This is a genomic window from Vibrio limimangrovi (genome assembly GCF_054064025.1).
This window is the reverse complement of record NZ_JBSUGF010000002.1, coordinates 1-115,343: the sequence shown is the minus strand read 5'-3', so window position 1 is coordinate 115,343 and position 115,343 is coordinate 1. Positions and strand designations below refer to the sequence as shown.

Sequence of the window (115,343 nt, the reverse complement as noted above, 5' to 3'; positions counted from 1 at the left end):
GAAACGTATCGGTCGGGGCGACATCCTCAGTTCGGCCCCTTACGACCCGTTCTACGGGTTTAACTGCCGCTGCACCGCGCTCTGCTGCTGCGAAGTTTCGCGCATCTGGAAAACGGTATCATCTGACAGCCATTGGCACGTCGACCGGAGGACCTGTTGCGCTGCAAAAGATTTTGACCAATCTGCCTGCGAATTATCCGCATCCTATTGTTTTAATTCAGCATATGCCTGCCACTTTTACTGCCGCATTTGCCAGCCGCTTGAACACCTTGTGCAAGATTCAGGTGAAAGAAGCGCAAGATGGTGATGTATTACAAGCGGGTGTTGCTTACCTCGCTCCTGGCGGAAAGCAGATGATGGTGGATGGCCGTGCTGGTGCGGCTCGTCTGCGTATCATTGATGGCGGTGAAAGAATGAATTACAAACCGTGTGTCGATGTCACCTTCGGCTCGGCTGCGAAAGTGTACGGAGATAAAGTACTCTCTCTGGTGCTTACCGGTATGGGAGCGGATGGCCGTGAAGGTGCACGCATGTTGAAATCAGCGGGCGCAACCATTTGGGCACAAGACGAAGAAAGTTGTGTGGTATACGGCATGCCACAAGCTGTGGCCAAAGCAGGGGTTTCGTCTGAAGATTTACCACTCGACCGCATTGCAGAGCGCATGCTGGTGGAAGTGGGGTTAGCGTAGGACAGATCATGATTATTTGGAGTGTAGCTAACCAAAAAGGTGGGGTGGGGAAAACCACCACCACAGTGACACTAGCCGGTCTGTTAAGTCAGAAAGGTCACCGGGTGCTTATGGTCGACACGGATCCGCATGGTTCACTGACTACGTATCTTGGCTATGACTCAGATAATGTGCCCTCCAGTTTGTTTGATCTATTTCAACTCAAGGCATTCACGCCAGAAACGGTGAAACCGTTGATCATAAAAACTGAGTTGGAAGGCATGGATATCATACCTGCTCATATGTCTCTGGCGACACTGGATCGCGTTATGGGTAATCGTAGTGGTATGGGGCTTATCCTGAAGCGTTCACTTAAAGCTGTCGCAAAAGATTACGATTACGTATTGATCGACTGCCCGCCGATTCTGGGTGTGATGATGGTTAATGCGTTGGCGGCCAGTGACCGTATTTTGATCCCGGTTCAGACTGAGTTCTTAGCGATGAAAGGTCTTGAGCGCATGATGCGCACTCTGACCATCATGAAGAAGTCGCGCCCGGATGGTTTTAAAGTCACAATAGTGCCAACCATGTACGATAAACGTACCTGCGCTTCGTTACAGACTCTGACCCAACTGAAACAGGACTATCCGAATCAAGTGTGGGCATCTGCCGTGCCGATCGATACCAAGTTTCGAGATGCAAGCTTGAAGAGTTTACCGGTTTCACATTTCGCATCGGGCAGTCGAGGTGTATTTGCTTATAAGCAGCTGCTGATTTATTTGCAGAGGTTAATGCTCGATGAGTAATCATGACGTCCTTTCCAGTGAGCAAGCTCTGGATGATTACTTTTGCGCGTTGCTAGGTGAAGATTTAGAAGCCGACGAACCTGATGATGGGCTGGATTTGCTCGCTCGGGAATTATTATCTGTAGAGCCAGAGCCAGAGTGGCAACCGACTAAAGCAGAATCTTATCCATTTTGGGAAGCCAGCTCTGCGGAGTTGGAAGCCCCAAACTTAGACGATGTAGAACGCTTATTAAGTCAGCTTGAGTCTACTAACGTGGTCGACGCGTTAGAGAACGATGACATTCTTGCACAGAACACCATTGCGATTGCGCAGAAAACTAAGCCAGCGACGACAGATGATATTCCATCAGTTGAAAAGTTGGCTGCCACGTGTGAGGAAATTCAGGAGTGGGTTATCGCGGAGTCGGTAACTGAATTCATTCAGCCAGATACTGATTCGATAGAGTCCGTGGTCGAGCAAGTTATTGAAAGCGAAGCTAAAGCAGAAATAGAGCCTGAAACGCAAACAGGTTCAGTCTTATCGCATTCGTGGGAAAGCACACAGCGAACGGAAAATTTTCAAGTGCTTTATTTCGATGTCAACGGCGTCATGTTCGCAGTACCTCTTGATGAGCTGGGCGGTATTCATCGCATCACCGAACTCAACCACTTGATCGGTAAACCCTCTTGGTATTTAGGTTTACAAACCAATCGTGAGCACAAGTTTGATGTGGTTGATACGGCTAAGTGGGTGATGGCAGATAAGCTTCACGATCAACAATACAAAGAGAATTACCAATATGTCGTGATGCTTGGAGAAAGCACGTGGGGGTTGGCCAGTAACCAGTTAATGGGAACGGAAACACTCAATGTCGACAAAGTTCGCTGGCGAGAACTGGCGGGAAAGCGCCCTTGGCTCGCGGGTATGGTAAAGGAAAAAATGTGCGCTTTAATTCACGTCCAGGCACTTATTGACATGCTAAACGCTGGTTTAGACGTCAAATCAATGAATTAGAATGAAGTCGGCAACGACATTAACGAGGGTTAACAATGTCTCAAGCTTTTAATATAGAAGTGAAGAAAGATGCAACGAATGACGAAGTTCTTCAGTGGGTGACGTTCCAGCTAGAAGAAGAAACGTACGGCATTAACGTGATGCAGGTGCGTGAAGTACTTCGTTATACGGAGATTGCACCCGTTCCAGGTGCGCCAGATTATGTGCTGGGTATCATTAACCTGCGCGGTAACGTCGTCACAGTGATCGATACTCGCTCACGCTTTGGCTTGATAGAAGGTGAGGTGACGGATAATACACGTATCATTGTTATCGAATCTGAGCGTCAGGTTATTGGTATTCTGGTCGACAGCGTAGCGGAAGTGGTTTACCTGCGTTCTTCTGAAATTGATACAACCCCTTCTGTTGGTACCGACGAGAGTGCGAAGTTCATTCAAGGTGTCAGCAACCGTGACGGTAAGCTTCTTATCCTTGTTGATTTGAACAAGCTGCTTACCGAAGATGAATGGGATGACATGGCGTATCTGTAATTGGCGGAATGATCATGGCTGAAGTGAATTTATTATCTGTACCTATTATCGCTGGTGGTTTCGCTGTCATTGTGTTCGTGTTGTTTGTCTTGCAACTCCGCATCCGTGCAGGTTTGCAAAACAAGATTGACCAGCAGCGCGCACAAGCTCGGCAAGTCGATAAAGAAGTACAAAAACTGAATAAGCAGTTGTTGGAAGTTCGATCTGTGGTGGTAGGTATTGGACAAAAGGTCACAGAACAACAAGATGTTATTCAGCATCTTAATGAGCGTATCCGCGAGCTGGAACATGCAGATACGGATGGTCGTTTGTATAGTCGAGCATCTAAAATGGTTCAGCTGGGCGCTGATATCAACGAGCTGATCGAAGAGTGCGAACTACCCAAAGCGGAAGCAGAGCTGATGTTGTCGCTGCAGAAGAAGCTGGCAGGTAAAGAGAAGATTCCGTCACTAAGTGGCCACCCATCTGAAGAGCTGAATTATTCAGCACAAGGAAGACGGCGTTAGATTAAAAAAGAAGCTTCGGCTTCTTTTTTGCGTTCAGAGCACGAAAACTTCACGTTTTGCTACTTATGAAATTAAGGCTCTATAGTCATATAACCATTTATAGTTAAATTTATCGGATTGTGTAAGTAAGTTAACAAAAATTCATGAACTTACTTACATCTCTGGTCTCTTGTCCTGTTTCGTCTTAACTAAGCTGTGCTACTATACCCGCTCGTTCATTATTTAGTTGAAGCCCTATGTTAGAAGTGTCTAACCTTACTGCGATCCGTGATGAAAGGGTCCTGTTTGAAAACCTGAAATTTGAAATCAAACCAGGCGAGCTAGTCCAGATTGAAGGGCGAAATGGAACAGGCAAAACGACGCTTCTACGTATTGTGACCGGGTTAGGTGACAGAGAGGATGGCATCATCAAATGGAAGGGAGAAGAGGTTGAAAAGTCTCGTGATGTCTTTCATCGGGATCTGCTGTTTCTAGGGCATCAAACTGGCGTGAAGCGTGAACTAACCGCATTAGAAAACTTACGTTTTTACCAGTTTATTCATAATAATCACACCTCAGATGACGAGATCTTTATTGCGTTGACGCAAGTTGGATTAGCGGGAAGAGAAGACATACCCGTAGCGCAACTCTCAGCTGGTCAGCAACGCCGTGTCGCGCTGGCAAGGCTTTGGCTAAGCAAACAGATTTTGTGGATTCTGGATGAGCCGCTTACCGCGATCGACAAGCAAGGCGTTAAGGTGTTAGAAGCGTTATTTGCCAATCATGCGGATAACGGCGGTATTGTGATTCTGACCACACACCAAGATATGTTCTCCGATAGCCCGAAACTTAGAAAAATAAAACTGGGTGATTGATATGATTTCGTCCATGACCACTATTATCCGTCGTGAACTCTTGATTGCGTACCGCCGTCAAGCCGACATTCTGAACCCGCTTTGGTTCTTTATCATCGTTATCACTCTGTTTCCGCTTAGTATTGGCCCCGAGCCAAATTTGTTAGCACGTATTTCAGCAGGCATTGTTTGGGTTGCTGCATTGTTGTCTGCGTTATTATCATTAGAGCGTCTATTTCGTGATGATTTTCAAGACGGTGCATTGGAACAAATGATGTTGATGCCAATTCCATTGCAACTTGTCGTGATTTCAAAGGTCATAGCTCATTGGTTGTTGACGGGATTGCCTCTAATCTTGATTAGCCCTCTGTTGGCGGTTTTACTTTCTCTTGATTTCGATACTTGGTTGGCAGTGGTGCTTACCTTGTGTATAGGCACGCCAGCGCTAAGTTTTATCGGTGCCATTGGTGTGGCGTTGACCGTTGGGTTACAAAAAGGGGGGGTGCTTTTGAGTTTACTCGTGCTTCCGCTTTATATCCCAATTCTGATTTTTGCAACGTCTGCAATTGATGCCGCGGCGCTCGGTGTAGCGTATAACGGCCAACTGGCGGTTCTCGGAGCGATGCTGATGGGTGCGATAACATTCACACCATTTGCAATCAGTGCAGCGTTGAGGGTTAGTGTTAACTAACATTAACAAATAGCCCCCTTTAAAAGGGCTTACATAATGATTAAAGCACAGCGATGGTTTCGGCCTGAGAGACTGTGTCCTTACAGCAAGAGTGAGAAATACACATGTGGAAATGGCTACATCCTTACGCTAAGCCTGAAGCAGCGTACCGTCTTAGTGGTAAATTCCTGCCTTGGTTTTCTGTATTGGCCCTCGTTTGTTTAACGGTTGGCACCGTTTGGGGGCTCGCGTTTGCGCCTTCAGATTACCAACAGGGTGACAGTTTCCGAATCATTTACATCCATGTTCCATCCGCTATGTGGTCGATGGGTGCTTACCTGTCAATGGCGATTGCGGCATTTATTGGCTTGGTTTGGCAAGTTCGTCTTTCCGACATGGCCGCTCAGGCAATGGCACCCATTGGCGCGGTATACACCTTTATTGCATTGGTGACTGGTGCTGTATGGGGTAAGCCAATGTGGGGAACCTGGTGGGTGTGGGATGCTCGTCTTACTTCTGAACTTATTCTTCTATTCTTATATCTTGGTGTTATTGCTCTGTACCACGCGTTTGATGATCAAAAGACAGCAGCAAAAGCGGCAGGTATTCTGGCGATTGTTGGTGTTGTGAACTTACCAATCATTCACTTCTCAGTGGAGTGGTGGAACACGCTACATCAAGGCGCAACTATCACGAAATTCGAACAACCATCCATTTCAGCCGACATGCTATGGCCTCTGTTGCTGAACATCTTAGGTTTTGCGTTCTTCTTTGGTGCTGTGACTCTGGTACGTTTCAGGAATGAAATCATCAGTAATGAAGGTCATCGCCCTTGGGTTCGTCAAATTGCAACAGCAAAAACTCAGTGAGGTAGCTAACGATGTATTTTGAATCTCTGAGCGACTTTTTGGCCATGGGTGGCTACGCATCATACGTATGGGGCTCGTTCGGCATCACTTTCTTGTCGATGCTGATTCTTTTAGTTACCAGCCTTCGTCGCAGTGATGCGTTATTGAATGAAGTGAAAGCAAAAATTGACCGTCAAGCTCGTATTGACGCAGCGAAGAATATGGAGAACACCTTATGAACCCGAGACGTAAAAAGAGGCTGGGAATTGTACTGGCTATCTTTGTCGGTATTAGTGCTACCATCGGCTTGATGCTTTATGCGCTTAATCAGAATATGGACCTTTTCTACACTCCAACGGAACTGGTCAACGGTAAACCTGATGGTACTAAGCCGGAAGTCGGCCAACGCCTACGTATCGGTGGCATGGTAGTGAACGGCTCAGTGCGCCGTGACCCAGACTCTTTGAAAGTCAGTTTTGACTTGCACGATATCGGCCCCAAAGTGACGGTTGTTTATGAAGGTATTCTTCCTGACTTGTTCCGTGAAGGACAGGGTATTGTTGCGCAAGGCGTTTTGCGTGATGCGACCACTATTGAAGCGTTTGAAGTACTGGCAAAACACGATGAAGATTATATGCCACCAGAAATCGCTGCAGCGATGGAAAAGACGCATGAACCGATGAAGTACAGCTCTGAGCAGACACAAGGAAGCGGCCAATGATTGCAGAAATCGGTCATTTTGCCCTCATATTATCGCTTGCGATGGCAGTGCTGCTGAGCATACTGCCATTATGGGGTGCATCAAATAACAACACCATGCTGATGAACACCGCCCGGCCTCTATCGTGGTCCATGTTTCTCATGCTGTTGTTCTCGTTCGTTATTTTATGCTGGTGCTTTTATGTCAACGACTTTACGTTGCAATACGTAGCCAGTAACTCAAACAGTCAATTACCTTGGTATTACCGTTTAACTGCGGTGTGGGGGGCTCATGAAGGCTCACTACTTCTTTGGGTGTTGATTCAGGCTGCTTGGACAGTCGCTGTAGCTACATTCAGTCGTGGCATGCCACAGGAATCTGTAGCGCGCGTACTTGCAGTAATGGGGATGATTTCGGTCGGCTTCCTGATGTTCATTATCTTCACGTCTAGCCCATTCCTGCGCACCTTGCCTTTCTTCCCAATTGACGGGCGTGATTTGAACCCGCTGCTTCAAGACCCGGGTCTGATTGTTCACCCTCCAATGCTTTACATGGGCTATGTCGGATTCTCGGTCGCGTTCTCTTTTGCCATTGCTTCTTTGATGACTGGTCGTCTCGATACGGCCTGGGCACGTTGGTCTCGTCCTTGGACAACAGCGGCTTGGGTATTCCTTACTTTAGGTATCGCACTAGGTTCTTGGTGGGCATACTACGAGTTAGGCTGGGGTGGCTGGTGGTTCTGGGATCCAGTAGAAAACGCTTCCTTTATGCCTTGGTTAGCGGGTACCGCATTGATGCACTCTCTGGCAGTTACAGAGAAGCGCGGCACATTTAAAGCGTGGACAGTATTGCTAGCGATCTCTGCATTCTCGTTGAGCTTGTTAGGTACGTTCTTAGTGCGTTCGGGCATCCTGGTCTCAGTACATGCGTTCGCATCCGACCCTGCTCGCGGTATGTTTATTCTTGCTTTCCTTGTCTTCGTTATCGGTGGCTCACTGCTACTGTTCGCGGTAAAAGGTGCTTCGGTTCGCGTACGTGGTAACTTCAGCCTGGTATCGCGTGAGAATGTCCTGCTAGGCAACAACGTGTTACTTATCGCTGCGCTTGTCGTGGTATTAGTTGGTACTTTGCTGCCATTGGTTCATAAGCAAATTGGTCTGGGCTCAGTTTCAATTGGCGCACCATTCTTCGACATGTTGTTTGCATGGTTGATGATGCCGTTTGCCTTCTTATTAGGTATCGGTCCGCTGATTCGCTGGAAACGAGACCAATTGTCATCCATCGTGAAGCCTATGGTGATTTCTGGGGTGACAGCATTGGTCTTAGCGGCGGTTTGTGTTTATCTGTTCGCTGACTTCTTCCAAATCATGGCTTACGTCGGTTGGGTCATGGCGATTTGGATCATCGCGATGCATGGTTTTGAGCTACATGAACGAGCGACGCACCGTCATAGCTTCGTCGAAGGTGTAGGCAAATTACCACGTAGCCATTGGGCGATGATGCTCGGTCACATTGGTCTTGCTGTCACGGTTATCGGTATCTCGATGGTGCAAAACTACAGTATCGAACGTGATGTACGTCTGGCACCAGGCGAGCACTTCCAGATCCAGGGTTACGATTTCTATTTCTCTGGCCTGCGTGATAAAGATGGCCCGAACTACGATGGTTACATTGCTGACTTTGAAGTCACGCATAATGGTAACTACATTAACTCGTTGCATGCTGAAAAACGTTTTTACACAACGGCTAAATCGATGATGACAGAGGCAGCCATTGACCGCGGTGTTACTCGCGATCTTTACATTGCGATGGGCGAGCGTTTAGAGGACAACCGTTCTTGGGCTGTCCGTATTTACTATAAACCGTTTGTTCGCTGGATTTGGGCTGGTGCGTTGATCATGGCTATCGGTGGTGGTCTGGCTATTTCTGACAAGCGTTACCGCTTCCGTAAATCAACTAAGAAGAGCGCTAAGGTAAAGGAGCAAGTCGCACAATATGAATAAGCACAAAAGTAATAAGAAAGTCTTGTTTATCCCGTTAGTGGCTTTTTTAGTTCTGGCGGGGGTGTTTGCCACTCAGTTGATGCGTAACCAGGAGGGTGATGACCCAACAAAATTGGAGTCTGTGCTTGTTGGAAAAGCAGTACCTGCGTTTCACCTCGAAGATTTGGCTGAGCCGGGCAAACAGTACGACCAATCTATTTTTAAAGGCGAGCCTTTGTTGCTCAACGTATGGGCGACCTGGTGTCCCACCTGTTTTGCTGAGCACAAATACTTAAATGAGCTGTCTGGTAAAGGCGTGAAGATCATTGGTATGAACTACAAAGATGATCGGACGAAAGCTGTGAATTGGTTGAATGACTTAGGTAACCCTTACCTTATCAGTTTGTTCGACGGCAGCGGTATGCTCGGTCTGGATTTGGGTGTCTATGGCGCACCGGAGACGTTCATCATTGATGCCAACGGTGTGATTCGTTACCGCCATGTGGGGGATGTCAATCCGCGTAACTGGAACGACACATTAGAACCGCTGTACAACCAATTGGTTGAGGAGGCGAAGCTATGAGAAAGATGTTTTTAGCGGTATTCGCTGCGCTGACATTCTCGTTGGCAGCTCAAGCGGCTATCGAGGTGTATGAATTTGACAACCTCAAACAAGAGCAGCAGTTCAAAGAGTTAAGCCACACGTTACGTTGCCCTAAATGCCAGAACAATACGATTTCCGATTCTAATGCTGAGTTGGCTCAAGACTTACGCCACAAGGTCTATGAGATGACGAAAGAGGGGAAATCGAAACAAGAAATCGTCGACTACATGGTTGCACGTTACGGTAACTTCGTGACCTACAATCCACCATTTACGGTTGGAACGGCAATTTTGTGGCTGGGTCCTCTGGCTGTTGTACTTGGTGGCTTTTCTCTGATCGTGCTTCGTAGCCGAAAATCTAAAGCCAAAGTAGCGGTAAATAGCGATGAACAATGGGACGAGCAAAAAGAAGCGCGTCTAAAAGCATTGCTAGAAGAAGAGAACAACGGAGATAACAAGTCATGACACTATTTTGGATTTCTACGGCTGTTCTCACATTGATTGCTTGCGCTCTGGTGGCGATGCCTTTGCTCAAACAAAGAGCGAACAACGATGATGTACTGCGTGACGAACTCAATAAAGCGTTTTACAAAGACCGTTTGTCAGAGCTTCAGGAAGAAGCGGAAGAAGGCTTAGTCGAGAGCGAGGAAGACTTAATCTCGGACTTGAAACAATCTCTTCTGGATGATATTCCCGCAGGTAAAAGCACCCAGCAAACAAAAGTATCCCCGGTTGCGGTCATCGTTCCTTCGGTGATTTTAACCGTGGCATTGAGCTATGGTTTGTATTACAAATTGGGAGCTTCCCAAGACGTAGTGAAGTGGCAAGAAGTGTCAGCAAACCTGCCAGCCTTATCGAAGAAACTGATGTCGTCTTCAGCGGAACCTCTGAGTGATGATGAAATGGCAGATTTGACGTTGGCATTGCGTACCCGTCTTCATTATCAGCCAGATGACTCAACTGGCTGGTTACTGTTAGGGCGTATCGCATTGGCAAACCGTGACGTCAATACTGCGATTGATGCGATGGAAAAGTCGTACAAACTTGAGCCACAAGATCCCGATATCATGTTGGGATATGCGCAAGCCTTGATGCTTTCTCAAGAGGAAATGGATCAGAACACGGCGCGTTCTCTGTTGGGTAAATTAATTCAGCAAGATCAAGTGGATTTGCGTGTGTTCTCACTACTTGCATTTGATGCTTTTGAGCGTCAGGACTATCCGGCTGCAATTAAATATTGGGGTATTATGCAGCAGATGATCGGCCCTGAAGATAGCCGCTATGAGATGCTTACCCGTAGTATTGACAGTGCTCGCCAGCAGATGGGTGAAGCGGTTTCTCCGGATCAAAGTGTATCCGTGACCATCAATCTTGCACCAGAAGCGCAAGTCGATTCAAACGGTGTGCTAATTGTATCTGTTCACCGTGCGGATGGTTCACCTATGCCTGTCGCAGCAGCTCGTTACCCATTAGGGGCGTTCCCACGAACAGTGGTGCTGGATGATGGCAACTCCATGTTGCAAGGTCAAAAACTATCGTCATTAGATAAACTTATGGTGCGCGTCCGCGTTGATTCTGATGGCAACGTCGCAACACGTGACCATGACTGGCACGGTGAAAGTGGTGTTGTGGAGTTAGGGCAACCCGTTGAAGTGAATATTGATAAACAGTACTAAAAGTCTCTTGGTCATATCCGTGTAGTGGTATGACTCTAAACTATCAAGTAGAATGAACAAGGCCAGCACTCGCTGGCCTTGTTTTTATACTTAAGTGACTTCTAAACTGTATTGGAATGGTGCGTTTTATAGCAAAGGTCACTTACGTATATTAATAGTCGTTATGGAACATAGAATGTATAACAAGGGTAAATCCATCTTCTTGTTGCTGTTTGCAGTTGGACTGGTTGGCTGTTCAAGTGCACCTGAGGAGGCAGTGACAGAAGAAACAAATCAAACGACTTCTGATGTGTCTGATCCGTTAGAAGGTTTTAACCGTGCCATGTGGGATATTAACTACGATTACTTAGACCCGTATTTAGTACGCCCGGTGTCATTAGCCTATGTGGAATATACTCCGATGCCAATTCGCTATGGTATCGCCAACTTTCTGGCCAACTTAGATGAGCCAGCAAGCATGGTGAATAACCTGCTTATGGGGAATGGCAGTAAAGCCGTGGATCACTTTAACCGTTTTTGGATTAACTCCACCTTTGGTCTTTTAGGTCTGGTCGATATTGCGACGAAAGCGGGAATTACAAAATACGATGAAAAAGTCTTCAGTGATGCCGTCGGTCACTACGGTGTCGGCAACGGCCCATACTTTATGGTTCCGGGTTATGGGCCTTACACGTTACGTGAAGTCACCGATACGGTAGATAGCATGTATGTACCGCTGACCTATCTCAACATCTGGGCGAGCTTAGGTAAATGGGCATTCGAAGGGATGGAAAAACGCGCATTGCTCGTTCCTCAGGAAGCGCAGCTAGATAATTCGCCAGACCCTTATGTATTAACGCGTGATATCTATATCCAGCGCCAGAACTTTAAAGCTGAAGTGGATACGGTCAAAGAAGTCGATGCAGAAGAAGAAGCCTATCTAGACGAATATTTAGACGACTTTTAACCTATTCTTCGTGAATTCATATAGATAAAAAAGGCTTAGCACTCGCTAAGCCTTTTCGTTTTTGGAAAATTAAAAACGATAGTTCGCCTGAACACCAATCAACCAAACATTACCTGTTGTTTCGCCGACAAACTGACCACCAACTTGCTCTGCACTGTCATCTGATTCGTAGCCACGTGATTCTGTGATAGATGCGTCTTTAGCAAGGATATAAGTGAAACCAGCATCCAGGCTTAAATCTTTGCTCCAGTCATACGTCGCACCTATGCTGAGCCAGGTACGGTCGGTTTCTGGAATAGTAATCGTACGGTTTTTATCGCTCACTGCAGAAGTGTCATAAGCGATACCTGTTCTTAGCGCCAGTTGCGGTTTTAGCTGGTACGTTGCGCCTAATGCAAAGCGGTAGTTATCTTCCCAGTTTTCCACTTTAACCATGTGTGTACCGGCAGTCTCCAGATGTGCTTCGAGCTTCTCGAACGAGCTCCAGTCAGTCCAGTTAAAGCTTGCATGTAGCGCCAGTTTATCAGTGATTTGGTGGAAGCTAGCCAGTTCTGCTGTCGCTGGTAGTGTGAGATACATGTATCCGTTATCGCGAGTTTGCGGTAGTAAAGGTGTCCCGAAACCAAAACCTATGCCTTCAGCATGACCCTGAAGTTTAAGCTCTACTTCTGATTTGTATGCGAAACCGATGCGGTGGCTGTCGTTAATTTGCCATGCCGTACCAACTTGCCAACCCCAGGCCGTGTCGTCACCTTCCATGTACTTAAGCGTCGTATCTTGAGGAAGACCCAATGCATTCATCGACGGTGCAGTTGCGCCAAAGCTGCCTTCACCAATTATGTAACGAACACCAGCACCAATGCTTACTGCGTTGTTGATTTTGTACGCTGTATTTAGGTTGGCTTCCATTGTTGTTACGCTTGCTTCGTTACCAAAGTGCGATGCAGAGAAGCCCTTGCCAAGCTCTGTTTCCATGCCGTAGTTAGTGCCTAGCGCTAAGCCTATCGCAAACTTGTCATTATATTGGTGTGATAGGTAAAAGTTAGGAATGATCGCGTCATGGGCGAAGTCATCTGAAGATGCTGGGATATTACTTCCATAAAAATTCACATCACCTTCAACATCAAGATTTGGGTTCACATAAATGGCACCAACAGATACTTGTGTGCCTTCTAAGTAAGTCAGCATGGCTGGGTTGCGCCATTGTGCACTAGCATTATCTGCCATCGCGGCTTCACCAGCGTACGCTCGACCTAATCCTGTTGCGGAAAACTCAGCAAGTTGGAAACCTGCTGCTTGAGTCATGCCTGAAGTTCCCAGTAGGCCTATTGCTACTGTCACCGATAGAAGGGTCTTGTTGGTTTTCATTCTGATGTTCGCTGAATTGTTAAAAAACGTGATACAAAATTTTAAAGATAGAGCTTTTACTTTAGAAATGAAAAGCCGGAATTTTAACGTTTTTGGAATTTAATTCTTTTATTTGGTTTGTTATAGACTAAAAAACCATTTAGCGAGGGGCTGAGAAAGATATTCAGCGAACAGTTGTGCGTCCTAAAGCGGTTTTTTAGATACACGTGTTCACTGAAAAAGAATGGACAATAAATCTTAGATAAGAAAAAAGGCTGGAAATCCAGCCTTTTATATAAAGTTTGTTTTAAATAATGACGTCACTGCTGATTAGAAGCTGCGGCTGTATTGTAAGCCTACTAGAATCGCGTCTGCGTGAGTTGTCGCGCTTACACCAGTAGAAAGTACACCAGGAACCAGGGTTGTACTTTCGTTCACTTTAATGTCATCACCCATTAGGTAGGTGAAGCCAAAGTCGACGTTTGACTTGCTGTCGAGATGGTAAGTGAAACCTGTCGAGAACCACTGACGGTCTGAGTCTGGTACAGAAATAGACGTTACATTGTCTTGTGCGCTTGTGTCGTACATGTAACCCGCGCGAAGCGTCCACTCATTGTTCAGGTAGTAAGTACCACCAATCGCGTAGTGCCAACCGTCCTGCCACTGATAGTTCTTCGCATAGCTGCCAGTCAGCATGCCTTGGTTCAGCTTCTCAAAATCAATTTGGTCGAAATCTTTCCAGCCAATGTATTGCACACTGTAGTGCACAGCAAATTGAGTGTCTTTGATTTTGTGGTAGCCAGAGAACTCTGCCATATCTGGTAGAGGTAGCGTGATCTTCTGACCTTCGTCGTCTTTCGCTTCAAATTCTGGACTGTAGTGATACGCAAGACCAAAACGGTTGTTTTCGTCTAGTTCGTAAACCGTACCCACGTTGAAACCCACTGCCCAACCATCTGCTGAATCGACATCAAGAAGTGTAGCACCGCCGACCATAGGAATCGAAGAGTTTGCAACGCGCTTCATTGTGCCTTTACCGTAAATGACATCCAGGCCAGCACCAAAGCTCCATTGTTCGTTTAGGCGGTATGAACCAGCCAGACCAAAGTTAGCGCTTTTCACGTCGGTTAAACCGCCGTATTCCGTAGCTACATAGTTATCCGAGAATTCAGTTTTTGTGCCGAAGTTAGAGTAGGCATTGACGCCCCAGGCAAACTTGTCGTTTACAGGCACAATCAGGTGGATGTTCGGTGCGATAGCGGTATCACCCACATCGTCAACGTCTGCTACTGAGACGCTATTGCCGTTAATGTTATAAGTGGCATCTTTCACTTCAATTAATGAAGTAATGGTTTCAAAACCGACAGACAGTTCCATTTTGTCAAACAGAGCCATTGCTGCTGGGTTACGCGCCATTACTGATGCGTTGTCTGCGATTACTGCATCACCAGCGAACGCGCGGCCAAGGCCTGTGGCTGATTGCGCATTAATTTGGAAACCAGCTGCCATCGTTTGACCTGAGGCAAAAGCTACCGTTACTGCTAAGAGAGTCTTTTTAAACAGACGCTTATTATGAGTCATGTATTTTTCCTTATTAGATTCGTCTCTTTGGACGATAATTTGAGCTTTTGCTCAGTGGCGCAGATAGTAGTCAGTAGAATACATCAAACAAATCCGACCATTGGATAAAATTATGGAAAAATAGCAGAAATGATGTCAAATGCATGGAAATTGCATCTAAATTGCAATAATTAGAGTTAATGCTCTATTTGGAGTGTTTTAGGTAAACGTTTGCGTATTCAAGGGAGAGACGATGCCGCGATGTGACAACAACTCGCGGCACCAGAAGTTGAGCTAACTTTGTTTCAATTTATTACATAGGTTGGATAAGAGGTGTCAGTTCACGAGCGATAGTGTTGATATCCTCGCCCTGCTGACCCACCAAAATCATACTTGCGTTGCCAATAGGCTGAACAATACCGCTCATGCCTTCTTTGTTGAAATCTACGGCTTGTTCGCTTGATATTCCGGTAATGAACAGGGTGACTTTACCTTTCTTGCCCTGAAAAACCATATGCACGGCATTGGACTCGCCGAATCCACAGTGATTTAAGTAATAGACGTGATATGGAAAGTTCTGATTAAACTGAAAACGTAGCGGATACATTTTTGCGTTAATGAATGTACTCGGTACATTTTCGTCCAAGTTGTCAACAAAAGGCTCTTCGTTTATCACGTGTTTGATTGCGGTATCTGCTAGTGTTGCCTGGGCTGGTGAGACAATAATGCTACTCCAGTTGATTTGGCCAACCAACAAGCCTGCAACGAATGCGACTGATGCAGCCAGCGCCATGGCTCTTCGGGCAAAGGTCGGTCTCACGACTTTTTCTTCCCAAGTGTTTGAGCTTTGGCTAAATAAAATTTTGTCGGCAAGATCTTCCGGAACGTCTACATTCATCGCCTTTTTAATTTTTTCATCAAGATCCAGAACGTCTTCAACAAACTTATGATTGGAGTTGTTACCAGCCAAGGCCTGAAGTATCTTTTCATCCTTTTGTTTTGGATTCGACAAAATACGGCGACGAAATTCTAAATCATCCATTTTTTTGTCCTCTTTTAGTATCTTGAGAATCCAGCATCTCTTTAAGTTGATTACGAGCCCGGAACAACCGAGTCATAACGGTGTTTATGTTGAGTTCGAGGATGTCGCCGATTTCTTCTCCACTGAAACCACCCACGACTTGCAGAAATAAAGGTTCACGATATTCGACGTCTAACTTCATGATCTGTGCCTGAAGCCACTGTTGCTGATGATGAGGGTCGTCGCTGACCTTCGCATCGTTGCCATAATCATCGATATCTACTAAATCAAATTGTTTGCGTTCGAATCGGCGTGCGTTTTCTCGCCTTAGTATGGTAATAAGCCAAGACTTGGCGGCTTTTTCATCCTGTAAGCTATCGAGAGATTTCCATGCACGAAGACAAGTTTCCTGCACCAAATCTTCGGCAACGGCTTTATCTTTGCTTAGCCAGTAGGCATAGCGATATAAATCACGATGATAGCCCCGAACGAGCGATTCATATTTTCTTTGTTTGTCCATATCAGAGTTGACCGGACTGTTGGATTTTTTCTTTCCAAACATGTTAAACATGGCTGCAAGAGCCTCCGTTTTCTCGTAACCAGGCACATCGTGGCCATTTGGATATACAAGATGAGTGTAGCAGTATCATCAACTCCGTTCCGGCGCCTTCACTCTGGAACTTGTTATTTCGATTGAGTTAAAAAAATTAAGAAAGAGGGAAATGCATTACCTATTTGGCGGCATGAAAAAATTAGATCGCTCTAAAAGGCGATAATCAATATAAAATTGATCTATTTCAAAAACTCGATCAGTGAAGGGGTTATAGTAACTCCTGTCATCTCGTTGGTCCTCGTGGCTAACATGTTGAGCAAGATGACACTTCCTTTTGAAGGCTGACTTTACTTTCTCCTAATCAGGAAACTGATTAATGTTCAATTGGCGTAAGTTAATTGTTTTTATAGATATTCCGACCACACAGTTCTGTGTGGTTTTTTTTTGCCTCAATTTTGCTTTTCTGACCTAGCCTTTATTCAACTTGCTTCATTATTCATCGTCGGTTAATTGTGTATGCGGCATGATCCATCACAAACGAAGTAAGGCCATGATCAGAGCATAAAATTTACAATCAACAATTCAACACTAGACTAAAAGTTTAATTAAATCGGTATATTAGCGGGCTAAGAGTTATCGCGATTTGCTTACAATCGTCATAAGCATAAATCGTTATAAGTACATGTGAATTAGAGTAATTGATCTACTTACTTCACGTTTATCTACACACACCTTTGAGAAAATTAACAAACTGATTACAATGTGTCAGGTCAGACCTCTTGTTAATTAAGGAGAAATAATGGGCAAGCAGGAAGTAAAAACGCGCCATGGTGAACGCGTTGCTATTGTCGCAGGGCTTCGAACTCCCTTTGCTCGTCAAAGCACGGAATTTAGCCAAGTGCCAGCGGTCGATTTAGGGAAAATGGTAGTAAGTGAAATGCTTGCTCGAACCGATATTGATCCGAAATTAATTGAACAAGTGGTATTTGGACAAGTGGTACAAATGCCAGAAGCTCCTAATATCGCTCGTGAAATAGTATTGGGGACTGGAATGAGTGTTCATACGGATGCTTACAGCGTGACCCGCGCATGTGCGACGAGCTTTCAGGCTGCCGTTAATGTGGCCGAAAGTATTATGGCTGGCACGATTGATATCGGTATAGCCGGCGGTGCTGATTCATCATCAGTCTTGCCGATCGGTGTTTCAAAAAAATTAGCTGCTAACCTGCTGGCTCTGAGCAAGACTAAAACACTCGGTCAGAAGCTCAGTATTCTCAAAAACATCAGCTTCAAAGATTTAATGCCAGTCCCTCCGGCGGTTGCTGAATATTCTACTGGATTATCAATGGGGCAAACGGCTGAGCAGATGGCAAAAACACACGGTATTTCCCGTGCTGACCAAGATGCGCTCGCACATCGCTCTCATACTCTGGCTTCTCTGGCGTGGAAAGAGGGCAAGATTCAGGGAGAAGTGATGACCGCGTTTCCTGAACCTTACAGAAAGTGGATCTCCGAAGACAATAATGTTCGTCATGACTCAACGTTAGAGGGATACGCGAAACTGCGCCCTGCATTTGACCGCCAATACGGCAGTGTAACGGCAGCAAACAGTACACCTCTGACCGATGGCGGTGCTGCTGTGATGCTAATGCGTGAAGGTAAAGCGAAAGAGCTCGGTATGGAAATCCTGGGTTACATTCGCGGTTATGCTTTTTCTGCTATTGGCGTGCAAACTGACATGTTAATGGGCCCATCTTATGCGACCGCGAAGGTACTGGAAAACACGGGACTGGAATTGTCGGATCTTACTTTAATTGATATGCATGAAGCCTTTGCTGCTCAGGCATTGGCCAACGTAAAAATGTTTGCCTCTGATAAGTTTGCTCAAGAAAACCTTGGTCGTTCAAAAGCCATTGGTGAAATCGACATGGATAAATTCAACGTACTTGGCGGATCGATTGCATATGGTCACCCATTTGCTGCAACAGGCGCACGTATGATGACGCAAACACTGCGTGAGTTAAAACGTCGAGGTGGTGGTATTGCATTGAACACCGCGTGTGCGGCGGGTGGTCTAGGTGCCGCCATGATTCTGGAGGTTGAGTAATGAGCGAGCAAAAAGCATTTAGTCTGAAAATAGACGAGCAGAACATTGCTTGGTTGGCTATTGATGTCCCTAATGAAAAAATGAACACGCTGCAGGCAGTTTTTGCTGAAGAGATGAATGATATCTTCACTCAACTGAAAGATTCCACTGGCGTGAAAGGAATGATCATTCATTCCCTGAAACCTGATAACTTCGTTGCGGGTGCCGATGTTCGCATGCTTGATGCGTGTACGACCGCAGGTGAAGCAGAAGCATTGGCGAAACAAGGCCAAGCGCTTTTCCAGCAACTGTCTGACCTGCCTTTTCCGGTTGTGGCTGCCATTCATGGCCCCTGTTTGGGTGGTGGTTTAGAGCTGGCTCTGGCGTGTGATTACCGTGTTTGTACGGAATCAGATATTACACGTTTAGGTTTGCCAGAAGTGCAATTAGGTCTGTTACCTGGTTCTGGTGGCACTCAGCGTTTGCCTCGATTAATTGGCCTGTTACCTTCGCTCGATTTAATCCTGACGGGTAAACAGCTCCGTGCCAAAAAAGCCCAAAAGCTTGGAGTAGTAGATGCCTGTGTACCAGAGACGATTTTGCTCGATGTTGCTAAGCAATTGCTTGCCAAAGGTAAAAATAAAGGCAAGAAGAAGCAGTCAGCTAAAGAAAAACTGATATCTGGCAGTGGGTTGGGGCGTAAGTTTATCTTTGAGCAGGCAGCGAAGAAAACCAAAGAGAAAACCCGGGGAAATTACCCAGCAACGGTAGCGATTCTGGACGTTATCCAGCATGGTCTTGAAAAAGGATTGGTGAAGGGGCAGGAACTCGAAGCGAAGCGCTTTGGTGAACTGGTGATGAGCGCAGAATCGAAAGCGTTGCGTTCTATCTTCTTCGCGACAACGGAGATGAAAAAAGAACACGGTTCGGATGCCAAGCCTGCTAGAGTGAAAAAAGTCGGTGTACTTGGTGGTGGTTTGATGGGCGCCGGTATTAGCCATGTATCGGTGGCGAAAGCAAAAGTGCCCGTTCGCATTAAAGATGTGAGTAATGATGGCGTGTTGAATGCGTTGAACTACAACTACAAGCTGTTTGAAAAACAACGTAAGCGTCGAATTCTCTCTAAAGCGGAACTTCAGGCAAAAATGATGCAACTATCTGGTGGCATCGATTTTACTGGCTACAACCAACTTGATGTGGTCATTGAGGCGGTTTTTGAGGACCTTGATTTAAAACAGCAGATGGTCGCCGATATTGAAACCAACGCGAAGCCAGAAACCATCTTTGCCACCAATACCTCGTCGTTGCCCATTCATAAGATTGCTGAAAGAGCGGCACGACCAGAGAACATAGTGGGGTTACACTACTTCAGTCCGGTAGAAAAAATGCCGCTGGTGGAGGTTATTCCGCATGAAACCACATCCGATGAGACGATCTCTACGGTTGTGGCGTTAGCCAAGAAACAGGGTAAAACGCCAATCGTGGTGAAAGATAAAGCGGGTTTCTACGTCAACCGTATTCTTGCGCCTTACATGAACGAAGCTGCACATATGTTGCTGGCAAACGAACCGATTGAGAAAATAGATAACGCGTTGCTCGATTTTGGTTTCCCGGTTGGGCCAATTACACTACTTGATGAAGTGGGCTTGGATATTGGCGCGAAGATCATGCCGATTCTGATAAACGAGTTGGGTGAGCGGTTTAAAGGTCCGGATGTATTCGAGACGCTGCTTAATGATGGCCGAAAAGGCCGTAAGAGTGGCAAGGGCTTTTACACTTACAAAGGCAAGAAGAAAGAAGTCGATAAGTCAGTCTACAAGCTGTTGAAGCTGGATCCAGAGTCTAAGCTAAACGATAACGACATTGCACTACGTTGTGTGCTGCCAATGTTGAATGAAGCGGTACGCTGTTTAGATGATGGTATTATCCGCTCGCCGCGTGATGGTGATATCGGAGCGATTTTCGGTATTGGTTTCCCGCCGTTCCTGGGTGGCCCTTTCCGTTATATGGATCAGTTTGGTTTGAAAGAACTGGTTGAAAAAATGAACGAGTTTGCGTCGAAATACGGCGATCGCTTTGCTCCGTGTGACGGTTTATTGACCCGAGCTGGTGAAGAGCGCACGTTCTACTAAACTCTGAAATTCGACAGACAAATAAAAGGCTTGCATCTCGCAAGCCTTTCTTAATTTTGCAGAAGAGGTTATTTCTTCTTGTCTTTTTTATCTTTGTGACCCTGACCTGGGTTGTCATCACCGTGAACGCTCGCATTACCCTTCTTGTCTTTATCCCAATTTTTAGAAGTACAGTCATCTGACTTCACAGAGATATTGTCACCGCTCAAGCGAACACAGTCTTTACTCAGTTCAAAGTCATCACCTTTTACTGTGATTTCTGCATGGGCAGTTCCCAGTGGTAGTAAAATAGCAGCAAGTACTAGTAGTTTTTTCATAAATGCCTCATATGCAAGTAGTTGTAATTTGAGTATAAGCTAATTGGAGCATAAGCTAATTAGAGCATAAACTGCAATGTCGTTATTTCAAATTTCCGCCAATTTTATCCGAAACTAAAGTCTTTTTATCCCAATCCGCAATCTTTTGGTCGTAGCTGGAACTCTTCAATGGAGCCAATCTCTTGGCCTAAATGTATTCGGGGGTCATCAATGTGAGCCTGCCCCTGTGAATGCATCACCAATCGGTTGGCCGTCCTAGGCTTTAGCTCGTTCACGACGAAACGGATCATATCCGCACGAGTGAGTTTTTTCAGCTCGGCCAATACGGTTTCCCGTTGGTTAAACTCAATGTCTTTATTGCCAATAGCAACCCAAAGTCGTTGCGCTCGTCCGCGAAGCGTCGTGTCCGGAGTGGATATCTGATTCCAGAGGCCACGTTTACTGGTGTGCCATTGATAATCGCTGAGTTCAAGAAGCACCATATAAAAGGCATTTAAAAACTCATCGATTGAAGTTACCAGCTCTGCAGGCGCGGCGTTTGGCGATTGAACATAAAGGACAATGCCAGGGTGACGGTTTAGCGGCATGTTACCAGTACCCACCATATAGCCTAGTTGCTGCTTGGTACGAATTTCGTGAAAAAAAGTAGCTGACATCAAGTGATTTGCCAGTGAGTAAAGCGCGATGCTGCGTGGTTCGATATCCTCACATTGGTGGTAAATTACCACCGCAGAGTCTTGTTGGTTGCAGTTAACTTCTCGCTGAAAGCTGCCGTTTTGACCCAGCATCACTAATGGGCGCAGTGCTTCTTCATAACGCTGTTCATGGACACGTAATGCATCTTTCAATGTGGTTGCCATATCGTGTGCTTGCTGACGTTGCCAGTCGCCATAGACAAACATTTCTACGTGTAATTCAGCGAGAATTGACTCTACGAAAACCGAGAGCTCATCGACTTCAATTTGTTCAAGTGCTTCAGCAAGTGTGGCAAACGGAGGATTGTTTGGTTGCAATAATCCAGTTAATGAATTGAATAGTTGTGAAATGGGACGATCTTGAGCTGAATTACGCCAATTACGCAATAGTTGTTGTTTTATAGTATCAAAACGAGCCTGACTGAACTCACGAGCAGCGAAGCGGCGCAAGATCATGTCCAACAGCTGTGGAAGTTTTTGGCTAAAACCAGATAATGTTAGCGTCACTCCACCTTGATGGGCATACATGTTGTAGCCCATGCCTGCAATTTCGGCTTGGTAGGTTTCTTGTGCCAATGAGTCGAGAAACATTTCAACACAGAGGCGGGTTTTTACGATATTTTTCGGTGACGCGACCGCGTGAGAACTGTCTATTGCAATGTATAGCACGCCTTTCGGCACTCTAAATTCATCATCTTGTAAATGCCATAGCCGGAAGCCTTCCAGATCTTCAATTAACTCAGGTAATGAACCGCCATCTTCGAGTGGCATCGGGTCTAAATCGTAGCAGATATACGGGTTCTTCTCTGGTAACTCAAATTGCCAACGTGGATCGATTTGATGAAAGAAACGTATCTGTTCACTGGTAAACGGTGTTACCGAGTAAGGAGTGAAATACCATTCTGCGCTACGGTCATAGTGCAGCCCTTTGGCAATTAACGTCACTCGTACATTATCGACGCTGAAATACTTCAAAAGTGAACGCTGCAGATCTTCGTCATAGCCTGCCATTTTATAATCGCCATAAATGGTATCGTGCGGCTGATAATGCTGCATATTGACCACAAGATGGCTGACTAAATCGAGTGGGCGTGAAGGTTCCTGGAAACGAAATGCGGATTCAAGCACTGCCTGTTTTTCAAGATAGCGCCATTCGTCGAAGCCTTCTTGTCTCACGAGGGTCAAATATTGAAAAATCGCCTGAACGATGTCATCGACATGATCTAAACCAATTGGTGTGAGTGTGCAGCTTACGGTGAAATCTCTATAATTACTGCCACTTGCTCCGCCACCAGCAGAAAGAGAAGTGATCCATCCCTTATTCTTAAGCTGAATCATTAAGCTGCCTTGCCCTTCATAGCCCAGTAAGTGCGCAAAATAGGAGAGGGGTTTTGTGCCGTAGTACTCATCCATTCCGGGCATCGGGAAGGTTAGAATTAACTTTCTGAATTCTTTGATAGGCTCAATCTGAACGAATATACCGGTGCTGTTATCCGTACCAATCGGTACATCAATCGATTTTCCTTTCAAGTTATGATTAGGAATCTCCGCAAACATGCGTTCTACCCACGTTTGCTGATCATCGAGAGATTGTGGACCAAACAGCGTCAGAGTCATCAGATCGGCAGAATATTCTGAGTGATGAAACTCGACGATTTCATCACGTATGGATTTTCCCTCTCTGTCACCGAGCGTATCTGAATTACCGACAGAGAACTTGGAGAAAGGGTGATCAGGATTGATAACCTCTTTATTTACCTGATACAAGCGGCGTGAATCATCATTCAGTTTAAGCTTATATTCTGAATCAACAGCTTGGCGTTCTTTATCTAACGCCTCTTCATTAAACAATGGTGCGGTAAAGAACTGACTGAAGCGATCTAAAGCACTTTCAAACGCATTTGGGGTTACATCGAAGAAGAAACAGGTGTGCTCTGTCCCGGTCCATGCGTTATTCGTACCGCCGTGTTGACTAATATAGCTTTGAAATTCGCCTACTTTAGGGTATTTTTCCGTACCCAAAAAAAGCATGTGTTCTAGATAGTGTGCCAGACCCTGACGATCTTCAGGGTCGTCAAAGTGTCCGACGTTCACGGCTAGTGCGGCTGCCGACTGTTGAGCGGTATCGGAATGAATCATCAACACACGCAGATCATTACTCAAAGTAATGTAGCGGTATTGATTTGAATCGTTAGGACTTAAATGCACGATGCGTCTCCAGATTTCGCATTATAGTAATTATGAACCCTCACAGGGGCAGCGCAAATGTTGTGCTTCGACAAATACTGCTCTTTGCGTTTTTGTTCTTCGTAAGACTACTGCATAGACCCATCGCTTTTGCGTACGGGGTAGGGCTGTTTGAAGGAATGCACTGAGTTCATGACGTGGTCTCGCAGTGATGAACTGAGTATATTCTTTTTTAATAGATTGTTAAGAAAGTCGCTATCTTTGGCAAGCGAATTGGTATAATGAGCCGATAATTATATCAGTATATTTGTTTCGTCATTATTAATTTAGCCCCGATTGTCTTATTAAAGATAGCAGTCAACCTTTTGGTAGCGTTAGCTATCCATAGGAAATAACATGAAAATATTCATTATGCGTCATGGCGAAGCTGAACACTTTGCGGATTCTGACGCAGCCAGACAACTGACCCAAAGAGGCAGAGATGAGTCAGAGGCTGTGGCCCGGGCTTGTAAAGAGCAAGGCTGTACTCAATTCGATAAAGTACTGGTGAGTCCGTACATTCGTGCTCAGCAGACGTGGCAAGAAATCAGCGCGTATTTTTCAGCCAAAAGCATTGAAACCATCGAAGATATCACACCTTATGGTCAATCTGAATGCGTATTCGACTATACTAACGCGTTGATTGAAATAGAAAAGCTTGAATCTTTGTTGTTCGTCTCACATTTACCTTTGGTTGGTTATTTAACCGCAGAGTTTGTTAGGGATATGGATCCGCCAATGTTTTCAACATCGGGTTTGGTTTGTTTGGAATATAACCCTCAAACCCAACAGGGTGAAATACTCTGGCATATCACGCCATAAAATACAGGTAGACTAAAGGCAGGATAATCCTGCCTTTATTGTTTGAGTGAGGGATTATTTGCGTGAGAAATAGATTTTTAGTGCGGGTATTACTTCTCAGGAATAGAGAGTAAGACGAGTAGTGCGCCGTCACCACCAAACTCTAATGGTGCTTGATGAAAGGCCATAACGTCCGGGTGTTGAGCCAGCCACAATGGCGTTTTTTGCTTGAGGATATGTTTGCCAATCCCGTGTTGGACACAGGCACAGTGAATCTCGTTTTTTACGCAGTAAGCGATCATCGCGCCGAGTTCACGCTTGGCTTCCAGTTGTGTCATTCCATGCATGTCGAGGAACACATCAGGCACATAAACGCCACGGCGAAGACGTTTTACCTCATAGGTAGAAACATCACTACGTGCATAACGAGTTGGCCCCTCTTCACTCAACAGAGGAACAAACTCATCGGAAAAGTAAAATTCGGCGTCACTCGCTTCGCGATTTGAGCGCTTGATTTCTTTTTGCTGAGAATTTTTTTTTGGTTGCTGGATTATGGTATCCTGTCGCAACTTTTTTACGCCCTGTACTGCTTCCTTAAACAAGGCGAAATCGTCATCGTGTTCGGTGTCTTTTTTGTTCATTAGGGTAAATAATTTCATTAATAAACTTTATTGGCAGTATTGTAGCGCTTTTCGGAGGCAATTTTGGATAAGATTTTTGTAGAAGAAGCGGTATCGGAGCTACATACCCTTCAAGATATGATTCGTTGGACGGTAAGTCGCTTTAATGCAGCGAACCTGTTTTACGGTCATGGCACTGACAACGCGTGGGATGAAGCAGTTCAGCTCATCCTGCCAACCTTATACTTGCCTATTGATGTGCCTCCACATGTATTGAACTCTCGCTTGACGAGCAGTGAGCGTCTGCGCATTGTTGAGCGTGTTGTAAAACGTATCAACGATCGTACGCCAACGGCTTACCTAACCAACAAGGCGTGGTTCTGTGGTCTTGAGTTCTTCGTAGACGAGCGCGTACTTGTGCCACGTTCTCCAATTGGTGAACTGATTCAAGCTGAGTTCCAACCTTGGTTGGTGGAAGAGCCAACGCGTATCATGGACATGTGTACCGGCAGTGGTTGCATTGCTATTGCGTGTGCGCATGCATTCCCGGATGCGGAAGTGGATGCTATCGATATCTCCACAGACGCGCTGCAAGTGGCTGAAATAAATGTTCAGGATCACGGTATGGAACAGCAAGTGTTCCCAATTCGTTCAGACCTGTTCCGTGATCTTCCAAAAGAGAAATACAACCTGATCGTGTCGAACCCACCATACGTGGATCAAGAAGATATGAACAGCCTGCCAGACGAGTTTACTCATGAGCCTGAGTTGGGTCTTGCTGCGGGTACAGATGGCTTGAAACTGGTGCGTCGTATACTTGCTAATGCGCCTGATTATCTGACCGACAACGGTATCCTGATCTGTGAAGTAGGTAATTCAATGGTTCACATGATGGAACAATACCCTCATATCCCATTTACCTGGATTGAGTTTGAGAACGGCGGTCACGGCGTATTTATGCTGACTTACGACCAACTGGTTGAATGTGCAGAAGAATTCAAATTGTACAAAGACTAATATTGTTTCAAAGTAAACTGTTAAAACACCGAGCGTAGTGCTCGGTGTTTTTTTATGCGCTTTCTATGGCGATTAAGTGAAGATTTACTCTTTACATCAAAACGTAATAAAGCGACTATGAATCCACGAAGAATTGACAAGCAGTTGCGTCTGAGTTCAAGCAGACGTGGCGACAAGAACTTGAGGAAGTAATGGCAGGAAACAGTATCGGACAACATTTCCGAGTGACGACATTCGGGGAAAGTCACGGTATCGCACTGGGATGTATCGTAGACGGATGTCCTCCAGGACTAGAAATTACAGAAGCAGATCTGCAAGTGGATCTTGACCGTCGTCGTCCTGGCACATCACGTTACACTACACAGCGTCGCGAGCCGGATGAAGTGAAAATACTTTCTGGCGTGTTTGAAGGTAAAACAACGGGCACATCAATCGGTCTTTTGATTGAAAACACCGATCAACGCTCGAAAGATTACTCAGACATTAAAGATAAGTTCCGCCCGGGGCACGCTGACTACACTTATCATCAAAAATACGGCATTCGTGATTATCGTGGTGGCGGCCGTTCGTCAGCTCGTGAAACTGCGATGCGTGTTGCAGCAGGTGCGATTGCGAAAAAATACCTGAAAGATGAGTTTGGTGTAGAAATCCGAGCTTACTTAGCGCAAATGGGCGATGTTTCTATCGACAAAGTCGATTGGGATGAAATTGAAAATAACGCGTTCTTCTGTCCTGATGTCGATAAAGTTGAAGCGTTTGATCAGCTCATCCGTGACCTGAAAAAAGAAGGTGACTCGATTGGCGCTAAGATTCAGGTTGTTGCGACCAATGTACCTGTTGGTCTTGGTGAGCCAGTATTTGATCGTTTAGATGCCGATATCGCCCACGCTCTAATGAGCATCAACGCAGTGAAAGGTGTTGAGATTGGCGATGGCTTTGATGTTGTCAATCAACGAGGCAGCCAGCACCGAGACCCGCTTTCTCCACAAGGGTTTGGTAGCAACCATGCTGGTGGTATTCTTGGTGGTATCTCAACCGGCCAGGATATTGTGGCAAATATTGCGCTTAAGCCGACGTCAAGTATCACGGTTCCTGGTGACACGATAACCAAAGATGGCGAACCGACTCAGTTGATCACCAAAGGTCGTCACGATCCTTGTGTTGGTATTCGTGCTGTGCCAATCGCTGAAGCAATGCTGGCGATTGTCGTTATGGATCACTTACTGCGTCACCGTGGTCAGAACTATAATGTCACAACAGAAACACCAAAAATTTAAGCCTCGATGCGAATAAAAAAAAGGTTGCTGTTAAAGCAACCTTTTCTTTTATCTGCACTTTATCGCATCAGATTAATGAAGTGAGCTTTCAGTTTCCAAATGGAAAGAGGGTAAGCGCCATTTAAATCGGACTGCGGCCATACGCAACACATAGCCAATTACCAGCGTCACGATAGTGGCCGTGACGTCCGGTACATTAAATTCTAATAATGCTAAGTACAGACCAGAAGCGATTAATGCTACGGATGCGTAGAGCTCTTCATGCAGTACTAACGGAGTCTGACGACAAATCAGGTCACGAAGTAGCCCGCCAAATACGCCAGTCACCAATGCAGAAACCATGCAGATGCCAGAATGCAGTCCCATATCAAGCGCGACTTTGGTGCCTATGATACTAAATACGATCAAACCAAGCGCATCTAAACGAATAAATAAGCCTTTAAGCTTGATCACCCACTTTGCTAATCCAGTTGTCAAAATACCCGCGAGACAAGTAATAGCAAGAAACTCCGGGTTTTTTACCCAGCCGAGCGGATAATGTCCCAACAAGATGTCACGGACAGTGCCACCACCGATTGCCGTTGCGCTTGCAACCAACATCACACCAAACCAATCCATTTTTCTTCGTCCGGCACTTAACGCACCAGTCATGGCTTCAGCCGTGATACCAATGACATACAACACACTTAGCAGCATAAGGGACACTCAAAATAAAATATTAACAGGGTTTGAAAGGCTGGGGTAAGTGGTTCAAACCTAGCAAAATGCTCTAATCATCTAGGAGCATAAAATAAGACGTGAGTGTAGAGTGAAATGTGATCGGTGACGAATGAGAAATTATATGGGCAAAGGCTCTTTCAGATAAATTGAGCTAATAACCAAACCTGTTGTGTGGCTTTACGATCTGGATAAAAACAGCGACAATACGCAGCGTACGCCCGTATAAACGACTGAATCGATGATGACCCACGACTATCAAGACCTTATCACCATATTTAACAACACATTTCTTGAATCTTTTAATACGAAACTAGAGTTGGGTGCTGATGAACCCATCTACCTTCCTGCTGATGACGAGCACCCTAATCATCGGATTATTTTTGCTCGTGGATTCTATGCTTCCGCGCTTCATGAAATCTCGCATTGGTGCGTAGCTGGCCCTGAAAGACGTTTGTTGGAGGATTTTGGCTATTGGTATGAGCCAGATGGCCGTACCGAAGAGGTTCAAGCAGAGTTCGAGAAAGTGGAAGTGCGTCCTCAAGCGTACGAATGGTTGTTGTCGAAAAGTGCTGGCTTCCCTTTTACCGTTAGTTGTGACAATCTACACGGCGATTTTGAACCAGATAGGCTTGGTTTTATGCATAAAGTGCATAACGAAGTGTTAGGTATCTTAGAAGCAGGATTGCCACTGCGAGTAAAAATCCTTTCAGAAGCCCTTTGCACTTTTTACCGGACTAAGCCGCTGGAAGCGTCTGACTTTATCGTTAAATAACCTCAGAGATACACCATGATTATTGAATTTGAAGAAAAACTACTGGAACTGATTGATACGCGTATTGAATCGGCATCCGATGATGAACTGTTTGCTGGTGGTTATCTGCGTGGTCACATCTCTCTATCTGCTGCTTCTTGTGAAGAAGAAGGCATCAATGATATCGATGAGCTGAAAGCGCGTATTGCAAATAGCTTAGATGAAGCACGCACAGAGCTGAGCCCATCGGACCGCATTATCGTTAAAGATCTATGGCAAGAGCTACAGGCTCAGATTTAATCGCTCTACATTTCTACATTTCTACATTTCTACATTTCTACATTTCTACATTTCTACATTTCTACATTTTTCGAAGTAGTACTCGGTCTCTACTTCGAAAAATTTGAATCTCTCCGTAAAATTTTTGTGGTTGTAGGCCAACTCATTAACTTTTATTCTGATTGCATAAAGAGTGAACAAAAGGATATAACCATGAAAATCGTCGCATTTGGTGCTTCTACCAGCTCAACTTCAATCAATAAAGAACTTGCAACGTTCGCGGCTAAACAAGTCGAAGGTGCTCAAGTGAACGTATTGGACTTAAACAACTATCAAGTTCCAATGTTTAGCGAAGACACTGAGAAAGAGATCGGTCAGGCTGAAGGCGCAATTGCTTTCCTGAGAGAATTAGAGCAAGCGGATGCAATCGTCGTTTCCTTCGCTGAGCACAACGGTTCATACGCAGCAGCGTACAAAAACTTGTTTGACTGGGCGACGCGTATTGAGCGCAACGTATTCCAAAATAAGCCGGTTGTTTACCTGGCAACCTCGCCTGGCCCTGGCGGCGCGCAAAGTGTCTTGGCTGCGGCAACAGGTTCTGCACAGTTCTTTGGCGCAGATGTAAAAGCGTCGTTGTCAGTACCAAACTACTACGATAATTTTGATGTAGAAACTGGTTCAAGCCTAAACGCAGAAATTGCTGAGCAAGTTAAACAAGCGGTTGCTCAATTGGCATAAAGCAGGATAGATTTTCTGACAACGTTTTCTTCGTATTTCTCGGGAATGGCACATGTGTTTAGTGAGTGGTATCAGCCCCCACTTCTCTCTAAACACTGTCATTCCTTCGAGATAAGCGTGGTTAGTAGGGATTTTCCCAATAACACTTGGTTATTAAGATATTCCAGACCACGCTTTTTAGTATTTACCTCAACTTCACTAAAGTTCGGTAATCGCTTTACCTTTACGCAGTTTACGTACCCACATTCGGCTTGGGTGTAACTCTGTTAACACATCCACAGGCAACGGCAGTGGATCACCACAGATTTGCGAGGCCAGCAGTTCTGCCATCAGTGGCGCAGAACTCAGTCCGCGAGAACCTAAACCCAAAAAGCAAAACAGGTTAGGGAACTGGTGAATCGCTTCTATTTCCTCTTCTTTCTGATGCTGTAACTCGGCATATTGCGTTTTGATGGTCTCAAAATCACCTACATTACCGACGAATGGCAAATGATCACGGCTTACACAGCGAATGCCCTGGCGAGACAGGTTACCTGTTGTGTCGACTTCGTTGGTCCATGTCTGATTTGGCACACACTTGACGAGCTTGTCAGCATTGTCGCGTTGCGCTTCGGCATCAAACTCGTAATCTAAGTGACTGCGGTCGTAGCTGGCACCGATACACAGGTGTTGATTGTTCGGATTAACAGGCGTCATGTAGCCGTCATAACAAAGAACCGACTTCAGTTTAACGAGCGTTTCCGTTGCAGGAGCATGGCTTACCTGACCTTTCACCTGACCCATTGGCAAATCAGCAGATTGGCTCAATGAATTAAACTCGTGACCATTCGCAATTACAACGGCGTCGTGTTCAAAGGTTTGGCCGTTGGCTGTCAGAGTCCAAGTTTGGGATGCTTCATTCCAAGTTAACACTTGAACTTTATGCCCTAACTTAGCTTCAAAGTTATCTTGCTTTTCAAGCTGTGCGATTAATCCGCGTGTTAGCTGAGATGGGCATAGCCATCCTCCCATTGGATAGTGCAACGAAGGCATATCAACGGGTAAGCCAATCGTCTCTGCTGTTTCCTGGGCGGATAGTTTACGAACCAGATCCGGCGTAAAGTTGCCTTCAAGGATTTTTTCTAACTTTGCGGTGGATTTGTCATCCCACATTAATTGGGTGACGCCACACCAATCGTGGTCAAAGCTGAATTCTTGTGCGGCTTGTTCAACAAACTGACGCGCGAACAGAAATGCGGGTGCAAACACACGAGATACACCTGTGTGCGGGCCATTAAGTAGCGGATAAACAGCACCTTGTCGGTTGCCAGATGCGCCTTCAGCCGGTAGATCATCTTTACAGTATAGCGTGACGTTTTGGCCACGACGACACAGTGTTTTTGCTAAGGCTGCACTGGCGATACCGCCGCCAATGATGGCGATGGAAGCATGCTTACTTGCTGCAACTCGGTTAAACCATGGCAAATGATTTGAGTGTACATGACGCTGCTCCATTGCACCGGCAATCATTTCTCGTTTGGTACCAAATCCTTTTACTTTCGCCATCGAAAATCCGGCTTCGATTAGCCCACGGCGCACAAAACCTGCTGCGGTAAATGTCGCGACGGTACAATTGTGCTTTGCCAGCTTAGCCATGCCGTTAAACAAGTCTTGATTCCACATTTCTGGGTTTTTGCTCGGGGCAAAGCCGTCCAGAAACCAGGCGTCAATCAAGCCCGATTCACCATAAGGCACTTGTGGCATGCAGTCTTTGATATCACCAAACCAGAGGTCGAGCGTGATTGCGCCATCCTCCAGAACAATTCGGTGACATTCAGGAACGGCTGCCGGGTAGTGCTTTTGTAGTTTCTCTGCATACTCTGCTAACTCTGGCCAAGCTTGATGTGCTTTTTTGAGGTCAGCCTGACTGAGCGGATATTTTTCAAAACTGATGAAATGCAGCTCTTTTAAGGTCGCCTCAGGATTTTCACGACGAAACTCATCAAACCATTGCCATACCGCTAAGAAGTTCAGTCCGGTGCCAAATCCGGTTTCACCAATGACAAAGCGTCGTTGGTCAAAATCCTGCCATCTTTCCGGAAGATGATTTTTTTTGAGGAAAACGTAGCGTGTCTCTTCAAGACCGTTTACGTTAGAGAAGTAAACATCATCAAACTGGTCAGAAACTGGCGTACCAGAGTCGTTCCAACCAAGTTGTGCATTTTTTATTGAAGTCATATTGGTGCAAATTTGTGATTTGGCGCGGTAACAATGGGATGATTGTACGAATTTATGGGAAAGCTGACCACTTTTGTTAGCTATCTTAGTTATTATCTAGCAGATTTTTGAATTATTAGGAATGTCATAATGAAACGAGTCGTAATCACCGGTATGGGTATTGTTTCAAGTATCGGTAACAACGTCGAAGAAGTTCTAGCGTCTCTTAAAGCGGGCAAATCTGGCATCACTGCGTCTGAGCAGTTCAAAGAACACGGTCTTCGTTCGCAAGTTTGGGGTGATCTAAAAATCAACCCTGCGGAACACATCGACCGTAAACAGATGCGCTTTATGGGTGATGCGGCTGCGTATGCATACCTATCAATGCAGCAAGCTATTGAAGATGCTGGCCTGACAGAAGAGCAAGTTTCAAACGATCGTACAGGTATCGTTGCTGGTTCTGGTGGTGCTTCTGCGTTAAACCAAACGGTAGCAACCGATATTATGCGTGAGAAAGGTGTGAAGCGCGTTGGTCCTTACATGGTTCCACGTACTATGTCTTCTACTGTTTCGGCTTGTCTTGCTACACCGTTTAAAATTCGTGGTGTGAACTACACAATGAGTTCAGCTTGTGCAACTTCTGCACACTGTATTGGTCATGCTATGGAGCTTATCCAGCTTGGCAAACAAGACATCGTATTTGCAGGCGGTGGTGAAGAGCTAGATTGGTCTCAAACCATGATGTTTGATGCAATGGGTGCACTATCGACTAAGTACAACGATACGCCAGAAAAAGCATCGCGTACTTACGATGCAGACCGTGATGGATTTGTAATCTCTGGTGGCGGCGGTATGGTCGTTGTTGAAGAGCTAGAGCACGCACTAGCACGTGGTGCAAAAATTTACGGTGAAATCGTAGGTTACGGCGCGACTTCTGATGGCTACGACATGGTTGCTCCATCAGGTGAAGGTGCAGTTCGTTGTATGAAGATGGCAATGCAAGGCGTTGACCACATCGATTACATCAACACACACGGTACTTCTACACCAGTAGGTGATGTGAAAGAACTAGGCGCGATTCAAGAGCTATTTGGTAAAAACAGCCCAGCTATCTCAGCTACCAAAGCAATGACTGGTCACGCACTGGGTGCGGCTGGCGTTCATGAAGCAATTTACTCAACGCTAATGCTAAACAACAACTTCATTGCTCCAAGCATCAACATTGAAAACTTGGACGAAGCTGCGAAAGGCCTAGATATCGTAACTGAAACTCGTGACGCTGAAATTGATACCGTAATGTCAAACAGCTTTGGTTTTGGCGGTACTAACGCAACGCTAGTTATCAAGAAATACCAAGGTTAGTCAGCAACAATGCTAATTGACATTGTTGGGGTTATTCGTCGGACGATATGAACCCTAACAAACCAGTTTCCAGAGCTTGATCAGTCTAACTGGTCGAACAGACGCAGACTTTATCCCAAGGAGAGCGGGATAAGATCCTTTTGTTCTGGAACCTTGCCCGGCTTAATGCCGGGCTTTTTATTTTTATACCTAAAGCACTTGGAAAAAGCTTGCTATTACGCTGTGTTACTTTTCTAGAACTCGCAGCCGTGACTACGCTCTTAATCCTGCATCGTGAAGCTACTTGGGTATAGTTCTTGAGATTTCTCGGGAAAAAGGCACAATCACTGCAATTCTAAAAAATGGATCTTAAAACGCTGGCGCTATGAAAATTATTGTTGATGAAAACATGCCGTATGCTGAAGAACTGTTCAGCCAAATCGGTGAAGTGATTCTAAAACCGGGCCGTTCACTAACGGCTGATGACTTGATCGATGTTGATGCACTTATGATTCGCTCGGTAACCAAAGTGAATGCTGAACTGATCAGTAAAGCGAACAAACTGAAGTTTGTTGGTACTGCCACAGCAGGCATGGATCATGTTGATCAGGCACTTATGCAAGAAAAAGGCATTTTCTTTACTGCGGCGCCGGGGTGTAACAAAGTGGGTGTTGCCGAGTATGTGTTCAGCGTAATGATGGTACTGGCACAGCAGCAGGGTTTTTCTGTCTTTGACAAGACGGTCGGCATTATTGGTGCTGGCCAAGTGGGTAGCTATCTTGAAAAATGCCTAAAAGGGATGGGTTTTAAGGTATTGATCAATGACCCGTTCAAACAGGAAGAGGGTGATCCTCGTAGCTTTACGCCGCTTGCCGAGTTAATTGAAGCATCAGACATCATCACCTTGCACACGCCAATCACAAAAGATGGCGAACATCCAACTCATCACATGTTTGATGAGACCGTACTTAATGGTCTGCGTGCTGACCAAATTCTAATTAACGCAGCGCGCGGCCCTATCGTTGATAACAGTGCATTGAAACGTCGTTTACAGAAAAACGATGGATTCACAGCGGCACTGGATGTGTTCGAATTTGAACCAGAGGTTGATATGGAGCTTCTGCCTCTGCTAGCATTCGCAACCCCTCACGTTGCAGGCTATGGTTTGGAGGGGAAAGCTCGTGGTACGACAATGATTTTCAACAGCTACTGTGAGTTCTTAAACAACGAATTACGTGCGCATGCCAGCGATTTATTGCCAACCGCACCAGTACCAAAAATGTTTTTGGACCGTGAGTGGGATGAAGCAACACTGCATAACATCACGCAGTTAATCTATGATGTGCGTAAAGATGACGCTCTTTTCCGTCGCGAAATCAGTAAGCCAGGTGCGTTTGACCTGATGCGTAAAAACTACTGGGATCGCCGTGAATACAGCGCTGTCACGCTAATGGGCAATCAATCATGCAATCTTGCGCCATTAGCCGAATTAGGTTTTCAGATTGAGGTAAGTCAATGAGCCAACAATACAATGTTGCCATTTTAGGTGCGACCGGTGCGGTCGGTGAAACAATTTTAGAAGTGCTTCAAGAACGCAAATTCCCAGTGGGAGAGCTGTACCTTTTGGCGAGTGAGCGTAGTGAAGGCAAGACTTACCGCTTCAATGGTAAAACCGTACGCGTACAAAACGTTGAAGAGTTTGATTGGTCTCAAGCGCACATTGGTTTGTTCTCGGCAGGCGGTGATTTGTCAGCAAAATGGGCTCCAATTGCGGCTGATGAAGGTGTGATTGTGATCGACAACACGTCGCACTTCCGCTACGAGTATGACATTCCGTTGGTTGTTCCAGAAGTAAACCCTGAAGCAATTGCAGAGTTCCGTAACCGTAATATCATCGCTAACCCTAACTGTTCTACCATCCAAATGCTGGTGGCACTAAAACCAATCCATGACGCAGTCGGTATCGAACGTATTAACGTTGCTACTTACCAATCTGTATCAGGCGCGGGTAAAGCTGGTATTGATGAGCTTGCAGGTCAAACTGCTAAACTACTGAATGGCCTGCCAGCTGAAACCAAACAATTTTCTCAACAGATCGCGTTTAACTGTATTCCGCAGATCGATCAGATGATGGAAAACGGCTACACCAAAGAAGAAATGAAAATGGTGTGGGAAACGCAAAAAATCTTCAATGACCCAAGTATTACCGTAAACCCGACTTGTGTACGTGTACCAGTGTTCTACGGTCATGCGGAAGCGGTTCATGTTGAGACTCGTTCGCCAATCGATGCGCAGGAAGTGATTAACCTACTTGAACAAACTGAGGGTGTTGAAGTGTTCCACGGTGAAGATTTCCCTACACAAGTTCGTGATGCGGGTGGTAAGGATCACGTGATGGTGGGGCGTATTCGCAACGACATCAGTCATCACAGTGGTATCAACATGTGGGTTGTGGCTGACAACGTACGCAAAGGCGCGGCAACAAACGCCGTTCAAATTGCAGAAGTATTGATCCGCGATTACTACTAAGTAGCCTTAGTTTTTAACTAACTTAGCTTTTAGTTACCCAACTATTTAGTTTCTTAACTTATTAGTTACTTAACGATAAACCTCGCTTCACATGCGAGGTTTTTTTGTTCTATCGGCGAATAATTGTGTGAGATTAGTACGAATATGGTGACACTCACACATTTTTTCCTCCTAAAGCTATAGTTTTGCTTGATATATCCGATATATTTAACTGCTCACCCTTTCACATTGTATCAAGCACAAAACTGAGCCTTCTATGCGTCAAATTTATAAGCGTTTGTTGACAACCTTAGTGTTGATGAGCGCGACTCAGATATCGTCAGTGGTTCAAGCCGAAGGAATTCGTCTGGTTGGACCGTCAGGTGAAGTGCAATCATCGCCTCGCTACGCGGAAGAGATTGAAAGAGCATTACCTGCTCCGCCTGTAAATTCTCAGCCTTCTCGTTTTATTGGGCCAACGGGTGAAAACCAAACTTTGTGGTCGATCGCTTCTCAAATACGACCTTCACGCAGCGTTTCTATTCAACAGACGCTGCTTGCTATTTATCGAATTAACCCTCGGGCGTTTGAAAATCAGAATATCCATGAGCTGATCCCGGGAAGCCGGCTTCGGGTTCCTTCTTTAGAGCAAGTGCAAAGTGCGACCACAGCGCAAGCCGTCGCGATCATGAAGGCGCATGAGGCAAAACTAACCCAGCAGCCTGCGCCGGTTAAACCTGAGTCTGTTAAAAGAGAAGCGTCAGTACAGTCCATCGCTCAACAGCCAAAGCCGCAGTCATCAACGCTACCATCACCAAAATCACAAGCACAACCAACGGAAGAGCCGGGCTCACTTTCGCCAAAAGCGGTTGTACCTCAGCAAGCGGAACCTTTTAATACCACAGCGCCGACGAGTCCCATTTCTGCAGTAAATACCTCCCCACAAGGTGAGCAGCAGGTCATCGAATTAAAAAACAAGCTGCAGGGCTCTCAAAGCGAGCTGGCATCACTGGAAGAGAAAAACCATCGTTTGCGTCTGATGCTGTCAGAAGTACAAAATGAAGTGCAAAATCTGAAAAGTGAACTGAACGACGAAGGCCGCATTCGTTCTGAAGTGGAAAAATTGCTGACAGAAGAGCGTCAACGCGCAGAGGAGCAACAACGCTTGCAACCGAGCGCGCTAGATAAATTTTTGTCTAATGGCTGGTTAGTCGGGTTAGCGGCTCTTATTCCAGGGGCTCTGCTTGCATTCTTGGTAGTCATGCTGCTTGGTCGCCGTGCTAAAGAGAACGAAGAGCAGGCCGCACTGCCACAGTCGCCAGCTGTTGATCCGCTTGCCGCACCAGCCGGTCTGGCAGTAGTGGATGATCTTGAAGAAGATCTGAGACTGGATGATGATTTATTCGCCGATGACTTACTCACTGATGATGATCGTGACCGTACGTCGTCTAAAGATGACATTCCAGAGTTAGAGAACGATGATTTTACTGGTCTCGAAGATGAAGGGCTTGATTTCAATCTGGAAGGTGAAGAAGGTGAAGACCCATTTGCCAGTATTGATAATGGCGGAGAGCTGGATGTAGGTTTTGATGAGTTTGAATCCTCTCCGACGGGCATAAAAGTCAACGGAGATGAAAAAGCGCTGGGGCTGGAGGAAATGGCGCGAGCGCTCGACAAAGCACCACACGAGTTTGACACTCTTGATGAGCCTGATTTTGACTTGTCTGACGGTGATAGCGGGGATAAATCAACAGATGATGAGATCGCAGAACGATTGGCTCAAGATGCCTCATCAGACTCATTACCCGGTCATCATGTTGACCAGGCAATGCTTGATGAGCTGTTTGCTGAACTTGATAGTGATGACCTCGATCTTGATGTTGACACAACGCCAGCCATAGACAGTGCTTTCTCAGTAGGGGAAGCATCAGATGATGAAATTGATAAGCTGTTGGCACAGTATGAACAGACTCATTCTGAAAAGTCAGACGTTAAGTCGGAGCCATCGTTTGAATTCGACAAGCAAGTGACTCATTCTCAAACTGAACACGATGACCTCCTTGCTCATCTGCAAGGGTTTGATGGCGTATCCGACAAAACTGAACTTGATGAAAACAGTACGGATTTGTTGGATGAAGTTATCGAAATTGATGATGAAGAGTCAGACAAAGCGTTTGATCCATTGAGCGAATTAGAATCATTAGCTGGCTTTGATAGTGAAGATATTGACGAGCTGGATGCCAGCAGTACGGATTTGTTGGATGAACTTTTGGACGCTGAAGTTAGCACCGAACTAGACGATGAAATCGCAACTGATCTTGATCCTTTCGACGAATTAATACGCGCAGATGCAACAACTGGGCAAGTTGATGAAGAAGAGCTTGAGCTAGAATCTGATTTAGATATTGCTGCTTTACTTAATGAAAATCAGGCAAACAATGAGCTTGAAACGCCGGATATGCAAGAGCCTGACAAGCAAACCAGCGAAGAGCTCGTCAGTCATGAACTTTTGGATGATATTGAGGATATTTCTCTAGAATATGATCCTTTAATGCGTGAGTTGGATGAACTGTTTGAGTCAGAACACGATGACGTTCAATCAATAGAGCCAGACAACAACGAGACTTTGTCAGATGTAGATGCCTCGCTTGGTGTGCAGGAGGAATCGGACAAACAAGCGATACCAGCTGAAACAGAAACGGCAGAGCAAAATGATGAAGCTGTTACTATCGATGAATCTGTTATAGAACCATCTGCAGAAAGCGCTGAAATCACCAAACAAGAGCCAGAGACCGAATCTACATTTACGCCAACGCCGAATGCGGTTGAAAACGAATTCGGTATGCCATCGGAAGAAGATTGGTTGCTGGATGATGTTGAACCAGAATCTGAGGCGAATCTGGATAAAGAGCCGATTGCCGCTAGGTCTGGTGAGAGCGTCGAGCATGTGCTGAATGCTGAAGAGCTGGGTCGACCAGAGTTAAGTGAAGCAGATGATGTGCCCTCCATACAAGATGAGTCTGAGTTACCGGAGTCCGAGCCTGAGGCGGGTGCTACAGAGCCAGAAGCAGAAGATTTCGAGTTTGACGAGTTAGAACTGCCTGAATTTGGTGAAGAAGAAGCGCTGGCTTCAATGGAAGATGAGCCTGAGTTATCAGCATCTGAACCTGAAGTGGATGCAGCCGAATTAGAATCAGACGACGAATTTGAATTTGACGAATTTGAGCTACCTGAATTTGGCGAAGAAGAAGCGTTGGCGTCTATGTCTGGGGCCGAGTTACCGGAGTCAGCTCAGCCTGAAATCGCTAAAATTAAGCTTCAATCAGACAACGACCACGATGCATTGTTTGAAGTGTTTGCTCACCAAGGTGGATTCGACAGCGAAGAAGAATCTGTTGATATCAGCCACGAACCAGAACTGAGTGGACTTGCTGAGTCAGATATGGCGAACTTGCTATCTGATAAAGAGGATTCAGAATCCTTTGATGGCAATTTAGACAGTAAAACCATCGATAGCGCAGGTATGGATCTTGAAACCATGCTTGATGTTGGTGATGATTGGGAAGGGTTCAAACCAGCCGCCACCGAAGCGACTTCAGAGGTTGAAGATGTAGCGGAAGAGCAGCGTGATATTTGGCGTTCAGAACAAGCCTTAACGCAGCCAGAGATCGAATCGGAAAACTGGGAAACGCAAACCGACCTCGCTGACTTCGACCCGAAGAAGAACCAGTTTATGACGATTGATGAGCTGATGGCGCAGGTCGATTTGGATGGAGGCGAGTTTGACGAAGAAGAGTTGAACCTGGATGTCGGACTCGATGAATTTCCTGATGTGATTGGTGAAATCAACGACATCGATGTTGATTCCGATGCTGAAGGGGCTGGTAAGCTCGACTTGGCCAAGATATACCTTGAAATGAATGACCGGAAAGGGGCGATCAAGTTATTGGAAGAAGCCATTGTATACGGTGAAGATGATATTCGTCGTGAAGCTAAGAACCTCATCGATACCATCAAAGGTCAATAAATAAAATAGGGTGGCGAGAGCTGCCCTTTTTGTATCTGGAATGAGTTACGTATATACTTCTCGGCCCATTTTAGAGTTCGAAGGTTAAGATGAGAATCGCATTAGGTATCGAATATAACGGTACAAACTACTTTGGCTGGCAACGGCAAAGAGAAGTTAAAAGTGTTCAAGAAGAGCTGGAAAAAGCGTTGTCCATCGTTGCGAATCATCCTGTAGAAGTCCAGTGTGCAGGTCGTACCGATGCTGGTGTACATGGTACAGGTCAAGTTGTTCACTTCGATACCAACGTAGATCGTAAAATGGTGGCTTGGACGATGGGCGCGAATGCAAACATGCCAAGTGATATTGCTGTTCGCTGGGCGAAAGAAGTCCCTGACGATTTCCACGCGCGATTCTCAGCGACTGCACGCCGCTATCGTTACATCATTTTTAATCATACATTGCGTCCGGGAATCTTAAACTCTGGCGTCAGTCACTACCACGGTGATCTGGATGAGCAAAAAATGCATGAAGCAGGGCAATATTTGTTGGGCGAAAACGATTTTTCGTCGTTCCGTGCCGCGCAATGCCAGTCCCTCAGCTCGTTCCGTAATATGATGCACTTGAACGTGACGCGTCATGGTAACTACGTGGTCATTGATATCAAAGCGAATGCGTTTGTTCATCACATGGTTCGTAATATTACTGGTAGCTTGATTAAAGTAGGGCGTGGTGAAGAAAAACCACAGTGGATCAAGTGGTTACTCGAGGCGAAAGATCGCAAAGTTGCGGGAGCAACCGCAAAAGCTGAAGGTTTATATTTGGTGGATGTGGATTATCCGCAAGAATATGATTTACCGCGTGTGCCGATCGGCCCGTTATTTTTGCCAGATAATTTGAACTAATTTTACAAACTTGCTTCAAAATACCGGTAGTTTAGGCTGGATTCGCTCGGAAACTATGCGCTATTAATGATAACAAAAATAGGTACAACCAGTTTTTTATCTACAGTAGCGGCAAGATATGGTTTAATCCGTCGTTGTTATTACGAATTTATATCTTTCGCAATGAAGCGGAAGAGTTGAGAGAAAAGGTCTTCCATGAGTTGGCTTGAAAAGATTTTAGAGAAAAGTAATCTTGTAAGTTCACGTAAAGCTTCTATCCCAGAAGGTGTGTGGACGAAATGTACCTCTTGTGAGCAGGTTCTTTACCATGCTGAACTGGAGCGTAACCTAGAAGTATGTCCGAAATGTAACCATCACATGCGTATGAAAGCGCGTCGTCGTCTGGAAACATTCCTGGATGAAGGTGAACGTGTTGAGTTAGGTTCGGAGCTTGAGCCTCAAGACAAACTGAAGTTTAAAGACTCTAAGCGCTATAAAGAGCGTATCTCTGCGGCGCAAAAGAGCAGCGGTGAAAAAGATGCATTGATAGTAATGCAGGGTGAACTGCTGGGTGTACCTCTAGTCGCTTGTGCATTTGAATTCTCTTTCATGGGTGGTTCAATGGGTTCTGTGGTTGGTGCTCGTTTCGTGAAAGCGGTCGAAGCAGCAATCGAAAACAACTGTGCACTCGTTTGTTTCTCTGCAAGTGGTGGCGCTCGTATGCAAGAGGCATTGATGTCTCTGATGCAAATGGCGAAAACCAGCGCAGCATTGGAGCGTCTGTCAGAAAAAGGCTTACCATTTATTTCAGTTCTGACTGACCCAACTATGGGCGGTGTGTCTGCAAGTTTGGCGATGCTTGGCGATGTTAATATCGGTGAACCTAAAGCTCTTATCGGCTTTGCGGGTCGTCGTGTAATCGAGCAGACAGTACGTGAAGATCTTCCTGAAGGCTTCCAACGCAGTGAGTTCCTGCTTGAGCACGGTGCAATCGATATGATCGTTGATCGCCGCGAAATGCGTCAGCGTGTGGGTGGTCTTATTGCTAAGATGACCAATCACAAGTCTCCTTTGGTTGTTTCGGTTAACGAATCTCCAACTGAAGAAGTTTATTCTGTACCAGAAGCGGACGAAAAAGGGTAAAGTATCAACTAACATAAAGCCAAAGAAATTAATGGTTAAAGTTAGATGACACAAAACTCAATTCCTCAAGCCACATCCTCTCTAGAGATGTGGCTTGATTATTTAGCAAATATTCATTCCTCAGCAATCGACCTTGGCTTAGACCGTGTTCAAGCGGTAGCAAACAAAGCCAATCTCACCAAACCTGCTCCAACGGTTATCACTGTTGCCGGAACCAACGGCAAAGGATCAACCTGTGCGTTAATGGAAGCGATTCTGTTAGACGCCGGATTCACTGTAGGTGTTTACAGTTCACCGCATCTTATTCGATACAACGAGCGTGTGCGCATCAATGGCGTAGACGTGGAAGACGCAAAACATTGTGAAGCGTTCGACTTTGTAGAAAAGCAAAGGGGTGACATCACATTAAGTCTGTTCGAATTCGGTACTTTGGCGGCGCTGCGTATTTTCCAAACTGAAAAGGTGGATGTCGTTCTACTTGAAGTCGGCCTGGGCGGTCGTTTGGATGCAACCAATGTCGTGGATCACGATGTCTCTGTGATTACCAGTCTGGCCATCGATCACGTTGATTGGCTGGGAGATGACATCAATGTGATTGGTTTCGAAAAAGCCGGTATCTACCGTCCGGGTAAACCCGCAATTTGTGGCCAGCCATTACCTCCTGCAACCGTAGCCGCGCATGCGGATGACATTGGTGCTGAGTTCTTCCAGGTCGGTATCCAATTCGATTATCAGCTCACTGAAAAAGGCTGGCAGTGGACGAGTGGTGCTTTTGACCTTGATAATCTTCCTGTACCGTCGTTACCGCTACCTAATGCGGCAACCGCGCTAATGGCACTTGGTGCTTCAGAATTGCAAATCACTGACATAAACATCGTCAATGGCTTGAATAATGCTCGGCTTGCAGGTCGAATGCAGGTTCTACAAAATGAGCCCGTAATCGTACTTGATGTTGCGCACAACCCACATTCGGCAGAATATTTAGTGGAAAAAGTGAAGCAACAGTATGCGGGTAAAAATATCCATACAGTGATTGCGATGCTTCACGATAAAGACATTAAATCGACCATCGAAGCATTGGCGGGCATTGCTACTGAATGGTACCCAGCATCGCTTACAGGCCCTCGTGCCGCGTCTGCGGATGAATTGTGCCAGTATCTACCGGAAGGGCAGATTAAGTTCCAAACCCCGGTAGAAGCATTTGAGCGTGCGAAAGAGAATGCTCGAGAGGACGACGTTATATTGGTGGTTGGCTCATTCCATACCGTGGGTGAGGTGCTGGAGCATTGGCAATCAAGTAATTAAGCAAAGAGAAGAATCAGCAAAGGTAATTTGATGGCAAGTAAATTTCAGAGTCGTTTGGTCGGCACTATCATTCTGGTTGCGGTGGGCGTTATTGTGCTTCCTGACGTACTAGATGGTAAAAAGCTTCACTACAAAGAAGAATTTGCCAGTATTCCTATCAAACCTGAGCTTGATAGCGATGTGGAGAACTTCGAGATATTAGAGCCAGTTGAAGATGATACGGCACTACCAGACTCTCCAGTAGAAGCGGTAGTACAGGAGTCGGAAGAACCTCAAGTTGCCGACGCTGAGCCGGAGCCAACTAATAATCCAACGCCTCACGTTGAGAAAACTAAGCAACCAGAGACGGTGGAAGTGGCTCCGCGTCCAGTGGAAGAGAAAAATCAATATGAAGATTCTGGTTGGATTATTCAGTTGATGGCGCTGAAGAATCACGACAATGCGGTTGCATTAGTGGCGGATCTCCAGAAGCGAGGTTACCAAGCTCATGCGAAAAAAGAAAATGGCTTTACTCGTGTAATTGTTGGTCCTGATGTGTCGAAAAGTAAACTTGAACGACAAGTTCAAGAATTACAAAAAATTACCGGCTCAAAAGGTCAATTGCTTAAATTTAAGCCGTTAAATCCATAAGAAAACGTTTGCGTCAGCATTTTTTCTGTTAAAATGCGCGCCAACTTAAGATGAAGAAAATATGAATTGGTTAGATTTTGTCATTTTAGGGGTGATCGGGTTTTCAGCTTTGATCAGTTTAGTTCGCGGTTTTGCTAAAGAAGCGTTGTCTTTGGTTATTTGGTTTGGAGCGTTTTTTGTCTCCAGTAACTACTACACCAAATTAGCGGTGTACTTCACCAACATCGAAGACGATATGTTTCGAAACGGAGCGGCGATTGCGGCGTTATTTGTCGCAACATTAATTGTTGGTGCAGTGGTGAATTACGTCATTGGTCAACTAGTACAAAAAACAGGGCTATCAGGTACCGATCGACTTCTTGGTATGGTGTTTGGTGGTCTACGCGGAGTGTTAATCGTTTCTGCGGTGCTGTTTTTTATGGATGCGTTTACTGCATTCCCAAGCTCGGATTGGTGGAAAGCATCACAGTTGGTTCCTGAGTTCAAACGTGTGATCGCTCCATTCTTCGAGCATTTACAAGCAACATCAAGTTTTCTGTCTGGCACTATCTAGTAGTGCCAGCTACTGTCGCAAATCGAGGATTAGGACATGTGTGGTATTGTTGGAATCGTGGGCACAACCCCTGTAAACCAGTCTATTTATGACGCGTTAACGGTGTTACAGCATCGTGGCCAAGATGCCGCGGGTATTTGTACCATAGAAAGCAATCGTTTTCGTCTGCGTAAGGCGAACGGTTTAGTTAAAGATGTGTTCGAAGCAAAGCATATGCAACGCTTGCAAGGCGACGTTGGTATTGGTCATGTTCGTTACCCAACTGCTGGTAGTTCAAGTGCTTCAGAAGCTCAGCCTTTCTACGTAAACTCTCCTTTCGGTATTACACTAGCCCACAACGGTAACTTAACGAACGCTAATCAAGTTCGCCAAAAGCTGTTTGAAAAAGACCGTCGCCATATCAATACGACATCAGACTCAGAAGTATTACTGAACGTCCTTGCTCATGAAATCGATTCTGTAAAAGGAAACGTCACGACAGAAGACGTGTTCCGCGCGGTTACAAACGTTCATCGCACGATTCGCGGAGCATACGCCGTAACAGCAATGATCATTGGCCACGGTATGGTTGCATTCCGTGACCCGAATGGTATTCGTCCTCTATGTTTGGGTAAACGTGAAGTAAATGGCAGAACGGAATACATGGTTGCGTCTGAATCTGTTGCTCTTGATGCAGTAGGTTTTGACTTTATGCGTGATATCGCCCCAGGTGAAGCTGTCTACGCGACATTTGAAGGCGAACTGTTTACCAAGCAGTGTGCCGACAATCCAAAGCTAAACCCATGTATTTTTGAATTCGTGTACTTTGCTCGTCCTGATTCATTCATCGACAAGATTTCTGTTTACAGTGCTCGTGTAGAAATGGGCAAAAAACTTGGTGACCGCATTCGTGAAGATTACGCCGATCTTGATATTGACGTAGTTATCCCAATCCCAGAAACGTCTTGCGACATCGCTTTGCAAATCGCTCAGGCGATCGACAAACCATACCGCCAAGGTTTTGTAAAAAACCGTTATGTAGGCCGTACGTTTATCATGCCGGGTCAACAACAGCGTAAGAAATCGGTACGTCGTAAACTGAATGCAATTCGCTCTGAATTCAAAGACAAGAATGTCCTTTTGGTGGATGACTCTATTGTTCGTGGTACAACTTCAGAGCAGATCATTGAGATGGCACGTGACTCAGGCGCGAACAAAGTCTACATGGTGTCTGCAGCTCCGGAAGTACGTTTCCCGAACGTTTACGGCATCGACATGCCAAGTGCGACTGAGTTAATCGCACACGGTCGTGACAACGAGACTATCTGTAAGCAAATTGGCGCTGATGCCCTGATTTACCAAAAACTGGAAGACTTGGTAGAAGCAGTTGGCCTTGGCAACCAAGATATCACACAGTTCGATACTTCAGTGTTTAATGGTGAGTACGTAACTGGCGATATTGACCAGCAGTATCTGGACTTCCTGGATGGTCTGCGTAACGATGATGCCAAGACACAGCGCGAGATTCAGCAAGACTTGGCAAACCTAGAATTGCATAACGAAGGCGCGTAATTTTCGCCCCATTTCAAATTGAAAAACCAGAGCTTTTGCTCTGGTTTTTTTATTTCTGACGACAATCAAGATGCATTAGTGAATGTTGTACGCAATCACGTAGTCGATGAACAGACGAACTTTTTCAGGTAAGTGGTCTTTGTGGTTATACAGCATGTAAATGTCTCGTGGGTTTGCGCTCCAGTCGGCCAATACACGTACTAAGTCACCGCGTTCAATATACTCTTTGATCATGACATCAGGCATGAGTGTAATCCCCAATCCGTCAGAGCAGGATCTGCGCACGACATTGAGCGCATTCGCCTGAAAACGAGCACGATCTGTGTTTACCACGGACTCGCCTTTGCTGTTATTCAGTGCCCACTTGATCAAGGGGTAACCTTTCAGAAGAGCATGGTTAGAGAGCTCTTCAGCATGCTCTGGTGCTGGATGTACAGCAAGGTAGTCAGGGCTTGCAACTAATATGTCTTTTACTTCACCGATTTTACGAGCAATCAGGCTAGAGTCACGCTGCGGGCCGACACGAAAAATGACATCCCATTCCGTTGGGTCCAGTTTGTCGGCGTTGGTCTCTGTAGTCAGCTCAATGTTGATCTCTGGGTATTGTTTCATAAACGCATTGAACATCGGCATCATCATGCGCTTGGTCAGGTTGGAAGGTGCAGAGATTTTGATCCTGCCCGATGCCCCGCGGCAATCGTCTGTAATTTCCTCTGCGGTTGAAGTAAGCCTTTGCAATAGAGGCGAACATTCCTTGTAAAAACGTTCCCCAGCCTCTGTGAGAGATAGCTTGCGTGCGTGACGGTTCAATAGTCGAAGATTCACAGAGTCTTCTAGCGCTTGAATGCGTCGGGTGATGGTTGCCACCGGGATCATGGTTTTTCGCGAAGTTGCAGTATAGCTCCCATTTTCGACAACCAGCCGAAACAGGTTTAAATCATCTAGTTTCATATTTCCTGACACATTAAATTACGATTTAAGGCTAATTTATAATTAACTTTGTAATTAAAGATTGCTTTAAGTCAACATGTTGCACCATTTGACCACAGCAAGCGTTTCTGAGCAAATCTAGATAGCTTGTAGAATATTTGTATAAACGCTTTTTTAAGACTACGTTTTATTAAAAGGTGAAATCACTCGAGGGATTGACTTGGGAAGATTTTGCTGGATGCAAATACAACAATAATAAATACATTGTAGAAAAATTGTTTTTTGACTGACCAATGTGAGGTGTAAAGGTATGTATAAGGCTCACAGTCAAACGGCAATGGTCTCGGTGCGGGAAGCGGTTAATCACAAACTAATTATGTTAGTGGACGATGATGCTATTTTTCGTAATGTAACCAATGCCTATTTAGAAAGTCAGGGTTTTGAAGTCGTACAAGCTGAAAACGGCCTAGACGCACTTCAACAACTTAGGGAACGCCAACCCGATCTTGTCTTATGTGATTTATCTATGCCCCTGTTAGATGGCATAGAGTTCGTCGAAGAAGTCAGCCTTGAATATCCATATTTGCCGCTTATTGTGGTTTCCGGCACGGATGAGATGTCGGACGTCGCCAAGGCATTACGTTTTGGTATTAAAGACTTCCTGCCTAAGCCAATAGGAAATTATAAGCACCTATCTCAGGCGATTGACAATACACTAGAGGATTGTGACTGCCACTTTTCTGAACAACGAGACTTTTCAAGTCAGTGGTTTAGAGTGGATGACGGTGGAGAGGTTCCTGATGAACAAGAACTCCACTGGCATTTAGAATACTTACAGCAAAACCCGAATGCAGCGAGAAATCTGTTACATGCTTTGTTACCTGACAAGGACACATCTCAAGGTGACTGGCGCTGTTCATATCGATTGCTACAGTCGACAGATGTTATGCCATTGGTATTTGATTATCGCTGGCTGATGAATGGACAGTTTGCTTTCTACTTGATTGATTCTGCTTCGCAGGAAAATGGTGGAGTAGGGACAACGTTGCTGGTAAGGGCTCTGTTTGATGATTACTTGCGTAACTTGAAGAGCTTTAGCGCGGATCTCAAAGACATGGCAAGTATCATGGAGAAGGGGATCGAATGTTCCGATTGCGCAGGCGCAGTAAATGCTGTGTTTGGTGTTGCTGACCTGGCATCCTCAACGGTTTCCATCTTAACTGCGGGTTTAGAGTGTCAGTGGTCGAATGGTGATGCAACTCAGCACATTAGCGCAGGAAATCGTTTGGGGGACGGAAGTTTGAAAAACTTTATAACTCGTGACTTGCCGTTAAGTACAGCAGGACAATTGTCTATCGGATGTCTTGGTTCCTCAAGTTTTACGCTTAATATCGCTCGTCACGATTCGTAGAATAGCCCTCCTTTATTAAAAAAATTGTACAAAAGCAGTGCGTTGCGCTGCTTTTTGTCTTGTCAAATGAGATCTGAACGATGAATAACCTTACTTTTTGTTTGTATTTATAGTTGGCGGTATAAGGTATAGTCTGCGTCTAAACAATAATGACCCATTTGTGTAACTTGCGGTTAACGTTACGTTGTGGGGAAACAAAGTCAAATAGTGAGAAGAGACATCATGGCAGACAAAGAGTTTAAAGAGCCTTATAATATTGCGTACTTTTTAGGTTTCATTGCAGTACTTATGATCCCTACGTTACCTGCAACGCTAACTTGGTTGCGTGTGCTTAACGGTTACGCAGGCTAAGAATTTAGCTATTTGTTTTCTGGAGTTCACCATTCGTATTAAGCGCTATTTTTTCAATACTGTTGGTGGACTCTGCATTGTTCTGGGCATTGCCGGAATTGTTCTCCCTCTTTTGCCAACCACTCCATTTATCTTACTTGCCAGCGCTTGTTTTTTGCGTGGCAGTCCTGCATTTCGCGATTGGTTACATAATCACAACACCTTTGGTCCCATTCTATACAATTGGAATAAGAATAAGGCCGTCGATCCTAAGGTAAAGCTACGAGGCTCGATTTTTATTGTGCTTAGCTTTACGGTTTCTATCTTTGTTGCCCCCATCATGTGGGTGAAAATTGTCCTGTTGATCATGGCAATCGTTTTACTCAGCTGTTTTATGCGCCTACCTGTGATTGAGTCGGTTGCTGACCGGGAAGAAAATCACTAAGATTGTAGGGAATAGTGTGCCCGCTCTTCGAGTGGGCGTTTGTATTTTCAGCGCCTGTGACTTTTACAAAATAAGCACATTGTGATGAAAACCTATTGTTCGTTGCCCTCGTGAAACTGAGATAAGATAGAGGGCGATGAGCTAATCTAAGTAAACCGGTATTATGACTACAGAAACAATTTCACTGATCAAATCTAGCATTAAAAGCATTCAAGATTACCCAAAACCAGGAATCCTTTTCCGTGACGTTACTAGCCTTCTGGAAGACGCTACGGCGTATCAGGCGACTATCGGCCTATTGGTTGAGCGTTACAAAGAGATGGGTTTCACAAAAGTTGTGGGTACAGAAGCTCGAGGCTTCCTATTTGGTGCGCCACTAGCTCTTGAGTTAGGTGTTGGTTTTGTTCCGGTGCGTAAGCCAGGTAAGCTGCCACGCCCAACGATCGCACAATCGTACGAGCTTGAGTACGGCATGGATACTTTAGAGATCCACATCGATGCAATCGTAGAAGGTGATAAAGTACTTGTTGTCGACGATTTACTGGCAACTGGCGGTACTATCGAAGCAACCGCTAAGCTTATTCGCCAATTAGGTGGTGAAGTCGAGCACGCTGCTTTTGTTATCAACCTGCCAGAAATCGGTGGTGATAAACGTTTAGAAGCTTTGGGCATAAATGTATACAGCATCTGCGATTTTGAAGGACATTAATACATTCAATGAGTTATTTAGCTTTAGCGCGAAAATGGCGTCCTAATCAGTTTGACCAGGTCGTGGGCCAAAAACATGTCCTCACGGCGTTGGAAAATGCATTAGCGCAAAATCGCCTCCACCATGCATACTTGTTTAGTGGCACTCGTGGTGTTGGTAAAACAAGTATCGGTCGATTGTTCGCCAAAGGGTTGAACTGCGAAACTGGTATTACCGCAACACCTTGTGGTCAATGCGATACTTGCCGTGAAATTGATGAAGGTCGATTTGTTGATCTGCTAGAAATCGATGCGGCATCGCGTACTAAAGTTGAAGATACTCGCGAACTGTTAGACAACGTTCAATACAAACCTGCCCGCGGGCGCTTTAAGGTGTATCTCATCGATGAGGTACATATGTTGTCGCGCCATTCTTTCAATGCGTTGTTGAAAACATTGGAAGAGCCACCGGAGTACGTGAAGTTCTTGTTGGCGACAACCGATCCGCAAAAGCTGCCTGTGACGATTTTATCTCGTTGTCTGCAGTTCCATCTCAAGCCAATCAGTGTTGATGATATTCACCAGCAACTAGATTACATTCTTGGGCAGGAACAAGTTTCTGCCGAGCCGAAAGCGTTGGGGATGATTTCTCATGCGGCTGATGGCAGTATGCGTGATGCTTTAAGCCTGACTGATCAAGCGATTGCTCTGGGTAATGGTGTAGTGCAAACGCAGATCGTGAGCCATATGTTGGGCACGATCGATACCGATCAGGCGATTCATCTGCTGGAGTCGATCAGCAGCAAGCAGCCTCAACACGCCATCGATAAAATCCAACAACTGGCGTCAAATGGTGTCGAGTGGGATGGTTTGCTACAACAAGTGGCGACCCAGTTACATCGCATTGCCATGTATCAAGCTTTGCCGTCTACCTTAGATCAAGCTCAGCCAGATGCAGAAAAAATCGAATTATTGAGTAAAGCGCTCAGTCCACAAGATGTACAGCTTTACTATCAAATTGCGATCAAAGGTCGTGAAGACCTCGCGTTGTCGCCAAATGGCCGCGTCGGCATGGAAATGATCGTATTGCGCATGATGGCATTTCGTCTGTCGGCAAATAACAGTGCCAATGTCATTTCTACGGCGGGGCAACTACAGTCTGCGTCTGCACCGAGTGTGAATCAGCAAAAAGCAGAGACAGCTCCAACTCCGCAGACTTCGGTTCAACAACCGCATCAGCGTCCTGCTCATAAGCCTTTAGAGCGAACGACTGCTCAACCAGTCAGCCAGCCGATGGCCAATAATCCAGCACCGATGCTAGAAGAGCCGCAATATCAGCCTGATTACCAACCAGGCGGTTACGAGATGGCACCAGCGCAGTATGATATGGCGCCACCTGTGAGTGAGAACCCAGTTCCTGAATCGGTTTCCCAACCATCGGCGCAACCTCAACAAGTGGCTGACAGCGCTCCAGCAGCGCCCGCACGTGGAGGGTTAAGTGGTTTGCGTCATCAACTTCGCTCACAGCGTCAGGGCTTACAGCAAAATGCACCTCAACAAAGTGGTGGGCCAAAAAAGTCTAAAGCGGCATCTGCAAAACCAGAGTCGGTGATTGACCGTGTAGCGCTACGACACGGTAATTCCGCGCAGGTGTCGTCAACTACACTCCAGGCGGAAGAGCAAGCGATTGAAGAAGCGTATCGTTGGCGTCCGAGTAAGCCGACCGAGACAAAAGTTAATACGAAGCTGACACCTACGCAGCTCAAGCAAGCTCTTGAGCATGAAAAAACGCCAGAAATGGCGCAAAAGCTGGTTGATGAATCTCTAGAGCAAAATGAGTGGGCAAAACTCGTCAGTCTGATGAACATGCCTAAGCTGGTGGAGCAACTTGCGCTAAACTCACATTATAGTAAAGAAGGTTCGACCGTTTCTTTGCAGCTGAGAAGTAGCCAGGCACACTTAAATACAGATAGAGCACAAGCGGAGTTACTCCATGCCTTAAATACGATTTTAGGTGAGGACTGCCACTTGACGGTTGAAATTGGCGAAAGTGGCGAAACACCGCTGGAGCTGAGAGACCGACTCTATCAAGAGAAGTTAGAACAAGCACTGAATAGTTTAGAAAGCGATCCAAACGTTCATTTTATTGAACGTAGATTCGCTGCAGAGCTTGATAAAGATAGTGTGCGCCCTATCTAACTATCGAACGGAGTGGGGTTGAAAATGCAAAGTTCAGACCCCATTAACTGATGCAACACCCAATTAAACCAGAGAGATAAACATGTTTGGTAAAGGCGGTATGGGCAACTTAATGAAGCAAGCCCAGCAAATGCAAGAGCGCATGCAAAAGCTTCAAGAAGAAATTGCGAATATGGAAGTAACTGGCGAGTCTGGTGCTGGTCTAGTTAAAATAACCATCACGGGTAGTCACAGTGTGCGTCGTGTTGACATCGATGAAAGCTTGATGGAAGACGACAAAGAGATGCTGGAAGATTTGATTGCAGCAGCATTTAACGATGCAGCTCGCCGTGTTGAAGAAACTCAAAAAGAGAAAATGGCTTCTGTAACTGGCGGTATGCAACTACCACCAGGTATGAAAATGCCATTCTAATCTGCTGAATATTATTTAAGCGGATTTTCAATGCGTACCAGTCATATGCTGGAACAGTTGATGGAGGCCTTACGTTGTCTACCTGGGGTTGGCCCCAAGTCGGCACAGCGTATGGCCTTTCATTTGTTACAGCGAGATAGAAAAGGCGGTTTACAACTCGCCGATGCTCTTAACCAGGCAATGACAGAAATTGGCCATTGTTCTGAATGTCGAACTTTTACTGAAGAAGACGTTTGCCACATTTGTACTAACCCAAAACGCCAGGAGAATGGCCAAATTTGTGTAGTAGAAAGTCCGGCAGATATCGCTGCAGTCGAGGCGACGGGCCAGTATTCAGGCCGATATTTTGTCTTAATGGGTCACTTGTCTCCACTTGATGGTATCGGACCAAGTGATATTGGTTTGGACGTGCTTGATTATCGCCTCCGTCGAGGTGATATTTCTGAAGTTATCCTGGCGACCAACCCAACAGTGGAAGGGGAAGCAACAGCCCATTACATCGCAGAACTGTGTAAAGAACATCAGGTCGAAGCAAGCCGAATTGCTCATGGTGTTCCAGTCGGAGGTGAACTCGAGTTTGTTGATGGAACGACTTTGTCACATTCGCTATTGGGTCGACACAAGCTTTAAACTATCCAAAACTAAAATAGAAGCCGCTCAATGATGAAGCGGCTTTTATCTTTCGCTTTGCTGTATTTGTATTGTGACCATCGTTAGAGAATTAGTCGTTTGAGTCGGATGCAAGCAAGTTTTTGTAGATAACAGCACCTAAAACACCACCGATGATAGGTGCGATCCAGAATAGCCAGAGTTGAGATATGGCCCAGTCACCTACATAGATAGCGACACCAGTACTCCGTGCAGGGTTTACGGAGGTGTTAGTGACAGGGATACTGATTAGGTGAATCAATGTCAGACACAGGCCGATAGCGATAGGACCAAAACCTTGAGGTGCGAGCTTGTCCGTTGCACCCATGATCACAATTAAGAACATCATGGTCATCACCACTTCAGTGACCAATGCTGCTAGCATCGAGTATTGGCCCGGCGAGTGCTCACCATAGCCGTTTGAAGCAAAGCCTGATGCCGCGATATCAAATCCCATTTGACCTGCAGCGATGACATAAAGTACGCCACCAGCAATGATACCGCCGATAACTTGCGCAATAATATAAGGCAGAACATCTTTGGTTTCAAAGCGGCCACCAGCCCAGAGACCAACCGTCACGGCTGGGTTTAGGTGGCAACCAGAAATATGTCCAATGGCAAATGCCATAGTCAGAACGGTTAGACCAAACGCAAGAGATACACCTAAAAGTCCGATCCCCACTTCTGGGAATCCAGCCGCTAATACCGCACTGCCGCAACCACCTAGTACTAACCAAAATGTACCGAAAACCTCAGCCAAATACTTATTCATATAATTTCCTATTTTGTATTTATTGATTTGCTGAACATAGTTGAGAACCGTCAATAAAGTGTGAGTTAGGACACGAAAGGATAATAAAAGTAATGGTTTGAGCGAATCTGTCTCAGAGATGAAACCTAGATGGATAGAAAGAGGTGAAATAACCTTGGTTATCATGGGGGTAAATGATATCCAAGGTGAGGTTCTATATATTGAAAGTGTGGCTTGGGCTAAGTTAACTGTTCTAGTTCAGTAATATTCGTCAGTGCTTCTTGATTGGTTTTTCCACAGACTACAGGACATGGTTTGAAATCGTGGCACACTTTTGGTCTTTCTGGCTTTCCGAATAGTTTACAAAGGTTGTCCTCGTTAAGTTGCACACAACGAGTGCCGGCGGGTTTTCCATTCGGCATCCCAGGGATCGGTGAAGAGATACTTGGGGCAATACAACAAGCGCCACAGCCTAATCGACAATCCATAATGTAAACCTCTTAAAAAATTGAGGGGGCAATTATGGTCATTTTGGCGTAGATTGGAAGGGCTGCTCATTAAAAAAGCATAAGAGAAGCAAAATAACTGCCTTGCCTTTTACACCGCACAGTCGATTACTTGAGAAAACGGTGGCAGACTTGAACTTTTGTTGTGAGAGAGGTATAAATCGCCCCTAATTCCCCAGGCGAGACTGAAAGTATGAGCACTCCATTTTGGCAAAGTAAAACGTTAGAACAGATGACGGAAGAGGAGTGGGAGTCTTTGTGTGATGGCTGCGGTAAGTGTTGCCTTCACAAGCTCATGGATGAAGATTCAGATGAAGTGTATTACACCAATGTCGCGTGTAGCTGGCTAAACAGTAAAACATGTTCTTGCAAAGATTACCCGAATCGATTTTCTTCAGGAGAAGAGTGCCTGAAACTTACGCGCGAAAAAATCCCGGAGTTTAACTGGTTGCCTCTAACCTGTGCGTATCGTCTATTGGCTCAAAATAAGCCGCTACCCGATTGGCATCCACTGATTACTGGGTCTAAATCAGCGATGCACGCAGCCGGTGAGAGTGTGCGTAATCGTGTGGTTTATGAAATTGATGTCGTAGATTGGGAAGATCACATTATCGATTTACCTAATGAGTAAACATACCAATAACTTTCTACAGTGCTAAAAGTGAGTGTTGTAAAGATGGCTAACTAAGAGGTCTGACAAACTTTTAGTGTGTCTCTCACCTCACTTTTACATCTACTACAGTCTTTTGACCCGTATTTATCTTTAGGTAATGTAGAATAAACAAAGGTTGTTTCACTTGCCTGATTCGCCTCTGCTCGATTTGAACAGACACAGTTTTTATGAGGTAAAAATGACGTCTTACTTCCCCCAGAAAATTCGCCTGAAGCCTTGGTTTGCGGTACTTTCTCTTTTCATTTTGATGATGAGTCATTTTTCTGTAAGTGCCGCAGAAAAAGATGAGCCACCAGTTGTATCTCCGGCAGAAGCTGCAATCGATAATCTGAATATCGATATTATCGACTTAACTCAGAGTTTAACCCAGACAGATGGCGATGAACGTGATGCGCTGCAGTTACAGCTTTTTCAAAAAAACCAAGAGCTAAGAAGTCAGCTAGCCACAGCGATTAATGGAGAGTCTATTCCCCACGATAAGCTGGTTAAACTGGTCAAAACTCAAAAGCAATATACTGAAGATGCGGCGAAATATCTGGCATCGAAAACGAAAGTGGCGGTTGAGAAGCTAAGCCAGGCGAAAGACGAAGAAAAGCTATCGTTAGTCAATGACTATCGTGAAATACAGCGTTATTTGGACGTTATTTTTGAGGCAAGTTGGCAAAATTTTGCTTGGTTAGAGCAACTCGGCGTTCAGAATAAGCGTGGTGAATCAGATTTTAAAGATCTGGTAGATAAACGCATCCGTTTGTTGTCGGCATCAATGCAATACTTGCGTCAGCAGAGTCAAATTATCAGCGCACAGATTTCTTCCAGCCCTGAATCAGAAAAGGCTTCTCAGCAACTGAGCCAAATGCTTATTAAGCAGAGGTTGGATATCGCAACTGGGAGTTTGCGTAATCTCATCTCTATTGCCGATAAAATTGGTATAGAAACCTCTGAATACAAACGTCAGATCTTCGAAGTAACGGGCAGCATCACACACGATCTGCTTGATAGCAAAGTTGTTTGGTCGATCATCAGCCACTGGTCAAACTCGGCGGTGGATTGGCTAGCTGGAAATGCACCTCAGCACCTATTCCAACTGTTTATTTTCGTATTAATTTTGGTCATCGCCCGTGCATTGGCAAAATTGACTCGCAAAGTCATGCGTAAGGCGGTGGCGTCTAAGAACTTAAAACTCTCGCACCTGATGCAAGACTTCTTTATCTCAATGTCTGGCAAGTTCGTATGGGTGATAGGGATTATGGTGGGCTTATCTCAGATAGGCTTGAACCTCGCGCCAATTCTTACCGGTTTCGGTATTGCCGGTGTAATCATTGGTTTCGCATTGCAAGATACATTATCGAACTTCGCGGCGGGCATGATGTTGCTTATTTACCGTCCATTCGACGTTGGTGATTTTGTTTATGCTGGTGGTGTCGATGGTAAGGTAAGCCATATGAGTTTAGTGAACACCACGATTCGTACCTTTGATAACCAGATCATTATTGTCCCGAACAGCAAAATCTGGGGTGATGTCATTAAAAACGTCACGCACGAGCGTATTCGTCGTGTAGATATGGTTTTTGGAATAGGCTACGCCGATGACTTGCTAAAAGCGGAGTCGGTACTAACGGACATTATTACATCTCACCCAGCAGTGCTACGAACACCTGAGCCAAATATCAAAGTTCATACGCTTAATACCTCATCGGTGGACTTTATTGTCCGTCCTTGGGTGAAAACCGACGACTACTGGGATGTGTACTGGGATGTTACCAAGGAAGTGAAGCTTCGCTTTGACCGTGAAGGTATCTCTATCCCATTCCCGCAACAGGATGTGCATCTGCACATGGTTGAGAAGAAAGACGCTTAATTATTTACTTTCGACTATAAAGGCACTCTCATAGTAGGGTGCCTTTTTGTATCTGTTGGAGCGAGCATTTCAATTATCGGTTTGACGGCGAGTAGTGGAAGCGCCAGAAACACAATCAACGGCACAGGTTGGGAGTTATCTCAGTATTTCACTCATAAAAAAACGCTCTCGTGGGAGAGCGTCTGAAATGCCACAAAGTGGTAAAGTCAGTGCAAAGAGATTACTTGATTTGCTGCTTAAGGTATTCACCCAGCTCAGAGTGATGCATGATCTTCGAGATTGGCAGAATCTTTTCTGCTGGACCCCATGCGAACACATTCACTGGAGTGTGAGTATGAGTGCCTGTACCCCAAACGGTGTTTTGCCCCGTTGCTTGCGCACGAGCTATCAGGTTTGTACGATCGTTATATGGGAAGAATGCATCAAAATCATGAATGGCCGGTACTTGTTCTTGTGCCAGATAGCTATGGCCTTCAACGTGGTATGGATTTGGCTTGTCTTGCATGATGTGCTCTGCTTGATCTGCCGTGATTGGGAAATCACTATTCTCGTTGATGATCTTAGCTAAGTTTGCCGATGTTCTGTCTGCCTCAGGTAATGCTGCAAATTTATCGAGCATGCCGTAGTAGCTGGTTTTTTGATTGTACAATCCATCAAGGATAGAGAAGTCACCGAAATTAAAGTTAGGAGCGTAGTCCTGTTTTTTGAAAGCTTCGCCGCTACGTTTTTCCGGTTTTGGTAGATTCGCTGAAGAATAGCTGAAACCAAAAGAGCCAGTTTCGTGGTCTGCCGTTACAACAATCAATGTGTCATCACGACCTTTTGCCCACTCGTAAACTGAATTCACCGCTTCATCAAATTTAATCAGTTCGTGAAGCATGGTGCCAGCGTCGTTGCTGTGTCCAGCCCAGTCGATTTGACCACCTTCAACCATCAGGAAAAAGCCGTCTTTATCTTTAGACAGGACATCAAGCGCTTTCACTGTCATTTCTTCTAGAGAAGGCTGAATACGTTTTGGGTCGTTTTTGCTGTGGTTGTAAGCGATACCATCGTCCATACCTGAGTTAGCAAAAAGTCCGAGTAATTTGTCGCCTTTTGCTTGTGCCAGCATGTCGCGGCTGAACGCCAGGCTGTAGCCTTGTTCCTGAGCTTCGTTTAGTAGGTTACGCTCGTCACTACGCTTAGACTTGAGACCAACATTGCCTTGAGTGAGCTTTTCAAGCTGATTGTAAGTCTCGCCTTTGTCATTCGCTGAGCTAGGAATCCAGTGGCGAAGGCCGCCAGAAAGCAGAACATCCACGCCAGTTTCGAGCATATCGATTGCAATGTCATTTTCTAACGAGCGGTGAGGCTGATGAGCCGCAAAAGCCGCTGGCGTTGCGTGCGTCATACGGGTGTCAGAAACTAACCCCGTTGCTTTACCGTTGCTTTTAGCTAATTCAAGAATGGTTTCAACATGGTTGCCTTGGCTATCAATACCGATCACCTCGGATGCCGTCGGTTTTCCGGTCGCAAGCATCGTGGCAGAGCAAGCGGAGTCGACCACAATAGAATCTTCAGGGTTAGTCAAAGAAGATCCAATGACACCTTCCTCAGCCAATTTGTAAAGAGCAGTGGTTTTCCCTTTATAAATTGAGTGGGGCGCATGGTTTGCGTAGGTTTCAAGCAAACCTACCTGCTGAGGCCCCATACCATCACCAATCATCAAAATGACGTTTTTGATCTCTGCGGAAAGGGCGTTAAAAGAGAGTGTTGAGGCAGCCAGAGCGGTAACAACAGGGTATGCTAAGCGCTTCATTGTATTTTCCTTATCTATTGAAAGCGCAGGCATTAAAACAGTGAAGTATGACAGTTTTGTGTAAGTCAGAAAAGTTTAACAGGATTGTCATTTTTTCCTGCTACCTGTTTGTTTTTAAAGACAGAAAAAAGCCCATTGGAGTGGGCTTAAATTACGTTTGAGGGTCGGAAGCATGGACTAAAGTCATCCACGTATTGCCGCTTTATTTTTAAGCGGATTTCATTATCGTCTGCTTTAATTGCTTGACTCAAATGCGATTTACTATCGTGTCGAGCAAATTTATTGCCGCTAGACAAGTGCGAGAATAATACCGCCAACACTGAGCGCGGCAGAAAGGTATTTCCCAGCCGAGTAAGAACTGTCTTCTTCTTCAAGTTTATCCGGACGCTCCATTCCTAAAGCGCCATGGGTGAACGATTCAACTTTATCACCGACGGACTTATTTTCGTCTTCAGCTTTTTTATTTTCGTGCTCAATTTCTTGCAATGCAGTAAGGAGCGCTTTGCCTTCAGAAGAGAGCGTCACTTTGTTTTGTTCCACTTTTAATGGTGATGCAGCGCCGTCCTCCGTCATCTCTTGTGCTTGCGTAGCGCTGGATTGCAGGTTCGCATATGAATTAACGGTGTTGCTTCCTACTGGATTCATTGAGTTCTCCTTGCAAATCGACTCTCGGTCAATGAGTACGGGTAATACTACCAATCGTTTTATATATCGACGGTTTGGGGGCTTTCTTAAATAAATTGTTAAAACAGGAATGCTCTTGCCGCCCCTACGAATATCCGGAGATCAAAGCAAAAAGCAGACCGATTTTATTCATCTGAATTGAAACGTGCTAATCGGTGGTTATGCAGATGATGAAGACAGGTAGATCGTGATATCAAACTCAGGGGTTTATTGACATTCAAGGTCTGTATTTCGCATCGCAATATGTTGAAACGCTTGCATGCGATTGCTCTCTTGTACATAGCGAACTGGCGGCGCGAGCACTTCAAGCTGGTAGTCAGAGCTATCAGGGGTCACTTCAGATTTCGGTGTGATGATTACAACTTTTAAACTGGGATTTCGGTTCAGCATTGACGTCGCGGTACCCAATCCACCTTCCGTGTGGAAATTACCTGAGACGTGAACAACAAGAGTGCCCGGGTGTTTTGACAGGTAATTGACGACGGACTCTGCCATGGTCTCATCCCAGGTCATTTGCGCCGCGTATTGTTTCTCTGTCTGTTCTGGTTTGCCGTGGTGCATAGAGGCCATAAACTTATCTTTGTAAGGACTGTCGTTAGTATTGATTGTCTCTGCGACAAAACGGCGTTGTCTGCTGTCGAGTTTATTTAAATAGTCGACGCCTTGCCGGCCTATGCAACGCACGATCTTTTTCGGCGCATTAGCGGCAATGACTGGCATGTCTGAACGTTTTGCAAACTCGATGAGAGGGCGGTAGTCACTCTCATAGTTAGGCCAGGCGTTACTCTGTTGGATGAAGGTTTGCTCGCCAATTTGGCCACTTAAATACTCATCTAACACGTCTTGCTTATCGCGGGAAATTTGTTCCATAGAGAGGGCAATAGGGTGCGCACCGGTCGATAAGTGTTTAAGCATATCCGTCTGGAAACGGTGAATACCTGCGTGAGTGTGCCATTCGCCAATCAGAATGACGTCTGCTTGTTGCAGTTCAGGTGTCAGCGTCGTCATTGGAACGGGATCTCCAGAAGGAGAATACAGCCTGTAATCGTAAAAGCTGGTCACCTCAGGAGAAGTGGATTGAGAAATCGTTGGCGAGGAAGATACACAGCCAGTAAGTACGCTTGCGAATGCAAAACCTAGAAATGAAAAGCGCATGAAAGCCTCCAAAAATGTCCGCGTGATATTAATGGAGGCAGCGCGATTAACTAATCTAAAGGAAAATATCGTGTTTTGGGGTGCCTTTAACGCGCTGTTTTGCGATATACACGCAACATAAAATCCGCCTCGCATCGGAAAAGTGTAGCCGACTTTAGCTCTTCACGGAGTTCATCTGTTGCCTTCCAGGCAAATGGCGTCATTTGTAACAGGTCAAATGCGTCGCCATCTGTCAAATCCATCATATAGTTGAGCTGTTGTTGATGCTCAAGCTCGTAACCTTCGATACTTTCTGGTTCTTCGCTATGCAGGCGTACGTATTGATAAATACGCTCACGCAGCTGGAACAGGTGGCGACTGGCAGGTGTGACGGTAATGACCACGCCATTGTCTTTTACGACACGTTTTAACTCTTCTGCTTTACATGGTGCGTAAATTCGCAGGATAGCGTCCAGAGACTGGTCAGAAAACGGCAGTCTATGGCTAGACGCTACGCTGAACAGGCATTGAGGGTAACGCTTGGAAGCGTAGCGAATCGCGACTTTTGAAATATCCAGACCAAAAGTAACGGCGTTCTTATCTTGAGCCTGTAATGATTGTTGTACTTGATCTGTGTAATAACCTTCTCCACAGCCAATGTCTAACAGCTGGTGAGAGGTTCCCTCTGTATATTTGGAACAAAGACGCGCAACTTCCTGACGCATTGGGTCGTAATAATTCCCTTCCAGAAAACGACGACGAGCTTGCATCATCTCTTTGTTGTCACCGGGATCTTTAGAACGTTTGTGGTGTGCAGGCATCAGGTTCACATAGCCTTCTTTTGCCATGTCAAATTGATGGTTGTTTTCACACTTAAACGTTTTGTCGTTGAGTGTAAGAGGCTGATGGCACAGAGGGCATTGGTAGTTCATGGCGATCTCAAGCTGAAATAGGACCGGAAATTCTATCAAAAAGCACAACTTTAAGTGAAATAAAAAGCCGGATATACCGACTTTATTATTTTCTTTATTGTGCGGAAACGACGGTGACCAGCTCGTGGCTTTCACCAGGCTGCAAGGTTTTTCCTTGATCTAGGCTGGAAGCGTGCAGAGTGGACTCGACACAAAACATGGTCTGGTAACCATTATCTGCCATATCACCCATTGATTGAGCACCTTCTGCCCAAGGGTTCCATAGTACTGCAGAGTTATGGCCTAGATTTTCTACACTCAGAGTACGCTCAAGAACAGGGTCTTTTACCAATATTTGAGCTTCAGGCTGTGTGTATACACGGTCGATAGTGTCGCTCAGTTGCAGAACCTCACCACCTTGGCATACTTCTCCGCCTTTTAGGCTATCGATGTATTCGCTGCCCATGCCAGTCGTCTGAGCTTGCAAAATGTCGCCTACGTTGAGGTAAGTATGCAGTGCACCTGAGAAAGTCCAGGCTTCATCATCAATATTGACCACTTTTAGTGTTACTTTCAGCGCATCACCGACTTCAACAATCAGGCGCGCGTCAAACATGTGAGGCCAGATTTGATGTGTCTCTTCCGTTGAGAACAGAGCGAGTTCAACAATCACACCTTTCTCATTTTCACGGTGTTCAACCAGTTCCCATTCCGCTGTACGTGCAAAGCCATGAGCTGGTGCCGCAATGCGTCCAAACCAAGGCCAGCAAACGGGAATACCACCACGAAGTGCCGCTTTACCATCGAAGACCGCTTTTTCACTCATCCAGATCAGGTCTTCTTGGCCAGCAGGTTTATATGACACTACATGGCCACCATGCAGAGAAATACCCGCAGTGGCTTTATCGTGAATGATACGAACAATTTTTACTTGGTCTACTTCTACTACCGTGACGTTGTCTGAAAGGACGGTTAGGGCAGGAAGGGTATTTAAATCCATCTGATTCATTTCCTATCGCTGGGAGAGGGGGTAACGAGCTCACGATGTTTTTATAGCTGCGCTTGATTACGCCACCTTCAAATTCCAGATACAAAAAAGGCGACTATCAAGCCGCCTCTTTTTCAACTCAGTTAAGAGCTAATCACCGTTTCTAATTACTTAGAGATGTGTGCGATTAGGTCTAGAACTTTGTTTGAGTAACCGATTTCGTTGTCGTACCAAGATACAACTTTAACGAATTTGTCAGTTAGAGCGATACCAGCTTTAGCATCGAATACAGAAGTACAAACTTCACCGATGAAGTCTTGAGATACTACTGCATCTTCAGTGTAACCTAGAACGCCTTTTAGTTCGCCTTCAGAAGCTTCTTTCATTGCTGCACAGATAGCTTCGTAAGATGCGCCGTTTACAAGGTTAACAGTTAGGTCAACTACAGAAACGTTAGCCGTTGGTACGCGGAAAGCCATACCAGTTAGTTTGCCGTTTACTTCTGGAAGTACAACGCCTACAGCTTTAGCAGCACCAGTTGAAGATGGGATGATGTTTTGAGAAGCACCACGACCACCGCGCCAATCTTTAGCAGAAGGACCGTCAACAGTTTTTTGAGTTGCTGTTGTAGCGTGAACTGTAGTCATAAGACCAGATTCGATACCGAACTTGTCGTTAAGAACTTTAGCAATAGGTGCTAGACAGTTAGTAGTACAAGAAGCGTTAGAAACGATGTCTTGACCAGCGTAAGTGTCGAAGTTTACACCGTTAACGAACATTGGAGTTGCGTCTTTAGAAGGACCAGTTAGTACAACTTTCTTCGCGCCAGCAGTGATGTGCTTACGTGCAGTCTCGTCAGTTAGGAAAAGACCAGTTGCTTCAGCTACAACGTCAACACCGATTGCGTCCCATTTTAGGTCTTCAGGGTTGCGTTCTGCAGTAACACGTACAGTTTTGCCGTTAACGATTAGGTTACCGCCTTCAACTTCAACAGTACCGTTGAAACGGCCGTGAGTTGAATCGTACTTAAGCATGTATGCCATGTAATCTACGTCGATAAGGTCGTTAATACCTACAACTTCGATGTCTGAGCGCTCTTGCGCTGCACGGAATACGAAACGACCGATACGGCCAAAACCGTTAATACCTACTTTGATAGTCATTATAGTTGCTCCACAACTTAATTTCTGATTAAAGATAACTGGTAGTAAAATTACAGAATCCAGTAAACATCTGCAACAGATAATCGGACTTAACTTGTTTAAAGTCAAAAAAAAGCGACGCTTTTTTTAACAATTCTTTGCAAATGTTCGTTTTTTAAACTTTTTACTGCTTTTACTCTAGCTCAGTTGGCGTAATATAACCTGCGAGATGAGTACTCGTATCAAATTAATTACACATGGTGTCCTGGTGAGAAAGTATGTGCTACAACTGTTACGAGAATCAAGTTTTTTGCTAAAAAAGTCATTGCTCAAAACAGGGAATAAGGATCTAAAACTAGTGGAACAAAGCGGAGGAAAAGTGACGAAGTCCGATGAATATTGGCGTGAGCGACTATCTGATGAAGAGTTTCGTGTCTGCCGAGAGCAGGGAACTGAGCCGCCATTCAGTGGTAAGTTATTGCATAATAAGGAAACTGGTATATATAGCTGCACTTGCTGTGATGCCCCTCTTTTTGTCTCTGATAACAAGTACGATTCAGGGTGTGGCTGGCCGAGTTTCGATGCTCCGATTAATGATCAGGCGGTGCGCTATTTAGATGATCTGAGTCACGGAATGGTGCGTACAGAGATACGATGCGCGACCTGTGATAGTCATTTAGGGCACGTCTTTGAAGATGGCCCACAGACAACAGGCGAACGTTACTGTGTTAATTCGGTGTCGTTAATTTTCAACAAATCTGAAGATTAGTGACAAAATTGCAGTTAAGAGTGTTTCATCCTTTCAAAACTGTATTGGTGAACACATCAAGGCTGACAGCTTGAATTGAGAAAAAACTCCCGACTTTTTCGGGAGTTTTTTATATTTTCGGGAGTGAAATCGATTCGGCGTTTTTGCTCCTGTCAGCAACTGGTGTGTTGTTTTCATGGCCGTGCCTGTGATCCGTTACACCAATTCATTTCTGTGTCCTTGACTCAGTTTCTTAACCCGCTATGTTCTGTGAACAGAATGTAATAAGAAGGTACATTATGGACACAGAACAATTATTAAAAGCGATGACGCCAGAAGTCTATGAACGCTTAGTTTATGCAGTGGAAACGGGAAGGTGGCCAGAAGGTTCAATGCTTTCTAAACAGCAGCGTGACTCATGTATGCAAGCTGTGATGTTGTATCAATCAAAACATAATACTGAAGCACAACATATGACCGTCGCGGCCGGCGGGGAAATTAGTTTTAAGTCGAAGCAGGAATTGAAAAAGCAATTCAGCAGAAATGAAAGTGATATCGTGCGTGTGAATCCAAACGCTGAATAACATGCCCAGTACGAAACAGCCCAATGTAATCATTGGGCTGTTTAGCTAATTGAGTAATGAGTAACAAGCCTTTATAGGCTCATTTCACCACGTAATACTTGCTGCATTTTCTCTTTTACTTCTTCGTAAGATAAGTTCTGGCTAAGAAGGTAATGCAGTTTGGCAAGTGCAGCTTCTGGCGTCATATCATATCCGCTGATTACGCCTGCATCTGCCAGCGCACATCCGGTTGCGTAACCGCCCATGTTCACTTTACCCGCCAGACACTGAGTTAAGTTAACCACAATAACGCCACGCTCTGAGGCTTCTTGTAAGTGACCAAGTAGCTCTGGGTTCTGTGGCGCGTTACCTACACCAAACGTCAGTAGAATCATGGCGTTCACTGGCTGAAGCAATGTATTGCGAATGACTTCATGAGAAATACCTGGGTACATCGTAATTACACCAATTGGCTGCGGCGTAATGTTATGCACTTTAAACTTGCCTTCTGGTTGAGCACCGACAGTCACATTATTGCTAATTTGAATGTTGATACCAGCCTCCAACAGCGGAGGAAGGTTTGGCGAAGTGAAGGCATTAAAGCCGTCAGCATGAGATTTCGTGCTGCGGTTACCGCGCATCAACTGATTGTTGAAAAACAGAGTGACTTCGTTAATTGGGAAGTTGGCTGCGATATGCAGCGCATTCAACAGGTTCGCCTGACCATCAGAACGTAGTTCTGCCAGAGGGATTTGCGAACCCGTTACGATAACTGGCTTGCCAAGGTTTTCCAGCATGAAAGACAGTGCAGAAGCAGTGTAAGCCATTGTATCCGTGCCGTGTAGGATCACGAAACCATCATATTTATCATAGTTATCACGAATATCATCTGCGATTTGCTGCCAGTCGGCTGGCGTCATGTCTGATGAGTCGATCAATGGCTCGTATTCGTGGATGGTGTACTCAGGCATCTCTGGACGATGAAACTCTGGCATCGCAGCTAGCTGTTTCTCCATAAAGCCAGCGATAGGTACATAACCGTGATCAGACTTTTGCATACCGATAGTACCACCGGTATAAGCGATATAGATGTGTTTTCTAGTCATCGTTCTATTTACTTTCATGTAGGGGAGATGTGCGCGAATTATAACGAATTGATGGGTAATAAAAAGGGGCATATCACTAAGATACCCCCCTTTTTTACTAGATAGTTCTGGCTATTGAACTTGGCAATTCAAACAGAATGCGTATTGACCTCTTGGATCGTTGAAACTTTGTAGCATGCTTGCATCTTGTTGCAATTGCTCAGCAGCGGGTTTTAAGCTCTCTGGTAACATGCTTGTTGCGTCAAAGCCAAGTGATACTTTTACGTTGCTCATGAACTCTTCAAGGAACAATTCAGCGGGAGAAAGTGGCTCCTCAACCCAGTAAATGTTGTAGTCAGTGATGTCAGCCAATTTCGCTGCAAGCTCTACCGCGTCATCAAAGTCACCCATTTGGTCGACCAAGCCGGAGGATAGTGCATCCTGACCTGTCCATACTCGACCTTGAGCTACGTTGTCCACTTCTTCAAGAGACATTCCACGATTATCACCAACCAAAGAAATAAAGCGTTTGTAGCCGTGCTCAATCGCGATTTGCATTGCTTGTGAAGCGCCTTCAGTTAGTCCTGTTGAAATGCCAATACCCGAGAATGGTGACGTCCCAACGCCATCGGTGTGAATACCCAGTTTATTGAAGCCTTTCTCAAACGTTGTGATGACACTAAAGATGCCAATTGAACCCGTGAGGGTCGTTGGTTGGGCAACAATTTTATCTGCACTCATTGATATCCAGTAACCGCCGGATGCTGCCAAACTCGACATCGAGACAACTACGGGTTTACCGGCTTGCTTGAGAGCAGCGACTTCATTTCGAATCACTTCAGAAGCAAATGCGCTACCACCAGGACTGTTAACACGAAGAACAACAGCTTTAACGTTTTTATCGTTACGGGCCTGGCGAAGCAGGCTGGCTACCGTATCACCGCCAACGGTGCCTCTTGGCTGCTTGCCATCCATAATGGTTCCGCTCGCCACAACGACGGCAATATCATCCTCTGCGGTATCGTATTCAGGATGCATCGTTGCCAGATAATCGTAGTAGCTGATCGAGTTGTAGCTGTCTTTACCGTCGCTTCCAAATTCTTTCGCAAAGAGAGTACGAATCTCTTGTCGGGTCGCCAATTCATCGACCAAACCTAACTTAAGCGATAGTTTTGCAATATCACCATCGACAGAGCGCATTTCTGCCAATAGTTCTTCCATCGTTGGGTTCAGTACTTTAGCGTCAATGTTACGGTTGGTTGCCACATCATCGACAAATGCACTCCAAAGCTGAGTGATCCAGCGCGTCGCCGATTCTTCCGCCGCTTCCGACATATCATCTCGGATAAATGGCTCTATAGCTGACTTGTAGGTACCTACACGGAAAACGTGAGTCGACACTTCCAGTTTTTCCAATAGCGATTTGTAGTACATCGAGTAAGCACTGTAACCTTTAATCAACACACCACCATCTGGACCCATATAAACCTTGTCAGCGTAACTGGCGAGGTAATACTGGCTTTGATTGTAGAAGTCACTGACTGCGTAGATCGGTTTGCCCGATGTTTTAAATTCATTCAGTGCTTTTGCGATATAGCGCAGCTTGGTCAGATTCGTTTCTGGCATATCGCGTAGCGCTAAGACGAGTCCCTTCACTTTCGGGTCATCTTTGGCATAGCGAATAGTATCAACGATATCAAACAGGACGTTCTCTTTTGGCATATCCTGACCAAGCAAAGAGCCGGTGAAGGAATCCATTGGATTAACATAACGTCGCTGTTCTACGATTGGGCCAGATAGATTCATCACCAACGCAGACTCTTTCTCTATGACTGGTCTACCTTCTCCAGTGTAGGTAAACGCAAAATAGAAAACGGCAATCATTAACAGAAAGAGTAAGTTTGTCAGGGCAAGTCTTACAAAGGTGATGCCTTTCCATATTCCCTTAAATATCAGACCAATAAAATTGAAGAGTTTTTTCATCATGTCTCCATCACGAGATAAGCCATTCGTAATTTTACAAATTATGGGTTCTTATCTCTAAGATCTCAAAAGATAACGTGTTTTTAGCTTATCACGCTCCTTCAATAATTGGCATATTTTAGCGTTAGATTGATCGGCGTTACAAAAATGTAAACACCTGTTTGATTTTGTGGTTAACGGAATGTAATGTTATTTCACAAGATAATAACAATGGATGTTCAGTAATGTCTGCCATGTACCCAAACTTATTAAAACCACTGGATCTCGGCTTTACCCAAATACGTAACCGCGTTCTGATGGGCTCAATGCACACTGGTTTAGAGGAGCACAAGGAAGGGCTTCAAAAGCTGGCCGCATTTTATGAAGAACGCGCAAAAGGTGGCGTCGGTTTAATTGTAACGGGCGGTTTCTCTCCCAACCTCCGTGGTCGGCTACACCCTTTGAGCGCAGAGTTTAGTAAACCCAAACATGCAGAACAGCATCGCGTGGTCACTGAAGCGGTTCATAAACATGGAGGCAAAATTGCTCTGCAAATTCTTCACGCAGGTCGCTATGCAATGCACCCTTTGGCGCAAAGTGCATCAGGCATTAAGGCTCCAATTTCTAAGTTTGCACCAAGTGAAATGAGCGAGCGTCAAATCAAGAGCACAATTGAAGATTTTGCCAACAGCGCTGCACTTGCACAGGTCGCTGGATATGACGGTGTGGAATTGATGGGCTCGGAAGGTTATCTGATTAACCAATTCCTGTGTAAACGCACCAACATGCGCTACGACGAGTGGGGCGGCAGCTACAAAAAACGTATGCGTTTCCCACTGGAGATTGTTAAAGCGGTACGAGAAGCGGTTGGGGATAAATTCATTATTATCTTCCGTCTATCGATGCTGGACTTAGTAGAGCAAGGCAGTACGTTTGAAGATGTGATTGAACTGGCTAAAGGACTTGAAGAAGCGGGTGTAACCATCATCAATACAGGTATTGGCTGGCACGAGGCCCGAGTCCCAACCATCGCGACTCAAGTACCGCGGGGGGCATTTACATGGGTTACAGAGAAAGTGAAGCCACATGTATCAGTGCCAATCATCACTTGTAACCGTATCAACACTCCAGATGAAGCAGAGCGGATTCTCTCGTCTGGCCAAGCTGACATGGTCTCTATGGCTCGTCCTTTCTTGGCTGACCCTTACTTTGTGGCAAAAGCTGAGCAGGAAAAAGCGCAGTTCATCAACACCTGTATCGGCTGTAACCAAGCATGTCTGGACAATGTGTTTAAAGGTAAGCGTGCAAGCTGTCTGGTTAACCCACTTGCTTGTTATGAAACCGAAATCGTCGTCTCGCCAGCGCTTAAGAAAAAGAACATTGCCGTAGTGGGGGCAGGTCCGGCTGGTCTCGCATGTGCGACGACACTGGCAGAGCGTGGCCATAAAGTCGATTTATTCGAGAAGAATGACCGTATTGGTGGACAATTCCGTCTGGCGATGCAAATTCCGGGTAAAGAGGAATTCCGTGAAACGATTCGTTACTTTGCTAACCGCCTTGATGAGACAGGTGTGAATCTGCATCTTTCAACCGAAGCAAATTTCGACTTACTGACCGAATACGATGAAGTCGTGATGGCTTCGGGCGTAGAACCGCGCAGAGTGGTTATTGAAGGTATCGACAATGCAGAAAAAGTGGTCGACTACCAAACTTTGATTCGCGATAAAACGCCAGTTGGTGAAAAAATTGCGATTGTTGGTGCTGGTGGTATCGGTGTTGATATCGCAACCATGATCACTGAACCAGTAGGTCACACGCTGGATGACTGGCTACATGAATGGGGCATTGATAAAGAGATGTCTCAGCCGGGTGGTTTGTACCCTTTCCCTGACTCCGTCAGTGATAAAGAAATCTGGGTTCTTCAACGTCGTCAAGGTCAAGTTGGCAAAGGCCCGGGTAAAACGACCGGTTGGATCCACAAACGTACGTTAGAAAAACGTGGCGTTCATCTGCTTGGTGGCGTTTCTTACGAGAAAATCGATGAGCGCGGATTACACATTAAAGTTGATGGCAAATCTCAATTGCTGGACGCTGACAAAGTGGTCATTTGTGCAGGTCAGGAATCGGTGCGTCCTTTTGAAGACAAATGGCCTCAATTGGGCGGTAAGTTACACATCATCGGTGGTGCTGATCATGCTGGTGAGCTGGATGCCGTTCGAGCGATCCGTCAGGGTGTGAAACTTGCAGTGAAGCTATAAACGCATTTCACCTTAAACGTTCTGAAAAAGCTGCGCACACTGCGCGGCTTTTTTTATCTCCATTCAGAATGGAATATTGTATTTTGTGAAATGGGTATAATCCCTAAAAAACAGATTGTTATTCCAAAGAGTGGATTGTGCTAAAGTGACCAACAGACAACATTCAAGTTAGATTCAATAAGGACCTGTTCATGGAAGCTCTCGATCTTTTGCTTAACCGTCGTTCTGTCGGCAAGTTATCCGCGCCAGCACCGGAAGGTAAAGCGCTGGAAAATATCATTCGTGCAGGCCTTCGTGCTCCTGATCATGCAGGTTTAACTCCGTGGCGTTTTGTCATTGCCCAAGGTAAAGGCTTAAAGAAACTGTCGGATATTTTGGTCAGTGCAGCGATGGCGGAAAACAGTGATGATGCGGTGATTGAAAAATTGAAAAATGCGCCATACCGTGCACCGATGGTAATCACTGTTATCGCAAAAGTAACTAAGCATGAAAAAGTACCTGCACTGGAACAATACCTTTCGGCGGGCTGTGCGGTTCAAGCGATGCAAATGGCAGCAGTCGCGCAAGGCTTCCAAGGTTTCTGGCGTTCAGGAGAGTGGATGTTCCACCCAGAAGTGCATAAGGCGTTTGGTCTGGAAGGTGAAGATGAAATTGTCGGTTTCCTTTACTTAGGTACGCCAGCCGGTACAGCGATGAAAGTGCCTGAGCGTGATTTGTCGAAGTTTGTTGAGTTTCAATAAACGTTGAGCAAAGCGTTGTTACTGTTCATCTGTACAGTTTTTTCTTGATTTATTAGGGCTACATTCGATAATGTGGCCCTAATTATTATTACTTCCAAAACCTTATGTCTCGTCTGTTTATTGCTGAAAAACCAAGTTTAGGCCGCGCGATCGCTGCCGCACTACCGAACCCTCAAAAGAAAGACCAAGGCTTTATTCGCTGTGGCAATGGAGATGTGGTGACTTGGTGTATCGGGCACTTATTAGAGCAAGTTGAACCAGATGCTTACGACGAGCGTTATAAAAAGTGGAACTTGGCGGATTTGCCGATCGTCCCTCAGCAGTGGCAGTTAAGGCCAAGAAAGAGTGCCAGTAAGCAACTGACAGTGATTCGTAAATTACTAAAAGAAGCGACGGAAGTTATCCATGCCGGAGACCCGGATCGCGAAGGCCAGCTTCTGGTTGATGAAGTGCTTGATTACTGCAAGCTGTCTAAAACCAAGAAAGAAGCGACACAACGTTTACTGATTTCAGACTTAAACTTACCTGCCGTAAAGCGCGCATTAAGTTCAATGCGCAGTAACCGTGATTTTATCCCTTTGTCTGTTTCTGCACTGGCGCGCTCCAGAGCGGATTGGCTCTATGGCATGAATATGTCACGCGCTTACACATTGCTGGGCCAAAAAGCCGGTTATCAAGGCGTACTTTCGGTCGGACGAGTACAAACCCCGGTTTTAGGATTGGTCGCTCGTCGTGATGAAGAAATCGAAAACTTTGTGCCGAAAGACTATTTCACTCTACACGCGTTAATCCCATATGAAGACCAAAACGGCGCATTTGATATTCGCGCACGCTGGAAGCCAAGTGATGCCTGTAAACCGTGGCAGGATGAAGAAGGGCGAGTACTCAACAGAAAGCTGGTGGAAAATGTTGCAAGCCGTATCCAGAACCAACCCGCTACCGTGAAAGAGTCGGAGCAAAAGCAAACTAAGCAGGCTGCTCCGTTACCTTATTCTTTATCTGCGCTTCAGATTGACGCGGCAAAACGTTATGGCATGAGTGCCCAGCAAGTATTGGATACCTGTCAGGCGCTTTATGAGAAACATAAGCTGATTACTTACCCGCGTTCGGATTGTCGTTATTTGCCGCTGGAACATTATGCACAAGCGGGGTCGGTGACTGCTGCTATTGCTAACAACGCCAAAGAGCTACAAAGAGCCGTTCAGGGGGCCGACTTGTCTATTAAATCGAAAGCCTGGAACGACAAAAAAGTGGATGCCCACCACGCTATTATTCCAACGCCTAAGCAAGCGAACGTGAATGCGTTATCTGGCAATGAGATGAAAGTTTATCAGCTGATTGCACGACAATATTTAATGCAGTTTTATCCAGCAGCAGTCTACGCAGAAGCTAAGCTGGTGTTTGACATCGCAGGTGGCACATTTATCGCCAAAGGTCGCCAGCTTGTTTTTCCTGGCTGGAAAGCTTTGATGGGAAAAACAGACAACGAGGACGAAGGTATTGATGCTGTGCCACCTTTAGCGGAAGGCACTGTACTAACGTGTCGGGAAGGCGAAATTAAAGACCGCAAGACAGAACCTCCAAAACACTTTACCGAAGCGACCCTGTTACAGGCTATGACAGGAATTGCGCGTTATGTCTCGGATAAAGAGTTGAAGAAGATACTTCGGGATACGGATGGTCTTGGAACGGAAGCGACGCGAGCTGGTATTCTCGATACACTTTTCAAGCGCCAACTTTTGACTCGACAAGGAAAATCGATTTTAAGCTCACCAGCGGGACGAGGTTTGATTCATGCACTTCCGCAAGAGGCAACTTATCCGGATATGACTGCGCATTGGGAGCACCAGTTGCAAGGTATGGCAGAGAAAAATCAGGCTTATCAGCCTTTTATGCAAGCATTAGAGCTGCGAATCGATGGTTTGATGGGGCAGGTTAAGTCGGGGACAATTCCAGAATCATTACGTCACTTACCGAAAGTAGAACGGCCAGCGTTTAAACGTAAGAAGCGCAGTTATTCCAAAGGCAATGCCTCCAATTCTGGCTCGCCAAAACGTCAATCTACTTGAAAACAAAGCGACACTGAAACGTGTGCCGCTTTAGTCTTCCACGTTACTATTCAAACAAGCTGCTGTTCTTCTCAATCGCGCCTTTGACATCATCTTGAGACAGAACACGCTTACCGAGGTCTTGTTTAACTTGCTTACCCAAACCAACAAGCGCGTCTCTGTTTGCTTGGGTTTGACGTTTACCTGCACTTCTTAAGCAATAATTGAGCTCATGCTCTTCACTGAAATTCACCAAATCTTTATCTGCAGCCATTGCTAGACTCCTTAGTGGTTTGAAAACTCCACTAAGTCTGGATGGCATATGAAGAAATTCAAGTCTCTATAGTCAAAAGTGTGCATATTCTATGTGAATTTGCTAATTGGTTTGTTTTCGAGTAATGCAGCAGAGAAATGGCATTTGCTTCAATGGTTGAACTTGGTACTATTTTGTCACCATTGATAAAAAGAACCTCCGATGCTGCCACTTATCTATCACCCAATATACTCACAACTCGATTTGCCAGAAGGGCATCGCTATCCAATCATGAAGTACCAATACCTTTATGATGCGGTGCAGGCAAAGGTTGCAAGTGAAAACTGGCAAGAGCGAGTTCAGTTTTTTGAGCCAAAAGCGCTTTCCGTTGCCGATATCAAGCAAGTTCATGAAGAAGAGTACGTCGATTTACTTGTTAGTGGCACTTTGCCTGCAGCTAAAATGCGTCGCATCGGGTTTCCATGGAGCGAAGCGCTCATAATCAGAACGCTAACTTCTGCGGCAGGTACGGTTCTGACCGCCGAAAAAGCACTAGAACATGGCGTGGCTTTGCATTTGAGTGGTGGTTATCACCATGCTCACCGGGACTTCGGCAGTGGCTTCTGCCTGTTTAACGATCTTGTGATTGCGGCAAAGCACATGTTGAGTCACGAGAATGTCGATAAAATCTTGATCATTGATAGTGATGTACACCACGGTGATGGTACGGCAACGCTCTGTCAGGATGAGCCGGACATTGTGACGCTCTCTTTCCACTGTGATAAGAACTTCCCGGCAAGAAAACCGGAATCTGATCTGGACGTTCCTCTGGTAAGGGGAACCGATGATGCAACCTTTTTAATAACATTTAAAGAGGTGGTGGAAATGGCGCTGAATCTGCATCGACCTGATATGGTGATTTATGATGCGGGTGTTGATATACACACTGACGACGAGCTCGGTTACTTTGATGTTTCCACCCAAGGCATATTAGAGCGAGATCGTTTCCTAATGAAGCTGATGAAAGATCGGGGTATTCCGGTCGCGGCGGTTGTCGGAGGCGGCTACCGAACCAATCACGCAGATCTTGTCCCGATTCATATGAATTTAATTCAGGCGAGTTTGGAAGTGTTCAACTGACTAACACCTAAGATCTTTTGCTAAAAAGAACAGCAAAAGAAAAAACCGAGCCATAAAAGCTCGGTTCTCTTTTCACAAATACAGTTACAACACTTTTGCCAGGAACTGTTGAAGGCGAGGGTGAGTTGGGTTGTCAAAGACCGCTTTAGGGCTGTCATCCACCAACAATTTACCATCTTCCATAAACAACACACGGTCAGCAACTTCGCGTGCAAAGCCCATTTCGTGAGTCACGATAACCATGGTCATCCCTTCTTTTGCCAGTGACTTAATAACGTCCAGTACTTCACCCACCATCTCAGGGTCAAGTGCCGAAGTCGGTTCATCAAAAAGCATCAGATCTGGCTTCATGGCGAGCGCTCGAGCAATCGCAACACGTTGCTGTTGACCACCGGAAAGATGCGTTGGGTAGTTGTTCATACGGTCTTCCAAACCAACACGTTTGATCAACACCTTCGCTTCACCTTCCACTTCATGCTTAGGACGCTTAGCCACTTTTAATGGCGCAATCATGACGTTTTCCAACGCCGACATATGCGGAAATAGGTTAAAACTTTGGAATACCATCCCTACGTTTTGACGTAATACGTTGATATCAGTGCTTTTCGCATACATATCGAAACCATCAACAATGATAGTCCCCGAGCTGATCTCTTCCAGCTGGTTCAATGTACGCAAGAACGTGGATTTACCTGAGCCTGAAGGTCCAATAATAACGACTACTTCACCTCGTTTTACCGTCGTTGAAACCGACTTTAAGGCGTGGCAGCCATTAGGGTAAAACTTGTCTACGTTGCTGGCATAAACCATATCTTCGCCGTTGTATTCACTAGTCACTGGCTGATAACCTCTTCTCTAAACGTTGAATTGCCCAAGACAGAGTCCCGGTTACTAGTAGGTAAAGTGCCGCAACAGTGAACCACACTTCGAATGGTGCAAAGCTGCCACTCACGACTTCACGACCCGCTTTGGTTAAGTCAGTAATAGAGATAACTGAAACAAGCGAAGAATCTTTAATAAGGTTAATAAACTGACCAGCTAAAGGCGGCAAAGTGCGTTTTAGCGCTTGCGGTAGAATGATGTAGCGCATCGCTTTCGGATAAGTCATACCCAACGAACGCGCCGCTTCCATCTGTCCTGTAGGAATGGCCTGAATACCTGCGCGTACAATTTCGGCAACGTAAGCGCCTGTGAATACTGATAATGCTACGACCCCAGCAGTAAAACGATCAAAATCGAGTACGGTTCCGATAAAGAAATAAACGATAAATATTTGAACCAGCAGAGGCGTACCACGAATCAACTCGACATAGGTAAGCGATAAATCTCTCGCTGCCTGATTTTTCGACACCCTCATCAGACCAAATATAAGACCGAGCAAAACGGCAAAAATGAGGGAGATAAAGGATATTTCAACCGTTACCCATAATCCATGAGCAATTGGCCCGAATTTCCATTCGTTCAGTTGCGCGACAGCATCGCCTTGGAAAACTAAATCGCCATTTCCAACCAGAAGTGTTGTGTAATGCTCAATGATTTGCGGTTGGCTAGAGTTGTCGAACTCAATCGTTAACTGACCGGCTTTTACTACTGCTGTACCGTCACCATTTGCACGGAGCTGTTGCATTTCGGTGTTGACGACATATGGCCAGAGACGATCCCAATGCCAGTTATAGTTAATACTCTTCCCAGAGAAATAGACCGCACCAATTAGCATGGCCATAATTAGGACATAAATTCCGTGTCCTATCCATTTTGAGGATTTTGACTGCATCACTCAGATTCTCTTTTTTCTTTTTAATGAACCGGGCAACTTACGCTACCCGGTTGGCTATAGCTATAGTTCGCGAGACTTTAATAGACTCAAGCGAAATCGGCTAATTATTGAACTTCTTTCAACCAGTCGTCAGACTTGAACCACTTGTCGTACATACGATCGTAAGTACCATCACCTTTAATTTGACGTAGGTAGTTGTTCAAGAAGTTTAGGAAGTTCGGGTCATCTTGACGAATGGCCCAACCTAGAGGCTCGTAAGTAAACGGTTCTGCTACGTGCGCAACTTTGCCTTTGTTTTGAGCTGCGTAGATTGCGTTATATGGAAAGTCATAAACGAAAGCGTCTGCTTTACCGTTAACAACTTGTAGAACGGCATCCACTTCAGTGTCGTATAGGTCAATTTTCGCGTTGAATAGGTGTTTTTTCGCAGCTTCTACACCAGTAGTGCCTAGCTTAGTTGAGATTGTGTATTTAGGGTCATTCAAATCAGCGCTGCTTTTAATCTTACCTTCAAGTGCTGGCGAGATGATGACGGACTGACCGATAACGATGTACGGGTCAGCAAAGTTAACTTTCAAGTTGCGCTCAGGAGTGATAGTCATACCACCCATGATGATGTCACATTTGTTAGTTTGTAGTGCAGGGATAATGCCATCCCAAGCTGTGTTCACAGGAGTGAATTTAACTCCCATAGAACGAGCCATGTGTTTACCTAAATCGACATCAAAACCAATAAAACGGCCGTCTTTGGTTTTCATTTCGAATGGCATATAGCCAGCGTCAAAACAAACTTTTAGTTCCCCTGAACTTAGAACACCTTCTAGGTCAGACTTTGCCATGGCTTGATTAGCACCAAGCAGAGAGCACGCAAAAACAAGTCCAGCTGCTGAAGATTTAATAAATTTTTTCATAATATCCCTTATAAAAAATCTTGTTATTTTTTTCTGTTCGTCCAATGACAAATACGATGTTGTATTGAGTATCATGTCAACTAAAACTGACACCAAAAACCACAAGATAATGCAACACAATCTAGTAACATTTCAACAACCTTCCGGATGAAAAACCAACAAACTGCTATACAAGTTCAACTTTCACCTAAGAAGGTGACTTAGGTCCCGAATTAAATCGACCGGAGACTCAAGGCCGATTGAAAGCCGCACGACTCCTTTGCCTGCATCGCGACAAAAGTTCGCTTTTTGTTCTGGGTTAAATCGGTAAGTAGACTTGTCCAAATCATCAGTTTTTAACACCACCGCTAAACTACGTTGATGTCCAATCGAATAGGCGTAATAAAACATCTTCGACTCATGCGCAAATCGTTGCTCAATCAGTTCGATGTCCTCTACTTGGAATGCAATAATGCCGCCAAAAAATGCCATTTGTTGTTTAGCCAGCGAAAATTGTTGGTGTGACTCAAGACCGGGATATAAAACTCTTTGCACTCTTGGGTTGCTTTCCAACCAATTGGCAATGGCATGAGCCGATTCACACAGTGTCTTCATGCGTGGATAAATAGTCTCCATTCCACGCATAATTAACCATGCGCTTTGTGGGCTTAAACAGGCACCAAAATAGACGCCAGCAACGCTTCTAAGCTTGCTAATTAAGGCTTTGGAGCCCAGAACGCATCCGCCGAGAACGTCTCCATGACCGTTAATAAATTTGGTTAAAGAGTGAACAACCAAATCTGCACCAAGATCAATTGGTCGGGTAATAACCGGTGTTGAAAACGTTGAATCTGCACTGAGTAAAATTCCTCTGCTCTTCAGCAATGAAGACAGCTCTTTAATATTAGAGAGTCGTAGAAGAGGGTTGCATGGTGTCTCTATGTGCACCAATTTGGTGTTTTGCCGCAAGGCATTTTGCACGCTTTTAATGCAAGAGGTGTCAACCGTTGAAACCTCAATTCCATATTGGGGCAAAATTTGAGTGGCGAACTCGTAAACGGCGGCGTAGCAAACATCACTGATAACAAGATGATCCCCAGATTTCAGCAAGGACATAAACACTGCGGTAATAGCAGCCATGCCGCTTGCTGTTGCGAGTCCATCTTCTGCCTGTTCTAAAATGGCTAAACGTTCTTCGAGTAAACGAACCGTTGGGTTTGTCCAACCTGCGTACAGAAATGGTGAGTCGGCGAGGTCTCCCATACCTTGTGCGGAAAAAGCACCTTCATTGGGCAGAAAGCTGTGATTTACCGACATCACGATATTCGGTGCGATGGCGTTTGTTTGTGGGTCAGGTCGAATAGCGGCATGAACGGCTAATGTTTCAGGGGCCAAGGTTTCTGGAGACAGTCCAAATTTGAAATCATCGTTAAGCATTATTGTTTAATCCAGTGGTTGTCATTAGCCATCAACAAGTTTTGGCTGAAATCCTTTTTTAGTTCTAATCCGAACGGATGAATTAATTGTGGATTCCAATTGGTGAGTAAAATCCGCTATTCTTGGCTCGACATGGAAGAAATACTGCATTTAAAACACAATAATGCGGAGTAACAGCAAGAGGAAAACCATGGGTGACGTAACCACTCTGGATAGTTTCGATAAAAAGATTCTGCAACTAATGCAAAGCAACTGTCGTTTGGCAAGTGAGGTTATTGCCGAGCAAGTCGGGCTGTCTGCTTCAGCAGTACAGAGAAGATTAAAGCGATTAAGGGAAGAGGGCGTAATTCAAGCCGAGATAGCGGTGATCAAATCCGAACTTTCTACCCACCCAATGACGTTTATTGCCGGCATTGAAATCGACAGAGATAACTACACTGTACTTAATAAATTCAAACGCTGGGCAGATTCTCAGCCTTCCATACAGCAAGTGTTTTATGTCACAGGTAATGTCGATTTGATGGTTGTGATTACTGCGGAGAGTGCAAAAAGCTACGACGGATTTATTGAACAGATGATGGCTCAGTTCCCCCAGATTCGCCGCGTGATGACCAACGTAGTATTAGACACGCCAAAACAAAGCCTTTATCTGCCTCTTGAATAGCCCTACCTGTAGAGCGGCAGCCATAAAACCCTGAGAGATGTCTTCTATCAGGGTTTTACTACTTAGTGGGCAATGCACATGGGGGTATTTGCGACAGGGTCTTGAATGACTCGTGCATCGAGTGAAAATACATCCTTAAGCAGCGATTCCGTAAAAACTTCCTGCGGAGTCCCCTGAGCGATAAGCTGACCTTTTTTGAGAACGACTAAATGATCACAGTAGCGGCATGCCTGATTTAAGTCGTGTAGTACCACGATCACCGTTTTTCCTTTGTTGTTCATCTCGCGCATGATTTTCATCAGCTCAATCTGATGAGAGAGATCCAGATAGGTCGTGGGCTCATCCAGCATAACAATATTGGTGTCTTGCGCCAGAATCATCGCAATCCAGGCTCTTTGTCTTTGTCCTCCGGATAAGGATTCAACCGTTTGTTCTGCCAATTCTTCAACTCCGGTTTCTCGCATTGCGCTGGCGACCATTTTCTTGTCATGTTCTGCCAACTTACCCCAGTGTGAAAGGTATGGTGAACGACCGTACTCAACCAAGCGTTTTACCGTTATTCCCTCTGGCGTCTCTAATACTTGAGGCAATAAAGACATTTCTTGGGCCAGGTGTTTGTCTCGGTATGATTTCAATGCTTTTTCATTAAGCAGAACCTCACCGCTAGTGGGCATATTAATCCGGGCTAACGTTTTCAATAACGTTGACTTACCACATCCATTTGGGCCGATAAGAGCAGTAATTTTGCCTTTTGGTAGCGTGAGATTTAATTCTTCAATGATGACCTTGTCACCATAAGAAACTTTTAAATTATTGGCAGCTATCATCACCAACCCTTGTAACGTTGCAATAAAAAAATGAAGTAAGGTGCGCCAATCAAAGAAGTTAATACACCAGCCGGAAGCTCCAAAGGAGGGTGTATTCCCCTCGCTAGCGTGTCTGATACCAACACCATGAATGCACCAAGTAAGGCAGCCCCGGGAACAAGTAATTTGTGATTGTGACCAAACAGCATTCTTGCTAAGTGCGGAGCTAATAATCCGACAAAGCTGATCGTGCCGCACACAGACACACTGACGCTGGCAAGAATAACGGCACTGATCAGTGAGAGTAACTTGATGCGTCTCGGTTTAATGCCAAGTGAGGTCGTGCTATCTTCTCCGAGACCCATGACATCCAGACGCCAGGCTAACCAGCAGGCAAAAGGAATCATAATAGCGAGGGTTATCCATATAAAAGGGACTTGCTCCCAATTTCTCCCCCATAGGCTGCCCGTCAACCAAACCATGGCCGTGTTGATTTCTATCGGGTGAACCACCATCAAAAAATCAATAAAGCTGGAAAGAAACGCACTGATAGCGATACCGATTAACGCAAGTCTCGCCGCTGTTGGCTGTACTTTGTAACCAACGAGCAGAATTGTACCGGCAGCAGCAAAGCCACCCACAAGTGCAGCCAGCGGTAAATAATGTGTCGGTGCTTGTGGAAACATCACTAATAAGGTGGTTGCCGCTAACCCTGCGCCTGCGCTTATTCCCATCAAATCGGGTGATGCAAGCGGGTTGCGGATCACACCTTGAACTAACATGCCTGATAGCCCGAGGCCTGCACCAACGCCGATAGCGAGAAAGATGCGCGGTAAACGGTATTGATTGATGATGAATTCGAATTCACCACCGTTGAGTAGGGTATAGGAGACCTGCTTTATCGATATATCTGATGCACCAACAATCAAGCTGAGAATTGATACCAACAAGAGTGAGGAAGAGAGCAGAGTGAGCTTTACATTGTTCATGATGATTGACTCCGCATGGCTAAAAACACAAAGCAAGGCGTTCCGATCAGTGCAGTAATTACGCCGACCGGAGTCTCGGCCGGAAAAGCAATCGCGCGCGAAAAAGCATCTGCCCAAACAATCAGTGCTGCACCAAGTAATGCACTCGCTGGAATGAGTGTAATAAAGTTATTGCCAACGAGTCTTTTAGCGATATGAGGAACGAGCATGCCAACGAAGCCGATTGGTCCCGCGACGGCAACGCTGGAGGCGGTGAGTAAAATGACGGCGATATACGTCAGTGTCCTGGTGAGCCTAATATTGATTCCCAGACTGGTCGCAACGTCCGATCCCAGCGCAAGCAGGTTGAGCTGTCTCGCTACAAATAATGAAATCACTAACCCCAATATACTCGGTGGCCATAATGTGTTCCATTGTTGCCATTCGACTGAAGAGAGGGAACCGGCTAACCAGCTAATGATGGAATAGGCTTTGTCATCGGCCAATATAACAGCGGCTCTGGTGGCACCGACAAGCAGTGCATTGATGGCAATCCCTGCTAGAACGAGCTTGAGAGGGTGAGGTCTTGCTGAAAAGAAACCGCCCAGTGTTAATACGACTGCACCACTGAGAACCCCACCAATTGAGGCTATTAATACACTCGGCATATTCTCTAAAAAGGGGAAGCCGATACTTGCCAGCGCCATTAAGCAGGCGGCACCAGCATTGATTCCCAAAATGGAAGGAGAAGCGAGCGGGTTTCTGGTCAGCCCTTGCATCATCAGCCCTGCAACGGCGAGGTTCGCGCCAATCACCAGACCCGTTAATGCTCTTGGCATTCGAATCGATGCAATAATTTGTTGCTCTATGCTCATTGGGTCAAAGTCAAATAGGTACTGGTAAATATGGGTGGTATTAATTGGGAAACTAGACCAGGCAGTAAGAGAGTAACAGGATCCCGCAAGTGATAACAAAATCAAAGGCATCCAGAGATAAAGAGGGGAGGGAAAAGTTCGCATGGACTACTACGTATAACTCTCAGGCCAAAATGCTATTTGGGGCCTTAGGGGAAGAAAAGTTGTGCCAGTGTAACCATTATGATAATCACAATCAATTGCACTATTGCGCGAGTTTTCCTTGCGGTTAAGGTTACTCGTTTTCACGTGCGTAATAGTGTGAAGACTCAATTAACGGTTTTTTAAAGAAAATCGCCCCGACCAGTGAATTTTAACTTGTGTTGATAATGATAATAATTATTATGTCCAACCTCACATTTGTATCTAAATGTGAGTAAAAGAAACAAAATAATAATTTATATGAAATTGATCAAATTGAGCCGTTTTATGAGATTCGCAGCAAACACCATCATCAGAAGTTTAGTTATCGTAATGGGGCTGAGTTCCCATGCATTCGCCGGGGAAGACATGACTACTGATGGAGAATCGGTAGACGAGACAATCGTAGTCGTTGGGCAACAAAATTCCTATTTGAACCCGCGAGTAACTACCGCGACAAAAACGGACATTGACCCTTTAGACACGCCACAAACTGTCAATATCATCAACCAGCAGTTCTTGCAGGATATCCGAGCTACCACGTTAGACGATGCCTATGGTTACACCACTGGCTTGACGCGTTCTGGTGTCGATGCAGACGGCTTTACCTTGCGTGGTATGCCAGCGGATCTTAATACGATTCAAGTGAATGGATTACCTGGCCTTGCTTCTCGTTTTGGGTCGCCGACGACAGCAAACGTTGAGAGAGTAGAGGTGCTAAAAGGTCCTGCGTCTATCATGTACGGACAAATCCAGCCGGGTGGTATGGTAAATATCATCACTAAGAAACCTCAGGACACGGCTTCGTTTGTTTACGATATTTCCGCGACATCATATGCGACAGGCGTGAGTGAGTTTGGTGAAGATAACGGATTTACTGGAACAATTGATGCGACAGGGCCTCTTAATGCGAGCAAAACCTGGATGTATCGACTGATTATCAGTGGAGAAAACGCCGATTCATACCGTGATGATGTTGATCAACAGAATTACTATTTATTCCCGACGCTGACTTATAGCCCATCGGAAATAACCGAACTTACCTTTGGCCTGGAACTTCAGTCAGAACACCGTGTTGCGGACGACGGTCTGGTGGCGCTGAACAACGATATCGACCAGGTGGCATCGATCGATACGCACTACCAGTCGTCTGATGATACCGATGAAGATGAAGGGTTAGTGGCTTTTGCCAGTTATAACACTCTTATTAACAACGGTTTCGACCTGACTGTCGATTGGCGTAGTGTATGGCATGAGGACTCTCGTGACCTTCATGAAACAAGTGATGTGGTTGATTCAACCAGCTTGGTTAAAGTACGGGATCGCGATCAGGTTAATAAGCGTGAATATCACTTTGTGGATGTTCGTACCACAGGTAGCCTTTGGACTGGTGATGTTGAGCATCAGATTCTTTTGGGCGGTAATGTTGGCTTAGAGAAAAGAGATTTTCTGCGTGAGACCTACGCAACGACGACAGTCGAGTTTACTAATCCGCAAGATGTAACGGTAAGAGATCAAAGTGCCTATAAAGTGGATCACCGCGTCACTGATTACACAAACTACGGTTTATACATGCAAGATACCGTGTACCTGACAGATAAATGGACTGTAATGGGTGGGGTACGTTACATGCGCCAAGATGTCGATTTTGATTATGTAAGCAAGTCGACGGATGACACTCAGTCTACCGATGCATTCGTTTCTCAGGCTGGTATCGTTTATAAAGTCGTTGATGGAACATCGTTGTACACCAGTTACGGTGAAAGCTTTAATCCAAATAGCGTCGAAAAGAAAGACGTTAACGATGATGCTTTTGACCCAGAGGAAGGTCGTCAATATGAAGTTGGCGTAAAAACCGATCTGTTAAGCAGCAACAGTAACTTAACCATTGCCTATTTCGATATCAAAAAATCCAATGTTGTAGACAAAAACAGCAACGGTGATTACGAGTTGCTTGGTGAAGTACGTAGTACGGGCGTAGAAACAGAGCTACTTATGAAGCCGCTAGAAAACTGGCAGGTGAAGTTAGGGTACGCTTATGTTGATTCTGAAATCTCAGAGAATCCAGACGCGAGTATTCAGGGAAGCCGTACACCAATGACTGCTTACCATGATGCCTACTTTTGGACGAAATATAACTTCCCGTATCAAGTGGCGGGCGGCGTAGTGGGTACAACCCTTGGTGCCAACTACGAAGGTTCGCGTTACACCAGTGAAGACCCATCTGATCGCGTAGAACTTCCGGCTTACGTGACGGTTGATGTCGGTGTTCACTACGAAATTAAAAATTACCGTCTATCTCTGAACGTGGCTAACCTACTTGATGAAGAGTATTACGTCGGCGGAACGGACAGCCATAGATTGTACTTGGGCGATCCTCGCAATGTTACCTTGAGCGTCTCAGGTAAGTTCTGATGGCACTCATACGAATATTAAGTAGCTTGCTTGTACTGTGCGCTTGCACGGTGCAAGCCGCTTCTACGCCAAAAGATACTGCACCAACAGATTCTGCACCTAAAAGAATCGTCGTACTGGAGTACTCTTTTGTCGATGCTCTTGCTGTGATTGGTATTTCACCTGTCGGTGTGGCGGACGATAAAGATCCGAACAGAATCATTCCACAGGTGAGAGAACTCATCAAACCTTGGACTTCTGTCGGCATGCGATCTCAGCCAAATTTAGAAGTTATCGCCCAGCTTAAGCCTGATTTAATTATTGCTGACCGCTATCGTCATAAAATTAGTCTGCATGATTTGTCTCAAATCGCGCCAACGATTTTACTTAAGAGTCGGGGAGAAACGTATCAAGAAGGCTTAAAGTCTGCGTTAGCCATTGGCAAAGCAGTTGGTAAAGAGCAGGAGATGAAAGCACGTTTAGCTCAGCATCGCGAGCTGATGGAATCCTACAAAGGTAAGTTTAAAACCAGTGGCACGGTTCAGTTTGCTAATTTCAATGAGAGAGGTATGTGGATGCACGGGCCTTTCTCTTACACGGGCAGTTTACTAAGCTATCTCGGCCTCCAGCCTGCGTTGCCAGATCTTAAGCAAAGTCATCTGATGGAAGCGAATTTGGAGGTTTTACTGAAAGTGAATCCAGATTGGCTTTTTTACAGTAAACAGCCTGGTGACACGGTGTTAGATCACTGGCAGAACAGTCCTCTTTTTAAATTGTTAAAATTCAACAAAACCGGACAAGCGGTACAAGTGGCTCCAGAGCTTTGGTCTCTTAACAGAGGCATCCTTGCTTCAGAATCGATTGCAAAGGAACTTGATGTGATACTGGAAAAGGTTTCGAGCTAGCAGGGAGAGCGTGCTGGGGTTGCGTTAAACTAGGGATTTAGTACAAATCCCTTTAAAACTATAGAAACGAAAAAGGCCGCTAATTTCTTAGCGGCCTTTTTACTAAATATGGCGGAGAGATAGGGATTTGAACCCTAGGTACGCTATTAACGTACGCCGGTTTTCAAGACCGGTGCTTTCAACCACTCAGCCATCTCTCCGTTGTTGGGACGCATAATATAAGGCTTTGAAAACCTTGTAAACCCTAAATCTATTCGTTCGGGTGTTTACTGTTCAATTTTGTGTTTTTTGTTGCTTTAGTATACAAAAAGCTCTCTTTTGGAGAGCTTTTGCAGTGGAGCACGTAAAAATATTATTAATTACTTTTGGAATAAAAACGCTGTAGTTCAGTTAATCCCTGCATCAGTACTGGCATTTTCGGCGCTTCATCGCGAAGGCGCTTATAGTCTTTGTTGTAGAGCTTATAGTTGCCAAATTTGTCTATTACTGTCGTTTGCGCGTCAGTGATTAGCGCTAATTCGCGAGTGTCGCCTGCGAGAATCCAACGTCTACGGCTTTCATCGAATAAGTTACGTCCGCTACTGTAATCGTAAGGATTAGATGACACACCTAGCATGTCTTGTAGTAGCGTAACCGAAAGGTCTAAGTGGCTTGTACTATGGCTAAAGTCGCCGGCGAGTCTTCCTGGCCAATGAATTACCATAGGTACTTGCAATTGATAACGGCTGTAATTGCTGTTCGCCCCCCAGCTGTTCGTGTTCGTTTCATTAAACTCACTTCCGTGGTTTGATGTGATGATAACGATAGTATTCGTCAGCAAGTGCGTTTCTTTTAACTCATTAATTATGCCGGCGACGGTGTTATCGGCGGATTTAACCGCAAACTCGTACGCTTTTTTGAATCGCTCACTTGCTGGCATCTCTTCATCGGTATTAGAAGGGATGGACTCAAAGTTATCGACGGCGGTCACTTCGATATAACTGAACCATGGCTGTTTTGCGTTTTTCAATAACCAGGTATTCCAGTCTGAAATTGACTGTTTGTCCGAGTGAGCTTGTGTGCCGTCAAGATCATTTGCCAGATTAAGGCCCCTGAAAATGATTTCTGAATACAGATCATCTTCAAAACCATTGCCACTGAATAAACCGAAGCTATAGCCCTGGCCTTTCAGGACATCAAGCAATACGGGTGCAGCGCCTTGAGCCTGTATACTAGAAGCGTAGCTGCTAGGTAATCCATAGAACAAACCAAAAGCACCATAGGTGTCATTGCTTGAACTGTAATGGTTGCGGAAATTTTGGTTACTTTGCGCAAATTCATAGAGATTTGGCATCTCTTCTTGATTTAACGCATCAGCACGTAAATTGTTCACGCTTATCATCAATACATTGAGTTTGTTGACGCGGCGGTTGAATTCAAGCTGTTCCAACGGGTAATTGACAAGTTCTGCGTTGCCTTGGTTTTCAGCAAGACGCTTGAGGTACTCTTCACGGTCCAGTAAACCGTGTTTTTCCATAAAGCTTTTCGCTGTCATCGGATATGACAATGGGAAGTTAGCACGTTGGCTGGTGATCGGATTATAGAAATAAGCATCTGCCCAAATGTAAACCAAATGGCTGGTCATAAAACTCAGGAAGAACAGAATAGCCAGCGGGCGGCCAACGTGTTTATGAGACAGTTTACGCTGTTTTCGCCATACCCATTCTGACAGGGCGAGCTGGACTAAGAAAATGAATGGCATCACAACAAACAGATGTTGCAGATCCGCACTCAGAGCACTTTTATCCTCGCTGAATAAAAGTTCCCAAACCACGGGGTTCAGGTGCAAGTTAATTGACTGATATGCCTGAGTATCAACCAATAATACTGTTTGACCGACCGTAGCGAAAATCACTGCCACCAGACGGAATAATTTCCGCGATGGCAGGACAAAGGTCAACGGGAATAGCACTAAAAGGTAGAGAGCAAAAACAAGAAAGCCAAAGTGGCCAACCCAAGATATCGCCAGATAGAACTGGCCTAGCAATGTTTCAGGCCAAGGCGATTGAACAATGTAGCGTGTGCCTATCAACATCGAAGCAACGATGTTGAAGAATGCAAACCAATGCCCCCAACCTACCAGTCGAGATACACGTTCGCCGTATGAGTTTCCGCTGTCTACCATGTATGTGTCTAATTATCCGTTATTAATGTGTTTTTGGTGTATCTAATGAAGACATCAGTGCCTGAGCAAATTTTTCAGCAATCACTTTGCGTTGTGAAGCGGCAACTCGTTGATTTAAGACATTGGTTGCGATATTTCCGGCAATCATTAGCGTTAATTCAGGAGAAGCTGCATGTTTTTCAAGCACTAAAGCGACCTCTGCAAGAATTTTCTCTACTTGTTCGTCAGTATATTTAGATGTAATCGGCATAAAGACTCTAATAATGATAGTAAAAGCGGCTTATGATAACCTACAATGCCCATCAACTAAAACCTTGTAGCAAGATAAAATCACTATGAGCCTTCATCTTTCAAACGTAATTTTGCATCAACTATGCAAAAATGATCAGGACGAGCTGATTGTTAAACTTCGTCCGGCATCACTAGAAAACGATGCATCTACTGAAAATCTCGTCTCCGAGCTTCACCGAGTCTTTCATTCTAAAGCTGGTAAAGGTTTTGGTTCTTTCCAGTCAGACAGCGAATTTCAATTTTGGCTGCAAGAAATGCGAAAAGGTGAGCGCGATTTTTATGATTTCTCACAAATTAGTGCAAATCGACTGAAAGAAGAGTTGATTAAGTATCCATTTGCGGATGAAGGGATTTTAGTCTTTGCGGAATACCAAAGTCTGGCGACCAACTACTTATTTATTGGTATTTTGCCAATGAATCAAAGTTTGAAAGTTACCGAAGGGCTAGATATCAGCGCTACTGACTATTTAGATATTTCCAAAATGGATATCGCGGCACGTATTGATTTGTCGAGCTATGAAACAGACAAGGAGTCCAATCGCTATCTGTCATACATCAAAGGGCGGGTAGGGCGCAAAGTGGCAGACTTTTTCCTTGATTTCCTTCAGGCTGATATTGGGTTAGACACGAAACAGCAGAATCTGGTTTTGATGCAGGCAGTCGATGATTTCTGCGCAGATTCTAAATTAGAAAAGCAAGAAGTTAACGAGTACAAAAAGCAAGTTTACGACTACTGTAACGAGCAGATCAAATCAGGTGAAGAAGTGCAGATCTCGGAACTATCTGGAGAACTGCCATCAAGCCAAGATGGCACAAGCTTTATGGACTTCACCAAAGAGCAAGGCTATGAGCTTGAAGAGTCTTTTCCGGGTGATCGTGCGACCGTTCGTAAACTGACGAAGTATGTCGGTGCGGGCGGCGGTTTAAACATCAGCTTTGACAGCCTGCTGTTGGGTGAGCGTATTTTTTACGATCCAGAGACCGATACGTTAACGATTAAAGGCACGCCACCTAACTTGAAAGATCAGCTAAGTCGTAACTAACCTAAAGTTAACTTGTTCAAAGTGACCTGAAGAGAGCCAATGGCTCTCTTTTTGTATTTAAGAGTTACAGCTAATGCCCTAATTATGGTATATCCTTGTTATTATTAGAAATATAAGAGGGGTGAGAGGTGCAACAATTGAAAGCGGGGATTAGGCGATATGTTTGGTTCCTATTCGCTTTGTGGTGCGCATTTGCGCTAGGTATTTGGCAGCTGTCCAAGCAAACCATTCAAACGATCTCAACCGTCAATGAGTTGGGAAGCAAAGTTGAAGAGGTTCGTAATTTCTTTAATTTCGAACTGCCATACCGTGTACAACATGTCGACCAAGTCTCTCTCAAATTACAGCTAGTTCACGCTGTTCGTACACAACTGGAGTTTGAGTCCTCTGAGGGGATGATATCAACGGATTTAACACAACTTCTCTATTCAACTGACCGATTTTTAGAAAATGCATACGCGTTTATTGCCAGTGACAGTGAACTGAACTTGTTAGCAGAGCAACTACGAAGAAGTCGCACTTTGGAAAATAACTCAGAGCAGGTTGACGACATGTACTATCGCTTGGGAGCCTTGGTATTGGAATCTATTTTCAGCGATTCTGCTACTAATGCCGATACTTACCGCGAACTTGATTCCCTCTTTATTGAATCGGATTCACTGGACGTGGCTGAGCGAGCGACTTTCCAGCGTGGACTTGCTCAAACCTCAAGCGTGCTAGCTGCAAATGCGCAAGGTAGATATCTTGCGGCACAATTACTCAAGCCGGATTTAGCCAATCAGCTCGCGACGATCAATATCCATTTGGATAAACAACTGATAAAGCTTTTAGCCTTGCTGGGAGTAGTCAGTGGATTGTTTCTGGCGGTGACAACGTGGACGGCACACAAGAAAAGTGCCACTAAAAAGCCAGTCGATCCAACCATGTATGAAACCCAATTGGAGCCCATTTCTACCAACGCATCTCATCCAAAGAATGAAGCTCGAGAACCCGCGACTGAGTCACTGCCACGAAGCGTTCCTGTTGCGTTGGATGAGCCTTATATCGATCTCCCTAAAATGCTCGATTACTTATCTGGTGATGAAGACGCAGTTCGTATGCTTTTAGAAGTGTTTATCCAAGATCATTCGGACGATGGTATCAAGCTACGTCAAATGTTGAACGAAGATCACCAGCGTGCTCAGCTTATCGTACACAGTCTGAAAGGGGTATCTGGGAGTCTAGGCGCGATGCCATTGCATTACATATCGAGTGATATTGAGCTATTGATTAAAGAGAAACGAAAAATATCAGAGAGTAAGCTTGCTCAATTACATCATGTTCTAGATCAAACGACACTTTTTGCAGATAGCGTTCTCAAAAGTGAAAAGATCTGAGAAACGCTAACATATTGATATCGCTCTGACTTAAACTCTCAGAGGCTGAGGTATTCAAGATATACTCGAACTGGTTTTCAGTTCGACATGATTACTGTTCCACACCAATTTGTTAAAGGTAATGTCATGTCTATTCATCGATTTTTTCCATTGATGGTTATGTGGTTGGCACTGGCTCTTTCTGGATGCTCACTTTTAGAACTGAAAATTGATAGCCAAACTGTCCCGCTCACCAAACAAGAGCTGAATATGCGTATTTTGACGCGAGAGTATGCCCTGCAATTTTTTGCTCAGGTTGAGCAGGCGGCAGATGTCCTGCAAGAGAACTATGATCCAAATGATAAAGTTAACCAATCTTATATCCTGCTCTGGAAAATTAATGCAGAAGAAGGGCTGCAGGCGGCGGCTTATCAAGTATCACCGATGGCTGGGCTGATTGATACTTGGGTATTCGCTCATCAAGTCGACCAGTTTTATTCCACGGGAGCGGGGAGCAATCTATTTGCGACGGACGAAGCTAAAAACGTGTCGGTGAGTTTGGCTAATGAGGTGGACAAGCTTGCTGAATCTTTATTAAAGCAAGATGTTTATGACAATACAAAACGCTTTGTTGCTGACTTTGTGAAGCAACATCCGTTTGCTGATCTTAGCATGATCAGAACGCCAGCTTACCGAGCATGGCTGGAGTTTAGCCAGATTAGTGAAGAAGATGCGGTGACGACGTTGGGAACAATGCCAGAAGCGTTGGGGGATGTTTCTGACCGTTTGAGTTTAACGTCTAAACAAACACCTAAGATTATAACCTGGAAAGCGCAGCTACTGGCTTTAAACAGCTCTGCCAGCATCGAAAAGGTCAACGCGACTTTAGATAGTTTACAAGGCACTGCTGATTCGATGAGAGATTTCATCGATAACAACCCCGAGTACATGCGTTACTTAGCTGAGCAAATGGCGGCAGAGCTGCAGCCTCTGATTGAGGATATCGACCAAAAAACCGAAGCGCGCTTATCGCAGTTAGGTGAAGAGCGTCAGGCATTAGAAGAATTGGTGGCGAGAGAGCGACAAGAAATCGCGTTAATCATTACTCACGAACGAGAGCAGTTTGCGCAGGATATGGATCGTGTATCTCAGCAAGTAGTGGATCTGGCTATGAATAAGCTCATCGAACTGGTGCAAAACACCATTATTTACTTCATTCTGTTTATTGCTGTGATCTTCTTTGCTCCGCTCGGACTCGGTTATGTGCTAGGGAAACGCTCAGCAGTTAAAACAAAAGTACAATAGAGTTAGTCTTTGTTTCTTAAAAAGAAAAGAGCGCAATCGCGCTCTTTTTTATATGGTTTACTGAAGAATGCTTTAGGCAGTCTGCTGTTGTAGTTCCGTTTCTTCCTGCTGAGAAGATTCTACCACTGGTTCACACTTATCCACGAACCATCCCATATAAGAACTGATGATGGTAACGATAATACAAACAAAGCTTAGCCACATGTATGGCGCATAAGACAGGGTTGCAACACCCAGAATGCTTGCCATGTAGATGCCGTTGTCACTCCAAGGAACCATACCAGAGGTTAACGTACCGCCAAACTCCGCGTTGCGAGATAAGTTCTTACGCTTATAGCCTAAACGGTCGTAGTTTTTGGCACAGATTTTCGGGGTCAGAATCAGCGACACATACATCGCAGAACCAAAGACGTTGCCCATGAACGCAGTACCGATTGTGCTGGTGGCGAGTGAGCCTGAACTCTGAACTCGCTTTTCGAATAGTTTCGCAATGGTTTCCAGCACGCCAACTTTATCAAGTAAGCCACCGAATCCCAGACCAAATATAATCACTGCGACTGATCCGAGCATAGAAGACATGCCACCTCGGTTGAGGATAGAATCGATGAAATCCACACCAGAGGAAATAGCAAATGGCGCCCAAGCTGTATTGAATGCTGTCAGGAAATCTACGTCTTGAATCATCACCGCCCAGATTATTCCCAATAGAGAGCCAAAGCTGATCACAGGGAAAGAGGGCATACGCATTGCAAGCAAGCCAAGTACGATCAGTACCGGTACAAACGAGTAAGGCGTGATATAGAATTGTTGTTCCATCGCATTAATTACAGAGTCCACCTGGCTCATATCAACTTGACCCGCATAGTGGAAGCCAAACGCCGTGAACATAATACCAGTGATGATGTAACTGATAAGAGCGATAGGTAGCATACCTTTGATATGTTCCATCACTTCTACGTTAGACATGGACGATGCAAGAATCACGGAATCCGAAAGAGGGGACATTTTGTCACCGAAGTAACAACCTGAAAGCACTGCACCCGCGGTTATTGGGGCCGGAACTCCAAGACCTTGACCAATCCCCATCATCGCGATCCCCGCCGTGCCTGCTGCACCCCAAGATGTACCTGTTGCTAATGCAGTCAAAGAACAGATAATCATCGTGGCAAGTAAAAAGATAGAAGGGTGGATGGCTTTCAGACCATAGTAAATGATGGTTGGAACGATGCCGCCGGATATCCATGTACCCACTAGAGCACCAACGGCAAGAAGAATCAGAACTGCACCAAGGCCATTAGAAATACCATTTAATGCTGCTTTTTCAAGGTCTTTGTATTGATGACCCAGTCTTATGCCTAAAACCATAATAATGAACCATCCAATATACAATGCTAACTGAATTGGAAGGTTCAACTTGGCTGTGAACGAAAATGCCATAAGAAGAAATAAACCTAACGAGATAAATACCTGTATCAGGTTAGGAAGGCGTGTTGTAACTTGCTTCATACGTGCCTCTGTATATTGTGGAGCGATAGAGGAAAGCGCTCCTTATTGTAAGCGCGGCATAACATACATTAACAAATTCTATATTTCGAACTTTTGGTGTTTTATCTTGATCTTGAACGGATTTAACGTTTGCATGTGAAGTTTAATGCTGATTTTATTTAACAAACATGGTGCTAAATGTTATGTAATGTGAAGTTTATGTGCTTCAAATGTAACTTCCGCCGGGGCTGGTATGACCAATCCTGTTGAATCAGTACTTTTCCTTCTTTGAATTCGTGAATTTTGGAAACGCAAATGCTTAAAATTTACTTCTAATACGACTTTTCGGGAGAAATCGTTAAAAATTGAGCTCATTTACAAATTAGAGCTTGAGATTTTGCTGTGAAAAATGAAATATGTGGTAGGTTTTTTTTAATACATGGAGAGTTAAGGCGATGAGAGTTGGTTTAGTCGGTTGGCGTGGTATGGTTGGTTCAGTCCTTATGCAACGCATGGTTGAAGAGAAAGACTTCGATCTAATCGAACCAGTATTCTATAGTACTTCTCAAATTGGTATTCCTGCTCCTAACTTAGGAAAAGACGCAGGCTTACTACAAGACGCGTTTGATATTGAAAGTTTAAAACAACTTGATGCGATAATTACGTGTCAAGGTGGTGACTACACCGAGAAAGTTTATCCTGCACTTCGCCAAGCTGGCTGGAAAGGTTACTGGATTGATGCTGCTTCTACGTTACGTATGGCACAAGATTCAATCATCACTTTGGATCCAGTGAACCTAAAACAAATTCAGCATGGCATTCACAGTGGCACGAATACTTTCGTTGGTGGTAACTGTACAGTTAGTCTTATGCTGATGGGCCTTGGTGGTCTATTTGAGAAAGGCTTAGTTGAGTGGACAAGTGCAATGACGTACCAAGCCGCTTCTGGCGCTGGTGCGCAAAACATGCGTGAACTGATTTCTCAGATGGGTGTTATCAACGATTCTGTAAGCTCAGAATTGGCGAATCCAGCAAGTTCAATTCTTGATATTGATAAGAAAGTTGCGGAAACGATGCGCAGTGCTTCTTTCCCTACCGATAAGTTTGGTGCGCCTCTGGCTGGCTCTCTTATCCCGTGGATCGATGTAAAACGCGATAACGGCCAGAGTAAAGAAGAGTGGAAAGCAGGCGTTGAAGCGAACAAGATCCTTGGCACTCAAGGTTCTCCAGTTCCTATCGATGGCACATGTGTACGTATCGGTGCGATGCGTTGTCACTCTCAGGCTTTGACTATCAAACTGAAGCAAAATGTGCCGATGGATGAAATCGAAGAAATCATTGCTACTCACAATGAGTGGGTAAAAGTGATTCCAAACGATCGTGACATCACAGCGCAAGAGCTGACTCCTGCTAAAGTGACAGGCACGATGTCTGTTCCTGTTGGTCGTCTGCGTAAGATGGCGATGGGTGATGACTTCCTAAACGCCTTCACAGTTGGTGACCAGTTGCTATGGGGTGCTGCAGAGCCACTACGTCGTACTCTGAGAATCATCCTTGCAGAGAAAGCGTAAGATTTCCCTATTTTTGATTCAGAGAGCTCCTTGCTAGGGGCTCTTTTTTTTACCTTCACCGCGGACCACTCGTTTGTCCGGATCGGCTAACTCACTCCCGCAATGCTTGCAATATATAGCATCGGAATCATGGCCAGCTTGTGAACAGTTAGGGCACTTGACCAGCTCCTTATGTGATTGCATTTCTTGATGCAATTCTGCGGTAAAAATACCCGTTGGTACGGCTATTATCGAATAACCTAACAACATCGTTATTGAAGCCAATGCTTTACCTAAGTTGGTTTGGGGGATCAAATCACCGTATCCAACCGTGGTAATGGTCACAATGGCCCAGTAAATGCTTTTTGGGATACTGGTGAATCCGTTTTCTGGCCCCTCTACGATAAAAATCAGTGACCCAAATATCGTCACGAGAATCGCCACTGTACTGAAAAATATGAATATTTTTCTGCGAGCCATAAGCAATGATCGAAGAAGAACATTCGACTCCTGAAGATAGCGAACCAACTTCAGGATACGGAAGATACGCATTACCCGAAGTGCTCTTATCACGCCCATGAATGAGGCCGAAGGAAAGAACAAGACTAAGTATGTGGGCAGAATTGAAAGTAAGTCGACAACGCCATAGAAGCTTTTAGCATAGGCGGCAGGTTTAGGTGAACAATACAAACGAAGCAAATACTCAATGGTAAATAAGCCTGTAAATGTATATTCCAAATACTTGAGTTCTACCGCCCATTCAGCACTTACGGCTGGAATAGAATCGAGTACGAGAACGGCCAAAGAACAGATGATCGCTATAATCAAAGCGATATCGAAGGCTCTGCCTGCTTTGGTGTGGGTGCCAAAAATCGTAACGTAAAGGGTATTTTTCAGAGAGTGAGTCATCATGACAAAGCGATCCATGGTTGAATCGCTCTATCATACAAGCTAATGGAAAATCAGGCTAATCCAGGAAATAGGTTGCGCAATCCATTGGCAATAAACTCAATACCGAGAGCACCAAGGATCAGACCCATAATACGGGTGATCACGTTAATGCCTGTCTGACCAAGTAACTTTACGATGTATGGGGCTGAACGAAATAACAACCATGAACAGAAACAGAACAACCCAATCGTGATACTAATGCCTACCGTATCGAACATGTTTGGGTAACGAGAACCATAAACGATAGTCGAACTGATTGCGCCTGGGCCAGCCATCAGAGGCATTGCTAAAGGAACAACACCGATTTGTTCGCGGCTAACGTATTCAGACTTCTCCTGTTTGTTCTGCTTATCTTCACCCAACTTACCACTCATCATTGAGAACGCGATACTCAGCAGTAGTAATCCGCCTGCCACACGAAATGAATCCAAAGAAATGCTGAACATGTCTAACAGTACTTGGCCTGCCAGTAGCGAAATGCAAAGAATGATCGCAACTGCGATATTTGCGGTCGTTGCTGTTTTGCTTTTTTCTTCAGGTGTCATGTGACCGGTGAGTGATACGAACACTGGCATTATTCCCACGGGGTTAACGGCAGCCACCAGACCTAAAAAAAACTGTAAGAAAATCGCTAGCTCAAAAGTGTGCATATTGCGTACTCATAAAAATTCACATTAGTGAAAAACGGAGAGAGTAATGTATCTGAATCAACTCAAGCAAAGGCTTTCCACTTACATGATCCGATATTGGGCGCTAAATGTAAGTTATAACCGCATTAAGGAAAAATGAAAAAAACTAACGTATTTCCCGTGTTATTTGTGAGAAAAACTAATTTTTTAATAAACTGTATCTAATCTGGAAATCAAATGTTGCGTGGAGTGCTATTGTTTAACAGCGATGTTTTACACAAACGTTAACATTCGAAAACTTTTGATTAAAACAAAGGTTGTTTGCAGAGAGGTGAAACAATTCTATATACTATCAGTAGCACATTGAAATTGGCCTACATGTAATTTTCATGTCTAAAAATGAAACTTTTTTACAGGATAGTGTCGTTTATTTAACTTTTTTGTCTGTTTGCTGATTTTTTGTTCCATGTTCTTTGTGGGATTAAATTGTTTTTTATCAATGATTTAAGGTGTTATTTGTCGCTTATGCTACACTTTGGTGGTATTTCGAGAGTGTGAACTGATCCAAGTCAATTTTTTTCATACTGTGAAATATTATACTCAGCCATGAAAGCAATTTACTAAGTCGTTTGTTTTGTTAAGTGGCTGATTAGCAGCAAAAAGAGATAAGCAATAGTCTTACTAAAAAGTTTTTAATATTTGTTAATTTTAGGAGAATCCCTATGCCTGTAACTAATCTGGCTGAACTTGATGCTCTTGTGGCACGCGTAAAAGCAGCACAAGCTGAATTTGCTACTTACTCTCAAGAGCAAGTAGACAAAATCTTCCGCGCAGCATCTCTAGCAGCTAACCAAGCTCGTATTCCTCTAGCGCAACAAGCGGTAGAAGAATCTGGCATGGGCATTGTTGAAGATAAAGTAATTAAAAACCACTTTGCTTCTGAGTACATCTACAACAAGTACAAAGACGAAAAAACTTGTGGCGTGCTTGAAGAAGATGAAAGCATGGGTACGATGACCATCGCAGAGCCAGTAGGCATCATCTGTGGTATCGTTCCAACAACGAACCCTACTTCAACTGCGATCTTTAAGTCTCTTATCTCACTTAAAACTCGTAACGGTATCATCTTCTCGCCACACCCACGTGCTAAAAACTCTACAAACGATGCAGCTAAACTGGTTCTGGACGCAGCAGTAGCAGCGGGTGCACCAAAAGACATCATCGGTTGGATTGACCAACCTTCAGTAGAACTTTCTAACGCGCTTATGAAGCACGAAGGTATTGCTCTTATCCTTGCGACTGGTGGTCCAGGCATGGTTAAAGCAGCTTACTCTTCTGGTAAACCAGCAATCGGTGTAGGTGCAGGTAACGTTCCAGTTGTTATCGACGAAACAGCAGACATCAAACGTGCCGTTGCTTCTGTACTGATGTCTAAAACTTTCGATAACGGCGTTGTATGTGCTTCTGAGCAGGCTGTCATCGTTCATAAAGACGTTTACGAAGAAGTGAAAGAGCGTTTCGCTTCTCACAAAGCTCACGTACTAAGCAAAGCTGACGCTGATAAAGTTCGTAAAACTATCCTTATCGACGGTGCGCTAAACGCGAAAATCGTTGGCCAACCAGCGGCAGCTATCGCTGAAATGGCGGGTGTTAAAGTTCCTGCAGACACTAAAGTACTTATCGGTGAAGGCCTGGGCAAAGTGGCTTACGAAGACGAATTCGCACACGAGAAATTGTCTCCATGTCTGGGTATGTTTAAAGCAGACAGCTTTGAAGATGCCGTTGAACAAGCAGTAACCATGGTTGAAATTGGTGGTATCGGTCACACATCTGGCCTGTACACAAACCAAGACGTAAACGCAGATCGTATCCGTTACTTCGGTGACAAAATGAAGACGGCTCGTATCCTAATCAACATTCCGACTACTCACGGTGGTATCGGTGACCTTTACAACTTCAACGTTGCTCCTTCTCTAACGTTAGGTTGTGGTTCATGGGGTGGTAACTCTATCTCTGAGAACGTAGGTCCTAAACACCTAATCAACAAGAAAATTGTTGCTAAGCGAGCTGAAAACATGTTGTGGCATAAACTACCTAAGTCAATCTACTTCCGTCGTGGTAGCCTTCCTATCGCGCTTAGCGACCTAGAAGGTAAGAAACGTGCATTTCTTGTAACTGACCGTTTCCTATTTAACAACGGTTACGCTGATGAAGTCGTACAGCTTCTTAAAGCTCAAGGTATGGAAGTTCAGACGTTCTTTGATGTAGAAGCGGATCCAACTCTATCTGTAGTAGAGAAAGGTGCAGCTCAAATGGCGAGCTACCAACCAGACGTGATCCTTGCTCTAGGTGGTGGTTCACCAATGGATGCGGCGAAAATCATGTGGGTAATGTACGAGCACCCAGAAACTGACTTTGCTGAGCTTGCAATGCGCTTTATGGACATCCGTAAACGTATCTACAAATTCCCTAAAATGGGTCAAAAAGCTGAGCTTGTATGTATTACTACAACTTCAGGTACGGGTTCAGAAGTTACTCCATTCGCAGTTGTTACAGACGACAAGACTGGTGCTAAATACCCACTAGCTGATTACGAGCTAACTCCTAACATGGCTATCGTTGATGCGAACCTTGTTATGAACATGCCTAAGTCTCTGACAGCATTCGGTGGTTACGATGCAGTGACTCACGCTCTGGAAGCTTACGTATCTGTTCTTGCGAACGAATACTCAGATGGCCAGGCTCTACAAGCACTTAAGATGCTAAAAGAGTACCTACCATCAAGCTACACGAATGGTGCTAACGACCCAATCGCTCGTGAGAAAGTACACAACGCAGCAACTATCGCTGGTGTAGCATTTGCGAACGCATTCCTGGGTGTATGTCACTCAATGGCTCACAAGATTGGTGCTGAGTTCCACATTCCACACGGTTTGGCTAACGCACTGCTTATCTCTAACGTTGTACGTTACAACGCGAACGATAACCCAACCAAACAAACTGCATTCTCTCAATACGACCGTCCACAAGCACGTCGTCGTTACGCTGAAGTTGCTGATCACTTAGGCTTAAGTCAAGCTGGTGACCGTACTGCTCAGAAGATTGAACGTCTACTAGCGTGGTTGGATGAGCTAAAAGTTAACCTAGATATCCCAATGTCTATTCAGGCTGCGGGTGTTAATGAAGCTGACTTCCTAGCGAAAGTTGACGCATTAGCGGTTGACGCGTTTGATGACCAATGTACACCAGCAAACCCACGTTACCCTCTAATCACTGAGCTGAAAGAAGTTCTTAAAGCTTCTTACTACGGTAAAGCTTTCGTTGAAGGTGAAACTTTCGAAGGTACGACTGTAATCAAGAAGAAAGCAGATCAGGAAGCCGCGAAAGCTGCGCCTAAAGCTAAAAAAGAAAAAGCTGACGCGTAATTAAGCGTTGTTTTGAACAAGGTTTTCGCTAGCACGAAACCTTAATCGGGAAAAGTTAAAGCCCCAGTCCTTGGACTGGGGCTTTTTTAATCTTGCTGTCCCGTCCTGAAATGTGTTTACACATTAAGGATGGGGGACGGCTCCTTATCTATTAGACCTCAGTAGATACGACTCTGCCACTAAAGTATTCATTGGCGACAATATATGCCGTGTTGCGTACTAACTCGTCCTGAATTTCTGCCCAGTGTACTTCGTCAATATCTTCTTTAGTATGTGTGACTGACGGAATTACCCCTCCCACTCTAATGTTGTAAGGTGTAAGTTCTTTCGCCCAGCTATAGGTAAAACCGGATACTAAAGCCGCCATACTTTCCACTCCGGTAAGATCTTCATGGCTATCGTGAGATATAACGTTGACGATGACCCCTTTTTTGTTTCGAGCACGAAAACGTTCTGCTGCTACCTGCCCATAGGTGTAGAGAAATCGAGCCGCAGATGAAAGATGGTCTACGTATGTGCTTAGCGGCTCTGGCGCCATCAAGCTAGGCATAGGGGAGCTGGTCCAGCAATTGACAACTACATCAGGTGTAGCCTTGAGTTCAGATTCTATCTGATCAAACAGTAGATTAGTTGAGGTCGTGTCATCGCTGTGAACATGCATGGCGTAGACTTTATCCGTAAACGCTCTGATTTGGTCATAACTTTCTTGCAAGGCGCTTGAGTCTTGGTCACATAAAATCAATGTCGCCCCAAGATGAGCGAAGTGATTGGAACAGGTTCTGCCTATGAGCGAACCTGCTGACGTAACGAGTATGATCGATTCTTTAATATCCATATCACCTTCACTGCTCCGTATGTGAAAAACATGACTCCAGTGGTTTGTGCTATCAGCATGGATTAAATTCGCTAAGCCCAGTGTGAAAAGCTTCAAATTAACGCGTTGTAGGGAAGACTATTGTATCGGAATCGGCAAGGCGTCACACTTCGTGCGTGTGACAAGTGTAAAAGATTGGTGAAAAGTTGAACATTACGCTTGAGCGTGGATTTGGTCTTGACGTTGTGTTGTGACGAGTAGGTTATATAACCCTGCATCAGAAATCAGCGTCTGATTTTTCGAACCTAAGCGACGTCGTTCATGACCGGATAAATTATGATATACCTCTTCCGGAAGGTTAAAAGTATGTTCTGGTAAATAAGTGAGGGCATCAGGTGTGAGGTAGTGACTCAGCTTGGCAGAGGGCAAACCAGCCGCATGAAATTGTTTGGCTTGCTCAGCCGCGAGTTCATAACTACTACTATCCGAGCGCAAAGATTGCGGTCGAGATAGGCCAAATTGCTGGCGAAGAATGTCGTCGTGTGTTTTCTCTTCTTTGACTACTTCGATTGGGATCACATCCCGCACATCGTTTGAGAACATTGACAAAATCAATGCAAAATCGGCGCGGCGCCCTTCGTAAACGGCATGGTTAATACCGTTACCGAACTGAAGTTCGTTAATAATTGCAGCTTTATCTAAAGTATGGATTTGCATGATGTTCCTCGCCAGACGTTTTTTTATAGCGGCATATCAAAGAAGAACTTTAGAAAAAAGAAGACTGAAAACTAGGGCTTGAAGCGAGGAAAATAAAAAAGCTCGCTGGGTAAGCGAGCTTTTGCATAAGACTAAATTGAACCAGGGGGAAGTGAATTACTTCGCTAGGTTATCTGCTACGAATTCCCAGTTTACAAGAGCCCAGAAGCCGTTCATGTAATCAGGACGTACGTTGCGGTAATCGATGTAGTAAGCGTGTTCCCATAGGTCAACAGTTAGAAGTGGAGTTACACCTTCTTCTGTTAGAGGAGTCGCTGCGTTAGAAGTGTTAACGATGTCTAGAGAACCGTCAGCCTTCTTAACTAGCCAAGTCCATGAAGAACCGAAGTTGTTGATAGCTGCATCAGTGAACTTCGCTTTGAATTCTTCGAAAGAACCGAATGCTGCGTTGATTGCTTCAGCAACTGCGCCAGTTGGCTCGCCGCCCGCATTAGGAGCTAGACAGTGCCAGTAGAACGTGTGGTTCCAGATTTGAGCAGCGTTGTTGAATACGCCACCGGTAGAAGTCTTGATGATCTCTTCTAGTGTTTTGCCTTCGAACTCAGTGCCAGGGATAAGACCGTTTAGCTTAACAACGTAAGTATTGTGGTGTTTACCGTGGTGGTAATCTAGAGTCTCTGCAGAGATATGTGGTTCTAGTGCGTCTTTCGCGTAAGGAAGAGCAGGTAGTTCAAATGCCATTACTCGATTCTCCATTGATATGAAAGGGTAACCTTTCGATTGCTTCCAGTGTTTTTATTCGTTCTGAGTCGATACGACTGACTTGCTAAGTATTTTAGCAAGTTTTTACTTTATTAAAACCCCGATATGAAAATATTTTAGTCACCAGAGCGCAGTAAAATGTCAATTTATCCGCCATGAAACAATCTTAGTTTAATCCTCATTAATTATATGGTTTTTATTCTGCAGTTATTGAGTAGAATGTGGCAGATAAACATAGTTAACACCCATGAATGAGGAAGCGATGGAAACTATCGACAAAATCAAACAGCAGATCTCTGAAAATTCTATCCTGCTGTACATGAAAGGCTCACCGAAACTGCCAAGCTGTGGTTTCTCTTCTCAAGCGTCACAAGCTCTAATGGCATGTGGTGAGAAGTTCGCTTACGTAGACATTCTGCAAAATCCGGATATCCGCGCTGAGCTACCAAAATACGCACAATGGCCGACTTTCCCACAACTATGGGTTGAAGGTGAGCTGATTGGTGGTTGTGACATCATTCTGGAAATGTTCCAGAAAGGTGAACTTCAGCCTCTAATCAAAGACGCTGCAGCACGCGCTGAAGGTCAAGCTGAGTAATTCGTAAATACTCACATTTAGCGATAGAAACGAGGGAGCCGCACTGGCTCCTTTTTCTTTTTTTAGGTTAGTGGAATGAATATAAAGTTTTTTATATATCACAAGCATGCAGAAGGTTTCTCACTGGTCAGCAGCTTTACCCGACACTACAATTTCAAACTCGAGAATAGCCCAAGTAAAGAATAACCCCGTAGCCATGTTTGAATCGAGTTACTAAGGGTATTGCAACATCATTGCTCAGTACAGTGTCTTAGATACTTTCCCCGCACACTTAGTTTGATTCACTAAATACTTCTGCATAGTTCAACGTTACATTTGCGTGTTCTCTCATCAATGATTCGGCGCGAGAAGCTTGCTGATTTGCGATAGCATGTACAATGGTGTGATGTTGCAAATGGGCAAAGTAAAATCGTCGATATTCTTGTTTCAGCTTGTCGAAATTAAACGTAATAGAATTCACCGTAGCGAAAGGCATGTGCTCATTTTTTTGTAACGAGGATGCAATAGCCGGGTTACCACTTGCTTCTAAGATGAGAGCGTGAAATCTTTGATTAATTTCATGGTATAAGTTGAGGTCGTCTTCGCTGACGTAACCTTTATCAAATATCTCGTCCCCAATTTTAAGGCATTCTGTAAGAGCGGAATGTAGGTTTGTACTTAGCCCTTTTTCGGCGGCCTGTCGGGCTGCCAGCCCCTCAAGAACACCTCTTACTTCAATTGCACCAGCTACCGATCCCTTGGTGATTTCTTTAACGCAATAGCCACGGCCTTTTAATTTATGCAGCAACCCTTCTTGTTCTAGGGTGCGAAAGGCGATCCTGACAGGCGTTCTCGACACGCCTAAACGCTCAGCTGTTGGTAACTCAGCTAACCGCTCTCCTTGCTCAAACTCACCGGTAACGATCATTCGTCGTAGTGTTGATACTACTTCAATGCCAGAACTCAAAATTGACTCTCCCCTTAACTCACGGCTAATCCCGTTTTCATTACCTACCGAAAAACACGATTCAGCAATCCGAACGTGATTTAACAGAAATTTAATTTATTTAGCAACCTAGCACAAAAATTTGCTTATCAGTTTTCATTGCTAATACGTTTGGGATCCCAAAAATGGATATTTAGGCTGTATTTTAAAATTTTAGTGATATTCTGGATCCCATAACAATTAACAATACATTAACAAACGTGAATACAGATAAAGGAATATCGAATGCATCCAAAAAATTGTTGGTACGTAGCCTGCACGCCAGATGAAATCGCTAATGCCCCTTTAGCAAGAACCATCTGTAATGAAGACATTGCCTTTTACCGTGATGGTGAGGGTAAAGTCGCTGCAGTACAAGACTTCTGCCCTCATAGAGGGGCTCCTCTCTCACTTGGTTATTTGGAAAATGGAGAGTTAGTGTGTGGATATCATGGGTTACGAATGGGGCGAGATGGCAAAACGACATCCATGCCCAAGCAAAGAGTCGGACGTTTTCCATGTGTTAAATCTTACCCGGTAGAGGAAAGACACGGGTTCATCTGGGTATGGACTGGTGATAAAGAGCTAGCGGATACCAATGCAATTCCTCACCTCGAGTGGGCCAATAATCCAGAATGGGCTTATGGCGGTGGGCTGTTCCACATCAATTGTAATTATCAGTTAATGATAGATAACCTGATGGACTTGACCCATGAAACGTATGTTCATGCGTCAAGCATTGGCCAAAAAGAGATAGATGAAGCTCCGGTGCGCACCAAGTTAGAAGGCAATCAGGTAACCACCTCGCGGTTTATGGACTCGGTAAAAGCGCCACCATTTTGGCAGCTTGCGCTAAAAGAAAATGGTTTGGATCCCAAAATGGATGTAGACCGTTGGCAAATTTGCAAATTCAGCCCGCCTAGTCATGTTTTGATTGAAGTCGGCGTCGCTATGGCGGGACAGGGTGGGTTTGATGCTCCAAAGGATGTACGAGCGAGCAGTATCGTTGTGGACTTTATCACGCCAGAAACGGATACAAGCATGTGGTATTTCTGGGGAATGGCTCGCAACTTCAAACCTCAGGATGCGGAGCTTACTGAAAAAATTCGTGCAGGGCAGCATACGATATTTAGTGAAGACTTAGAAATGCTCGAACGCCAGCAAGCAAACTTATTAAAAAACCCAAATAGAGAATTACTAAAGCTGGATATCGATGCAGGTGGGGTTCAGGCAAGACGTTTGATTGACAAGCTCGTTGAACAGGAGCAGTCGTCGAGTATCAATGTACAAGATTTGACTAACGCACGAGCCAGTTAAGGAGAAGTCTATGTTAGAGGTTCAAGTCATCGCTAAAAAGTTACGCAGTCAAAATGTGGTTAGTGTCGATCTGTCTCCAATTAATGGTGAAGAACTCCCGGTATTCGAACCTGGAGCACATATTGATTTACACTTGCAAAATGGCTTAGTTAGACAATATTCACTCTTTCATTCCCCAAGTCAACGTAGCCAATACCGAGTCGCTATTCTTCGCGCAGAACAGTCAAGAGGTGGGTCAGATTGGGTCCACCGTCATTTGCAGGTTGGTGATGTTATTTCTATCAGTGAACCAAAAAATGTTTTCCAACTCGAGAGAGATGCGTCGAAACATGTCCTTTTTGCGGGTGGAATTGGGATAACGCCTCTACTCAGTATGGCTGAGTCCTTAAGCGATGAAGCACAAGAGTTTGAGTTGCACTACTCTGCGAAATCAAGACGCGATGCTGCGTTCGTGAAAGAAATCTCATCATCAAGTTGGGCAAGCCAAACAGAACTCTACTTTAGCGATGAAGGCAGAAGAGTGGACGCAGATGCTATTTTTGCAACACTTTCCCCATCAGCACACGTGTATGTGTGCGGCCCAGAGCGTTACATTGAATACATTCTGGATACGGCAAGAAAGGTGAATTGGCCAGAATCTCAAGTTCATCGAGAGCTATTCCAGGCTCCTAAGAGCGAAGTAGCCAGCGAAAATACGGCTTTTGAGATCCACTTGAATAACAGTGGCTTAACACTGGACGTCCCGGCAGAGTTGACGGTGCTTGAAGTGCTTACACAAGCTGGAATCGATGTGCCATTTTCTTGCGAAGAGGGCGTATGTGGTACGTGTATTACGCCTGTGCTAGATGGCATCCCAGATCATCGCGATCACTATCTGACGGAAAAAGAGAAAGCGTGTAATAGAGAGTTTTTACCCTGCTGCTCTCGTTCGAAAACACGCTCGTTAACCTTAGATCTCTAATAATAAAAAATAACGAAAAAGGAAGTTTGTCATGCCGTCAAAATTTAATTCATGTCTAATAATAGGGTGCAGCACCCTCCTTTCATTAAGCGCGTATGCTGCTGAAATCAACTTACGAATGTCGCATCCATGGCCTGCAACATCAGCAATAAATCAGGGATTGACTGAGTGGGCTCAATCCATCGAGAACGCCTCTGAGGACCGTATCAATGTCGATATTTATCCCTCTCAAACCCTGACGAAATCAGCCAAGTCTTATGAAGCGGTCATTCATAATATTGCTGATATAACCGCGACGGTTCAGGGATACACAGCGAACAGGTTCCCTCTCTCTCAAATCGTTGAATTGCCGGGAGTGGTTAAGAATGCTGCCCAAGGCTCATGCATTATCCAGAAGCTCTATGATGAAGGGGATATCAAACAAGAATATAGCGATACACATGTTCTGTTTATGTATACCAATGGCCCGGGTCATATCCATATGAAAGACGGCCAGGTTATCCAGCCGCAAGACTTACAAGGAAAGCGAGTCCGTCAACCTACCGCCATTGTAGGACAACTGTTAAAAAACTTAGGCGCACAACCGACAGGAATACCAGCGCCTAATGCGTATGAAGCTCTAGAAAAGGGGGTTCTTGAGGGCGTGGCGATTTCTTGGGACGGAGCGAAAGTTTTCCGCCTTGGTGAAATTGCGCCTTATCATACAGAGTTAAACCTTTACAGTTTGAGCTTTGTTGTCACGATGAACAAGGATGTTTACCAACGACTACCAGCCGACTTACAGAGCATTATTGATAAACACAGTGGATATGAATGGTCACAGCATATGGCACGTGTCTTTGATCGACTTGACCAAGAGGCCATCAATGAGGCCAAGCAAAGAAATGATCAGGTTGTTTCGTTAAACGAAGACATTAAAGAGGTGTGGCAACCCGAACTGAAGAAAGTGACAAGACAATATTTGGATGAACTCGAATTGAAGGGCTTACCTGCTAATCAAGTCTATCAGCGAATACAAGACATTCAGAAAGAATGTGATAGTTAAAAATCCACCAAAGCCAAAATCTGCTTTGTGGTTTGTCTTTTAATATAAGTCCCTCATTTACTGTGAGGGACTTGATCTTTTAGTAATTATTACGAGTGCTTTACATAATTGAGACGAAGAAATGAACGTTCAGTTACGAAGCAAATGGAGTCTAGTGCTATCTGGATTGAGTGGAATTACCAAGATAAATAAGTTTTTCAATTTATGAGACTGTATAATTGCTCAGAGATTTTGAAATTACCGTAAGAAATTGCTGTTTTCGTGGGGGAGTGAAGAAGAGCCAAAGCCTGCTCCTTTGCCAGACAGCTCGTTAACTTCGAAGCATAAACCAAGCAATTATATTTAAATGTGTCGCCACTTTATCGCCACTGAATGTTTTTGTTTGATTTAACTAAATGATTTTAAAGGTTTAATTATTAAAGTGGATATAAAGCTTTTCTACGTGCATGATCCTATGTGCAGTTGGTGTTGGGGCTACAAACCAACCATCAATAAATTGAAGCAGCAACTGCCAGGTGTGATTCAATTTGAGTATGTGGTGGGAGGTCTTGCGCCGGATACGAATTTGCCAATGCCACCAGAGATGCAACAAAAGCTTGAAAGCATTTGGCAGCAGATTGAACGTCAGCTAGGGACTAAGTTCAACTACGACTTTTGGAAACTGTGTACGCCAGTAAGAAGTACTTACCAGTCGTGCCGAGCGGTGATCGCGGCAGGTTTTCAAGACAGTTACGAGCAGATGCTGGAAGCGATTCAGCATGCCTATTATTTGCGAGCACTTCCACCTCATGAGGAAGCAACGCTTTTACAGCTAGCCAAAGAGATTGGTCTTAACGTCCAACAGTTTAAGAACGACATGGACGGCACTTTGCTGGAAGGCGTGTTTCAAGACCAGCTTAGTTTGGCGAGAAGTCTCGGCGTGAATTCGTATCCGAGCTTGGTTCTACAAATCAACGATGCCTATTTTCCTATCGAAGTGGATTATTTATCCACGGAAACAACGCTTAAGCTGATTCGTGAACGCATCATCGAGAATCTGCCAGCTCAATAATGCAGAGAAATGAAAAAGCCGCTTAAATTAGCGGCTTTTTCGTAACTAAATGTATCAAGAATTTCTCTTCGAGAACTCAATACTAAAGAGTCATTGCAGCAACCCAACCGAAGATGATCAGTGGAATGTTGTAGTGGATGAACGTCGGTACGACTGTTTCCCAAATGTGTTCATGTTGGCCATCAGCATTCAGACCCGATGTTGGACCTAATGTTGAGTCAGAAGCTGGTGAGCCAGCATCCCCCAGAGCTGCCGCAGTTCCCACTAGTGCGATGGTTGCCATTGGAGAGAAACCAAACGCCAATGAAAGCGGAACGTAGATAGTTGCAATGATTGGAATCGTAGAAAACGATGAGCCGATGCCCATGGTGACCAGTAAGCCAACAACAAGCATAAGCAACGCAGCCAGAGGTTTGTTGTCCCCAATGCTTGTCGCCAGAGATTGAACCAAAGTTTCCACACCACCAGTTTGCTTCATTACAGCAGCAAAGCCTGCAGCAGCGATCATGATGAAGCCGATCATTGCCATCATGTGAACGCCTTTAGTGAATACGTCGTGGGTTTCTTTCCACGCGATCACACCACCAAACGTGAAGACCATGAAACCAGCCAGCGCACCAATGATCATTGAACCTGTGTAAAGCTGAACGCTCAGTGCAGCAATAATGCCAATTGCCGCGACAAGGATATGCTGTTTGTTAATCTCGTGATTTGTTTCATGGACAACAGTTAACTCAGTCTCTTCATAGATACGAGGTTTACGGTAACTGACGAAAATAGCCAGTAACAGACCGAATACCATGCCTGCACCTGGTAGCAACATCGCCGTTGGGACCTGACTAGCCACAACGTTTTCCAGACCGTTGTCATGTAAGTTCTTTAATAGGATGTTGTTTAAGAAGATGCCACCAAAACCTACAGGTAACACCATGTATGGCGTGATTAGGCCAAAAGTCAGAACACAGGCAATAAGACGGCGATCCAATTTAAGCTTCGCAAATACGCCCAAAAGAGGTGGAATCAAAATTGGAATAAAGGCGATATGGACAGGAATCACGTTCTGAGAAGACATGGTAACTAAGATCAATGCTACCAATACCGCGTATTTTAAACCGGTCGTTGATGCAGAACTTTCTTTACCATTGATGCGTTTAATCACATCTTTAGCTAACAGATCAGTGATACCAGACTTAGAGATTGCAACGGCAAATGTACCGAGCATCGCGTAGCTTAAAGCAATAGTTGCGCCGCCACCGAGACCGCTTTCAAAAGCAGCAACGGTATCGCCCAGGCTCATGCCAGCGACAAGACCACCGACAATGGCACTGAACGTGAGGGCGACCACCACGTTTACCCGCATCAACGCTAACACGAGCATGACGCAAACAGAAATAACGACAGGATTCATACTTTTTCCAATATATTGTGTTTACTTATTATTTTCGTCAACAAGCGGCCAACCACCTAGGGCCTTCCATTTGTTAACAATGCCACAGAATAACTCTGCAGTTTTTTGTGTATCGTAAAGTGCCGAATGCGCTTCACGATTGTCGAATTCCATACCCGCCGTTTTACATGCTTTAGCAAGAACGGTTTGGCCGTAAGCAAGACCACTTAACGTCGCAGTGTCAAAAGTGGCAAACGGATGGAAAGGGATTCTTTTGAGTTTGCAGCGCTCGTTTGCTGCATTAACAAAACTTAAGTCGAAAGCTGCGTTGTGTGCAACCATAATCGCGCGTGAACAGTCTGAGGCTTTTTGCTCTTTACGGATCAGCTTGTAAATTTCTTTTAGCGCTTCTTGTTCTGTAACCGCACCACGTAGTGGGCTGAACGGGTCACGAATGCCATTGAATTCCAGTGCTTCTTTTTCTAAATTCGCGCCTTCAAACGGTTCAATATGAAAATGAATAGTGGAGGCCGGATGCAAAACACCGTCTTCATCCATACGAAGGGTTACGGCGCAGATTTCTAAAAGTGCATCAGTTTGAGCGTTGAAACCTGCTGTCTCAACGTCTACTACCACAGGGAAATAACCTCGAAAACGTTTTTTCAGGGTTAGAGCTTCATTTTCTATAGTCATGTTGGCTTATTTTGGTGTGACGAAGGCGGCATTATTACAGATTCTGCCGATGAGAAAAACCGCAATTTCGGATAAAGATGCAATTGTGTTTTCTAATTAATCAATAAGAATGAAACACGTGATGATGGCTCCACAATTTGTTTGATTTTTGCGGCTGACCTCTACGCCCAGTTTATCTCTTATTCGATGGTATCTATCAAAATGTCCTTAAACTGCATTTTTATTAGTTATTGGCGGGGAATTTGCATAACTAAAATGGTTTTGAATTGATGCAGATTGACGGCAAAAGTGTGCCGTCTGAGAGAAAGTACTTAGATGAATAAATGGCTGATAAACAGTGGCGTTATACTGTCCTTGCTTAGCACTAACAGCTATGCGGAGTTAAGTAAGCGCTATGTTGCTACTCCGCAGCAGTCTCAATGGGAAATAGTCGTAGATACGCCACTAGAATGCCAGCTTGTACATCCGATACCAAGTTTTGGCGATGCCGTGTTTTCGTCTCATGCGAGTAAAAAAATCAATCTGGATTTCGAACTAAAAATGCGGCGCCCGATGGGTGAAACAAGAAGTGTCAGTCTCGTTTCGATGCCACCTCCGTGGCGAGCGGGAGAACATGCTGATCGTCTTACCAATCTGCAGTTCTTTAAACAATTTGACGGGTACGTCGGTGGTCAAACGGCTTGGAATATGTTGTCTGAGTTAGAGAAAGGACGTTATCCAACCTTCAGTTACCAAGATTGGCAAAGTGGTGACCAAAGGATTGAAGTCGCTTTATCATCGGTTCTGTTTCAAAGTAAATACAATGCCTTTAGTGATTGTATTGCCAACTTGTTGAAATATAGCTTCGAAGACATCGCGTTTACGATTTTGCACTACGAGCTTCAGGGCGATCAGCTGACCAAAGTGTCTAAGAAGAGGCTGTCTCAGATAGCTGACTATGTACGTTACAATCAAGATATTGATTTGGTTCTGGTTGCCACCTATACCGATTCGACCGATGGCAAAAGTGCCAGTCAGAGTTTGTCGGAAAGGCGAGCAGAGTCACTCAGAAGTTATTTCCAGTCTCTGGGGTTACCGGAAGACCGTATTCAGGTGCAAGGTTACGGTAAGCGCCGTCCTATCGCTGACAACGGTTCTCCAATAGGTAAAGACAAAAACCGTCGCGTGGTGATTTCTTTGGGGAGAACCCAAGTTTAACCCTTAACTAGGTCGTGAAAGAGCAACTATTGGCGTGATTTCACAAAAAAGCGGTAATACTTACGGGTATCTTTACTTCTAATTTAGACGGAATTTAGCGATCATTTCGCAGTTGGTTGCCGTGTTAATTTTTGCAACCTGACTAGCAATTGCTGGGTTTGGGTGACGCTTCATAAAGTCAATCAGCGCTTTGGTGCAACAACCAATAGACTCAACAAAACTAGCACAGTCCTTATTCGGGCATTGTGGGATCAGTGAAAGCACTTTTTCCGAAGCGAGTTGAAGGTATCTGAGCTCATAGTCGGTATCTCCCGCCCATCGCCAGAATTGAGCCAGATTGTGGCAAGAGATAACTGAAATTAAGAGGCGTTCGTCAGCCTCAATTTCAATACATTCACTGATATCTTCACTCAATCTTAGCGCTTGCTGATAATGAAGAATGCTACGTATAGGGTCGTCTAATTGAAGAGCGGTATCCGCGAGAAGTGTGTGCTTTTCCCATTCACTGATCATTATCGTCATCCATATATCGAATTTGCAATTAAATCTAAACGATAACTATTATCAAGTAAAGAGTTTTGTTTACAAATAGAAAAGGCAGGTCGAATACCTGCCTTTAGAATTTTTAACTTTACTACAAGTAAATAGAGAGAGGTTAGCCCTCAAGACCTGCAGACGCTTGCTTGTTTTGGATAAGCTCGATCATGTAACCATCAGGATCTTTTACAAACGCAATGTGAGTGCTACCACCCTTGACTGGTCCCGGTTCACGAGTGACATTGCCACCTACCGCTTTGATTGCATCGCAAGTTGTGTAGATGTCGTCAACACCGATTGCAATATGGCCATAAGCAGTTCCTAGCTCATATTCCGTCTTACCCCAGTTGTAAGTAAGTTCAATCACTGCTCCTTCAGACTCATCACTGTAGCCCAAGAATGCAAGTGTGTATTCGTACTCTTTGTTTTCGTTAGTACGAAGTAGATGCATGCCCATCACTTCAGTATAAAATTTGATGGATTTGTCCAGATCACCCACGCGAAGCATAGTGTGTAGAATTCGACCGTTTGACATTTTTAACTCCTAGCTTTCAGTTTCAGACAGTGTTAACTGTCCGGGTATACTTTCTCTTTATATTCACAAAGATCTTCAATAATACAGCTACCACAGCGTGGCTTTCTTGCCAGACAGGTGTAACGGCCATGAAGAATGAGCCAGTGGTGTACATCGAGTTTAAACTCTTTAGGTACCACTTTTAATAATTTTTGCTCTACATCGTCGACAGTTTTACCCATCGCAAATTTAGTACGGTTAGATACACGGTAAATGTGTGTATCGACGGCAATAGTTGGCCAACCAAAAGCAGTATTGAGCACGACGTTTGCTGTTTTACGCCCGACACCTGGCAGGGCCTCGAGAGCTGCACGATCTTCTGGTACTTCACCGTTGTGTTTTTCCAGTAAGATTTTACATGTTTTGATGGTGTTTTCAGCTTTCGAGTTAAACAGGCCAATGGTCTTAATATACTCTTTCAGCCCGTCTACACCCAAATCCAAGATAGATTGTGGCGTGTTCGCGACAGGGTACAGCTTGTCTGTTGCTTTGTTGACGCTCACATCAGTTGCCTGTGCCGAGAGCAATACCGCAATAAGCAGTTCAAAGGGAGAGCTCCAGTTTAGCTCGGTCTGAGGGTTTGGATTGTTTTCCCTTAATCGTTCTAAAATTTCAATTCTTTTGACATTGTTCATTGCTGACTTCCAATACCGTCTTGGCCTTTTTAAGAAAAAGGCCCTACGTTAGAGCCTTATTTTTATTATGCGTAGTTAACTAAATCTTAAAGGTAAACAGACCCTAAGCATTAGTGACGCGGGCACGTTCAATAGTTGGTTTTTCTGCTTTTGGCTGACGCGCCTGAATCGAACTGTCGATAATGTTTTTTAGTGCGATCAGCAAGCCAACTCCGATGAAAGCGCCTGGCGGTAGCAAAGCCAGAAGGAAACTACTATCAAAGTGGAATACTTCGATTCTCAGCGCCGAAGCCCAGTCGCCTAACAGTAAATCTGTGCCGTCGAATAACGTGCCGTTACCGATGAGCTCACGCATAGAACCCAAAACGACTAAGACACTGGTCATGCCTAATCCCATCCACAAGCCATCCAAAGCCGCTGGTAGCACATCGTTTTTCGATGCATAAGCTTCTGCCCGGCCAATGATGATACAGTTGGTTACGATTAGCGGGATGAAAATACCCAGTGAAAGGTATAAGCCGTAAGCGTACGCATTCATTAATAGCTGAACACAGGTTACCAGTGCCGCAATGATCATCACGAACACCGGAATACGAATCTCTTTAGGTACGTAGTTACGGATAAGCGAAACGGTCACGTTTGAACCGACCAACACTAATAGTGTGGCAATACCGAGACCAAGTGCGTTTGTGATCGTTGATGACACCGCAAGCAAAGGACAAAGACCGAGCAGTTGAACTAATGCCGGGTTGTTATTCCACATGCCGTTTTTCATCAGCAGTTTGTTTTCACTCATTCGTTGCCTCCTGCGCAGTTTAGGGGCTGGTTGAGAATCTCATCTCGAGATTGGTTGACATAGTTTACGGTGTTTCTTACCACTTTGACTACTGCTCTTGGCGTAATCGTTGCCCCTGTAAACTGATCAAAGTCACCGCCGTCTTTACGGACTCGCCAGGAATTCCAGTTTCCTTCGGTCACCTCTTTTCCAGTAAAGCTGAGGATCCAGTCTGTTACACGCAAGTCGATTTTATCACCTAACCCTGGGGTTTCTTTCTGGCTTAGAACGCGTGTGCCGAGAATTTTCCCTTGGCTATCAATACCAGTGATCACTTTGATCTCGCCGTTGTAGCCGTCTGGAGCGATAGATTCAATCGCGATTGCGGTAGGCTCGCCGTTTTTCGTCGCGATGTACGCTGGCATCGCGTGCAATGTGCCAAGTTCTGGTGAACTGACCATTGTACAAGCTTGGGTTAATGCGTTGTCATGCATGGTTTCAGGAATAACCTGATTAAGGACAGACAGTAGCTGCTTGCGCTCTTGCAGTTCAATTTGATCTTCGGTTAAGTACTGAGTCAATGCGACTAGACCAGTTGTGGCACAGGCAAAGATCGCCAGTGTCAGACCATTTTTTCTAATTGCGGTTAACATGTTTTCCTCAGTGACCGTAAGTTCTAGGTTTGGTGTAGTAGTCAATCAGTGGCACGCACATGTTGGCTAGCAGCACTGCGAATGCAACGCCGTCAGGGAAACCACCCCAACTTCGGATGGTAAAGACGATCGTGCCAATAAGAGCACCAAAAATTAGGCGACCTTTTACCGTTGTTGAAGCTGAAACCGGATCCGTTGCGATAAAGAATGCCCCCAGCATGGTCGCCCCTGACAATAAGTGGAAGACAGGTGATGCCGTCTCCCCAGGAGTGATCAGGTTGAAGATCAGACTAAGCATCGTCAAACTTGCCAGGAAACCGGCAGGAATGTACCACTGGATAATTCGCTTTTTGATCATCACCAGACCGCCAACTAAGTAAGCCATGTTGACCCATTGCCAACCAATGCCAGCTAAGCCAGAAAAGATGGGTTGTGACAGAATCTCACTCGGTGTTGCCCCGGTATGCAGACCCGTTTTAAATGCATCGAGCGGCGTCGCCATGGTGACACCATCGACACCCGAACGCACTTGCTGCAAAGAGAGACCATCGCTATCAAAGCCAGTGAAGATCAATGAGAGTGTGTCTGCGAAATTCACGTGATCCGGAATTAAGGATGTTGGTGCACTCCAGCTTGTCATTTGAACAGGGAAGGAGATGAGCAGTACGACATAAGCAACCATGGCTGGATTAAATAGGTTCTGGCCAAGACCACCATATAAATGCTTTGCTATCACGATAGCGAAGATCAAACCAATGACAGTTAGCCACCAAGGAGACCACGGTGGTATTGCTACCGCCAGCAGCCATGCGGTGACAATGGCACTGTTATCACGAAGCGCACGCATTGGAGAGCGTTTGCGGCTGATCATCACTAACGCTTCGAGCGACACGGCTACGGCAATGGCAAAAATAAGCTGGATAAGCGTGCCCCAGCCAAAAAAGTACGTTTGAGCTGCTAAACCAGGGATCGCACACAAAGCTACCCATTTCATCAAATCGGGCGTGCTACGACGACTGTGGGTATGCGGCGAGCTGGCAATAAAAAACGACATTACTCGTTCTCCTCGGTATTATTTTTATTTGCTTCTTGCTGAGCTTTGCGGGCTTTCGCGCGAGCTATGGCAGCAGCCACGGCGGCTTTCTTCGGATCTTCAGTTTGCTCAGCCGGAGCTTCTTCTTCAGCAGGTTTTGCTTCTGCTTCTTGCTGCGCTTTGCGGGCTTTCGCGCGAGCAATGGCAGCAGCC

The 115,343-nt window shown here is 45.1% G+C and carries 108 protein-coding genes and 1 tRNA gene (1 of these 109 running past the window's edge); 62 read left to right on the top strand and 47 right to left on the bottom strand.

Features of this window, described 5'->3' with window-relative positions:
* The 15 genes from ACWYU8_RS02575 to ACWYU8_RS02505 form a co-directional block, all read left to right on the top strand.
* Window positions 1-689, top strand: partial view of a protein-glutamate methylesterase/protein-glutamine glutaminase gene (locus ACWYU8_RS02575; RefSeq protein ID WP_457516877.1) — the 3' portion only. Its footprint begins 424 nt before the window's first position; 689 of the gene's 1,113 nt are visible here — the last part of the coding sequence; its start codon lies beyond the left edge, outside the window; its stop codon occupies window positions 687-689.
* A gap of 8 nt (window positions 690-697) precedes the next feature.
* Window positions 698-1,474, top strand: coding sequence for a ParA family protein (locus ACWYU8_RS02570; RefSeq protein WP_457516874.1), 777 nt, complete (start codon window positions 698-700; stop codon window positions 1,472-1,474).
* Window positions 1,467-2,468, top strand: a complete 1,002-nt coding sequence (locus tag ACWYU8_RS02565; RefSeq protein WP_457516872.1) for a chemotaxis protein CheW — start codon at window positions 1,467-1,469, stop codon at window positions 2,466-2,468. The genes ACWYU8_RS02570 and ACWYU8_RS02565 overlap by 8 nt, the downstream gene beginning before the upstream one ends.
* Before the next feature lie 35 nt (window positions 2,469-2,503).
* Window positions 2,504-2,998, top strand: coding sequence for a chemotaxis protein CheW (locus ACWYU8_RS02560; protein WP_457516870.1), 495 nt, complete (start codon window positions 2,504-2,506; stop codon window positions 2,996-2,998).
* A 14-nt stretch (window positions 2,999-3,012) separates the two neighbouring features.
* Window positions 3,013-3,504, top strand: coding sequence for a DUF2802 domain-containing protein (locus tag ACWYU8_RS02555; protein ID WP_457516869.1), 492 nt, complete (start codon window positions 3,013-3,015; stop codon window positions 3,502-3,504).
* Window positions 3,505-3,740: 236 nt separating this feature from the next.
* Entirely contained in the window at window positions 3,741-4,358 is a 618-nt protein-coding gene (gene ccmA / locus ACWYU8_RS02550; RefSeq protein ID WP_457516867.1) for a cytochrome c biogenesis heme-transporting ATPase CcmA, read from the top strand.
* A 1-nt stretch (window position 4,359) separates the two neighbouring features.
* On the top strand, window positions 4,360-5,028 hold the full coding sequence (gene ccmB, locus ACWYU8_RS02545) for a heme exporter protein CcmB (RefSeq protein ID WP_457516865.1): 669 nt from the start codon (window positions 4,360-4,362) through the stop codon (window positions 5,026-5,028).
* Between the two features lie 104 nt (window positions 5,029-5,132).
* Window positions 5,133-5,876 (top strand): heme ABC transporter permease, encoded by a 744-nt coding sequence (locus ACWYU8_RS02540; RefSeq protein ID WP_457516863.1) that lies wholly within the window; start codon window positions 5,133-5,135, stop codon window positions 5,874-5,876.
* Between the two features lie 11 nt (window positions 5,877-5,887).
* A complete protein-coding gene (ccmD, locus tag ACWYU8_RS02535; protein ID WP_457516861.1) occupies window positions 5,888-6,094 on the top strand; it encodes a heme exporter protein CcmD in 207 nt (68 codons plus the stop codon).
* Window positions 6,091-6,576: a cytochrome c maturation protein CcmE gene (gene ccmE / locus ACWYU8_RS02530; RefSeq protein ID WP_014232639.1), complete on the top strand. Its 486-nt coding sequence runs from the start codon at window positions 6,091-6,093 to the stop codon at window positions 6,574-6,576. The genes ccmD and ccmE overlap by 4 nt, the downstream gene beginning before the upstream one ends.
* Window positions 6,573-8,558, top strand: coding sequence for a heme lyase CcmF/NrfE family subunit (locus tag ACWYU8_RS02525; RefSeq protein ID WP_457516859.1), 1,986 nt, complete (start codon window positions 6,573-6,575; stop codon window positions 8,556-8,558). Before ccmE ends, ACWYU8_RS02525 begins: the two co-directional genes overlap by 4 nt.
* Window positions 8,551-9,120 (top strand): DsbE family thiol:disulfide interchange protein, encoded by a 570-nt coding sequence (locus tag ACWYU8_RS02520; RefSeq protein WP_457516857.1) that lies wholly within the window; start codon window positions 8,551-8,553, stop codon window positions 9,118-9,120. The genes ACWYU8_RS02525 and ACWYU8_RS02520 overlap by 8 nt, the downstream gene beginning before the upstream one ends.
* Window positions 9,117-9,605: a cytochrome c-type biogenesis protein gene (locus ACWYU8_RS02515; protein ID WP_457516855.1), complete on the top strand. Its 489-nt coding sequence runs from the start codon at window positions 9,117-9,119 to the stop codon at window positions 9,603-9,605. The genes ACWYU8_RS02520 and ACWYU8_RS02515 overlap by 4 nt, the downstream gene beginning before the upstream one ends.
* On the top strand, window positions 9,602-10,816 hold the full coding sequence (ccmI, locus tag ACWYU8_RS02510; RefSeq protein WP_457516853.1) for a c-type cytochrome biogenesis protein CcmI: 1,215 nt from the start codon (window positions 9,602-9,604) through the stop codon (window positions 10,814-10,816). Before ACWYU8_RS02515 ends, ccmI begins: the two co-directional genes overlap by 4 nt.
* Window positions 10,817-10,991: 175 nt before the next feature.
* Entirely contained in the window at window positions 10,992-11,762 is a 771-nt protein-coding gene (locus ACWYU8_RS02505) for an MlaA family lipoprotein (RefSeq protein ID WP_457516851.1), read from the top strand.
* Between the two features lie 69 nt (window positions 11,763-11,831).
* On the opposite strand, the gene ACWYU8_RS02500 is transcribed toward ACWYU8_RS02505, so the two are convergent.
* The 4 genes from ACWYU8_RS02500 to ACWYU8_RS02485 all read right to left on the bottom strand — a co-directional run bounded on the left by ACWYU8_RS02500 (window position 11,832) and on the right by ACWYU8_RS02485 (window position 16,252).
* Window positions 11,832-13,130 carry an outer membrane protein transport protein gene (locus ACWYU8_RS02500; RefSeq protein ID WP_457516849.1) on the bottom strand — a complete coding sequence of 433 codons (1,299 nt, stop codon included), beginning with the start codon at window positions 13,128-13,130 and terminating at the stop codon, window positions 11,832-11,834.
* Between the two features lie 309 nt (window positions 13,131-13,439).
* Window positions 13,440-14,690: an outer membrane protein transport protein gene (locus tag ACWYU8_RS02495; protein ID WP_457516848.1), complete on the bottom strand. Its 1,251-nt coding sequence runs from the start codon at window positions 14,688-14,690 to the stop codon at window positions 13,440-13,442.
* 292 nt (window positions 14,691-14,982) lie between these two features.
* The gene (locus tag ACWYU8_RS02490; protein ID WP_457516846.1) at window positions 14,983-15,711 is read right to left on the bottom strand and encodes a DUF3379 domain-containing protein; all 729 of its coding nucleotides are present in this window, start codon (window positions 15,709-15,711) and stop codon (window positions 14,983-14,985) included.
* Complete coding sequence (locus tag ACWYU8_RS02485) at window positions 15,704-16,252, bottom strand: sigma-70 family RNA polymerase sigma factor (RefSeq protein WP_457517329.1); 549 nt, start codon at window positions 16,250-16,252, stop codon at window positions 15,704-15,706. Before ACWYU8_RS02485 ends, ACWYU8_RS02490 begins: the two co-directional genes overlap by 8 nt.
* 790 nt (window positions 16,253-17,042) lie before the next feature.
* Here ACWYU8_RS02485 and fadI point away from each other — a divergent pair.
* Window positions 17,043-18,350, top strand: a complete 1,308-nt coding sequence (gene fadI / locus ACWYU8_RS02480; RefSeq protein WP_457516844.1) for an acetyl-CoA C-acyltransferase FadI — start codon at window positions 17,043-17,045, stop codon at window positions 18,348-18,350.
* Window positions 18,350-20,461: a fatty acid oxidation complex subunit alpha FadJ gene (gene fadJ / locus ACWYU8_RS02475; RefSeq protein WP_457516843.1), complete on the top strand. Its 2,112-nt coding sequence runs from the start codon at window positions 18,350-18,352 to the stop codon at window positions 20,459-20,461. Before fadI ends, fadJ begins: the two co-directional genes overlap by 1 nt.
* Window positions 20,462-20,529: 68 nt before the next feature.
* Here the strand turns inward: fadJ and ACWYU8_RS02470 are convergent, their stop codons facing one another.
* Together ACWYU8_RS02470 and ACWYU8_RS02465 are read right to left on the bottom strand one after the other, a co-directional pair.
* Entirely contained in the window at window positions 20,530-20,778 is a 249-nt protein-coding gene (locus tag ACWYU8_RS02470) for a CG2 omega domain protein (RefSeq protein ID WP_457516841.1), read from the bottom strand.
* Window positions 20,779-20,903: 125 nt separating this feature from the next.
* Complete coding sequence (locus tag ACWYU8_RS02465) at window positions 20,904-23,681, bottom strand: insulinase family protein (RefSeq protein ID WP_457516839.1); 2,778 nt, start codon at window positions 23,679-23,681, stop codon at window positions 20,904-20,906.
* Window positions 23,682-24,056: 375 nt separating this feature from the next.
* Between ACWYU8_RS02465 and sixA the strand changes: the two genes are divergently transcribed.
* On the top strand, window positions 24,057-24,521 hold the full coding sequence (gene sixA, locus ACWYU8_RS02460) for a phosphohistidine phosphatase SixA (protein ID WP_457516837.1): 465 nt from the start codon (window positions 24,057-24,059) through the stop codon (window positions 24,519-24,521).
* Between the two features lie 89 nt (window positions 24,522-24,610).
* On the opposite strand, the gene smrB is transcribed toward sixA, so the two are convergent.
* Window positions 24,611-25,141: an endonuclease SmrB gene (gene smrB / locus ACWYU8_RS02455; protein ID WP_457517328.1), complete on the bottom strand. Its 531-nt coding sequence runs from the start codon at window positions 25,139-25,141 to the stop codon at window positions 24,611-24,613.
* 63 nt (window positions 25,142-25,204) lie between these two features.
* Between smrB and prmB the strand changes: the two genes are divergently transcribed.
* The gene (gene prmB / locus ACWYU8_RS02450) at window positions 25,205-26,137 is read left to right on the top strand and encodes a 50S ribosomal protein L3 N(5)-glutamine methyltransferase (RefSeq protein ID WP_457516835.1); all 933 of its coding nucleotides are present in this window, start codon (window positions 25,205-25,207) and stop codon (window positions 26,135-26,137) included.
* A gap of 191 nt (window positions 26,138-26,328) precedes the next feature.
* The gene (aroC, locus tag ACWYU8_RS02445) at window positions 26,329-27,414 is read left to right on the top strand and encodes a chorismate synthase (protein ID WP_457516833.1); all 1,086 of its coding nucleotides are present in this window, start codon (window positions 26,329-26,331) and stop codon (window positions 27,412-27,414) included.
* A gap of 72 nt (window positions 27,415-27,486) precedes the next feature.
* Here aroC and ACWYU8_RS02440 read toward each other — a convergent pair whose 3' ends face one another.
* Window positions 27,487-28,110: a trimeric intracellular cation channel family protein gene (locus ACWYU8_RS02440; RefSeq protein WP_457516831.1), complete on the bottom strand. Its 624-nt coding sequence runs from the start codon at window positions 28,108-28,110 to the stop codon at window positions 27,487-27,489.
* A 265-nt stretch (window positions 28,111-28,375) separates the two neighbouring features.
* Between ACWYU8_RS02440 and ACWYU8_RS02435 the strand changes: the two genes are divergently transcribed.
* The 3 genes from ACWYU8_RS02435 to ACWYU8_RS02425 all read left to right on the top strand — a co-directional run bounded on the left by ACWYU8_RS02435 (window position 28,376) and on the right by ACWYU8_RS02425 (window position 29,902).
* A complete protein-coding gene (locus ACWYU8_RS02435; protein ID WP_457517326.1) occupies window positions 28,376-28,906 on the top strand; it encodes an elongation factor P hydroxylase in 531 nt (176 codons plus the stop codon).
* Window positions 28,907-28,921: 15 nt separating this feature from the next.
* Window positions 28,922-29,185 (top strand): YfcL family protein, encoded by a 264-nt coding sequence (locus tag ACWYU8_RS02430; RefSeq protein WP_457516829.1) that lies wholly within the window; start codon window positions 28,922-28,924, stop codon window positions 29,183-29,185.
* A gap of 192 nt (window positions 29,186-29,377) precedes the next feature.
* On the top strand, window positions 29,378-29,902 hold the full coding sequence (locus tag ACWYU8_RS02425; RefSeq protein ID WP_457516827.1) for an NADPH-dependent FMN reductase: 525 nt from the start codon (window positions 29,378-29,380) through the stop codon (window positions 29,900-29,902).
* A gap of 198 nt (window positions 29,903-30,100) precedes the next feature.
* Here the strand turns inward: ACWYU8_RS02425 and mnmC are convergent, their stop codons facing one another.
* On the bottom strand, window positions 30,101-32,119 hold the full coding sequence (mnmC, locus tag ACWYU8_RS02420) for a bifunctional tRNA (5-methylaminomethyl-2-thiouridine)(34)-methyltransferase MnmD/FAD-dependent 5-carboxymethylaminomethyl-2-thiouridine(34) oxidoreductase MnmC (RefSeq protein ID WP_457516825.1): 2,019 nt from the start codon (window positions 32,117-32,119) through the stop codon (window positions 30,101-30,103).
* Between the two features lie 129 nt (window positions 32,120-32,248).
* Between mnmC and fabB the strand changes: the two genes are divergently transcribed.
* The 10 genes from fabB to purF all read left to right on the top strand — a co-directional run bounded on the left by fabB (window position 32,249) and on the right by purF (window position 46,019).
* Entirely contained in the window at window positions 32,249-33,460 is a 1,212-nt protein-coding gene (gene fabB, locus ACWYU8_RS02415) for a beta-ketoacyl-ACP synthase I (RefSeq protein ID WP_457516823.1), read from the top strand.
* Between the two features lie 364 nt (window positions 33,461-33,824).
* Window positions 33,825-34,958 carry a 4-phosphoerythronate dehydrogenase gene (locus tag ACWYU8_RS02410; RefSeq protein WP_457516822.1) on the top strand — a complete coding sequence of 378 codons (1,134 nt, stop codon included), beginning with the start codon at window positions 33,825-33,827 and terminating at the stop codon, window positions 34,956-34,958.
* Window positions 34,955-35,968: an aspartate-semialdehyde dehydrogenase gene (locus tag ACWYU8_RS02405; RefSeq protein WP_457516821.1), complete on the top strand. Its 1,014-nt coding sequence runs from the start codon at window positions 34,955-34,957 to the stop codon at window positions 35,966-35,968. The genes ACWYU8_RS02410 and ACWYU8_RS02405 overlap by 4 nt, the downstream gene beginning before the upstream one ends.
* 256 nt (window positions 35,969-36,224) lie before the next feature.
* Window positions 36,225-39,974, top strand: a complete 3,750-nt coding sequence (locus ACWYU8_RS02400) for a FimV/HubP family polar landmark protein (protein WP_457516819.1) — start codon at window positions 36,225-36,227, stop codon at window positions 39,972-39,974.
* Between the two features lie 89 nt (window positions 39,975-40,063).
* Window positions 40,064-40,858 (top strand): tRNA pseudouridine(38-40) synthase TruA, encoded by a 795-nt coding sequence (gene truA / locus ACWYU8_RS02395; protein WP_457516817.1) that lies wholly within the window; start codon window positions 40,064-40,066, stop codon window positions 40,856-40,858.
* A gap of 195 nt (window positions 40,859-41,053) precedes the next feature.
* On the top strand, window positions 41,054-41,980 hold the full coding sequence (gene accD, locus ACWYU8_RS02390; RefSeq protein WP_457516815.1) for an acetyl-CoA carboxylase, carboxyltransferase subunit beta: 927 nt from the start codon (window positions 41,054-41,056) through the stop codon (window positions 41,978-41,980).
* 45 nt (window positions 41,981-42,025) lie between these two features.
* Window positions 42,026-43,285, top strand: a complete 1,260-nt coding sequence (gene folC, locus ACWYU8_RS02385; RefSeq protein ID WP_457516813.1) for a bifunctional tetrahydrofolate synthase/dihydrofolate synthase — start codon at window positions 42,026-42,028, stop codon at window positions 43,283-43,285.
* Window positions 43,286-43,315: 30 nt separating this feature from the next.
* The gene (locus tag ACWYU8_RS02380) at window positions 43,316-43,915 is read left to right on the top strand and encodes an SPOR domain-containing protein (RefSeq protein WP_457516811.1); all 600 of its coding nucleotides are present in this window, start codon (window positions 43,316-43,318) and stop codon (window positions 43,913-43,915) included.
* Between the two features lie 61 nt (window positions 43,916-43,976).
* A complete protein-coding gene (locus ACWYU8_RS02375) occupies window positions 43,977-44,468 on the top strand; it encodes a CvpA family protein (protein ID WP_457516810.1) in 492 nt (163 codons plus the stop codon).
* 36 nt (window positions 44,469-44,504) lie between these two features.
* The gene (gene purF / locus ACWYU8_RS02370; RefSeq protein WP_457516808.1) at window positions 44,505-46,019 is read left to right on the top strand and encodes an amidophosphoribosyltransferase; all 1,515 of its coding nucleotides are present in this window, start codon (window positions 44,505-44,507) and stop codon (window positions 46,017-46,019) included.
* 75 nt (window positions 46,020-46,094) lie between these two features.
* Here the strand turns inward: purF and ACWYU8_RS02365 are convergent, their stop codons facing one another.
* Window positions 46,095-46,970, bottom strand: coding sequence for a LysR family transcriptional regulator (locus ACWYU8_RS02365; RefSeq protein ID WP_457516807.1), 876 nt, complete (start codon window positions 46,968-46,970; stop codon window positions 46,095-46,097).
* Window positions 46,971-47,259: 289 nt separating this feature from the next.
* Between ACWYU8_RS02365 and ACWYU8_RS02360 the strand changes: the two genes are divergently transcribed.
* The 7 genes from ACWYU8_RS02360 (at window position 47,260) to recR (ending at window position 53,063) form a co-directional block, all read left to right on the top strand.
* Window positions 47,260-48,360: a response regulator gene (locus ACWYU8_RS02360; protein WP_457516805.1), complete on the top strand. Its 1,101-nt coding sequence runs from the start codon at window positions 47,260-47,262 to the stop codon at window positions 48,358-48,360.
* A gap of 222 nt (window positions 48,361-48,582) precedes the next feature.
* The gene (locus ACWYU8_RS02355; protein ID WP_457516803.1) at window positions 48,583-48,711 is read left to right on the top strand and encodes a hypothetical protein; all 129 of its coding nucleotides are present in this window, start codon (window positions 48,583-48,585) and stop codon (window positions 48,709-48,711) included.
* Window positions 48,712-48,730: 19 nt separating this feature from the next.
* Complete coding sequence (locus tag ACWYU8_RS02350; protein ID WP_457517324.1) at window positions 48,731-49,135, top strand: YbaN family protein; 405 nt, start codon at window positions 48,731-48,733, stop codon at window positions 49,133-49,135.
* A 163-nt stretch (window positions 49,136-49,298) separates the two neighbouring features.
* Window positions 49,299-49,844 (top strand): adenine phosphoribosyltransferase, encoded by a 546-nt coding sequence (gene apt / locus ACWYU8_RS02345; protein WP_457516801.1) that lies wholly within the window; start codon window positions 49,299-49,301, stop codon window positions 49,842-49,844.
* Window positions 49,845-49,852: 8 nt separating this feature from the next.
* On the top strand, window positions 49,853-52,021 hold the full coding sequence (dnaX, locus tag ACWYU8_RS02340) for a DNA polymerase III subunit gamma/tau (protein ID WP_457516799.1): 2,169 nt from the start codon (window positions 49,853-49,855) through the stop codon (window positions 52,019-52,021).
* An 82-nt stretch (window positions 52,022-52,103) separates the two neighbouring features.
* Window positions 52,104-52,433, top strand: a complete 330-nt coding sequence (locus ACWYU8_RS02335; RefSeq protein WP_457516797.1) for a YbaB/EbfC family nucleoid-associated protein — start codon at window positions 52,104-52,106, stop codon at window positions 52,431-52,433.
* A gap of 30 nt (window positions 52,434-52,463) precedes the next feature.
* Window positions 52,464-53,063, top strand: coding sequence for a recombination mediator RecR (recR, locus tag ACWYU8_RS02330; RefSeq protein WP_444496561.1), 600 nt, complete (start codon window positions 52,464-52,466; stop codon window positions 53,061-53,063).
* A gap of 91 nt (window positions 53,064-53,154) precedes the next feature.
* On the opposite strand, the gene aqpZ is transcribed toward recR, so the two are convergent.
* Both aqpZ and ACWYU8_RS02320 read right to left on the bottom strand, forming a co-directional pair.
* Window positions 53,155-53,853 carry an aquaporin Z gene (aqpZ, locus tag ACWYU8_RS02325; protein WP_457516795.1) on the bottom strand — a complete coding sequence of 233 codons (699 nt, stop codon included), beginning with the start codon at window positions 53,851-53,853 and terminating at the stop codon, window positions 53,155-53,157.
* Window positions 53,854-54,071: 218 nt separating this feature from the next.
* Entirely contained in the window at window positions 54,072-54,320 is a 249-nt protein-coding gene (locus tag ACWYU8_RS02320) for a YkgJ family cysteine cluster protein (RefSeq protein WP_457516794.1), read from the bottom strand.
* A gap of 211 nt (window positions 54,321-54,531) precedes the next feature.
* Between ACWYU8_RS02320 and ACWYU8_RS02315 the strand changes: the two genes are divergently transcribed.
* Both ACWYU8_RS02315 and ACWYU8_RS02310 read left to right on the top strand, forming a co-directional pair.
* Window positions 54,532-54,969 (top strand): YcgN family cysteine cluster protein, encoded by a 438-nt coding sequence (locus ACWYU8_RS02315; RefSeq protein WP_457516792.1) that lies wholly within the window; start codon window positions 54,532-54,534, stop codon window positions 54,967-54,969.
* Between the two features lie 289 nt (window positions 54,970-55,258).
* The gene (locus ACWYU8_RS02310) at window positions 55,259-56,869 is read left to right on the top strand and encodes a mechanosensitive ion channel family protein (protein ID WP_457517323.1); all 1,611 of its coding nucleotides are present in this window, start codon (window positions 55,259-55,261) and stop codon (window positions 56,867-56,869) included.
* A 220-nt stretch (window positions 56,870-57,089) separates the two neighbouring features.
* Here ACWYU8_RS02310 and ACWYU8_RS02305 read toward each other — a convergent pair whose 3' ends face one another.
* From ACWYU8_RS02305 to gap, 6 genes are all read right to left on the bottom strand, one after another.
* Complete coding sequence (locus ACWYU8_RS02305) at window positions 57,090-58,667, bottom strand: alkaline phosphatase (protein ID WP_457516790.1); 1,578 nt, start codon at window positions 58,665-58,667, stop codon at window positions 57,090-57,092.
* 288 nt (window positions 58,668-58,955) lie between these two features.
* Complete coding sequence (locus ACWYU8_RS02300; protein ID WP_457516789.1) at window positions 58,956-59,312, bottom strand: hypothetical protein; 357 nt, start codon at window positions 59,310-59,312, stop codon at window positions 58,956-58,958.
* A gap of 246 nt (window positions 59,313-59,558) precedes the next feature.
* A complete protein-coding gene (locus ACWYU8_RS02295; RefSeq protein WP_457516787.1) occupies window positions 59,559-60,506 on the bottom strand; it encodes a ChaN family lipoprotein in 948 nt (315 codons plus the stop codon).
* An 86-nt stretch (window positions 60,507-60,592) separates the two neighbouring features.
* Window positions 60,593-61,417 (bottom strand): 23S rRNA (guanine(745)-N(1))-methyltransferase, encoded by an 825-nt coding sequence (rlmA, locus tag ACWYU8_RS02290; protein ID WP_457516785.1) that lies wholly within the window; start codon window positions 61,415-61,417, stop codon window positions 60,593-60,595.
* A 94-nt stretch (window positions 61,418-61,511) separates the two neighbouring features.
* Window positions 61,512-62,396, bottom strand: coding sequence for a D-hexose-6-phosphate mutarotase (locus ACWYU8_RS02285; protein ID WP_457516783.1), 885 nt, complete (start codon window positions 62,394-62,396; stop codon window positions 61,512-61,514).
* A 155-nt stretch (window positions 62,397-62,551) separates the two neighbouring features.
* Window positions 62,552-63,547: a type I glyceraldehyde-3-phosphate dehydrogenase gene (gene gap, locus ACWYU8_RS02280; protein WP_457516781.1), complete on the bottom strand. Its 996-nt coding sequence runs from the start codon at window positions 63,545-63,547 to the stop codon at window positions 62,552-62,554.
* A 337-nt stretch (window positions 63,548-63,884) separates the two neighbouring features.
* Between gap and msrB the strand changes: the two genes are divergently transcribed.
* Window positions 63,885-64,295 carry a peptide-methionine (R)-S-oxide reductase MsrB gene (msrB, locus tag ACWYU8_RS02275; protein WP_457516779.1) on the top strand — a complete coding sequence of 137 codons (411 nt, stop codon included), beginning with the start codon at window positions 63,885-63,887 and terminating at the stop codon, window positions 64,293-64,295.
* A gap of 278 nt (window positions 64,296-64,573) precedes the next feature.
* Entirely contained in the window at window positions 64,574-64,858 is a 285-nt protein-coding gene (locus tag ACWYU8_RS02270) for a YeaC family protein (protein WP_457516777.1), read from the top strand.
* Between the two features lie 71 nt (window positions 64,859-64,929).
* Here ACWYU8_RS02270 and ansA read toward each other — a convergent pair whose 3' ends face one another.
* Together ansA and sppA are read right to left on the bottom strand one after the other, a co-directional pair.
* Window positions 64,930-65,943, bottom strand: coding sequence for an asparaginase (ansA, locus tag ACWYU8_RS02265; protein WP_457516775.1), 1,014 nt, complete (start codon window positions 65,941-65,943; stop codon window positions 64,930-64,932).
* 111 nt (window positions 65,944-66,054) lie between these two features.
* The gene (sppA, locus tag ACWYU8_RS02260; protein ID WP_457516774.1) at window positions 66,055-67,905 is read right to left on the bottom strand and encodes a signal peptide peptidase SppA; all 1,851 of its coding nucleotides are present in this window, start codon (window positions 67,903-67,905) and stop codon (window positions 66,055-66,057) included.
* A 224-nt stretch (window positions 67,906-68,129) separates the two neighbouring features.
* Here sppA and ACWYU8_RS02255 point away from each other — a divergent pair, with 224 nt between their 5' ends.
* The 3 genes from ACWYU8_RS02255 (at window position 68,130) to ACWYU8_RS02245 (ending at window position 72,951) form a co-directional block, all read left to right on the top strand.
* Window positions 68,130-70,142 carry an FAD-dependent oxidoreductase gene (locus tag ACWYU8_RS02255; RefSeq protein ID WP_457516773.1) on the top strand — a complete coding sequence of 671 codons (2,013 nt, stop codon included), beginning with the start codon at window positions 68,130-68,132 and terminating at the stop codon, window positions 70,140-70,142.
* A 191-nt stretch (window positions 70,143-70,333) separates the two neighbouring features.
* Window positions 70,334-70,882, top strand: coding sequence for an NAD(P)H nitroreductase (locus ACWYU8_RS02250; RefSeq protein WP_457516772.1), 549 nt, complete (start codon window positions 70,334-70,336; stop codon window positions 70,880-70,882).
* A 104-nt stretch (window positions 70,883-70,986) separates the two neighbouring features.
* Entirely contained in the window at window positions 70,987-72,951 is a 1,965-nt protein-coding gene (locus ACWYU8_RS02245; protein ID WP_457516770.1) for a DNA topoisomerase III, read from the top strand.
* 46 nt (window positions 72,952-72,997) lie between these two features.
* Here the strand turns inward: ACWYU8_RS02245 and ACWYU8_RS02240 are convergent, their stop codons facing one another.
* On the bottom strand, window positions 72,998-73,204 hold the full coding sequence (locus tag ACWYU8_RS02240) for a hypothetical protein (RefSeq protein WP_457516768.1): 207 nt from the start codon (window positions 73,202-73,204) through the stop codon (window positions 72,998-73,000).
* A gap of 201 nt (window positions 73,205-73,405) precedes the next feature.
* On the opposite strand from ACWYU8_RS02240, the gene ACWYU8_RS02235 reads away from it, so the two are divergent.
* The gene (locus tag ACWYU8_RS02235) at window positions 73,406-74,323 is read left to right on the top strand and encodes a histone deacetylase family protein (RefSeq protein WP_457516766.1); all 918 of its coding nucleotides are present in this window, start codon (window positions 73,406-73,408) and stop codon (window positions 74,321-74,323) included.
* A gap of 84 nt (window positions 74,324-74,407) precedes the next feature.
* On the opposite strand, the gene ACWYU8_RS02230 is transcribed toward ACWYU8_RS02235, so the two are convergent.
* From ACWYU8_RS02230 to ACWYU8_RS02215, 4 genes are all read right to left on the bottom strand, one after another.
* On the bottom strand, window positions 74,408-75,133 hold the full coding sequence (locus ACWYU8_RS02230; RefSeq protein WP_457517321.1) for an amino acid ABC transporter ATP-binding protein: 726 nt from the start codon (window positions 75,131-75,133) through the stop codon (window positions 74,408-74,410).
* Window positions 75,134-75,152: 19 nt separating this feature from the next.
* Window positions 75,153-76,097: an amino acid ABC transporter permease gene (locus tag ACWYU8_RS02225; protein WP_457517320.1), complete on the bottom strand. Its 945-nt coding sequence runs from the start codon at window positions 76,095-76,097 to the stop codon at window positions 75,153-75,155.
* 107 nt (window positions 76,098-76,204) lie between these two features.
* Complete coding sequence (locus tag ACWYU8_RS02220) at window positions 76,205-77,011, bottom strand: transporter substrate-binding domain-containing protein (RefSeq protein ID WP_457516764.1); 807 nt, start codon at window positions 77,009-77,011, stop codon at window positions 76,205-76,207.
* 183 nt (window positions 77,012-77,194) lie between these two features.
* Complete coding sequence (locus ACWYU8_RS02215) at window positions 77,195-78,427, bottom strand: trans-sulfuration enzyme family protein (RefSeq protein ID WP_457516762.1); 1,233 nt, start codon at window positions 78,425-78,427, stop codon at window positions 77,195-77,197.
* Window positions 78,428-78,617: 190 nt separating this feature from the next.
* On the opposite strand from ACWYU8_RS02215, the gene ACWYU8_RS02210 reads away from it, so the two are divergent.
* A complete protein-coding gene (locus tag ACWYU8_RS02210) occupies window positions 78,618-79,091 on the top strand; it encodes an Lrp/AsnC family transcriptional regulator (protein WP_457516760.1) in 474 nt (157 codons plus the stop codon).
* A gap of 62 nt (window positions 79,092-79,153) precedes the next feature.
* Here ACWYU8_RS02210 and fecE read toward each other — a convergent pair whose 3' ends face one another.
* From fecE to ACWYU8_RS02195, 3 genes are read right to left on the bottom strand one after another with little or no spacing between them, the layout of a single operon-like run.
* Window positions 79,154-79,918 (bottom strand): Fe(3+) dicitrate ABC transporter ATP-binding protein FecE, encoded by a 765-nt coding sequence (gene fecE, locus ACWYU8_RS02205; RefSeq protein WP_457516758.1) that lies wholly within the window; start codon window positions 79,916-79,918, stop codon window positions 79,154-79,156.
* Window positions 79,918-80,889: a FecCD family ABC transporter permease gene (locus ACWYU8_RS02200; protein WP_457517319.1), complete on the bottom strand. Its 972-nt coding sequence runs from the start codon at window positions 80,887-80,889 to the stop codon at window positions 79,918-79,920. The genes fecE and ACWYU8_RS02200 overlap by 1 nt, the downstream gene beginning before the upstream one ends.
* Window positions 80,883-81,884, bottom strand: a complete 1,002-nt coding sequence (locus ACWYU8_RS02195; RefSeq protein WP_457516756.1) for a FecCD family ABC transporter permease — start codon at window positions 81,882-81,884, stop codon at window positions 80,883-80,885. The genes ACWYU8_RS02200 and ACWYU8_RS02195 overlap by 7 nt, the downstream gene beginning before the upstream one ends.
* Window positions 81,885-82,208: 324 nt before the next feature.
* On the opposite strand from ACWYU8_RS02195, the gene ACWYU8_RS02190 reads away from it, so the two are divergent.
* Window positions 82,209-84,335: a TonB-dependent siderophore receptor gene (locus ACWYU8_RS02190; RefSeq protein WP_457516754.1), complete on the top strand. Its 2,127-nt coding sequence runs from the start codon at window positions 82,209-82,211 to the stop codon at window positions 84,333-84,335.
* Window positions 84,335-85,219 carry a Fe(3+) dicitrate ABC transporter substrate-binding protein gene (locus tag ACWYU8_RS02185; protein WP_457516752.1) on the top strand — a complete coding sequence of 295 codons (885 nt, stop codon included), beginning with the start codon at window positions 84,335-84,337 and terminating at the stop codon, window positions 85,217-85,219. The genes ACWYU8_RS02190 and ACWYU8_RS02185 overlap by 1 nt, the downstream gene beginning before the upstream one ends.
* Window positions 85,220-85,328: 109 nt before the next feature.
* Here ACWYU8_RS02185 and ACWYU8_RS02180 read toward each other — a convergent pair.
* The 3 genes from ACWYU8_RS02180 to ACWYU8_RS02170 form a co-directional block, all read right to left on the bottom strand.
* A tRNA-Ser gene (locus tag ACWYU8_RS02180) sits at window positions 85,329-85,419 on the bottom strand.
* Window positions 85,420-85,574: 155 nt separating this feature from the next.
* Complete coding sequence (locus tag ACWYU8_RS02175) at window positions 85,575-87,383, bottom strand: DUF3413 domain-containing protein (RefSeq protein ID WP_457516750.1); 1,809 nt, start codon at window positions 87,381-87,383, stop codon at window positions 85,575-85,577.
* Window positions 87,384-87,405: 22 nt separating this feature from the next.
* Window positions 87,406-87,633, bottom strand: a complete 228-nt coding sequence (locus ACWYU8_RS02170) for a YejL family protein (protein WP_457516748.1) — start codon at window positions 87,631-87,633, stop codon at window positions 87,406-87,408.
* Between the two features lie 85 nt (window positions 87,634-87,718).
* On the opposite strand from ACWYU8_RS02170, the gene yejK reads away from it, so the two are divergent.
* From yejK to ACWYU8_RS02155, 3 genes are all read left to right on the top strand, one after another.
* The gene (gene yejK, locus ACWYU8_RS02165) at window positions 87,719-88,717 is read left to right on the top strand and encodes a nucleoid-associated protein YejK (protein ID WP_457516746.1); all 999 of its coding nucleotides are present in this window, start codon (window positions 87,719-87,721) and stop codon (window positions 88,715-88,717) included.
* Between the two features lie 128 nt (window positions 88,718-88,845).
* Window positions 88,846-90,093, top strand: a complete 1,248-nt coding sequence (locus ACWYU8_RS02160; protein WP_457516744.1) for an Hpt domain-containing protein — start codon at window positions 88,846-88,848, stop codon at window positions 90,091-90,093.
* A 126-nt stretch (window positions 90,094-90,219) separates the two neighbouring features.
* Complete coding sequence (locus ACWYU8_RS02155) at window positions 90,220-91,377, top strand: chemotaxis protein (RefSeq protein WP_457516742.1); 1,158 nt, start codon at window positions 90,220-90,222, stop codon at window positions 91,375-91,377.
* A 72-nt stretch (window positions 91,378-91,449) separates the two neighbouring features.
* Here the strand turns inward: ACWYU8_RS02155 and nhaC are convergent, their stop codons facing one another.
* A complete protein-coding gene (nhaC, locus tag ACWYU8_RS02150; protein WP_457516740.1) occupies window positions 91,450-92,883 on the bottom strand; it encodes a Na+/H+ antiporter NhaC in 1,434 nt (477 codons plus the stop codon).
* A 434-nt stretch (window positions 92,884-93,317) separates the two neighbouring features.
* Here nhaC and asd point away from each other — a divergent pair, with 434 nt between their 5' ends.
* Window positions 93,318-94,433, top strand: a complete 1,116-nt coding sequence (asd, locus tag ACWYU8_RS02145; RefSeq protein ID WP_457516738.1) for an aspartate-semialdehyde dehydrogenase — start codon at window positions 93,318-93,320, stop codon at window positions 94,431-94,433.
* A gap of 33 nt (window positions 94,434-94,466) precedes the next feature.
* Here the strand turns inward: asd and ACWYU8_RS02140 are convergent, their stop codons facing one another.
* On the bottom strand, window positions 94,467-95,339 hold the full coding sequence (locus ACWYU8_RS02140; protein ID WP_457516736.1) for an ion transporter: 873 nt from the start codon (window positions 95,337-95,339) through the stop codon (window positions 94,467-94,469).
* 35 nt (window positions 95,340-95,374) lie between these two features.
* Window positions 95,375-96,013: a YchE family NAAT transporter gene (locus ACWYU8_RS02135; RefSeq protein ID WP_457516734.1), complete on the bottom strand. Its 639-nt coding sequence runs from the start codon at window positions 96,011-96,013 to the stop codon at window positions 95,375-95,377.
* A gap of 701 nt (window positions 96,014-96,714) precedes the next feature.
* Here ACWYU8_RS02135 and adhE point away from each other — a divergent pair.
* Window positions 96,715-99,417: a bifunctional acetaldehyde-CoA/alcohol dehydrogenase gene (adhE, locus tag ACWYU8_RS02130; RefSeq protein ID WP_457516732.1), complete on the top strand. Its 2,703-nt coding sequence runs from the start codon at window positions 96,715-96,717 to the stop codon at window positions 99,415-99,417.
* A gap of 151 nt (window positions 99,418-99,568) precedes the next feature.
* Here the strand turns inward: adhE and ACWYU8_RS02125 are convergent, their stop codons facing one another.
* From ACWYU8_RS02125 to sodB, 3 genes are all read right to left on the bottom strand, one after another.
* Window positions 99,569-100,252, bottom strand: coding sequence for an SDR family oxidoreductase (locus tag ACWYU8_RS02125; RefSeq protein WP_457516730.1), 684 nt, complete (start codon window positions 100,250-100,252; stop codon window positions 99,569-99,571).
* Window positions 100,253-100,444: 192 nt separating this feature from the next.
* Entirely contained in the window at window positions 100,445-100,948 is a 504-nt protein-coding gene (locus ACWYU8_RS02120) for a VC2046/SO_2500 family protein (protein ID WP_457516728.1), read from the bottom strand.
* A 156-nt stretch (window positions 100,949-101,104) separates the two neighbouring features.
* On the bottom strand, window positions 101,105-101,689 hold the full coding sequence (gene sodB, locus ACWYU8_RS02115; RefSeq protein WP_457516726.1) for a superoxide dismutase [Fe]: 585 nt from the start codon (window positions 101,687-101,689) through the stop codon (window positions 101,105-101,107).
* A 283-nt stretch (window positions 101,690-101,972) separates the two neighbouring features.
* Here sodB and ACWYU8_RS02110 point away from each other — a divergent pair, with 283 nt between their 5' ends.
* Window positions 101,973-102,308, top strand: coding sequence for a Grx4 family monothiol glutaredoxin (locus ACWYU8_RS02110; RefSeq protein WP_193297190.1), 336 nt, complete (start codon window positions 101,973-101,975; stop codon window positions 102,306-102,308).
* Window positions 102,309-102,579: 271 nt separating this feature from the next.
* Here the strand turns inward: ACWYU8_RS02110 and ACWYU8_RS02105 are convergent, their stop codons facing one another.
* A complete protein-coding gene (locus ACWYU8_RS02105) occupies window positions 102,580-103,254 on the bottom strand; it encodes a GntR family transcriptional regulator (RefSeq protein WP_457516724.1) in 675 nt (224 codons plus the stop codon).
* Between the two features lie 264 nt (window positions 103,255-103,518).
* Between ACWYU8_RS02105 and ACWYU8_RS02100 the strand changes: the two genes are divergently transcribed.
* The 4 genes from ACWYU8_RS02100 (at window position 103,519) to ACWYU8_RS02085 (ending at window position 107,646) form a co-directional block, all read left to right on the top strand.
* Window positions 103,519-104,589, top strand: a complete 1,071-nt coding sequence (locus tag ACWYU8_RS02100) for an aromatic ring-hydroxylating dioxygenase subunit alpha (RefSeq protein WP_457516722.1) — start codon at window positions 103,519-103,521, stop codon at window positions 104,587-104,589.
* Between the two features lie 10 nt (window positions 104,590-104,599).
* On the top strand, window positions 104,600-105,550 hold the full coding sequence (locus ACWYU8_RS02095; protein ID WP_457516721.1) for a PDR/VanB family oxidoreductase: 951 nt from the start codon (window positions 104,600-104,602) through the stop codon (window positions 105,548-105,550).
* A gap of 118 nt (window positions 105,551-105,668) precedes the next feature.
* On the top strand, window positions 105,669-106,595 hold the full coding sequence (locus tag ACWYU8_RS02090; protein ID WP_457516719.1) for a TRAP transporter substrate-binding protein: 927 nt from the start codon (window positions 105,669-105,671) through the stop codon (window positions 106,593-106,595).
* Window positions 106,596-107,016: 421 nt separating this feature from the next.
* Window positions 107,017-107,646 carry a DsbA family protein gene (locus tag ACWYU8_RS02085; RefSeq protein WP_457516717.1) on the top strand — a complete coding sequence of 210 codons (630 nt, stop codon included), beginning with the start codon at window positions 107,017-107,019 and terminating at the stop codon, window positions 107,644-107,646.
* A gap of 82 nt (window positions 107,647-107,728) precedes the next feature.
* On the opposite strand, the gene ACWYU8_RS02080 is transcribed toward ACWYU8_RS02085, so the two are convergent.
* The gene (locus ACWYU8_RS02080; protein WP_457516715.1) at window positions 107,729-109,054 is read right to left on the bottom strand and encodes a Na+/H+ antiporter family protein; all 1,326 of its coding nucleotides are present in this window, start codon (window positions 109,052-109,054) and stop codon (window positions 107,729-107,731) included.
* Between the two features lie 21 nt (window positions 109,055-109,075).
* Window positions 109,076-109,726 carry a ribonuclease T gene (gene rnt, locus ACWYU8_RS02075; RefSeq protein ID WP_457516713.1) on the bottom strand — a complete coding sequence of 217 codons (651 nt, stop codon included), beginning with the start codon at window positions 109,724-109,726 and terminating at the stop codon, window positions 109,076-109,078.
* Between the two features lie 315 nt (window positions 109,727-110,041).
* Here rnt and motY point away from each other — a divergent pair, with 315 nt between their 5' ends.
* Window positions 110,042-110,923: a flagellar protein MotY gene (motY, locus tag ACWYU8_RS02070; protein WP_457516711.1), complete on the top strand. Its 882-nt coding sequence runs from the start codon at window positions 110,042-110,044 to the stop codon at window positions 110,921-110,923.
* 78 nt (window positions 110,924-111,001) lie between these two features.
* Here the strand turns inward: motY and ACWYU8_RS02065 are convergent, their stop codons facing one another.
* From ACWYU8_RS02065 to ACWYU8_RS02035, 7 genes are all read right to left on the bottom strand, one after another.
* Window positions 111,002-111,436 (bottom strand): DUF2753 domain-containing protein, encoded by a 435-nt coding sequence (locus tag ACWYU8_RS02065; protein WP_457516710.1) that lies wholly within the window; start codon window positions 111,434-111,436, stop codon window positions 111,002-111,004.
* A gap of 142 nt (window positions 111,437-111,578) precedes the next feature.
* Window positions 111,579-111,995, bottom strand: a complete 417-nt coding sequence (gene gloA, locus ACWYU8_RS02060; RefSeq protein ID WP_457516709.1) for a lactoylglutathione lyase — start codon at window positions 111,993-111,995, stop codon at window positions 111,579-111,581.
* 32 nt (window positions 111,996-112,027) lie between these two features.
* The gene (gene nth / locus ACWYU8_RS02055; protein WP_457516708.1) at window positions 112,028-112,669 is read right to left on the bottom strand and encodes an endonuclease III; all 642 of its coding nucleotides are present in this window, start codon (window positions 112,667-112,669) and stop codon (window positions 112,028-112,030) included.
* Between the two features lie 103 nt (window positions 112,670-112,772).
* Window positions 112,773-113,465: an electron transport complex subunit E gene (locus ACWYU8_RS02050; protein ID WP_457516706.1), complete on the bottom strand. Its 693-nt coding sequence runs from the start codon at window positions 113,463-113,465 to the stop codon at window positions 112,773-112,775.
* On the bottom strand, window positions 113,462-114,097 hold the full coding sequence (gene rsxG, locus ACWYU8_RS02045; protein ID WP_457516705.1) for an electron transport complex subunit RsxG: 636 nt from the start codon (window positions 114,095-114,097) through the stop codon (window positions 113,462-113,464). Before rsxG ends, ACWYU8_RS02050 begins: the two co-directional genes overlap by 4 nt.
* A 7-nt stretch (window positions 114,098-114,104) precedes the next feature.
* The gene (rsxD, locus tag ACWYU8_RS02040) at window positions 114,105-115,151 is read right to left on the bottom strand and encodes an electron transport complex subunit RsxD (protein WP_457516703.1); all 1,047 of its coding nucleotides are present in this window, start codon (window positions 115,149-115,151) and stop codon (window positions 114,105-114,107) included.
* Window positions 115,151-115,343 (bottom strand): hypothetical protein (locus ACWYU8_RS02035; protein WP_457516701.1); only part of this gene is annotated, 193 nt, incomplete at its 5' end. The genes rsxD and ACWYU8_RS02035, both read right to left, overlap by 1 nt.

What these genes read in the sequence shown, in the direction of transcription:
- ACWYU8_RS02570 (WP_457516874.1), top strand. Translation starts at nt 698, where the DNA reads ATGATTATTTGGAGTGTAGCTAACCAAAAAGGTGGGGTGGGGAAAACC.
- ACWYU8_RS02565 (WP_457516872.1), top strand. Translation starts at nt 1,467, where the DNA reads ATGAGTAATCATGACGTCCTTTCCAGTGAGCAAGCTCTGGATGATTAC.
- ACWYU8_RS02560 (WP_457516870.1), top strand. Translation starts at nt 2,504, where the DNA reads ATGTCTCAAGCTTTTAATATAGAAGTGAAGAAAGATGCAACGAATGAC.
- ACWYU8_RS02555 (WP_457516869.1), top strand. Translation starts at nt 3,013, where the DNA reads ATGGCTGAAGTGAATTTATTATCTGTACCTATTATCGCTGGTGGTTTC.
- ccmA (WP_457516867.1), top strand. Translation starts at nt 3,741, where the DNA reads ATGTTAGAAGTGTCTAACCTTACTGCGATCCGTGATGAAAGGGTCCTG.
- ccmB (WP_457516865.1), top strand. Translation starts at nt 4,360, where the DNA reads ATGATTTCGTCCATGACCACTATTATCCGTCGTGAACTCTTGATTGCG.
- ACWYU8_RS02540 (WP_457516863.1), top strand. Translation starts at nt 5,133, where the DNA reads ATGTGGAAATGGCTACATCCTTACGCTAAGCCTGAAGCAGCGTACCGT.
- ccmD (WP_457516861.1), top strand. Translation starts at nt 5,888, where the DNA reads ATGTATTTTGAATCTCTGAGCGACTTTTTGGCCATGGGTGGCTACGCA.
- ccmE (WP_014232639.1), top strand. Translation starts at nt 6,091, where the DNA reads ATGAACCCGAGACGTAAAAAGAGGCTGGGAATTGTACTGGCTATCTTT.
- ACWYU8_RS02525 (WP_457516859.1), top strand. Translation starts at nt 6,573, where the DNA reads ATGATTGCAGAAATCGGTCATTTTGCCCTCATATTATCGCTTGCGATG.
- ACWYU8_RS02520 (WP_457516857.1), top strand. Translation starts at nt 8,551, where the DNA reads ATGAATAAGCACAAAAGTAATAAGAAAGTCTTGTTTATCCCGTTAGTG.
- ACWYU8_RS02515 (WP_457516855.1), top strand. Translation starts at nt 9,117, where the DNA reads ATGAGAAAGATGTTTTTAGCGGTATTCGCTGCGCTGACATTCTCGTTG.
- ccmI (WP_457516853.1), top strand. Translation starts at nt 9,602, where the DNA reads ATGACACTATTTTGGATTTCTACGGCTGTTCTCACATTGATTGCTTGC.
- ACWYU8_RS02505 (WP_457516851.1), top strand. Translation starts at nt 10,992, where the DNA reads ATGTATAACAAGGGTAAATCCATCTTCTTGTTGCTGTTTGCAGTTGGA.
- ACWYU8_RS02500 (WP_457516849.1), bottom strand. Translation starts at nt 13,130, where the DNA reads ATGAAAACCAACAAGACCCTTCTATCGGTGACAGTAGCAATAGGCCTA.
- ACWYU8_RS02495 (WP_457516848.1), bottom strand. Translation starts at nt 14,690, where the DNA reads ATGACTCATAATAAGCGTCTGTTTAAAAAGACTCTCTTAGCAGTAACG.
- ACWYU8_RS02490 (WP_457516846.1), bottom strand. Translation starts at nt 15,711, where the DNA reads ATGGATGATTTAGAATTTCGTCGCCGTATTTTGTCGAATCCAAAACAA.
- ACWYU8_RS02485 (WP_457517329.1), bottom strand. Translation starts at nt 16,252, where the DNA reads ATGTTTGGAAAGAAAAAATCCAACAGTCCGGTCAACTCTGATATGGAC.
- fadI (WP_457516844.1), top strand. Translation starts at nt 17,043, where the DNA reads ATGGGCAAGCAGGAAGTAAAAACGCGCCATGGTGAACGCGTTGCTATT.
- fadJ (WP_457516843.1), top strand. Translation starts at nt 18,350, where the DNA reads ATGAGCGAGCAAAAAGCATTTAGTCTGAAAATAGACGAGCAGAACATT.
- ACWYU8_RS02470 (WP_457516841.1), bottom strand. Translation starts at nt 20,778, where the DNA reads ATGAAAAAACTACTAGTACTTGCTGCTATTTTACTACCACTGGGAACT.
- sixA (WP_457516837.1), top strand. Translation starts at nt 24,057, where the DNA reads ATGAAAATATTCATTATGCGTCATGGCGAAGCTGAACACTTTGCGGAT.
- smrB (WP_457517328.1), bottom strand. Translation starts at nt 25,141, where the DNA reads ATGAACAAAAAAGACACCGAACACGATGACGATTTCGCCTTGTTTAAG.
- aroC (WP_457516833.1), top strand. Translation starts at nt 26,329, where the DNA reads ATGGCAGGAAACAGTATCGGACAACATTTCCGAGTGACGACATTCGGG.
- ACWYU8_RS02440 (WP_457516831.1), bottom strand. Translation starts at nt 28,110, where the DNA reads ATGCTGCTAAGTGTGTTGTATGTCATTGGTATCACGGCTGAAGCCATG.
- ACWYU8_RS02435 (WP_457517326.1), top strand. Translation starts at nt 28,376, where the DNA reads ATGACCCACGACTATCAAGACCTTATCACCATATTTAACAACACATTT.
- ACWYU8_RS02430 (WP_457516829.1), top strand. Translation starts at nt 28,922, where the DNA reads ATGATTATTGAATTTGAAGAAAAACTACTGGAACTGATTGATACGCGT.
- ACWYU8_RS02425 (WP_457516827.1), top strand. Translation starts at nt 29,378, where the DNA reads ATGAAAATCGTCGCATTTGGTGCTTCTACCAGCTCAACTTCAATCAAT.
- mnmC (WP_457516825.1), bottom strand. Translation starts at nt 32,119, where the DNA reads ATGACTTCAATAAAAAATGCACAACTTGGTTGGAACGACTCTGGTACG.
- fabB (WP_457516823.1), top strand. Translation starts at nt 32,249, where the DNA reads ATGAAACGAGTCGTAATCACCGGTATGGGTATTGTTTCAAGTATCGGT.
- ACWYU8_RS02410 (WP_457516822.1), top strand. Translation starts at nt 33,825, where the DNA reads ATGAAAATTATTGTTGATGAAAACATGCCGTATGCTGAAGAACTGTTC.
- ACWYU8_RS02405 (WP_457516821.1), top strand. Translation starts at nt 34,955, where the DNA reads ATGAGCCAACAATACAATGTTGCCATTTTAGGTGCGACCGGTGCGGTC.
- ACWYU8_RS02400 (WP_457516819.1), top strand. Translation starts at nt 36,225, where the DNA reads ATGCGTCAAATTTATAAGCGTTTGTTGACAACCTTAGTGTTGATGAGC.
- truA (WP_457516817.1), top strand. Translation starts at nt 40,064, where the DNA reads ATGAGAATCGCATTAGGTATCGAATATAACGGTACAAACTACTTTGGC.
- accD (WP_457516815.1), top strand. Translation starts at nt 41,054, where the DNA reads ATGAGTTGGCTTGAAAAGATTTTAGAGAAAAGTAATCTTGTAAGTTCA.
- folC (WP_457516813.1), top strand. Translation starts at nt 42,026, where the DNA reads ATGACACAAAACTCAATTCCTCAAGCCACATCCTCTCTAGAGATGTGG.
- ACWYU8_RS02380 (WP_457516811.1), top strand. Translation starts at nt 43,316, where the DNA reads ATGGCAAGTAAATTTCAGAGTCGTTTGGTCGGCACTATCATTCTGGTT.
- ACWYU8_RS02375 (WP_457516810.1), top strand. Translation starts at nt 43,977, where the DNA reads ATGAATTGGTTAGATTTTGTCATTTTAGGGGTGATCGGGTTTTCAGCT.
- purF (WP_457516808.1), top strand. Translation starts at nt 44,505, where the DNA reads ATGTGTGGTATTGTTGGAATCGTGGGCACAACCCCTGTAAACCAGTCT.
- ACWYU8_RS02365 (WP_457516807.1), bottom strand. Translation starts at nt 46,970, where the DNA reads ATGAAACTAGATGATTTAAACCTGTTTCGGCTGGTTGTCGAAAATGGG.
- ACWYU8_RS02360 (WP_457516805.1), top strand. Translation starts at nt 47,260, where the DNA reads ATGTATAAGGCTCACAGTCAAACGGCAATGGTCTCGGTGCGGGAAGCG.
- ACWYU8_RS02355 (WP_457516803.1), top strand. Translation starts at nt 48,583, where the DNA reads ATGGCAGACAAAGAGTTTAAAGAGCCTTATAATATTGCGTACTTTTTA.
- apt (WP_457516801.1), top strand. Translation starts at nt 49,299, where the DNA reads ATGACTACAGAAACAATTTCACTGATCAAATCTAGCATTAAAAGCATT.
- dnaX (WP_457516799.1), top strand. Translation starts at nt 49,853, where the DNA reads ATGAGTTATTTAGCTTTAGCGCGAAAATGGCGTCCTAATCAGTTTGAC.
- ACWYU8_RS02335 (WP_457516797.1), top strand. Translation starts at nt 52,104, where the DNA reads ATGTTTGGTAAAGGCGGTATGGGCAACTTAATGAAGCAAGCCCAGCAA.
- recR (WP_444496561.1), top strand. Translation starts at nt 52,464, where the DNA reads ATGCGTACCAGTCATATGCTGGAACAGTTGATGGAGGCCTTACGTTGT.
- aqpZ (WP_457516795.1), bottom strand. Translation starts at nt 53,853, where the DNA reads ATGAATAAGTATTTGGCTGAGGTTTTCGGTACATTTTGGTTAGTACTA.
- ACWYU8_RS02320 (WP_457516794.1), bottom strand. Translation starts at nt 54,320, where the DNA reads ATGGATTGTCGATTAGGCTGTGGCGCTTGTTGTATTGCCCCAAGTATC.
- ACWYU8_RS02315 (WP_457516792.1), top strand. Translation starts at nt 54,532, where the DNA reads ATGAGCACTCCATTTTGGCAAAGTAAAACGTTAGAACAGATGACGGAA.
- ACWYU8_RS02310 (WP_457517323.1), top strand. Translation starts at nt 55,259, where the DNA reads ATGATGAGTCATTTTTCTGTAAGTGCCGCAGAAAAAGATGAGCCACCA.
- ACWYU8_RS02305 (WP_457516790.1), bottom strand. Translation starts at nt 58,667, where the DNA reads ATGAAGCGCTTAGCATACCCTGTTGTTACCGCTCTGGCTGCCTCAACA.
- ACWYU8_RS02300 (WP_457516789.1), bottom strand. Translation starts at nt 59,312, where the DNA reads ATGAATCCAGTAGGAAGCAACACCGTTAATTCATATGCGAACCTGCAA.
- ACWYU8_RS02295 (WP_457516787.1), bottom strand. Translation starts at nt 60,506, where the DNA reads ATGCGCTTTTCATTTCTAGGTTTTGCATTCGCAAGCGTACTTACTGGC.
- rlmA (WP_457516785.1), bottom strand. Translation starts at nt 61,417, where the DNA reads ATGAACTACCAATGCCCTCTGTGCCATCAGCCTCTTACACTCAACGAC.
- ACWYU8_RS02285 (WP_457516783.1), bottom strand. Translation starts at nt 62,396, where the DNA reads ATGGATTTAAATACCCTTCCTGCCCTAACCGTCCTTTCAGACAACGTC.
- gap (WP_457516781.1), bottom strand. Translation starts at nt 63,547, where the DNA reads ATGACTATCAAAGTAGGTATTAACGGTTTTGGCCGTATCGGTCGTTTC.
- ACWYU8_RS02270 (WP_457516777.1), top strand. Translation starts at nt 64,574, where the DNA reads ATGGACACAGAACAATTATTAAAAGCGATGACGCCAGAAGTCTATGAA.
- ansA (WP_457516775.1), bottom strand. Translation starts at nt 65,943, where the DNA reads ATGACTAGAAAACACATCTATATCGCTTATACCGGTGGTACTATCGGT.
- sppA (WP_457516774.1), bottom strand. Translation starts at nt 67,905, where the DNA reads ATGAAAAAACTCTTCAATTTTATTGGTCTGATATTTAAGGGAATATGG.
- ACWYU8_RS02255 (WP_457516773.1), top strand. Translation starts at nt 68,130, where the DNA reads ATGTCTGCCATGTACCCAAACTTATTAAAACCACTGGATCTCGGCTTT.
- ACWYU8_RS02250 (WP_457516772.1), top strand. Translation starts at nt 70,334, where the DNA reads ATGGAAGCTCTCGATCTTTTGCTTAACCGTCGTTCTGTCGGCAAGTTA.
- ACWYU8_RS02245 (WP_457516770.1), top strand. Translation starts at nt 70,987, where the DNA reads ATGTCTCGTCTGTTTATTGCTGAAAAACCAAGTTTAGGCCGCGCGATC.
- ACWYU8_RS02240 (WP_457516768.1), bottom strand. Translation starts at nt 73,204, where the DNA reads ATGGCTGCAGATAAAGATTTGGTGAATTTCAGTGAAGAGCATGAGCTC.
- ACWYU8_RS02235 (WP_457516766.1), top strand. Translation starts at nt 73,406, where the DNA reads ATGCTGCCACTTATCTATCACCCAATATACTCACAACTCGATTTGCCA.
- ACWYU8_RS02230 (WP_457517321.1), bottom strand. Translation starts at nt 75,133, where the DNA reads ATGGTTTATGCCAGCAACGTAGACAAGTTTTACCCTAATGGCTGCCAC.
- ACWYU8_RS02225 (WP_457517320.1), bottom strand. Translation starts at nt 76,097, where the DNA reads ATGCAGTCAAAATCCTCAAAATGGATAGGACACGGAATTTATGTCCTA.
- ACWYU8_RS02220 (WP_457516764.1), bottom strand. Translation starts at nt 77,011, where the DNA reads ATGAAAAAATTTATTAAATCTTCAGCAGCTGGACTTGTTTTTGCGTGC.
- ACWYU8_RS02215 (WP_457516762.1), bottom strand. Translation starts at nt 78,427, where the DNA reads ATGCTTAACGATGATTTCAAATTTGGACTGTCTCCAGAAACCTTGGCC.
- ACWYU8_RS02210 (WP_457516760.1), top strand. Translation starts at nt 78,618, where the DNA reads ATGGGTGACGTAACCACTCTGGATAGTTTCGATAAAAAGATTCTGCAA.
- fecE (WP_457516758.1), bottom strand. Translation starts at nt 79,918, where the DNA reads ATGATAGCTGCCAATAATTTAAAAGTTTCTTATGGTGACAAGGTCATC.
- ACWYU8_RS02195 (WP_457516756.1), bottom strand. Translation starts at nt 81,884, where the DNA reads ATGCGAACTTTTCCCTCCCCTCTTTATCTCTGGATGCCTTTGATTTTG.
- ACWYU8_RS02190 (WP_457516754.1), top strand. Translation starts at nt 82,209, where the DNA reads ATGAGATTCGCAGCAAACACCATCATCAGAAGTTTAGTTATCGTAATG.
- ACWYU8_RS02185 (WP_457516752.1), top strand. Translation starts at nt 84,335, where the DNA reads ATGGCACTCATACGAATATTAAGTAGCTTGCTTGTACTGTGCGCTTGC.
- ACWYU8_RS02175 (WP_457516750.1), bottom strand. Translation starts at nt 87,383, where the DNA reads ATGGTAGACAGCGGAAACTCATACGGCGAACGTGTATCTCGACTGGTA.
- ACWYU8_RS02170 (WP_457516748.1), bottom strand. Translation starts at nt 87,633, where the DNA reads ATGCCGATTACATCTAAATATACTGACGAACAAGTAGAGAAAATTCTT.
- yejK (WP_457516746.1), top strand. Translation starts at nt 87,719, where the DNA reads ATGAGCCTTCATCTTTCAAACGTAATTTTGCATCAACTATGCAAAAAT.
- ACWYU8_RS02155 (WP_457516742.1), top strand. Translation starts at nt 90,220, where the DNA reads ATGTCTATTCATCGATTTTTTCCATTGATGGTTATGTGGTTGGCACTG.
- nhaC (WP_457516740.1), bottom strand. Translation starts at nt 92,883, where the DNA reads ATGAAGCAAGTTACAACACGCCTTCCTAACCTGATACAGGTATTTATC.
- asd (WP_457516738.1), top strand. Translation starts at nt 93,318, where the DNA reads ATGAGAGTTGGTTTAGTCGGTTGGCGTGGTATGGTTGGTTCAGTCCTT.
- ACWYU8_RS02140 (WP_457516736.1), bottom strand. Translation starts at nt 95,339, where the DNA reads ATGGATCGCTTTGTCATGATGACTCACTCTCTGAAAAATACCCTTTAC.
- ACWYU8_RS02135 (WP_457516734.1), bottom strand. Translation starts at nt 96,013, where the DNA reads ATGCACACTTTTGAGCTAGCGATTTTCTTACAGTTTTTTTTAGGTCTG.
- adhE (WP_457516732.1), top strand. Translation starts at nt 96,715, where the DNA reads ATGCCTGTAACTAATCTGGCTGAACTTGATGCTCTTGTGGCACGCGTA.
- ACWYU8_RS02125 (WP_457516730.1), bottom strand. Translation starts at nt 100,252, where the DNA reads ATGGATATTAAAGAATCGATCATACTCGTTACGTCAGCAGGTTCGCTC.
- ACWYU8_RS02120 (WP_457516728.1), bottom strand. Translation starts at nt 100,948, where the DNA reads ATGCAAATCCATACTTTAGATAAAGCTGCAATTATTAACGAACTTCAG.
- sodB (WP_457516726.1), bottom strand. Translation starts at nt 101,689, where the DNA reads ATGGCATTTGAACTACCTGCTCTTCCTTACGCGAAAGACGCACTAGAA.
- ACWYU8_RS02110 (WP_193297190.1), top strand. Translation starts at nt 101,973, where the DNA reads ATGGAAACTATCGACAAAATCAAACAGCAGATCTCTGAAAATTCTATC.
- ACWYU8_RS02100 (WP_457516722.1), top strand. Translation starts at nt 103,519, where the DNA reads ATGCATCCAAAAAATTGTTGGTACGTAGCCTGCACGCCAGATGAAATC.
- ACWYU8_RS02095 (WP_457516721.1), top strand. Translation starts at nt 104,600, where the DNA reads ATGTTAGAGGTTCAAGTCATCGCTAAAAAGTTACGCAGTCAAAATGTG.
- ACWYU8_RS02090 (WP_457516719.1), top strand. Translation starts at nt 105,669, where the DNA reads ATGTCGCATCCATGGCCTGCAACATCAGCAATAAATCAGGGATTGACT.
- ACWYU8_RS02080 (WP_457516715.1), bottom strand. Translation starts at nt 109,054, where the DNA reads ATGAATCCTGTCGTTATTTCTGTTTGCGTCATGCTCGTGTTAGCGTTG.
- rnt (WP_457516713.1), bottom strand. Translation starts at nt 109,726, where the DNA reads ATGACTATAGAAAATGAAGCTCTAACCCTGAAAAAACGTTTTCGAGGT.
- motY (WP_457516711.1), top strand. Translation starts at nt 110,042, where the DNA reads ATGAATAAATGGCTGATAAACAGTGGCGTTATACTGTCCTTGCTTAGC.
- ACWYU8_RS02065 (WP_457516710.1), bottom strand. Translation starts at nt 111,436, where the DNA reads ATGATCAGTGAATGGGAAAAGCACACACTTCTCGCGGATACCGCTCTT.
- gloA (WP_457516709.1), bottom strand. Translation starts at nt 111,995, where the DNA reads ATGTCAAACGGTCGAATTCTACACACTATGCTTCGCGTGGGTGATCTG.
- nth (WP_457516708.1), bottom strand. Translation starts at nt 112,669, where the DNA reads ATGAACAATGTCAAAAGAATTGAAATTTTAGAACGATTAAGGGAAAAC.
- ACWYU8_RS02050 (WP_457516706.1), bottom strand. Translation starts at nt 113,465, where the DNA reads ATGAGTGAAAACAAACTGCTGATGAAAAACGGCATGTGGAATAACAAC.
- rsxG (WP_457516705.1), bottom strand. Translation starts at nt 114,097, where the DNA reads ATGTTAACCGCAATTAGAAAAAATGGTCTGACACTGGCGATCTTTGCC.
- rsxD (WP_457516703.1), bottom strand. Translation starts at nt 115,151, where the DNA reads ATGTCGTTTTTTATTGCCAGCTCGCCGCATACCCACAGTCGTCGTAGC.